We start from the raw sequence: 113,720 nt of genomic DNA, 5'->3' as shown, positions 1-113,720 counted from the left end.
GAACTGGTCGCGGTCGCCGATCCAGACGCCCACGGGCGTCGAGCCGGTCGCGGTCAGGTGCTTGAGCGGGTCCATGTCGGCCCACACGGACTCGTTGGTGAACGCCCGGCGCTTGCGCATCTCCGTCCACGACGTGATCAACGCGGGTGCGATCGTGGCGACGGCCCCGAGCGGTGTGCCGCGCTCCAGCCGGCGGCGGGCGTAGAGCAACGCGCCGAAACCGCCCATCGACACGCCCGTGCAGGCGAAGGGCTCGGCGAGACCGCGTTCGCGCAGCCACCCCGGCACCTCGTCGAGCAGCATCTTCATCGGGTCGTCACCGGCGACATTCTCGTGCCAGTAGTGGTCACCGCCGTCGACCGCGACGAAGCCGAACGGCGGCACGGTGCCGCGTGCGACGGCCGAGTTCAGCGCCTGCGGCAGTCCGCCGCACGCCGCGTGGCGGGCGTCGCCGTGCAGGCCGTGCAGCAGAATCGACATGGGCAGCTTGGCGGTCGACACACCGCCCGGCAGCACGAGCATCAAATCGACATAGCGACCGCGTGCCTGGGAGAACACCCGCTCGACCCGGACGTCGGGGGACTTGGCGGACGCGGCGATGTTGCCCGCCGGGCTGATCGCCTCGGACAACGGCGTGCGCGAAGACGACACCTTCAACGCGACCCCGGCCGCGGTCAGACCGACCGCGCCGATGGACGCGAGTAGTGTGCGGCGGCTGAACCTCGGTTCCCCCATGCCCACCTCATCGCGCGCGTACCGTCCGTCGTTTCCCCTTAGAAGACGGATCGCGCGCGTAATTCGGTCACATCTTCCGGTGAGTAACCGATCCAGTGCAGCACGTGATCATTGTGGGCTCCGAGCGCCGGGACGGCACCCGGTGACCAGTCCATTCCGTCCACCGGGGGACGCAGCATCCGCACCGATCCGTCCGGGACCGACACGTCGACCCAGCGGTCGCGCGCCGAGAGCTGCGGGTGCGTGGGCAGTTCGGTGATCGACCGCGTCCGCGCGGCGGGCACGTCCGCGGCGTCCAGGGCGGCCAGCAGGTCGTCCGAGGTGAACGCCGCGAATGCCCGTTCCAGCAGCCCGTGCAACTCCTCTCGATGTTGTACCCGCGATACGACGGTCGCGAACCGGGGGTCGTCGGGCAAGCCCGCCAATGCGCACAGACGCCGCCACTGGCCGTCGTTCTGAACCGCCAGGTGCACTGACCCGTCCGCGCATGGAAAAGGCCCGTACGGCGCGATGCTGGGGTGGTGCGCCCCTGTCCGCGGCGCCGACGCACCCGTCCCGGCCGCGTAGAGCATCGGCTGGTGCATCCACTCCGCCAGCGCGTCGAACAGCGACAGCTCCAACCGTGCGCCGGCACCGGTCCGCGACCGCTGCAGCAACGCCGCCAGCACCGCGGACTGCAGCTGCACGCCCGCCGCGATGTCGGCGACCGAGATGCCCGCCCGCGCGGTCACGTCACCTTCGCCGGTCAGCGAGACCAGCCCCGCCTCGGACTGCACGAGCGCGTCGAACGCCTTGCGCGACGCATAAGGCCCGTCGGTCCCGTATCCCGACAGCGAGCCGAAGATCAGCGACGGTGGCAGCTCGATCCCGAGCTTCTCCCACACGCCCGGCGAGAGGTTGCACAGCAGCACGTCCGCCTTCGCGGCCAACCGCGACAGCACCTCGCGCGCCTCGGGCGCCTTGATGTTGAGCGTGACGGACTCCTTGCCCACGTTCGTCCACGCGAAGTAGGACGACACGGAGCCGCACGACAAGTCGTAGTGCCGTGCGAAGTCACCGGTTTCGGGCCGCTCGATCTTGATCACCCGCGCGCCGAGGTCCGCCAGCAGCCGCGTCGCGTAGGGCACGGCGACCGCTTGTTCCAGCGAGACGACGATCACGCCGTCAAGGGGTCTCAAGCAGCCGCTCCTGTCCCGTGTAGACGTTCATCGAAGAGCCGCGCAGGAACCCGATCAGCGTCATTCCCTGTTCCTCGGCCAGTTCAACGGCCAGCGACGACGGCGCCGACACGGCCGCCAGCACCGGAATCCCGGCCATCGCGGCCTTCTGCACCAGCTCGAACGACGCGCGCCCGGACACCATCAGCACCATGCCCCGCAACGGCACCAGGCCCTGGAGCAACGCCCAGCCGAGCACCTTGTCCACGGCGTTGTGCCTGCCGACGTCCTCTCGCACCACGAGCAGCTCGCCGGACGCGGTGAACAACCCGGCCGCGTGCAGCCCGCCGGTCGACTCGAACACCTTCTGCCGCTCCCGCAACGCGTCCGGGAAGTCGGTCAGCCGGTCGACGGACACCCGCACCGGGTCGTCGGAAGGCGAGAACCGCGTCTTCAACCGCACGGCGTCCAGCGCCGCCTTCCCGCACACCCCGCACGAGGAGGTCGTGTAGAAGTTCCGCTCCACGCCGGTGACCGGCGGCTCCACACCGGGCGCGAGCGTCACGTCCAGCACGTTGTAGGTGTTCTGCCCGTCCGGGCCGGTGCCCTCGCAGAACCGCGCCACCGAGACGTCCTCCAGCGACCCGATCACGCCTTCGCTGAGCAGGAACCCGTGCGCCAGCTCGACGTCCTGGCCCGGCGTGCGCATCGTGACGGCCAGCGCGCGGCCGCCGACCCGCAGCTCCAGCGGCTCTTCCGCGGCCAGCGCGTCGATCCGGTGCTGCCGACCGCTCGACGACACCTTGACCACCGCTCGCCGCACGGTGACGCGACCCATGTCCACAACTCCTTCGGACCGCTAAGTTTCGATGCGGATCCTGCGTCCAGGTTACGGAGATACGCATGTACGACGTCGTTGTGGTGGGTGGCGGGCACAACGGGCTGGTCGCCGCGGCATACCTGGCCAAGTCGGGCCGGTCGGTCGTCGTCCTCGAAAAGCTGGACCACGTCGGCGGCGCAGCGGTCAGCGCCGAGCCGTGGGACGGCGTCGCGGCCCGCCTGTCGAGGTACTCCTACCTGGTCAGCCTCATGCCGGACCAGATCGTCTCCGACCTGGGCCTTCGCCTGCAGCTGCGGTCGCGTGCGGCCTCCTCCTACACGCCGGACGGCAAGGCCGGCCTGCTCGTCGAACGCGACCCCGGCGAGGCGACCGCCGAGTCGTTCCGCGCGGTGTGCGGCTCGCTCGACGACTACGAGCGCTGGCAGCGCTGGTACGCCGACCTCGAGGTGATGGCGCAGGCCCTCGCCCCGACCCTGCTCGAACCGCTCGAGTCGCGCGAGCACGCCAAGCTGCGGGTGGACGCCGTCACCCGATCGCGGGTGTGGGAGCAGGTCTTCGATCGCCCGATCGGGCAAACCTTGCAGGAGCTGTTCGAGAACAACCTGGTGCGCGGCGTGGTCGCGACCGACGCGTTGATCGGCACGCACACCTCGTTGCACTCGCTCGCGGCCAACAAGTGCTTCCTCTACCACGTGATCGGCAACGGTACGGGCGAGTGGAAGGTCCCGGTCGGCGGCATGGGCGCCGTCACCGCCGAGCTGCTCCGCGTCGCCCGCGAGGCCGGCGCCGAGATCGTCACCGACGCCGAGGTGACGAGGATCGAGGCCGACGGCAGGACCGCTGCAGTGACCTACCGCGACACCACAGTGGACGCTCGCTTCGTGTTGTCCAATGTGGCCCCTTCGCTGCTGGACCGGTTGCGCGGCAAGGAGATCAAGCCGGACGCACCCGGTTGTCAGCTGAAGATCAACATGCTGCTGAAGGAGCTGCCGCGGCTGCGCAGCGGCGTCGACGCCCGGATCGCGTTCGCCGGCACGTTCCACCTCGACGAGACCTACGACCAGCTGGAGACCGCGTACCTGGAGAGCGTCGCGGGCAACGTGCCGAGCGTGCTGCCGGGCGAGATGTACTGCCACTCGCTGACCGACCCGACCATCCTCGGGCCGTCGCTCGCCGGCCACGAGACGCTGACGCTGTTCGGCCTGCACCTGCCCGCCAGGCTCTTCGAGGGCCGCAACGACGAGCTGCGCGAGGAGCTCGTCGGCCGCTACCTGGCGCAGCTCAACGAGCACCTCGTCGAGCCGATCGAGTCGTGCCTCGCGACGGACGCGGCCGGCCGGCCGTGCATCGAGGCGCGCACGCCGTTGGATCTGGAGGCCGAACTGGGTCTGCCCGGCGGCAACATCTTCCACGGCGAGCTGGCGTGGCCGTTCGCGGAGACCGATGAGCAGGTCGGCAAGTGGGGCGTCGAGACCGACGTCGACAACATCTTCATCTGCGGTGCGGGGGCTCGCCGGGGTGGCGGCGTGAGCGGCATTGGCGGTCACAACGCGGCCCGTGCGGTGCTCGAACACCTATAGCAAGGAACCTATATCAAGAAACCTTGCTAAAGACTTCTTGATACGCGTACCGTGGTCTCATGGCCGACGGACCCATCACCGACCCCAAGGAACTGCGGGCGCTGTCGCACCCCTTCCGGTGGAAGCTGATCCAGCTGCTCACCGAGGAAGGTCAGGCCACGGCGACCCGGTGTTCCGAACGGCTCGGCGAGAGCGTGGCCAGCTGCTCGTACCACCTGAACATGCTGGCCAAGTACGGGTTCGTCGAGGAGGTGCCCGGCCCCGGCAGGCAGAAGCCGTGGCGGCTGGCCCGGCGTGACCAGAGCTTCTCGCGGGAAGGTCTGGACGCGGAGGGCGCGCTCGCCGCGGAGGCGGCGGCGATGGCGCTGCTCGACAAAGAGTTCGACGAGATCAAAAACCGGATGCGGGGTAGCGGGCGGGAGGCGGAGAATTGGCGCCGTTTGCTCGGCCTCAACTCAACCGTCGCATTCATCACCGCCGAAGAGCTCGCCGCCGTTCGTGCTGAGATCCAAGCGATCTTCCAGCGGTTCGAGTCCCGTTACGAGAAGTCCGAGACGCGGCCCGAAGGTGCACGGCCGGTGCGCCTGTTCCTGAGCACGACCGTCGCGCCCGAAGACAAGTAGATCCGCTTCGACTGGGGAGTCCACTATGTTCCTGCACAACGCAGACGCGCTTGCAATCGCAAAGCAACGCCAGGACGACTACGAATCCGATGCTCGTGACCGCCGCGTCGCGCGCGTCGACAGCTCCAAGAAGGAGCCCGAGTCCCAACGCTGGACCGGGGCGGCGGCTCGCCGCCGACCCGCGATCGTCTGAAGTCCCACCGCCACGAGAGCGCCCAGCAGCGCGAGCGCCATGTCCTTGTGCGGATCCAAGATGTCGCCCTGCTGACCGTTGTAGGCCTCGGCCATGTCCGCGCCGAGCGTCATCGTCAGGACAGGCGCACGCCGAAGAGCGCGTCCGTCCACTCGTCATACGGCACGTACGAGTAGATCCAGCGCGCCGCGACGGCGTGCAACCCGAAGAACAGCAACGCCCACGCCCACGTGCCGACCGGCAGCGGGCGTCGTTTGTGGACCCAGCCGAGCAGGCCGAGCGCGACCACCGCCAGTGAGTCGTGCAATGCCTGCTCGGCCGGCCACGGCGGGTTCCACCAGGTCGCCGCGATCAGAAAACCGAATGCCCCCATTAGCAAAACGTGGCCTCGTGTCATCCCCATTACAGGCGTAGCGTCTACCTTCGCCGCCGCTGTAAAGGTTTTCACCCTGCTTACATTTCCACAACGGTCCGAGGAGAACAGCGGTGTTCAAAAGACTCGGTGTAGCGGTGGGGGCAGCGCTCGTCGCGATGACGGTGTTCGTCCCACCTGCGCAAGCGGCGACCTTCAACGTCAAGAACTACGGCGCGACCGGCAACGGCACTACCAACGACACGGCCGCGATCAACAGGACGATCGACGCGGCCAGTGCCGCGGGCGGCGGGATCGTGCAGTTCCCGAGCGGCACGTACCGGTCGGCCAACTCGATCCACCTGAAGAGCAAGATCACCTTCCAGCTGGACGCCGGCTCGACGATCATGGGGGCGTCCGGCAGCGGCTACGACGCGCCCGAGTCGAACCCCTGGGACCAGTACCAGGACTACGGCCACAGCCACTTCCACAACGCGATGATCTGGGGTGACCGGCTCACCGACATCGCGTTCGTCGGGTCCGGCACGATCGACGGCGGCGGCAACCTGATCACCGGCAACCCGTCGTCCGGGCAGGCCGACAAGATCATCTCGTTGACTCGCTGCGAGAACCTCACGGTCAGCGGCATCAAGCTGCGCCGCGGCGGGCACTTCGCGATGCTGATCAACGGCTGCAAGAACGTCGTGTCCGACCGCCTCACCATCGACACCGCGTCCGACCGCGACGGCTGGAACGTCATCAGCACCACGAACGTCACGATCACCAACGGCAACTTCGCGGCGAACGACGACGCGCTCGCGTTCAAGAGCGACTACGCGCTCGGCCAGAAGCTGTCCAACGGCAACGTCCGCGTCAGCGACATGAAGCTCTCCGCGGTGTGCTGCAACGCGTTGATGTTCGGCTCCGAGACATGCGGCGACTTCACCGGCTACGACTTCCAGCGCATCGACATCAAGGGCTCCAACAAGTCCGGCCTCGGCCTGGTGTCGATGGACGGCGCGAAGATCTCCGACGTCCACTACAAGGACATCACCGTCTCCGGTGTGCGCTCGCCGATCATGCTGAAGGTCGGCACGAGAAAACGCTGCGGCAACAACCCCGGCATCGGCAGCATCAGCAACATCACCTACGACAACATCACGATCAGCGGCGCGTCCCCGTCGTTCAGTCCGACGATCATGGGTGACGCGGGCGGCCACGTCAGCGACGTGACGTTCAACAACGTCAAGATCACCGTGCCCGGCGGCAACGGCACCATGTCGACCAGCCCGCCGTCCAACGACCCGAACAACTACAACCCGAACAGCATCGGTACCCGGCCGGCCTACGGCTGGTACATCCGGTACGCCGACCGGATCAAGTTCGTCAACAGCGCGGTGGACTTCGTCTCGAACGACGGGCGGCCGGCCGTGATCGCGAACAGCTCGTCCGACATCACGTTCGACACGTTCGGCTGGGAGCGCGGCACGAACAGCCCGTTCGACATCGGGTTCCAGTCGGTCAACGGCTACTGCGTGCGCAACTCCGGCACACCGCGGATCTCCGCGACCGGGTCGACCGAGAAATGCGCTGTGAGCGACGACTTCTCGCTGGCCGTCGACCCGCCGAGCCAGACGGTGAAGCCGGGCGAGAACACGACCTACACGATCCGGACGGCGGCGATCTCCGGTTCGCCGGGGCCGATCTCGTTGCGCGCCACGAATATCCCGGCGGGCGTCCTGATCAGCTTCAACCCGATCGAAGTCACTCCCGGCCAGTCGTCGACGATGCAGGTGTTCACCGGGCCGAGCGCGCAGCCCGGCACCTACCCGATCAGGGTGACCGGCACCGCTGGGTCCGTGTCGCACAGCGTCGACGCCACGCTGACCATCGCCGGTGACGGGCAGCTCGTCGTGAGCGGGCTTTCCGTCGCGGACACGGCGAACGCGGCGGACTGGTCGATCCAGTCCAACCTCCGCACGGGCATCGCGCAGTACGGCGACCGGACGTTCAACCTCACGATCGTGCCGTCCGAAGTGGCGGGCGCGGCGTGGATCCGGACGGCCAACGACTCCAAGGCCGCCACCCAGAACCCGTTGGTGCGGTTCACTATCAGCCGCGACGCGGTGGTGTACGTCGCGGTCGACACCAGGTCCGGCAAGCGGCCGTGGATGGACAACCTGTGGCTGGACACCGGTCTGTCCCTGGTGAACAGCGAGTCGACCCCGAAGACGTTCCGCTTGTACGCCAAGGGGTTCACCGCCGGTGAGGTGGCGCTCGGTCCGAACGCCGCCTCCGGCAGCAACTACACGATCGCGATCGTCTAGCGGTTGCTATGGGGGGAGCTTTGCAAGCGCTGGGCGCTTGCAAAGCTCCCCCCATAGCACCTAGCGGGTCTCCATCCGCACGACGATCGACTTCGAGGTGGGCGTGTTGGACGTCTCGGCCGTGGAGTCGAGCGGGATCAACGCGTTCGCCTCGGGGAAGTACGACGCCGCGCAGCCACGCGCGGTGGGGTAGGAGATGACGCGGAACGACTCGGCGCGGCGCTTCGTCACGCCCGTCGGGTCGTCCGCCCACTCCGACACCAGGTCGACGATCTGACCGTCGGCGACGCCGAGTTCCTTGATGTCCAACGGGTTCACCAGGATCACCCGGCGGCCGTCCTTCACGCCGCGGTAGCGGTCGTCCAGGCCGTAGATCGTCGTGTTGTACTGGTCGTGGCTGCGCATCGTCTGCAGCAGCAGATGACCGGGCGGCACGTCCAGGACGGTCAGCTCGTTGGCGGTGAAGTTCGCCTTGCCCGTCGAAGTGCCGGGGAACGACCGCGAGTCGCGCGGCGGATGGGGCAGCACGAAACCGTCCGGTTCGCGGACGCGGGCGTTGTAGTCGGTGCAGCCGGGCACGACGTTGGCGATGCGGTCGCGGATGAGGTCGTAGTTCTTCTCGAACTCCTCCCACGGGATCGTGCTGTCCGGCAGCACCTTGCGCGCCAGGCGGCACACGATCGAGATCTCGGACAGCAGCTGGTCCGACGCCGGCGTCAGGCGGCCCTGGGAGCGGTGCACGACGGACATCGAGTCCTCGACCGTCACGAACTGCTCGCCGGAGTGCTGCAGATCGCTCTCGGTGCGGCCGAGCGTCGGCAGGATCAGTGCCGTGCGGCCGTGCACGACGTGCGAGCGGTTGAGCTTCGTGGAGACGTGCACGGTCAGCCCGCACGACCGCATCGCGGCCTCGGTGACGGGCGTGTCCGGCGTGGCCGAGACGAAGTTGCCGCCGACGGCGAAGAACACGCGGGCGCGGCCGTCGCGCATCGCGCGGATGGCGTTGACGGTGTCGAACCCGTGCTCGCGCGGCACGGTGACGCCGAACTCGGCTTCCAGGGCGTCGAGGAACTTGGCGGGCGCCTTCTCGTTGATGCCCATCGTGCGGTCGCCTTGCACGTTCGAGTGACCGCGCACCGGGCAGAGGCCGGCGCCGGGTTTGCCGATCATGCCGCGCAGGAACATCACGTTGGTGATCTCGCGGATCGTCGGCACCGCGTGCTTGTGCTGCGTCAGACCCATGGCCCAGCAGGCGATCGTGCGCTGCGAGTCGACGAACATGCCCGCCACGCGGGTGATCTGCTCGCGCGTCATCCCGGTCGCGTGCTCGACGGTCTTCCAGTCCAGGGCACGCACGTGCGCGGCATACTCCTCGAAGCCGTGCGTCTGCGAGTCGATGAACTCCCGGTCCACCTTGCCCCACGTCAGCAGCAGGTGACCGATCGCCTGGAACAGCGCCTGGTCGCCGCCGATGCGGATCTGGCAGAACTCGTCCGCGAGCGCGGTGCCGCGGCCGATGACGCCGCGCGCGTTCTGCGGGTTCTTGAACCGCATCAACCCTGCCTCGGGCAACGGGTTCACCGCGATGATGCGGGCGCCGTTGCGCTTGGCCTCCTCCAGTGCGCTCAGCATGCGCGGGTGGTTCGTGCCGGGGTTCTGGCCGACCACGACGATGAGGTCCGCGATCGTGATGTCGTGCAACGACACCGAACCCTTGCCGACACCGGTCGTCTCGATGAGCGCCGCGCCGGACGACTCGTGGCACATGTTGGAGCAGTCCGGCAGGTTGTTGGTGCCGAACGACCGCACCAGCAGCTGGTAGAGGAACGCGGCCTCGTTAGAAGTTCGCCCGGACGTGTAGAAAATCGCCTCGTCCGGTGAGGCGAGACCGTTCAGTTCCGTTGCGACGAGCGAGAAGGCCTCGTCCCAGCCGATCGGCTCGTAGTGGGAAGCGCCTTCCCGCAACACCATCGGCTCGGTGAGCCGGCCCTGCTGGCCCAGCCAGTAGTCGGACTTGGTGGCGAGGTCGGTGATGCTGTGGTTCTTGAAGAACTCTCGGGTAACCCGGCGTTTCGTCGCTTCCTCCGCGACGGCCTTGGCGCCGTTCTCGCAGAACTCCGCCATCCGCCGGTGGCCCTGCGGCTCCGGCCACGCGCAACCGGGACAGTCGAAACCCTCCCGCTGGTTGAGCAGCCGGAGTGTTTTGACCGTGCGCGTGACCCCCATCTGTTCGACACCGCGCTGCAGGGAAACCATCACACCGGGAATACCGGCGGCCCACTGCTTAGGGGCGGAGACTTCGAGCTGGGACTCGTCGACGTCGTGCGACGGGGGCTTGCTGGTCATGGATACATCCTGGACCCCATATTAAAACGCCGCCAGCACGCCCCCGAAGACGAGCGTGCCAGCGGCGCGGGGTGGACCACGGGCCCCAAGGGGTTACGGGTCCGTGGCCAGACTCCACAGTGGACGCGGATGCGTCGGCTACCCAGATTGTGACCTGCGCCACTGTGCGTGGTCACCGCTGATCGGGTGACTGCTACTTGTCCGGGCAGTTGCCTTCGGTCGGCATCGGTTTGGCCGGATCGACCGCGTCCGAGTGGTCAGAGCCGCCGGTGTTCAGTCGGGGCTCGCTGAAACTCGGCGCGAGATACCCCTCCTGCGACGCCTTGCACGCCATGCCGAACGTGAACCCGCTGATGGCCTTCACCCGCATGCCCTGCCCGTCGAGCAGGACCATCGTCATCTCGTGGCGGCTGGACGCGATGATCTCCCGCTGATACGTCAGCGATTGCGGGGCGTCGGTGTGGAACGCGTAGGAGAACGTGAAGTCCGCCTTCACGGTGATCTCGCCCGGTGCCGTCCTCGTCGCGGTCATCGTGCCCTTCGACCTGGGGGCCACGGGCAACAGCCGCTGGCCCTGCGCGATGCGGATGCCGAGCGAACCCTTGCCGACCGTCGCGTGCACCCAGTCGCGCTGCGACGGCGCCAGCAGTGCCGCGATCGGCTCCGGGTCGTGCGCCTCCAGCACCCGCTTGTCGGTGTATGCGGTGATGATGAACTGCCGCACCTGGTCGTAGGCCGTGGCGAACTCCGGGTTCGGGTCCGTCGGCTGCAGCCCGGCGCCGCCCTCCGCCCACGACTCGACCAAGGTCGTCCGGAACGGGTGCTCGAGGTCGACGCCGATGAACGGCTTGACCGGCGTCGCGGAAGTCGTCGTGGCCGGCGGCGCGGCGGACTCGAACTTGAGCTCACCCGCCCGGTACAGGCCGAACAGCACCGCTCCCACCACGAGCAGCGCGACCACGAACACGATCAGGCCGCTGCGCGCTCGGAGCCGGGAGCGGCGCCGTTCCCTGCGGATCTCGCGTTTCGCGCGCTTCGTGGCCTGCTTGATCCACTTCTCGTCGCGCAGGTCAGGATGATCTTCAATTCCCCCAGGAACACTCACGCTCACTCTTTCGGAGCAGTGCTCCAGTGCGTTACCAGGTATCTCAGTTCAAGTCGATACCCAACGCTCCGTAGACTCTTCAGCCGTGACTGAGACCCGTACCGAACAGCAGCGTCCCGAACTCCCCGCCGCGTGGAACCCGGCGGAGGTAGAGGCGGGGCTGTACGAGCGCTGGGTCGATCGCGGTTACTTCACGGCCGACGTGAACAGCGACAAGCCGCCGTTCACGATCGTCCTCCCGCCGCCGAACGTCACCGGCAGCCTGCACATGGGCCACGCCCTGAACCACAGCATCATGGACGCGCTGACCAGGCGCCGCCGCATGCAGGGCTACGAGGTGCTGTGGCTGCCCGGCATGGACCACGCGGGCATCGCGACCCAGAACGCCGTCGAGCGCGACCTCGCCAACCAGGGCCTGTCGCGGCACGACCTGGGGCGCGAGAAGTTCGTCCAGCGCGTCTGGGAGTGGAAAGAGGAGTACGGCGGCAAGATCCTCGACCAGATGAAGCGGCTCGGCGACGGCGTCGACTGGTCGCGCGAGCGGTTCACCATGGACGAGGGCCTGTCGCGTGCCGTCCAGACGATCTTCAAGCGGATGTTCGACGACGGCCTGATCTACCGGGCCGAGCGCATCATCAACTGGTGTCCGCGCTGCCAGACGGCGCTGTCCGACGTCGAGGTCGACCACTCCGAGGACAACGGCGAGCTCGTCTCGATCCGGTACGGCAGCGCTGACCGTTCGATCGTCGTCGCGACCACGCGCGCCGAGACGATGCTGGGTGACACGGCCGTCGCCGTCCACCCGGACGACGAGCGCTACGCGCACCTGATCGGCGAGGAGGTCGAGGTCCCGCTGACCGGCCGCCGCGTCCCGATCGTCGCGGACACGCACGTCGACCCCAAGTTCGGCACCGGCGCGGTCAAGGTGACCCCGGCGCACGACCCGAACGACTTCGAGATCGGCCAGCGCCACAACCTGCCGAACCTCACGATCATGGACGGGCGCGGCGTCATCACCGCGCACGGCCCGTTCGAGGGGCTGGACCGGTTCGAGGCGCGTCCCGCGGTCGTCGCCGCACTGCGCGAGCAGGGCCGAATCGTCGCCGAGAAGCGCCCGTACGTGCACTCGGTCGGCCACTGCTCGCGGTGCGACACGGTCATCGAGCCGCGCCTGTCGCTGCAGTGGTGGGTCAAGGTCGAGGGCATCGCGGCGAAGGCGTCGGCCGCCGTTCGCGACGGCCGCACCAAGATCCACCCGGCCGAGCTCTCGAAGCGGTACTTCGACTGGACCGACAACCTGCACGACTGGTGCATCTCGCGGCAGCTGTGGTGGGGCCACCGGATCCCGGTCTGGTACGGCCCGAACGGTGAGGTCGTGTGCGTCGGTCCCGACGACGCCGAGCCGACCGGTGAGGGCTGGACGCAGGACGAGGACGTCCTCGACACCTGGTTCTCCTCGGGCCTGTGGCCGTTCTCGACGCTCGGTTGGCCGGACGAGACCGAGGACCTGAAGAAGTTCTATCCGACGACCGTGCTGTCGACGGGCTACGACATCCTCTTCTTCTGGGTCGTCCGGATGATGATGTTCGGCCTGTACGCGATGGGCGACGTCCAGCCGTTCGACCACGTTTACCTGCACGGGCTCATTCGTGACGCGCAGGGCAAGAAGATGTCCAAGACGCGTGGGAACGGGATCGACCCGCTGGACTGGATGGACAGCTACGGCGCCGACGCCACCCGCTTCACGTTGCTGCGTGGCGCCAACCCCGGCTCGGACATGGCGGTCGCGGAGGAGTGGGCGGCCGGCGCGCGCAACTTCACCACGAAGCTGTGGAACGCCAGCAAGTTCGCCTTCGCCAACGGTGCCACCGTGGAACGTCCCCTGCCCCCGCGCGAGGATCTCACCGCGGCCGACCGCTGGATCCTGGACCTGCTCGACCAGCTGGTGTCCGATGTGGACAACCAGTTCGAGGCGTTCCAGTTCGCCAAGGCGTGCGAGGCTCTGTACAGCTTCACGTGGGACGAGTTCTGCGACTGGTACCTGGAGATCGCGAAGGTCCAGATCGCCGAGGGCCTGGTGGAGTCGACCCAGTCGGTCCTGGGGCACGTCCTGGAGGTCCTGTACCGCCTGCTGCACCCGGTGACGCCGTTCATCACCGAGACGCTGTGGACCACCCTGACCGGTGGCGAGTCGCTCGTCGTCGCTTCGTGGCCTTCGCCGTCGGGTGCTACTCGCGACCCGGAGGCCGCGGTCAAGATCGAGGGCCTGAAGAAGCTGGCGACGGAGATCCGCCGGTTCCGCTCCGAGCAGGGCCTCAAGCCCGGGCAGAAGGTCGCGGGCAAGGTCCGCGGTGCGTGCTGCGTCGACATGCTGGACCAGGTCGCGTCCGTCCGGACGATGACGAAGCTGACCGAGCCGGGCGAGGAGTTCAACGTCTCCGCGACGCTCGAGGTCGGCCTGCCCAAGGGGACCGTGAAGGTCGAGCTGGACACGTCCGGCGCGATCGACGTGGTGGCCGAGCGCAAGCGGTTGACCAAGGATCTGGCGGTGGCGGAGAAGGACCTCGCCCAGTGTGAGGGGAAGCTGAACAACCCGGCGTTCACGGACAAGGCGCCCGCGGACGTGGTCGAGAAGATCCGGGCCCGCAAGGTCGCGGCCGAGGCGGAGATCGAGCGGATCAACGCCCGCATCGCCGCTCTGCCGGAGTCCTGATCATGGAGAACCTCGACGAGCTGCTGGACGTCGAGAACGAGCTCAACCAGCGCTGGCCCGAGACCAAGATCGAACCGACGGTCGAGCGGATCAAGGCGCTGGCGCACGTTCTCGGCGACCCGCACACCACGTACCCCGTCGTCCACATCGCGGGTACGAACGGCAAGACGTCGACGTCCCGGATGATCGACGCGCTGTTCACCCGGATCGGGCTGCGCACGGGTCGCTACACCAGCCCCCACCTGCAGCTGGCGACCGAGCGCATCAGCGTCGACGGCGCCCCGATCACGCCAGAGCGCTACGTCGAGATCTACCGCGACGTCGAGCCGTACCTGGGCATGATCGACGCGAAGCACGAAGTGCCGATGAGCAAGTTCGAGGTGCTCACCGGCATGGCGTACGCGGCGTTCGCCGATGCCCCGGTGGATGTCGCGGTCGTCGAGACCGGCATGGGCGGCACCTGGGACGCCACCAACATCGCCGACGGCAAGATCGCGGTCATCACGCCCATCGGCATCGACCACGTCGAATACCTGGGTGGCGACATCGCGGGCATCGCCAAGGAGAAGGCCGGGATCATCAAGCCCGGATCGGTCGCGCTGATCGCCGAACAGCCCGCCGAGGTGATGAAGGTCCTGCTGGAACGAGTCGCCGAGGTGGACGCCACGGTGGCGCGCCAAGGGCAGGAGTTCGGCGTTGTCCGCCGCGACGTGGCGGTGGGCGGGCAGTTGCTGACGCTGCAGGGGCTGGGCGGCCTGTACGAAGACATCTTCCTGCCGCTGCACGGCGCGCATCAGGCAGGCAACGCCGCGCTCGCGCTGGCTGCGGTTGAGGCGTTCTTCGGCGCGGGGGCGGATCGCCAGCTTGACGTCGAGGCGGTTCGGCAGGGCTTCGCGACCGTCACTACGCCGGGGCGCTTGGAGCGGCTGCGGTCCGCGCCGAACGTGTTCGTCGACGCCGCGCACAACCCGCACGGCGCTCGCGCTCTGGCGACTGCGCTGGACGAGGAGTTCGGGTTCCGCAAGCTTGTTGCGGTCGTGGCCGTCATGGCGGACAAGGACGCCGAGGGCATCCTCGCCGCGCTGGAGCCGGTTGTGCACGAGGTCGTGCTCACGACTAACTCGTCCACACGCGCGATGGATCCGGACCTGCTCGCCGGGATCGCCATGACGATCTTCGGTGAGGATCGGATGGTCGTGCAGCCCCGGCTCGACGACGCGATCGAGGAGGCGATTCGCCTCGTCGAGGAGGAAGAGCTTTCCGGGGGCGGCGTGATCGTCACCGGATCCGTTGTGACCGCGGGCGAGGCTCGCGCGTTGTTCGGTAAGGAGCCGGCATGACAGGGGAGACCCCGGCTCCCGCACCGAAGAAGGACCCCATGAAGGGGTTTCGCGGGATCATGGCTGGAACGCTGATCCTCGAGGTGATCGTTGTCGCGTTGGCACTGCCGATCGTTGCGAAGCTGCGCGGCGGTGTCGGCACCAGTGCGGGCTGGGTGGTGCTCGGGTTCATCGTCGCGTTCATCGCGATGTGCGTGTTTCTGAAGCACAAGTGGGCTGTCGGTGTGATCATCGGGCTGCACGTGCTGCTGATCGCCACCTGGGTGATCATGCCGCCGCTGGGCGCCATCGGGGTGATCTTTTCGCTGGTCTGGGCATACCTGCTATGGCTGCGCCACGATCTGCTGAAGCGCATGGCCGAGGGCAGGTTGCCCAGCCAGCAAACCCCCGGTTAGTGGTGCGCTCCTTGTGACGAGTCAGCGCTGATCTTCGGCGCTGCGGCGGCCAACGCGGGAACCTCGGTGAACACGCCCGTGCCGCTGTTCACGAAGTGCCGCACGGTGCTCGTGCCGCCGGTGTAGGTGATCAGGCCCGCGTCCGGGACGCCATCGTTGTTGAAGTCGGACGCGTAGACCTCGTACCGCGTGTTCCACGGTTCTGTGGTGCTGGCCAGTACGACTGAACCGCCGGTGCCGAAGTACACCGCTGCCTCGGCGAGGCTGTTGCGGCATACGCGCGAGAGCAGGAAGTCCTGGCCGCCGTCGCCGTTGAAGTCGGCCAGCGCGTGGTTCGGGATCGGTACCCGCGAGCAGACGTTGATCGCGCCCGGCACGATCGTCGATGCCGGGGTGTTGCGCAACGTCAGCAGCGTCTCGACCTCGTCGGTGGACTGCCAGATGTCGACGAGACCGTCGCCGTCGAAGTCGGCGGTGCGGATGGTGCTGGGGAACGACACGCCCTGGTAGACGGCGGTCACCTTGAACTTCCGCAGTACCAGCAGGTCGCCGCGCGAGTTGTTGAAGTGGGTCAGGACGAGCTCGGTGACGCCGTCGCCGCCCAGATCGACCGCTACGCCCATGTCCGGGCAGAACGGCTGGCGCGGCAACGGGGATGTGTAGGTGTAGGTGACTGGCGGTCTCAGCGTTCCGTCGGCCCTGCGGTACTGCACGTTCAACGTGCAGACGTTGGTGTCGCCCAACGGGCCCAGGGTTGTGACATCCGGTCTGCCGTCGCGGTTGAGGTCACCGACGATCGGCTGGTTTCGGTTGCCCGCGTGGGCGGTCGCCGACATGATCAGGACCAGACCGACAGCGGCCAGCAGGACGCGCGGTAATCGCATCGTGGCTCCCCTCACGAAGTGTTCACCCGGACGGCACCTGCCAGTCGCCACCAACGACTAGAAAGCCCGCCGTGGACAACTCATCCATCCTTTCGCGCCGCGGGTTGTTACGAGCGAGCGCGGGAATTGCCCTGGTCGGCCTAGGCACTTCCGGCACGGCGCTGGCTCGGTCCGGCCGTCCGGTGCTGACGCACGGCGTCCAGTCGGGCGATGTCACCTGGGACGGCGCACTGGTGTGGACTCGCGCCGACAAGCCGTCGCGCATGATCGTCGAGGTGTCCACGGACCCGGAATTCCGCCTCGCGCGGCGGATTCGCGGCCCGCTGCTCACGCCGGAGACCGGTGGCACCGGCCGCGTGCGCGTCAACCACCTGCCGCCCGGCCGGCGCGCGTACTACCGCGTGATCGCCGAGGACCTCGACGGCCGATCCTGCAGCGAGGCGGTGTCCGGCAGTTTCCGCACCGCGCCGATCGGGCGCGACGAGGTGCGGTTCGTCTGGTCCGGCGACGTCGTCGGGCAGGGCTGGGGCAGCAACCCCGACATCGGCGGCATGCCGATCTTCGGCGCGATGGCCGCGCGCAAGCCGGACTTCTTCATTCACAGCGGCGACTCGGTGTACTCCGACAACCCGCTTCGCGAAACGGTGACGCTGCCCGACGGCCGGGTGTGGCGCAACGTCGTGACGCCGGAGAAGCTCAAGGTCGCCGAGACGCTCGACGAGTACCGCGGCCAGTTCGCCTACAACCTGCTGGACGACAAGTACCGTGCGTTCGCCGCGCAGGTGCCCTCGTACGTGCAGTGGGACGACCACGAGGTCGTCAACAACTGGTACCCCGGCGAGATCCTCGACCTGCCGCAGTACACGGAGAAGCGCGTCGACGTGCTGGCCTCCCGCGCGTTCCAGGCGTTCCACGAGTGGATGCCGCTGGACCAGCGCCGGGCAGTCGACGGCCGCGTGTACCGCAAGTTCCCGTACGGCCGGCACGTCGAGGTGTTCGTGCTCGACATGCGCACGTACAAGGACAAGAACACCTCGCCGCGCGACCGGCCGGGCGTGATCCTCGGCGAGCAGCAGGCCCGTTGGCTCGTCGACTCGCTGGCCCGCAGCACCGCGACGTGGAAGATCATCGCCAACGACCTGCCGATCGGCCTGACCGTGCCGGACGGTGCAGACATCGAGGGCGTCGCCAACGGCCTGCCCGGTGCGCCCAACGGCCGTGAGCACGAGCTGGCCTGGGTGCTGCGCGAGCTCAAGCGCCGCCGGGTCCGCAACACCGTGTGGCTCACCGCGGACGTGCACTACACCGCGGCGCACCACTACTCGCCGGACCGCGCGGCCGTGGCGGACTTCGACCCGTTCTGGGAGTTCGTCTCCGGCCCGCTGCACGCCGGGGCGTTCGGGCCGAACACTCTCGACCCGACGTTCGGCCCGGAGGCCGTGTTCGTGCACGCGCCGCCCGCGCCGAACACCACGCCGCTGGACGGGTTCCAGCACTTCGGGGAGATCGCCGTGAACCGCGGCGGCGAGCTCACGGTGTGGCTGCGGGACTCTTCCGGCAAGTCGCTCTGGTCGAAGACGATCAACCCATAGGGTGCCTATGTGCCCATCACGTTCGACAGCACCGGCTTCCAGCAGCACGAGCAGCACAGTTGGTACCACCCGGCGACCGGCGACCAGGTCAGCCTGACGTACTTCGACCTGGTGCCGGACCTGCCCGCGCCGCTGGAGGACCTGACCCGGCTGCGGCACGACCTCGCCGTGATCACCGGCGAGGTCGGCTGCCTGATCGAGGCGCACGTCGTGCCGTTCGGCGGGCTGCAGGCGCTCTACCAGGTGGTGAAGCTGCCCATCCCGAGCCAGCCGTCGGGACAGGCGTTCATCGCCTCCTTCACGCTGCCCAAGGCCACGTGCAGTGCCGTGCTGAAGTGCCAGGCGACCGAGCAGGGCACGACCGGAGTGCGCGAGGCGATGCTGATGGCGCAGCTCGGGCACGACGGATGGTTCATCCCGCACCCCTACGCGCCCGAGTCGCAGGGGCGACTGCCCTTCCACCGCGGCGACGACCCGCAGTTCGACGCGCAGTTCACCGGGCATCCGCTGTCGCGCGTGCGGGCATGGGCGCGCCACGCCGCCGCGACGGCGCAGGTGGACCCGCGGTTCGCCGCGCTACCCGCATTCGGCTGAACCTGCAAGGTTTTGCAGCCACTTGACTCTTGTTAGCTCGCCTTTGTCGTGGTTTCGTGCAGCCACCCTGCAAGAAGTTGCGACAAGGAGGTCGCGATGCGTCGGGTCGTCGCCGCGCTCGCTGCATTCGTTCTGCTCCCGTTCACACCGGCCGCGCACGCCGCCGGAAAACAACGGCTGGCCGTGGGCGAGGTGGTGGACATCGCGCCCGGCATGCGGGACGGCGACACCAAGCTCGCGAGAACCGCCCTGCGCGACGACCTGACCGGCGAGCGGTTCTACTTCGTGATGCCGGACCGGTTCGCCAACGGCGACCCGCGCAACGACCGGGCGGGGACGCCGGGCGACCGGATGAAGAACGGCTTCGACCCTGCTGACAAGGGCTTTTACCACGGTGGCGACCTCAAGGGATTGCACCAGAAGCTCGACTACCTCGACGGCATGGGCATCACGGCGCTCTGGATGACGCCGATGTTCCAGAACCGCTGGGTGCAGGGCGATTCCGCCGCCTATCACGGGTACTGGACGACCGACTTCACCAAGCTCGACCCGCACTTCGGTACCACGCAGGAGATGCGTGACCTGATCCGCGACGCGCACCGGCGCGGCATCAAGGTGTTCTTCGACATCGTCGCGAACCACACCGCGGACGTGATCTCCTACGCCGAGGGCAAGACGTCCTACATCAGCACGGGCGCGCAGCCGTACCTCGACGCGTCCGGCAAGCCGTTCGACATCTCGGAGTACGCGGGACGCAAGGACTTCCCGAAGCTCGACCCGAAGAAGTCGTTCCCCTACACGCCGGTCCGAAGTGGACCCGTGAAGCAGCCGTTGTGGCTCAACGACGTCACGCTGTACCACAACCGCGGCGACTCGACGTTCAGCGGCGAGTCCAGCGAGCAGGGCGACTTCGGCGGTCTCGACGACCTGATGACCGAGCACCCGCGCGTGGTCAACGGCATGAAGGACATCTTCACCAGCTGGATCGACACGCTCGACATCGACGGCTACCGGGTCGACACGGTCAAGCACGTCAACGTCGAGTTCTGGCAAGCGCTTGCGCCGCACGTGAAGGAGTACGCGCGCAAGAAGGGCAAGCGGGACTTCTTCGTGTTCGGCGAGGTGTTCGACGGCAACCCGGAGAACACCTCGAAGTACACGACCACCGGGCGCATGCAGGCGACCCTCGACTTCCCGTTCCAGTCCGGCGCGGTCGGGTTCCTGTCCGGCAGCGGCGCCACGCGCCTCGGTGAGGTGCTGCTGGACGACGACCGGTACACCGACGCGGACTCGAACGCCTCGTCGCTGCCGACGTTCCTCGGCAACCACGACATGGGGCGCGTGGCGTGGATGATCAGGCAGAACCGGCCCGGCATCTCCGACGATGAACTGTTGAAGCGCCTTCAGCTCGGCAACTCGCTGATGTACCTGTGGCGCGGCAACCCGGTCGTCTACTACGGCGACGAGCAGGGGTTCGCCGGCGGTGGCGGGGACAAGCTCGCCCGGCAGGACATGTTCGCCAGCCAGACGCCCGAGTACGTCGCCGAGAAGCTCATCGGGTCGTCGAAGACCGGCGCCGACGAGAAGTTCGACGTGAACCACCCGCTGTACCGACAGCTGCAGGAGCTCGCGAAGTTCGTCGACTCGGATCCGGTGTGGCGCAAGGGCAACCAGGTGCTGCGGTATGCCGAGGGCGACGTCTTCGCGTTCAGCCGTATCGGTTCCCAGGAGAACGTCGTCGTCGCCAACGCCGGGACCGCCGAGAAGACCGTCACCGTGCCGGTGAGCTCGAGCGGGTTCGAGGGCTACCCGGTGTCGAACGGGCGGGTCACGGTGACCGTGCCGCCGCTGTCGTCGTTGGTGCTCAAGGGAACCGGGACTGTTCCGGCGCTGGCCCCCGCGCCGACGCTGGTCGCGCCCGCCGCGGGGACCGTGCTGGACAAGCGGGTCGAGCTGCGCGCGGACGGCATCGGTGCGGCGAACGCCCAGGCGACGTTCGCGGCACGGGTGGAAGGTGTCTCGGACTGGACCGTGCTCGGCACGGATGACGCGGCGCCGTACCGGGTGTTCGCGGACCTCGCGTCGTTGCCGGGTGCGGCGGCGGGTAAGCGTGTTGAGCTGCGGGTTGTCGCGCGATCGGGCGCGATCGGGGCGGATGGCGCGTTCGTGACGCTGGTGCCCGCGCCGCCCGTGCAGCCGCCGGGCACGAAGAACCCGGACTGGCTCGTCGTGCACTACCAGCGGGACAACTATGACGGCTGGGGCCTGCACGTCTGGGGCGACGTCGTCAGCGAGCCGACCTGGCAGAACCCGATCCCGTTCTCGGGCGAGACGCCGTATGGGCGGTTCGCCTGGATCAAGCTGAAGCCAGGGGCCAAATCCGTTGGGATCATCGCGCACAAGGGTGATGAAAAGGACGGTTCGGTCGACCGGTTCGTCGATCCGAGCGTGAATCCTGAAGTTTGGCTGAAGCAGGGCCAGCCGCCCGTGTATCCGGACGAGCAGGCGGCTCTGAACAAAGCGACGGTCCACTTCGCGGGCGACGTCTCCGGTGTCGCCGTCCGGGTGGCCGGGCGACCGGACGCCGCGTTCACCGGGAGCGACTCGTTCGGCGCTTACGCCGACCTGCCGCCGACCACCGAGTTCTCCCTGGTCCGCGCCGGGACGGTGTTCGCGTCCGGCAAGTTCAGCGGCGCCTCGGCGTGGGTGAAGAACGACCGCGTCCACGCGTCCCGTGCCGCGGCGGAGAACCGGGCGGTGATCCACTACAACCGGGCGGACGGCGACTACACCGACTGGACGATGTACCACTGGACGGGTTCTGCGGAACCGTCTCCGGGGTGGAACCAGTCGCGGGTGCCGGACGGCCGGGACGCGTTCGGCGTGTACTGGTCCGTTCCCCTGGCCGCCGGTGCCGCCGGCCTGAGCTACATCATCCATCGTGGTGACACCAAGGATCCGGGACCGGACCAGTTCCTCGACCTCGCGGCCAAGGGGAACGAGGTGTGGCAGTTGTCCGGGACCGAGACCTACCTCCTGCCGCCCGCCGCGGGTCCGGCGGCGGACGACGACCTGACGAAGTCCAAGGCGATCTGGGTCTCGAAGGACCTGGTCGTGTGGGACGTGCCGCAGATCGCCTCGGACGGGTACCGGCTCGAGTACGGCTCGCGGGTGCTGCGGTTGTCGCCGTCTTCTGACGCTGTTCCGGACAAGTTCCCCCACTTGAAGGGGAAACCGGTGTTCCGCGTGCGCGGGTTCGTCGACGAGGCGTTGCGGGACAAGCTTTCCGCGGTGCACACGGACGCCTCGGGCGCGATCCGGCACCGGACGGGCGTGCAGATCGCGGGGGTGCTGGACGACCGGTACGCGGCGGCGGCCTCGACGTTGACGTACGGGCCTTCGTTCTCGGGGTCTCGCGCCACGGTGCGGCTGTGGGCGCCGACGGCTCTCAACGTGCGGCTGCGGTTGTTCGACCAGCCTTCGGGTGAGCCTTCTCGGGTCGTCGATCTCAGGCGGGACGACGCGTCCGGTTCGTGGTCCGGATCCGGGAACTGGAAGGACAAGTACTACCAGTTCGAGGTGACCAACTGGCAGCGCACGGTCGTGGTCACCGACCCGTACTCCGTTGCCCTGGCGGTGAACTCGACGCACTCGCAGTTCGCGGACCTGGCCGACGCGCGGACCAAGCCCAGCGGCTGGTCCGGCGACGTCGCGCGCGGCATCGGTGGTGCGATCACCGAGCTGCACGTCCGCGACTTCTCGATCAACGATTCCTCGGTGCCTGCTGCGGATCGCGGCACGTACAAGGCGTTCACTCATCGCGATTCCGTTGGCATGAAACACCTGGCGTCGCTGGCGGCCGCCGGCATGGACACCGTGCACCTGCTGCCGACGTTCGACATCGCGACGATCCCGGAGAAACGCGCCGATCAGGCCGTTCCGGCGTGTGACCTGCCTTCGCTGCCGCCGGACTCCTCGGAACAGCAGGCCTGTGTCGGCGCGGTCGCCGCTCGTGACGGCTTCAACTGGGGCTACGACCCGTTGCACTACGACGTGCCCGAGGGCTCGTACGCGGTGGCGCAGGACGGCTGGGCGCGGTCGCGGGAGTACCGCGAGATGGTGAAGTCGTTGCACGAAAACGGAAACCGCGTGGTGCTCGACGTGGTCTACAACCACACCGCGGCGCACGGCGACGCCCCGCTGTCGGTGCTGGACAAGGTCGTGCCCGGCTACTACCAGCGGCTGAACCTGGACGGCACGGTCGCGAACTCGACGTGCTGCTCCAACACCGCGCCCGAGAACGCGATGATGGGCAAGCTCGTCGTCGACTCGGTCGTGCGCTGGGCGCGCAACTACAAGGTCGACGGCTTCCGGTTCGACCTGATGGGCCACCACCCGAAGGCGAACATCCTGGCGGTGCGTGCCGCCCTGGACGCGTTGACCGTCGCTGCCGACGGTGTCGACGGCCGCAAGATCGGCCTGTACGGCGAGGGCTGGGACTTCGGCGAGGTCGCGGGCAACGCGCGGTTCGAGCAGGCGACGCAGGCGAACATGGCGGGCACGGGCGTCGGCACGTTCAGCGACCGCCTGCGTGACGCGGTGCGCGGCGGCGGCCCGTTCGACGACGATCCCCGCATCCAGGGCCTTGGGTCCGGACTCGCAGGCGATCTCAACGGCACTCCGGCCAACGGTGACGTTGCCGCGCGGCTCGCGAACTACAGCGATCTGGTGAAGCTCGGTATGGCTGGGAACATGGCCTCGTACCGGTTCCTGTCTTCCGCTGGTGTCGTTTCCGGCCGGGACGTTCGGTACAACGGCGTTTCGGCCGGGTACACGGGCGCGCCTTTGGAGGCGGTCACGTACGTCGACGCGCACGACAACGAGACTTTGTTCGACGCGTTGATGTACAAGTTGCCTGCTGGGACTTCTCCGGCTGACCGGGTACGCATGCAGAAGTTGTCTCTGGCGCCCGTTCTGCTGGGGCAGGGGCGGCCCTTCGTGCACGCGGGCACCGAGTTCCTGCGGTCGAAGTCGTTGGACCGCAACAGCTTCGACTCCGGTGACTGGTTCAACCCCTACGACCCTTCGTTGCGTGACAATGGTTTCGGTCGCGGTCTGCCGCCGGCCGCGGACAACTCTGCGAAGTGGCCCTACGCTCGGCCGTTGCTCGGTCTTGCTCGGCCTTCGGGTGCGGACATGCGGTCGTCGTTGGACGGTGTGCTGGAACTGTCGCGGATTCGGCAGTCGTCGCCGCTGTTCTCGCTGGGATCGCTGGATCTCGTGCAGCAGAAGGTGTCGTTCCCGGCCGCTGCGCCGGGCGTGATCGTCATGCACATCGACGACACCGTCGGGCCGGATGTGGATCCGGCCCGCCGGGGGATTCTCGTGGTGATCAACCCGTATCCGACGGACCAGCAGGTGGCGCTACCGGGCGACGGGTGGCGGCCGCTGACGACGTCCACACGTCCGGGTGAAGCTCGGTCGGTAGTGGTGCTGGAGCGTTGAGTAAGAGTAATACCGGTATTACTCTTACCGCATGACAGACACTCTTCCGGCTATGAAGGTGACGACGAAGGGACAGGTGACGATCCCGCTCGAGGTGCGCGAACAGTTGGGCATCCGCCCTGGTGACGCGGTGCGGTTTCACGTCGACGTCGCCCATCACACGGCAACCATCGTGAAGGTCGACCTGGGCGAAATGAGCCACGGCCGGCGGGTGGCGGAGTCCCTGCTCGGCAAGGGGGACGTGAAGATGACGACCGACGAGATCATGGCGCTGACGCGTGGCGAGTGAATCTGTGCGCGGCACCATGGTCGACTCGAACGTGATCCTTGACCTGCTGACCGAGGATCCCGTCTGGAAGAAGTGGTCGCTCGAAGCGCTGGCCGAGGCGGGGGACCGTGGTCCGCTCGTCGTCAACCACGTGATCTACGCCGAAGTTTCCTATCGGTTCTCCCGGATGGAGGACGTGGAGGAAGCGCTCAACCCCGACTACTTCGTCCGGTCCGCGCTGCCTTGGCCGGCGGCGTTTTTGGCAGGCAAGTGTTACCGCGACTACCGGCAGCGGGGAGGTGTCAAGACCGCTCCGCTGCCGGACTTCTTCATCGGGGCGCACGCCGCCGTGATGAAGCTGCGCCTGTTGACCAGGGACGAGGCGCGGTACCGCACGTACTTCCCGACCGTCGAGCTGATCGTCCCGTAGCCCGCTCGCCCGGAACGCTCAGGCGTCGCGTCAGGTGCCGTCTTACGGCCGCCTGGCAGGTCCGTTCAACGCCCCTTTGTCGGCTTGGTGCAGCCACCATCACTGATCGTTCCGTAGACAAATAGTTTCGCAGCGGACTAGTACAGTGGGTGACATGAGCACGCCGAAGTGCACCGACCTCATGATGCTGCTGCATCAGGCCAGCTACGCGCTGGAGACCGAGCTGACCGCCAAGCTGGCGGAAATCGGTCTGACGCCGCGAGGCCGTTGCGTCCTGTCCAGCGCGGTGGACGCCGGTCGCACGCAGACCGAGCTCGCCGACCTGTCGAACATGGACAAGACCACGATGGTCGTGACCATGGACGCGCTCGAGAAGGCAGGACTGGCGGAGCGCAGGCTGTCGCCGACCGACCGCCGGGCGCGCGTCATCGAGGTCACGCAGGCCGGCCGGGAGATGCTCGCCAAGGCGGACCAGGTTGTGGCGCAGGTTTACGACGAAGTGCTCGGCGAGTTGCCGGAAGACGAACGCGATGGGCTGCTCAAGGCGCTGACCAGGCTGGTCGACGGCCGGTTCGCGGAGCTGACGCCGTGCGAGAAGCCGCCGAGGCGGCGTGCACTGCGGCATGCAGTTGGCTGATAGGTGTCAGAGCAACGGGTGGGCTGCTCAAGGTGCTGACCAGGTTGGTCGACGGCCGGTTTGCGGAGTTGACGCCGTGCGAGAAGCCGCCGGGGCGCCGGGCCCTCCGGCATGCGGTTGGGTAATGGGTGTCAGAGCAACGGGGTGGGCTACTCAAGGCGCTGACCATGCTGGTTGAGGGCCGCGGTTCGCGGAGCTGACGCAGTGCGAGAAGCCCTCGGGGCGGCGTGCACTGCGGCTCGCCAAAGCGGACGAAGTCGTGACGCAGGTCTACGACGCGGCGCTCAGTGAGTTGCCTGGTTGAGGGCCGGTTTCCGGAGCTGACCCGCTGCGAGAAGCCGCCGCATCTCCGGCGTGAAGTTGGTTAATAGATAGTCCCGTAAAAAACTATCTGCTACGGTCGTACCCATGGAAGCGGACCATGGGGGACCGATGACGAAGACCGACTCGCGCTGGTACGCGTTGGTCGTGCTGTGCGCCGGGATGTTGATGATCGTCCTGGACCAGACGATCGTGAACGTGGCGTTGCCGGCGATCCAGACCGACCTCGAGTTCACGCCCGCCGGGCTGGCCTGGGTGGTGAACGCGTACCTGATCGCGTTCGGAGGCCTGCTGCTGCTCGCCGGACGTTTGGGTGACCTGATCGGTCACAAGAAGGTGTTCCTGATCGGCCTGGTGGCGTTCACCGCCGCCTCGATGCTGTGCGGTGTGTCGTTCACGCCCGCGATGCTGATCGTGTCGCGGTTCCTGCAGGGCGCCGGTGGCGCGCTGGCGACGTCCGTGACGCTCGGCATGATCTTCACGATGTTCCCGAAGCCCGACGAGCAGCGGCGGGCGATGGGTGTCTTCAGCTTCGTGGCCGCGGCCGGTGCGTCGATCGGGCTGCTGCTCGGCGGTGTGCTCACCCAGGCCATCAACTGGCACTGGATCTTCTTCGTGAACGTCCCGATCGGCGTGGTGGCGGTCGTCGCCGCGTTGCGGCTCGTGCCGGACTCCAAGGGCATCGGGCTCAAGGAGGGCGCGGACGTCCTCGGCGCCGGCCTGATCGTGTCGTCGGTGATGCTCGGCGTGTACACGATCGTCAAGGCGGAGCAGTACGGCTGGGGTTCGGTGCACACGCTGGGCCTCGGCGCGGTCGCCGCGGCGCTGCTCGTGTCGTTCGTCGTACGCCAGCACCGGGCCGAGAAGCCGTTGCTGCCGCTGCGGATCTTCAAGTCCCGCAACGTGACCGGCGCGAACATCGTGCAGATCCTGATGATCGCGGGCATGTTCGGCATGTTCTTCCTGGGCACGCTCTACATGCAGCTGCTGCTGCACTACGACGCGCTGCAGATCGGCCTGGCGTTCCTGCCGGTGGCGGTCGCGATCGGCGCGTTCTCGTTCAGCCTCGCGGCCAAGCTCAACACCCGGTTCGGCGAGCGCAACATGTTGATCGTCGGCATGCTGCTCGCTCTGGGCGGACTGCTGGTCTTCACGCAGGCGCCGGTCGACGGCACGTACGTCGCGAACCTGCTGCCGGTGATGCTGCCGCTCGGCGTCGGCATGGGGCTGTGCTTCCCGGCGTTGATGACGCTGGTCATGTCGGACGCGACGGCCGAGGACGCCGGTCTCGCGGGCGGTCTCGCGCAGACCACCGCGCAGGTGGGTGGCGCGCTGGGCCTCGCCGTGCTGGCGACCACGTCGGCGTCGCGCACGTCAGCGCAGCTGGCGGCGGGTGTGCCGCAGGCGGAGGCGTTGCTGTCCGGCTACCACCTGGCGTTCTGGATCAGCTCCGCGCTCGTCGCCGTCGCGCTCGTGCTGGCGGTGGTCGTGATGCGTCCTGCCCCGGTCCGCGCGGAGGGGGAGGCCGCACCGGTGCTAGTGCACTAGTTCGGTCCGGGAGAGGACGTCATCGGCGCGCAGGATCGCGAACTTGTGGTCCTGCGCGCCGATGACCTTCAGGAATCCGGGGCTGGTCTCCATCACGTAGTACTCGTGGGTGCCGGTCTTGGTCTCGATGCGTTCCAACGGCACCCAAGGCGTCGTCACGATCGCGGCGACCACGAGCGCCGCGCCGCTCATCAGCCAGGCGAACCAGCGCAGCACGAAGTGCACCGGCTCCTTCTTGACGAACAACAACCCGGCCGCGATCACCGCCGCGCCGGCGGGCAGCCACCAGCGGTGGTAGCTGATCGTGTGAGACACGAGCATCGCCACGGCCACCACGAGCCCGAGCAACGTCGCGGCGCGGGCGCGCTTCGGGTCGTCGCGCGTGCGAACGTAGAAGAACAACAGCACCGGCGGCAGCACCATCAGCAGCACGCCGCTGATCCGCGAGTCCGCCATGAACGTGCCGAGGAACAGGCCCGGCGCGTCGTCCAGCTCGAGTGTGTGCAGCAAGGCGAACGCCGTGTGCCAGTCGTAGTGCGCCACCGAGAACAAGCGCAGCAGCACGAAGAGGACGGCGGCTCCGGTCAGCGCGGAGAGCGCGTGGGGTGAGGCATGCTCGTTGTTGCTCACGGTCTCGACTATGACAGGGGGATCCATGTCCTACCCGGAGCCCGTTTACCTGGGTGAGAACGGCGAGGTCACCGCGTCGTTCCGCCCGGTGACCCACGAACCGGAACTCAGGACCAAGTCCGGTGTCGAAACCCATTACCTGGCAACGGGAAAGTCCACCAACGGCCACTTCGGTCTGTACCGCTGGGACACCGGCCCGGAGCCGACCGGGCCCAAGCCGCACTTCCATCGGGCGATCACCGAGTCGTTCTTCGTGATCTCCGGGACGATGCGGCTCTACGACGGGTCCAAGTGGATCGACGGCCGGGCGGGCGACTTCCTGTTCGTGCCGGAGGGCGGGATCCACGCGTTCCGCAACGAGTCCGGTGAACCCGCGTCCATGCTGATCCTCTTCACACCCGGCGCGCCGCGCGAGGGCTACTTCGAGGGACTCGCGCAGATCGGTCTCAGCGGCCGCAAGCCGTCGGAGGAGGAGATGCTCGACTTCTACCTGCGGCACGACACGTTCTGGACCTGATCAGCTCGACGAGGTCGTGCTCGGCGCGGTGGGGATCGGGTTCGACATCGGTGGCACGCTCGACGACGGCGCGGAGGTCTGCGGCGGAAGCGGCGGGCTGGTGCTGGGGTTCCACGAGCTGCTCGGCGGCCCGGTCGTCGTGCCTACCGTCGGTCGGTCGGCGGGCTGAATCTGTTGCGGCGCGGGCTCTTTGGCCGGTAGCACCAGCAACGCGGCGACCACGGCGGCCGCCGTCGCGAGACCGGTGCCCGCGACCGCCCAGACCCGGTGCGCGCGGCGTCGTTTCGCGCCCTCGCGGATGATGTCGGCGGCCGCGAAGGGCCGGGCCGGCGTGCCCTGGGCGTGCAGGGCGTGGAAGGTCGCCCTCAGGTCGTCCTCGCGCACCATGTCACACCTCCAGACGAAGTTCGCCGAACTCGGGGCCCAGCCTGCGTTTCAGCGCCGTGAGACCGCGGCTGGCCTGGCTCTTGACGTTGCCGGTCGAGCAGCCCAGCGCCTCCGCGGTCTCCTCGACGCTGAGGTCGTGCCAGTAGCGCAGCACGAGCACCGCCCGTTGTTTCGCGGGCACGCTGCCCAGCGCGTTCCACAGCACGAGCCGATCGGGGCTGAACTCGTGCCCCTGCGGCATTTCGGGCAGCTCCGCGGTGAGCTTCTCCCGGCGCCAGCGGACCCGTCTGCGCTCGGAGAGGAACGTCCGCACGACGATCTGCCGCAGGTAGGCGTCGAGGCCGTCTCGCCGGGCCAGCTTCGGCCCGGCGAGGTACAGCTTCAGGAAAGCCGCCTGAACCACGTCCTCGGCCTCATGCCAGTTCCCGGCGAGCAGGTATGCGGTGAACCGCATCTTGTCCGCGCACCGGTCGAAGTGGTCGGTGAACTCGGCGTTCCAGGTCAGATCGGTCACCGCGTCGGTGGTCCCCAGGTCACTTGGTGGTCGGCGTCGCCGGCAGGCTCGACGGTGACGGCGTGGTCGGAGGGTATGAGATCGGCGGCGTCGTCATCGGCGGAACCGGCACACTCGACGACGGCTCGCCCGGATGCGACGAGGTCGGCAGGGGTGTCGTCATCGGTGGCTCGGCCGGACTGCTCGACACCGGCGGCGTCGTGGGCAGCGGAACCGCGCTGCTGGAGGTCGGAACGACCGGTGCCTCGTCCCCGCCACCACCCGCGAACGCGGGCACGATCGCCGCGATCACCCCGCCGACCGTGACCACTCCGGCGACGACTCCGGCCACCACTGCTACTCGCTTGCGCACTACGGCTCCTCTCGGGATGTTCTCACCCCTATCCATGCGGTCGGCCGAGCCGGAGGTTGCAGGCGATTTCGGTTGGCTACCCTGGTGCCAATTCCCATTCGCATGAAGGAGCAGACCGTCGTGTCTGAGCGCACCCTGGTCCTGGTCAAGCCCGACGGCGTCAGCCGCGGCCTGGTCGGCGAGGTCATCGCCCGCATCGAGCGCAAGGGCCTGACCCTGGCCGCCCTCGAGCTGCGCACTGTCGACAAGGCCACCGCCGAGCAGCACTACGCCGAGCACGACGGCAAGCCGTTCTTCAACGACCTCGTCGAGTTCATCACCGGTGGCCCGCTGGTCGCCGCGGTCGTCGAGGGCACGCGCGCGATCGCCGCGTTCCGTCAGCTGGCCGGTGGCACCGACCCGGTCGAGAAGGCGACGCCGGGCACCATCCGTGGCGACTTCGGCCTCGAGGTCCAGTTCAACCTGGTCCACGGTTCGGACTCGCCGGAGTCCGCCGAGCGCGAGATCAAGCTCTGGTTCCCGAACCTCTGAGCTGTTTCCGAACGGCCCGGCGCCCGCGTGGTGCCGGGCCGTTCACGCGCTCGCGCACTTCTCCTCGTTCTTCACGACCACGAACGTCACGATCGCTCCCGGGAAGAGGAACGCACCTGCTCGGGGATCGTGGGCGCAGACCTTCCAGTTGCTCGGCATCAGCACGATCCGCCCGGCTCCCGTGGCGTCGATCGTGGTGATCTTCGTGTCCTGGCTGAACTGTGCGTATGCGGTGTCCAGACCCTTGCCGACGAGGTCGGGCATGATCGTGGCGGCGTGGGCCGCGGGGACGGTGAACAGCAGGGCCGAGGCGGCGGCGGCGAGGATCATGCGCATGCGGTCACCGTGGTCGACCGGCCGGGTTCACGCATCTTCTCGGCCCGAACGAGTGATCCCGGCCCTGCATCCGCGCCCGGATGCAGGGCCGGTCTACTTCCCCGTGGGATAGACATTTACCCCCAAATGGAGTGCATCTTTCAGCTACATCCCGACCACGATCGGGTGGTCACGCTCTGCGAGGTGACCATCCGTTCCCGCCAGGGGACGAACCGTGCAGAACGACCTCGGGCCGGTAGCCGAGCGTGAGGTACATCCACACCTCGTCCCACCGCTCGTCGCCGACGGCCAGCAGGTTCGGGATCCGGCCGCACTCCTGGAACCCGACGCTCTCGTAGAGCTCGATCGCCCCGTGGTTGTTGCCCCTCGTGTAGAGCGAGAGCACTTCCAGGCCGGCGGCACGGGCGTTCTCGACGAGCGCGCTCATGACGAGCCGGCCCAGGCCGAGGCCGCGACGGGCCGGGTGCGCCATCACCTTCTGGATCTCGGCGGCGTTGTGGTGGACCGCGGACCGGCCGCGCCGCCACAGCCCGAGCGCGGCGACCTCGCCGTCGACGGTCGCCGCGGCCAGTGCGGCCTCACCCGCGCGAACGTGTTTCAGCGTCTCGTCGAGCCAGGCGTTGACGAGCTCGCGGCCGGGTGGCTCGTGGAAGCCGATCGCGCCACCGGCGGCGACCACGGCGTGAAACACCGCGTGTACCTCGTCGCGCATCTTCTCATCGGCCTCGTCGGGCCAGCGAACTTCGATCCCCATGGTTGGCATTCTGTGGGTCTACTCGGAAAACGCGATGAGAATTGTCAGACCTCACAGTTATCGTCGGCACCGTGAGCCCCCTCGTCCAAGCCAAGGCCCTGACCAAGCACTTCGGCACGTTCGAAGCCGTCCGCGGCATCGACGTCGAAGTGCGCCGTGGTGAGGCGTTCGGCTTTCTCGGCCCCAACGGCGCGGGCAAGTCGTCGACCATGCGGATGATCGCCTGCGTGTCCGGGCGGACCTCCGGCGACCTCACCGTGCTCGGGATGGATCCGGACGTCGACGGGCCGAAGATCCGGGCGCGGATCGGGGTGGTGCCGCAGCTCGACAACCTCGACACCGAGCTGACGGTGCGGCAGAACCTGCAGGTGTACGGGCGGTACTTCGGGCTCTCGCGGGCGCACGTGCGGGCAAAGGCGGCCGAGCTGATGGAGTTCGCGCAGCTCACCGACCGGGCGAACGACGAGGTGGAGCCGCTGTCCGGCGGTATGAAGCGCCGGCTGACCATCGCGCGGTCGCTGGTCAACGACCCGGAACTGCTGCTGCTCGACGAGCCGACCACCGGCCTCGACCCGCAGGCGCGGCACCTGCTGTGGGACCGGCTGTTCCGGCTCAAGCAGGACGGCGTCACGCTCATCATCACCACGCACTACATGGACGAGGCCGAGCAACTGTGCGACCGCCTCGTTGTGATGGACGGCGGCCGCATCGCCGCCGAGGGCTCACCGAGTGAGCTGATCAGCCGGTACTCCACGCGCGAGGTGCTGGAGCTGCGGTTCCAGCCCGGTTCCGAGCCGCCCGTGCTGGACGATCTCGCCGAGCGCGTCGAGGTGCTGCCGGACCGCGTGCTGCTGTACGCGGCGGACGGCGAGGCCGCTTTGCAGGCCGTGCACGCGCGAGGCATCAACCCGGTGGCGTCGCTGGTGCGCCGCAGCAGCCTGGAGGACGTGTTCCTCCGGTTGACCGGCAGGACGTTGGTGGACTGATGACCGTTCCTACTGGGCGTGTCCTCTCCCCGCTGCACGCCGCGTGGCTGTGCGTGGAGAAGCACTGGGCGTGGTACCGCCGCAACTGGCGCGCCACGGTCATCTCGAACTTCCTGCAGCCCGTGCTGTTCCTCGTGGCGATCGGGATCGGTTTCGGCTCGCAGGTGCAGCCGTCGGAGATCACCGGCGGCGTGCCGTACGTCCAGTACCTCGCGCCGGCGCTGGTGGTGATCACCGCGATCCAGAACGCCACGTTCGAGTCGACCTACGCGATCCTGTCGGCGTTCATCTGGCAGAAGACGTTCATCGGCATCGTCGCGACCCCGATCACGCCGGCGCAGGTGCTGTACGGCCAGCTGATCTGGATCGTCGGTCGGCTGCTGAGCGGGTGCGCGGTGTTCCTGGTGATCGCTGCCCTGCTGGGCGCGGTCAGCGGACCCGGTGTGCTGCTGGCGCTGCCGTTCGCGACGCTCGCGGGCATGGCGTTCAGCGCGCCGATCGTGGCTTTCTCGGCGACGTTGGACAAACCGGACAGCTTCAACACCATCTTCCGCTTCGTGCTGATGCCGATGACCCTCTTCACCGGCGCGTTCTTCCCGGTCAGCCAACTGCCGGACTGGCTGGAGCCGCTGGTCTGGATCACGCCCGCGTGGCACGGCATCGAACTGGCGCGCGGCGCGACGTTCGGCACGCTGGGCTTTTTGCCGGCGCTGGGCCACGTCGCGTTCCTGGCGGTGCTGACCGCGGTCGGCATCGTTCTCGCCCGCAAGTACTTCCACCGCAGGCTGGCGATGTGACATGACGCAGACCATCGAACGCACCGACGCCGCCCGCACCAGCAACGGCCTGCTGTGGCGGGTCATCCCGCCGGGCCTGTACGCGGGCCGGGCGAGCAAGCTGGTCGAACGCGCCGCCCTGGTGAACCGCCGCGCGTGGTTCGTGCTGTTCTCCGGCGCGGTCGAACCCGTGCTGTTCCTGTTCTCGCTGGGCCTGGGCTTCGGCCAGATGGTGCCCAACGTGATCGGCCCAGGCGGCCACCCGATCACCTACGCGGCTTTCGTCGCCCCCGCACTGCTCGCCGCCTCCGCGATGAACGGCGCCGTGTACGACGCGACGTTCAACGTCTTCTTCAAGTTCAAGTACGCCAAGCTCTACGACGCCATGCTGGCCACGCCGCTGGGCCCGCTGGACATCGCGATCGGCGAGATCGCGTGGGCCCTGCTGCGCGGCGGCCTGTACTCGGCGGGCTTCCTGGCCGTGATGCTGGGCATGGGCCTCATCACCTCGCCGTGGGCGCTGCTAGCGCTCCCCGTTGCCCTACTGGTCGCCTTCGCGTTCGCCGCGGTCGGCATGGCGGCGACCACGTTCATGCGCTCGTGGCAGGACTTCGACCTGGTGCAGCTGGCGATCATGCCGCTGTTCCTGTTCTCCACCACGTTCTACCCGCTGTCGGTCTACCCGTCCGTGGTGGGCACCGTGGTCAGCTGGACGCCGCTCTACCACGCCATCGAACTCATGCGCGGCCTGACGACGGGCGTAGTCGGCTGGTCCATGCTCGGCCACGTCGCGTACTTCGCCATCATGGCTGCTGTGGGGGTCGTGGTGGCGGCGCGCCGTCTTGGCAAGCTACTGCTGGACTGAGGCTCTCGTTTTTGCGGTCCACTTTGCGGTCCACGTGGGTTGCGGGTCGTGGGGCGCTGCGTCTTCCGGGGGCGCCTTCGGCGCCGCGATTGGGGCTTGACTTGGGGCCCCTCGCGGCGTGGTGGGCCGGCTCCGCCGGCAGATGCAAGATCTGCCGGCCCGACAAGGGCTACCACGCCGCACCCCAAGTCAAGCCCCAATCGCTTCCGTACGTGCCCACCAGACGCGCCCCACTCTGGGTGCGTGGTCGCCAGCTTTTGTGCCGGTCTCGTGCGTGGTTGCTTGGTTGGCTGCCGGTCTCGTGCGTGGTTGCTTGGTTGGCTGCCGGTTCCGTACGTGCTCGCTCGTTTGGCTGCCGGTCCCGTGCGTGGTCGCCAGCTTCGTGCCGGTCCCGTACGTGCCCACGTTCGGCGCGGTCGCCGATCCCGGAACTGTCGGTCCCACTCGCTAGCCTGGATACGGGGGCAGCTCACAACCGCCGCGCGCCGACACACCCCCAGCCGACCGTAGCGCCAGCCTCCGACAATTCCGGCCCCACACCAACCGTCCCGCGCGAGTCTTACCGCCCGGCCCCCTGAGCCTGACGTTCCCGCGCCCCGAGCCGCTGCCCCCGGAACTGTCGGTCCCCCTCACTAGCCTGAGATACGGGGGCAGCTCACAACCGCCAGCGCGTCGACACACCCCCAGCCGACCGTAGCGTCACGGTCCGACAATCCGGCCCAGGCGAGTCCTCAACCCGCCGCACCCACGGTTCACGCTTCTGCAGAGGCAAAGAGAACGGCCCCTCGGTTTCACGTGAAACCGAGGGGCCGTTCGGCAGAACCGAGCGTCAGTCCTTGGGGAAGATCACCACACGGCGCTGCGGCTCCTCGCCCTCCGACTCGCTGTGCACGCCCGCGATCGGCGCGACGGCGTCGTGCACGACCTTGCGCTCGAACGGGGTCATCGGGTGCAGGCGCGCACGCTCGCCCGAGGCTAGGACCTTCTCCGCCGTGGAGCGGCCGAGCTCCGCGAGCTCGCCGCGGCGGTCGGCACGCCAGTGGGCGATGTCCAGCATCAGGCGGCTGCGCACGCCCGTCTCCTGCTGGACCGCCAGGCGGGTCAGCTCCTGCAGCGACTCCAGGACGTTGCCGCGCGGACCGACCAGCTTGGTCAGGTCTTCGCCGCCGTCGATGCTGACGATCGCGCGCCCGCCTTCGACGTCCAGGTCGATGTCGCCGTCGTAGTCGAGCAGGTCGAGCAGACGCTCGAGGTAGTCGCCGGCGATGTCGCCTTCCCGCACGAGCAGATCCTCGGTGCGGGACGGGGACTCCTGCGACTCGTCCTCAGGCGCGTCCACGTCGGTCGCCTGCAAGGTCTCCGACACGATGTCTCCTCTCCGGGGCAGTAAGCCCGATCAACGGCGCTTCTTGCTGCCCGGTTTCTTGCCGGTGGATCGGTCTGAGATCAGACCGGGAATCTCGGTGCTGGCGGACCCGTTCGTCTCGCCGGTCGAAGGCGCGGCGGGCTTCTTCTTCGCCTGCGGCTGCGGCTTCTGGCCGGGCTTCGGGGCGAGGGCCTGACGCGTGGTCGCGGTCGTGGCCTTCTTCTCCGCCTCTTCGCTGTCGATCTTCTTGTAGACCACGTGCTGCTGGCCGAGCGTCCACGCGTTGTTGGACAGCCAGTAGAGCAGGATCGCGATCGGGAAGAAGAAGCCACCGACGAGCACACCCAGCGGGAAGATGTACAGCGTCAGCTTGTTCATGATCGCGGTCTGCGGGTTCTCCAGCGCGGCCTCGGTCTGGCGGGCGACGGAGTGGCGGGCGGTGAAGTGGGTCGCGATGGACGCCACGATCATCAGCGGCACGGCCACCAGGATCACGGAGACGCGCTCGGTCTTGAACGACTCGAGCATCTGCTCCGGCATCGTCATGAACGTCGACAGGTTCGCGCCGAACAGCTTGGCGTTGACGAACGACTCGACACCCTTGGCGTCGAAGAAGTAGACCTCACCCCAGCCGGGCTTGAACGAGCGCAGCACGTGGAACAGACCGATGAACACCGGGATCTGCACGAGCATCGGCAGGCAGCCGCCGAGCGGGTTGACCCCGTGCTCGGACTGGAGCTTCTGCATCTCCTGCGCCTGGCGCTGGCGGTCGTTCGGGTACTTCTTCTTGATCTTCTGCATCTCGGGCGCGAACTCCTGCATCTTCCGCATGGAGCGCACCTGGCCGACGAACGGCTTGAAGAGCAGGGCACGAAGCGTGAAGACGAGGAAGACGACCGACAGTGCCCAGGCGATCCCGCTCGAGTCACCGAAGATGTGGCCGAACACCCAGTGCCAACACCAGAGGATGAAGGACACCGGGTAGTAGATGAAGTTGAGCACGGAGCTACTCCTCGGTGGGAATGTCGGGGACCTGCCGCCTCGGCGGAACGGGGTCCAGGCCTCCAGGGTGCCAGGGTCCGCAGCGCAGGAGCCGGCGAACGGTCAGCCAGGATCCGCGCAACGCACCGTGGACGTTCAACGCCTCCACCGCGTACGCGCTGCAGCTCGGGTGGAAACGGCAGGTGGGCGGCAGCAAGGGGGAGATGAACCGCCGGTAGAAGTGGACCGGCAGCAACAGCGCCTTCGCGGGCAACGAGGTCATCTCAACACCTTGCGCAGCGCCGACGAGAAGTCGGCGTCCAGCTCCGCGCTCGTGGCGGAGGCGGCCGCGGCCAGTGCCCGGACGACCACGTTGGTGCCGGGCGGCAGCGACTCGAGGTGGGGCTTCACCACGTGCCGCAATCGGCGGGACACGCGGTGTCGCACTACGGAGTTGCCCACTGCCTTGCTCACGACGAAGCCCACCTTGGACGGGGTGTCCAAGGTGGGCACGTCAGGCGTCAGGGCGTGGACGACCAACCGGGGCCGTCCTGCGCGGCGGCCTCGGCGAACCACCAGGCCGAAGTCCTGGCTGCGGGTGAGCCGGGCGGCCGCGGGAAGCACGACGCTGCGCTTACCGTCCGCGGTCAGGCGGACAGGCGGGCACGGCCCTTGCTGCGGCGCGCGGCCAGGATGGCACGGCCCGCGCGGGTGCGCATGCGCAGCCGGAAGCCGTGCGTCTTGGCGCGGCGACGGTTGTTGGGCTGGAAGGTGCGCTTACCCTTGCTCACGGTCGAATCTCCCGATGCTTGCTACTACAAGTCGTTGGCTGTCCCCGTCACATGGAGACGTAGGCGCGACAAAGGCGCCCGTCGCTAGCGGGAGACCTTACGAGGGTACTTTGCACACGAGGTACGTCCAAATCGGGGCCCCCCGACGGAAGTCGTCTTGTGAGGCATGCCGCACCTTGTTACCGTGCATCCCTCGCGCATGCCGGGCCTGGCGTGGGAGCCGCCACCGCCCAGTAGTGATGCAGCGCAGACATACAACGCGGTCACACAACGCAGACACGACGCACCGTTTCGTGCACAGTTGTGGATAACTCTGTGGATGCCTCTATTCTCCGTGTCCACGTGTGGAGTCGGTGGCTCCGTGGAGGGGAGGGGAGCGCGGAGGTGTCTAACCAGCAGGTCGACCTGGGTCTCGTGTGGGCCGAGGTGGTGCAGGAGCTCGCGACGAGCCATCTGTCCCCTCAGCAGCGCGCGTGGATGCGGGTCACCCGTCCGATCGGTCTTCTGGACGGAACCGCGCTGCTCGCCGCGCCGAGCGACTTCGCGAAGGAAGCCATCGAGCGCGCGCTGCGCGACCCGATCACCGACGCCCTGTCCCGGCGGCTCGGCCGCGTCGTTTCTCTTGCCGTGAAGGTCGACTCACCCGAACCGGTCACCCCGCCGACGGCGCCTATCCCGGTGCAGAACGGTGAGTCACCCGTCGTGGTCGAGGAGACCACCGAGACGGATGGCGAGTCCGACGAGGTGGATGAGGAGAGCGACGCGCTCGCCACCGCCTCCGAGATCTGGCCGACGTTCAACACCGCGAACACCACGCCTGCGAGCGGCACTCCGTTCACGCGGCCGGCGAACCCGTCGCCGAGCCAGACGCGGCTGAACGAGAAGTACAACTTCGACACCTTCGTCATCGGTGCGTCGAACCGGTTCGCGCACGCCGCCGCGGTCGCCGTGGCGGAAGCGCCCGCCCGTGCCTACAACCCGCTCTTCATCTGGGGCGAGTCCGGTCTGGGCAAGACGCACCTGCTGCACGCGGTCGGGCACTACGCCCAGCGGCTCTTCCCCGGCATGCGCGTCAGGTACGTGTCGACCGAAGAGTTCACCAACGACTTCATCAACTCACTGCGCGACGACCGCAAGGTCGCCTTCCAACGCCGGTACCGGGACATCGACGTCTTGCTCGTCGACGACATCCAGTTCCTGGAGGGCAAGGAAGGTACGCAGGAGGAGTTCTTCCACACCTTCAACACGCTCCACAACACGAACAAGCAGATCGTGGTCTCGAGCGACCGGCCGCCGAAGCGGCTGGAGACTCTGGAGGACCGGCTGCGCACGCGGTTCGAGTGGGGCTTGATCACGGACATCCAGCCGCCCGAGCTGGAGACCCGGATCGCGATCCTCCGCAAGAAGGCGGCACAGGACCGGCTCGCGGCGCCCGCCGAGGTGCTGGAGTTCATCGCCGCCCGCATCGAGCGGAACATCCGCGAGCTGGAAGGCGCTCTCATCCGGGTGACGGCGTTCGCGTCGCTCAACCGCCAGCCGGTCGACGTCCAGCTCGCCGAGATCGTGTTGCGGGACCTGATCCCGGACTCGCACGCGCCGGAGATCACCGCGCCGACGATCATGGCGGTCACCGCCGAGTTCTTCGGCGTCACGATCGACGACCTGTGCGGCCCGGGTAAGACGAAGGCGTTGGCGCAGGCGCGACAGATCTCCATGTATCTGTGCCGCGAGCTGACGGACCTGTCGCTGCCGAAGATCGGCCAGACGTTCGGCGGCCGCGACCACACGACGGTCATGCACGCGGACAAGAAGATCCGCAAGGAGATGGCGGAGCGCCGGCGCATCTACGACCAGGTGCAGGAGCTCACGTCGCGCATCAAGCAGCGCGCCCGCCACGCCCCCTGATCGCTCCCACCACACGAGGGCCCGCCACCACGGCGGGCCCTTTCTGTTTGCCCTCATGACCCCAAGGCATGGGGACAACTGGAAAAGTTTGAGACCTGGAGCACGATCTGGACACGAAGGCCTGTGCAACACCCGGGTACAAGTGCCCCGCACCCGGGGACGCACCCGGGGACAACTGTGGACGACCTGTGGACCGAGAGGTGGCCCCGCCGAGTTCTCCCCGGGTACGGCGAGCTGTCCCCGGGTGCCGTCCCCGGTTCGTCCACATGGTCGAGGGTCGCCCGACCTGCACAGACAGCGCTCGTCCACACAATCCACAGCGCTTACTACTACTGCTGTCGATCTCTTGCTTGAAGAAGAACAAAACAAAAACAGGCTGGGCGAGGACCCGGGGATCAAGGCTCAGGCCCCGAGATGACGAGAAGGGCGAGGACGCTCTACGGTGGATGCTCCGCCCCCGGCCCAGGCAAACACCGGACAGGGGGACGAGGCTCCCCGAACCCCCACTGGCACGTTGTCGTGGTTGGGCTTGCCGACTTTGAGGAAAGGACGCCTCATGAAGATCCGCGTCGAGCGCGACGGCCTTGCCGACGCAGTCGCCTGGGTCGCCCGCAGCCTTCCGTCCAGGCCGCCGGTTCCGGTGCTGGGCGGGGTGCTGCTCGATGCAGAGTCCGAGGACGCGCTGACGGTTTCCGGGTTCGATTACGAGGTCTCCGCTCAGGTCGGCGTACCGGCCACCATCGCCGACGGCGGCCGCGCCCTCGTCTCCGGCCGGCTGCTCGCGGACATCACCAAGGCGCTGCCGAACCACCCCGTCGAGATCGCGGTCGACGGCGCGCGCATGATGATCAGCTGTGGTAGCGCCAGGTTCAGCCTCCCGACCATGCCGGTCGAGGACTACCCCGCGCTGCCGACCATGCCGCAGCTGATCGGTGAGCTCCCCGGCGAGGTCTTCGGCGAGGCCGTCGGTCAGGTCGCGGTCGCGGCCGGCAAGGACGACACGCTCCCGATGCTCACCGGCGTCCGGGTCGAGATCGGCGATGGCAAGCTGACCCTCGTTGCCACGGACCGGTTCCGGCTCGCGATGCGCGAGTTCCCGTGGGAGCCCGACGCCTCGCTCGACGAGGTCGCGGTGCTCGTCCCGGCGCGCACCCTGGGCGACGCGGCGAAGACGCTCGGCTCGTCCGGCGGCAAGGTCGAGATGTCGCTCGCCGCGAACGACGGGCTGCTCGGTCTGTCCGGTTCCGGCAAGCGCACCACCACGCGGCTGCTCGACGCGGACTTCCCGAAGTACCGCCAGCTGCTGCCGACCGAGCACTCTGCCGCCGCGGTGATCGAGGTCGAGACCCTCGTCCAGGCGATCAAGCGCGTGTCGCTCGTCGCCGAGCGCGGAACGCAGGTGCGGCTGGAGTTCGTCGACGGCGGTCTGCGCCTGTCGGCCGGTGGCGACGACGAGGGTTCGGCGGAGGAAGAGCTTCCGGTCGAGTACACCGGCGACCCGGTGACGATCGCGTTCAACCCTGGGTACCTGCTCGACGGTCTCGGCGCGGTCCGCACCCCGCGGGCGCATCTTTCGTTCACGACGCCCAGCCGTCCGGCGTTGCTCAAGCCGGTGGACGAGGATGGGAACGTGGCGCCGGGCTACCTGTACCTGTTGATGCCCGTCCGCCTTCCTGGCTAGTACCAAGCAAAGAACACAGGGGAGAACACCGTGCAGCTCGGACTCGTCGGCCTCGGCAAGATGGGTTTCAACATGCGCGAGCGGATTCGGCGGGCCGGTCACGAGGTGATCGGCTACGACCGCAATCCGGAGGTCAGCGACTCGGAGTCGTTGGCGGACATGGTGTCCAAGCTCGAGGCGCCGCGCGCGGTGTGGGTGATGGTGCCCGCCGGCGACATCACCAGGCAGACGGTGCAGGAACTTTCCGAGCTGCTCGAGCCGGGTGACGTCGTGATCGACGGCGGCAACTCGAAGTTCACCGACGACAAGCTGCACGCGGATCTCTTGGCACAGAAGCAGATCGGCTACCTCGACTGTGGTGTGTCCGGCGGCGTGTGGGGGCTGGACAACGGTTACGCGCTGATGGTCGGCGGCGAGAAGGAACTCGTCGAGCAGGTCATGCCGATCTTCGACGCACTGCGTCCTGAAGGCCCGCGCGAGGAAGGCTTCGCGCACGCGGGCAAGGTCGGCGCCGGCCACTACTCGAAGATGGTGCACAACGGCATCGAGTACGGCTTGATGCAGGCGTACGCCGAGGGCTTCGAGCTGCTCGACAAGACCGACGTCGTCGACGACGTGCCCGCGGTGATCAAGGCTTGGCAGCGCGGAACCGTTGTGCGGTCGTGGCTTCTGGATCTGCTCGTGCGGGCGCTCGAGTCGGACCCGGAGCTGGACGATCTTCGCGGTTACGTCGAGGACTCCGGCGAGGGCCGGTGGACCGTCGAGGAGGGGATCAACAACGCGGTGCCGCTGCCGGTGATCTCCGCCGCGCTCTTCGCGAGGTTCGCGTCGCGCCAGGACGACTCGCCCGCGATGCGCACGGTCGCCGCGCTGCGCAACCAGTTCGGCGGTCACTCGGTGCAGAAAGCCTGAGGTGTACGTCCGGCATCTCCAGGTCAGCGACTTCCGTTCGTGGCAGCACGCCGACCTGGCCTTCGAGCCCGGTGTCAGCGTGCTCGTCGGGCAGAACGGCCAGGGCAAGACGAACCTGGTCGAGGCGATCGGTTACGTGGCGACCCTCGGTTCGCACCGGGTCGCCACCGACGCGCCACTGATCCGGCACGGCGCACAGCGCGCCGTGGTGCGCACGGCGGTGGTCAACGACGACCGCGAGCTGCTGGTGGAGCTGGAGATCACCGCGGGCAAGGCCAACCGGGCGCGGATCAACCGCGGTCCGGTGCCGCGGCCGCGGGACGTGCTCGGGATCCTGCGCACGGTGTTGTTCGCACCGGAGGACCTCTCTCTTGTGCGCGGCGATCCCGGCGACCGAAGACGGTTCCTCGACGAGATGCTCGTGTTGCGCGCGCCCCGGTTCGCCGGGGTGCGCAGCGACTACGAGCGGGTGCTGAAGCAGCGCAGCGCGTTGCTGAAGACGGTGAAGCACAGCCGGTCCGCGGACCTCAGCACGCTCGACGTCTGGGACGGGCACCTCGCCAAGCACGGCGCCGAGCTGCTCGCGGCGCGGGTCAAGCTGGTTCAGGACATGGCGCCGCACGTGTCGGCGTCGTACGCGGAGGTGGCGCCGGAGTCACGCCCGGCCGTCATCAGCTATCGCTCGTCTGTCGGCGAGCTGCCAGAAGACAAGGAGAGCATCGAGGACCTGTTGCTCGTGGAGCTCGACCGGGTGCGGAAGCAGGAGATCGAACGCGGCGTGTGCCTCGTCGGCCCGCACCGGGACGATCTCGACCTCGTCCTGGGCGAGCTCCCCGCAAAGGGGTACGCCAGTCACGGAGAGTCATGGTCGTTCGCGCTCGCTCTGCGGCTCGGAGGCTACGAACTCATGCGTGTCGACGGGGTGGAACCGGTGCTCGTGCTGGACGATGTGTTCGCCGAGCTCGACCGCCGGCGACGCCAGCAACTGGCCAAAGTCGCCTCCGCCGCCGAGCAGGTGCTGATCACGGCGGCCGTCGCGGAGGACGTGCCGGAGGAGCTGAGCGGTGCCCGGTACGAGGTCCATGGCGGGGAGGTACGACGTGTCTGACGAAGTCCCCCCATCGGGTGTGTTCCGTCGCACATCTGGGGACAACCCTGTGGATGGTGTGGATAACTCCGTCACAAATGCGGACTTGTCCACAGATTCACACACACCTGAGGGTGAACCGCTGCGTGGATCCGACCTCGCACGGGCAGCACTCGAGGCGGCCAAGGCCAGCGCGAAGGCCCGTGGCCGGGTGCCGGGCAGCAAGTCGAAGGGCAAGGCGCCGGGTCGCCGCCGGCGTCGTTGGTCGGGCGCCGGACCGGACGACCGCGATCCACAGCCCCTGGGGAGGCTCGCGTCCAGGATCGCCGTCGACCGCGGCTGGACGGAGCGTTTGCAGGGTGGCCAAGTCTTTGGTCGATGGGCGAAACTGGTCGGCGAGGACGTCGCCGAGCATGCGAAACCGATCGCGCTCAGTGACGGGGAACTGACGGTTCAGGCCGACTCGACGGCGTGGGCGACCCAGCTGCGCCTGTTGCAACGGGAGCTGCTCAAGCGGATCGCCGCGGGCATCGGCCATGGCGTCGTGAAGAAGCTCAGGATCAAGGGACCGGACGCGCCGAGCTGGCGACACGGGCCCAGGCACGTTCCGGGGCGCGGTCCGCGTGATACCTACGGGTGAGCCGAGTGCGCGCCTCAGTGGCCATTCTGTGGCGCGGTGAGCGTTCACCTGGGGATTTCAACCCCGTTGGCAGCCGACCTGACCTCACTTCGTTCACTTCCGGGCGTCTGTGACCAAATCAGGGGTGTCCTAGACGCCATCCTGTCGGGGTGCCCCGGTAGAATCGAGGGGAGCGTCACCATCGTTGATGGTGTGGATACAGTGCGGGCAGGCTCCCGCACGAGTCGAGGAGACACCTGCCCGTGTCAGCTAAGAAGAGTGAGTACAGCGCGTCCTCGATCACCGTCCTCGAGGGCCTCGAGGCGGTGCGCAAGCGGCCCGGTATGTACATCGGGTCGACGGGTGAGCGCGGTCTGCACCACCTGGTCCAGGAGGTCGTGGACAACTCGGTCGACGAGGCGATGGCCGGCTACGCGACGATGGTCGATGTCACCCTGCTGGCCAACGGCGGCGTCCGAGTGATCGACGACGGTCGTGGCATCCCGACCGGTATGCACCCGGTCGAGGGCATCCCGACCGTCGAGGTCGTCATGACCAAGCTGCACGCGGGCGGCAAGTTCGACAGCGACTCCTACGCGGTGTCCGGCGGTCTGCACGGCGTCGGCATCTCCGTGGTGAACGCGCTGTCCACCGCCGTCGACCTGGAGATCAAGCACCAGGGTTACGTCTGGACCCAGCGCTACGAGAACTCGAAGCCCGCGCACGAGCTGCGCCAGGGCGAGGCCACGTCGGAGACCGGCACCTCCGTCACGTTCTGGGCCGACCCGGAGATCTTCGAGACCACGACGTACAACGTCGAGACGATCGCGCGCCGCCTGCAGGAGATGGCGTTCCTCAACAAGGGGATCACGATCGTCCTGCGGGACGAGCGCGTCTCCGAGGCCGACGAGGAAGCCGACGCCGAGGGCCACGTGGCGAAGGTCAAGGAGCGCCGGTTCCACTACCCCGGCGGTCTCGAGGACTTCGTCCGGCACATCAACCACACGCGCGAGGCCGTGCACCAGAAGGTCATCGGCTTCGAGGCGACGGGCGAGGACCTCCATGTCGAGGTCGCCATGCAGTGGAACACCGGCTACACGCCGTCGGTGTACACCTTCGCGAACACGATCAACACGCACGAGGGCGGCACGCACGAGGAGGGCTTCCGCGCGGCGCTGACGCGAGTCGTCAACGAGTACGCGCGGGAGAAGAAGCTGCTCAAGGAGAAGGACGCCAACCTCACCGGTGACGACATCCGCGAGGGTCTCGCGGCGATCATCTCGGTGAAGTTGAAGGAGCCCCAGTTCGAGGGTCAGACGAAGACGAAGCTCGGCAACAGCGAGGCGAAGTCGTTCGTCCAGAAGTCCACGAACGAGCACCTGGCCGACTGGTTCGAGCGGCACCCCAACGAGACGAAGGTGATCGTCACCAAGGCGGTCTCGTCGGCGCAGGCCCGCATCGCCGCCCGCAAGGCGCGCGAGCTGGTGCGCCGCAAGGGCGCCCTCGACATCGGCGGCCTGCCGGGCAAGCTGAAGGACTGCCGCTCCACCAACCCGGAGGAGTGCGAGATCTACGTCGTCGAGGGTGACTCGGCGGGAGGTTCGGCCAAGGAAGGCCGCGACTCCATGTACCAGGCGATCCTGCCGATCCGCGGCAAGATCATCAACGTGGAGAAGGCGCGCATCGACCGCGTCCTCAAGAACAACGAAGTGCAGAGCATGATCACCGCGCTCGGCACGGGCATTCACGACGAGTTCGACCTGTCGAAGCTGCGCTACCACAAGATCGTGCTGATGGCCGACGCCGACGTCGACGGCCAGCACATCCGGACGCTGCTGCTGACGCTGCTGTTCCGCTTCATGCGCCCGCTGATCGAGCACGGCCACGTGTACCTCGCGCAGCCGCCGCTCTACAAGATCAAGTGGCAGCGCGCGGAGCCGGAGTACGCGTACTCCGACCGTGAGCGCGACGGTCTGATCAAGGAAGGCCTCGCGGCCGGCAAGAAGATCGGCAAGGACGACAACATCCAGCGGTACAAGGGTCTCGGCGAGATGAACGCCGAGGAGCTGTGGGAGACCACGATGGATCCGGCCAACCGCGTGCTGCTACAGGTCACCATGGACGACGCCGCCACCGCCGACGAGCTGTTCAGCGTGCTCATGGGTGAGGACGTCGAAGCACGGCGCTCGTTCATCACGCGCAACGCCAAGGACGTGCGCTTCCTGGACGTGTGAGTCCGTTCTCTCCTAGACATCCACGGCTGGCGAACACGAAAGAAGAACCGTGAGCGAAACGACTCTGCCGCCGGAACACGACCGCACCGAGCCGGTCGACATCCAGCAGGAGATGCAGAACTCGTACATCAACTACGCGATGAGCGTCATCGTCGGGCGAGCGTTGCCCGACGTGCGCGACGGACTGAAGCCGGTCCACATCCGCGTGCTCTACTCGATGTACGACTCCGGTTTCCGCCCGGACCGCTCGTACAACAAGTGCGCGCGCGTCGTCGGCGACGTGATGGGCAACTACCACCCGCACGGCGACTCGGCGATCTATGACGCCCTGGTGCGGCTCGCCCAGCCGTGGGCGATGCGCTACCCGTTGATCGACGGTCAGGGCAACTTCGGCTCGCCGGGCAACGACCCCGCCGCCGCCATGCGGTACACGGAGTGCCGGCTCACGCCGCTCGCCATGCACATGCTGGCGGACATCGAGGAAGAGACCGTCGACTTCCGCGACAACTACGACGGCCGCATCCAGGAGCCGACCGTCCTGCCGTCGCGCATCCCGAACCTGCTGATCAACGGCAGTTCGGGCATCGCGGTCGGCATGGCCACCAACATCCCGCCGCACAACCTCCGCGAGGTCGCCGAGGGTGTTGTGTGGGCGCTCGACAACTTCGAGGCCTCCGACGAGGAGACGCTCGAGGCGATGATCGAGCGGATCAAGGGTCCGGATTTCCCGACGTACGGCCAGATCCTCGGCACGGCCGGGATCCAGGAGGCGTACCGCACGGGTCGCGGTTCCGTGAAGATGCGTGCGGTCGTCGAGGTCGACGAGGACTCCAAGGGCCGCACGATCCTCGTCGTCACGCAGCTGCCGTACCAGGTCAACCCGGACAACCTGGTCGAGAACATCGCCGCGCTCGTCCGCGACGGCAAGCTCACCGGTATCGCGAACATCGCCGACGAGTCGAACCGCCGCAGCGGCATGCGCATCGTGGTCACGCTGAAGCGGGACGCGGTCGCGAAGGTCGTGCTGAACAACCTCTACAAGCACACCCAGCTGCAGTACTCGTTCGGCGTCAACATGCTGGCCCTGGTCGACGGCGTGCCGCGCACGCTGCGGATCGACCAGATGATCCGGCACTACGTGAAGCACCAGATCGAGGTCATCGTCCGGCGGACCCGGTTCCGCCTGCGTAAGGCCGAGGAGCGGGCCCACATCCTGCGCGGTCTGGTCAAGGCGCTGGACCAGCTGGACGCCGTGATCGCGTTGATCCGCCGGTCTGAGACCGCGGACATCGCGCGCACCGGGTTGATGGAGCTGCTCGACGTCGACGAGATCCAGGCGAACGCGATCCTGGAGATGCAGCTGCGTCGCCTGGCCGCGTTGGAACGCCAGAAGATCATCGACCAGCTGGCCGAGATCGAGCTGGAGATCGCGGACCTCAAGGACATCCTGGAGAAGCCGGAGCGGCAGCGCGCCATCGTGCGTGACGAGCTCATGGCCATTGTGGACAAGTACGGCGACGACCGGCGGACCGAGATCCTGCCGTTCGACGGCGACGTGTCCATGGAGGATCTGATCGCGGTCGAGGACGTGGTCGTCACGATCACGCGCACCGGTTACGCGAAGCGCACCAAGACCGACCTGTACCGCGCGCAGAAGCGCGGCGGCAAGGGCGTGCAGGGCGCGCAGCTCAAGCAGGACGACATCGTCCAGCACTTCTTCGTGTGCTCGACGCACGACTGGATCCTGTTCTTCACGAACAAGGGCCGCGTGTACCGCACGAAGGCCTACGAGCTGCCCGAGGCGAACCGCAACGCGCGTGGTCAGCACGTCGCGAACCTCCTCGCGTTCCAGCCCGAGGAAGAGATCGCGCAGGTCATCCAGATCAAGAACTACGAGGTCGCGCCGTACCTCGTGCTCGCCACCAAGAACGGTCTGGTCAAGAAGTCGAAGCTCTCCGACTTCGATTCCAACCGATCGGGTGGTCTTATCGGCATCAACCTGCGCGACGAGGACGAGCTGGTCGGCGCGGTGCTCTGCTCGGCCGAGGACGACCTGCTGCTGGTGTCCGCGGACGGCCAGTCGATCCGCTTCCACGCGACCGACGAGGCGCTGCGCCCGATGGGCCGGGCCACGTCAGGCGTGCTGGGCATGCGCTTCAACTCCGGTGACGAGCTGCTCTCCGTGGGCGTCGTGCAGGAGGGCCTGTTCGTTTTGGTCGCGACCGACGGTGGGTACTCGAAGCGAACGCCGATCGAGGACTACCCGGTGCAGGGCCGCGGCGGAAAGGGTGTGCTGACCATCCAGCACGACCGCCGACGTGGCAGGCTGGTCGGAGCGCTCATCGTCGACGTGGACGACGAGCTGTACGCCATCACCTCGAGCGGCGGGGTCATCCGGACCAGCGCCAAGGAGGTGCGCAAGGCGGGGCGTCAGACGAAGGGGGTGCGGCTGATGAATCTCGGCGAGGGCACCACTTTGATCGCGGTCGCACGCAACGCCGATGAGCCCAACGACGTCCCCAATGGTGAGGGGACTGCCGGCGACGGCGACCAGGCCGAATCGGCCACTGACGCGAACTGATGCGGACGAGAGGCTAAGGACAGCTCGTGACTCCACCCGAGGACCAGAAAGGTCGGGACGCGGACAAGACCGCGGTCATCACCAAGCCGAAGCAGCCGAAGCCTGACGACAAACAGGCCGAGGCGGCCTCGGGTGGAGACAAGCCTGAGCAGGTCACGAAGCCGGTGACACCGCCCGAGAAGGCGGACGACAAGACCAAAGAGGTCAAGGCGCCCGAGGCCGCCTCCCCGGCTGCCGAGGCGCCCGCTCCGGAACCCGAGCAGAAGACGGTGAAGGTCGAGAAGGCCGCCACCGTCGAGGACCAGGCCAAGTTCAACGCGTTGAAGCCGGCCACCCCGCCGGCCGAGGAGCAGGACCTGGCCGCGTCGACCCCGCCGCCGTGGCAGCGGGTGACCGCCGACGCGAACCAGCAGTACGAGGCCCCGGTCGCGTCGATCCCGCCGATCTCCGGCGTCTCGGCGGAGCCCACCTATCCGTCGACGGACCCGGACAAGGGCGGCTATCCGGCCACCGAGCCGGACACGGTGGCCGTCGCCCGCCCGGTCGTCACCGGCACCGCCGCCGCTGGCCTCGGCCTCGGCAACCGCACGTCGGTGAACCTTGGCGCGAACGGCCGCCCCACGGCCGCCGCGCCCAGCGCCCGTCGCCCAGGCCGCGGCCCGCGCCGCGCGTCGCTGCAGATCAAGCGCGTCGACCCGTGGTCGGTCCTGAAGCTGGCCCTGGTCCTCGGCGTCGCACTGTTCTTCGTGTGGCTGGTGGCGGTCGGTGTCCTGTACGGCGTCCTGCACGGCATGGGCGTCTGGGACAAGATCAACAGCACCGCGAACGACCTGCTCCAGTCTTCGGAGCCTTCCGGCGAACCGCTGATCAGCGCCGGTCGTGTGTTCGGCGTGTCGGCGATCATCGGTGCGGTCAACATCGTGTTGTTCACCGCTCTGGCGACCGTCGGTGCGTTCGTCTACAACGTGTCCGCGGACCTGGCCGGCGGCCTGGAGCTCACGCTTTCGGAGCGAGAGTGATCTAAGACCACCCGATTTGGGGGCGCGACGGGCAGTGCTGTAAGGTTCTTCCCGTTGCCCCCGAGGGCCTATAGCTCAGGCGGTTAGAGCGCTTCACTGATAATGAAGAGGTCGGAGGTTCAAGTCCTCCTAGGCCCACTCGGTTGATGGCTTCGCGTGTTCGCGGAACACGCTCACCAGAATCAACCATCGTAGTATTTTCTGGGGGCCCGAGCCCCCAGACCCCCAGCCGGGGGCAAGCCCCCGGACCCCCATCGATCGCCACCTTGGCACCGTTGTTCGGTAGGGTGGCGTGGGTTGGGGCAACAGACTTGAAGGGGTAGTTGTGAAGAAGATCATCGCGCTCGTCGCCGTCGCCGGTGCGGTTCTGTTCTTCGTCAAGCGCAGCCGTTCGGCCAAGGCTGACGCGGACCTGTGGCGCGAGGCCACCGCTCCCACGGAGTGATCACGAGGGCGGTCTGCCGCCCCCGTCAGGGGACGTAGCTCAATTGGCAGAGCACCGCCTTTGCAAGGCGGGGGTTAGGGGTTCGATTCCCCTCGTCTCCACGCGTTAGGAGGCTCGTGCTCGCGGAGAGCGCGAGCCTTTCGCGTTTCGACGGCTCGCGGCTTCGCCGCATCGCAACCTTTAGGTCCGCTTGGGCGCTGCTTGCGTCGCTTCTTGTTCTGGTGGCCACCTCGGCGGCGTTCGAGGTGGCCGTTCGCTTTGTTTAGGCCGGTTGGGTCTGGCGGTGCGGGGCCTTTCGGGCGCTTAGGAGTCGGTCTACCGACCAGGCGCCGGCGCCGGTGAAGGCGATCAGGAGGAATGCGAAGCTGTAGATGGCGGCCAGTTCGCCCTGGTTGACGATGGGGAACAGCGCCTGGGGCTGGTGCACGGAGAAGTAGGCGAAGGCCATCGACCCGGAGCTGAGCAGGGCGGCCCAGCGCGTGGCCAGACCGATCAGCACCAGCGAACCGCCGACGAGCTCGATCAGGCCCGCCGGACCGACCGGCCACGCGGTCAGGGACACCGGTGGCTTCGCTGTGAACACGCCGAAGATCTTCTGAGCGCCATGGCAGACGAACAAGAAGCCGACGACGATCCGGAACAGAGCCAGCGCGTGGTCTCTCTGATTCTCGAAGAACCGCACGGTCATGATCCTTCCAATGCAGGGGAAAGGTTCAGACCAACCTAGGGGTGGCCGGTGTAGTTCATCTATCAGAATCTGGTTGACTGTTGCCCCTATGAACCGAGCCCTGCTGCTGCCGCTGCTGGCCGCGCTCACCGCCTGCAGTCCTGAAGCGCCCCAGGCCGCCACGACGCCGACAGCGCAGCCACCTGCGAAAACGACGTCCGCGACGCCGACTGTGCCCGCGAAACCGGAGCCGGCGAAGGATGGGCCGTGTCCCTATCTGGACACGAAGTTCGTGGCGGAGGCCAACGGCCAGTTGGTACGCAAGGTCATGCTCTCGGCCGACGAGCCGCACCCGACCTGTTTCTTCTACGCCAACGCGACCGAGATCCAGCTGACCGTGCGGATCTACGTGGGCGACAAGCGGATCGCCAAGACGTTGGTCAACGAGGCGGCGGGCGCGGACGCCAGTCCGGCGACTGTGCCGGAGGGGTGGTCGGGCGGGTCGATGCCGACGCAGAGCGGCGCCGTCTACGCGGTTGCGAAAGACGGCGCCGCTGTGGTCGTGACGACGAACCAGAAGCAGACGATCAAGGCTCGGCGTATCGCGGAGACCGCGATCGGGAACCTCAAGCTCGGTTACTGAACTGGTTCCTTGACCGGTGCCTGCCCGTTGCGGGCGTAGTCCGGTTCGTCCGCCGGCGTTTCGTCGACCAGGTGAATCTCCTCGGGGCGGCGGGTGAGTGCGACGTAGCCCGCCACGCCCGCGGCGACCAGCAGGGCCAGCAGCCACGGCCAGCGGCGGCGCTTCGGAGTCTCGCCGGACAGCGACGACGCTGCCTTGCGGATCTCCTTCGCGCGGATCTTGGCGTCCTTGCGGGCGCTCTTCGCCGCCTTCCGGACCTCCTTGCGCACCTCATCGGCCCTGTTCATCAGCTCGGCGCGGGCCTTGTGGCTCTTCTTCGCCAGCCGCTTGCGTGCGCGTCGCGTCTGCTTCTCGACCTCTTCGGCCTTGCCCATCAGCAGATCGGCCTTGTCCACGAGCACGCCGCGAATCTGGTCGGTGGTCACACCACGTTCGGCGAGCTTGTGCTCAGCGGCGTGACCAGCGCGAACGACACCCTGGCGGGCCGCCTTCAAGCCGGTTCCGACCGCCTTGCCCACGGACTCACCGGCGCGGGTCATGACGTCAACCTCGTCCATCCTGTGCTCCACAAAGTTGTCGGCCAGTGATGTTGTAGAAGTACCCATCGTGCCCCTTTCTGAACATTCCCGCCTGTGATGGCACGATGGGTGCCGTGGCTGACAGCAACGAATCCTTCGTCGGGACCAACGTGACGGCGACCCTGCACACCACGCAGGGCGACATCCGACTCAATTTGTTCCCCGACCACGCCCCCAAGACGGTGGCGAACTTCGTCGGGCTCGCCGAGGGCTCGAAGGACTACAGCGAGAAGAACGCGTCCGGCAAGAACGACGGTCCGTTCTACGACGGCACCCTGTTCCACCGGGTGATCGACGGCTTCATGCTCCAGACGGGTGACCCGACCGGCACGGGCCGTGGTGGCCCCGGCTACCGGTTCGGCGACGAGTTCCACCCGGAGCTGCAGTTCAACAAGCCGTACCTGCTCGCGATGGCGAACGCCGGGCCGAACACCAACGGCTCGCAGTTCTTCATCACGGTCGCGCCCACCACCTGGCTGAACTTCAAGCACACCATCTTCGGTGAGGTGGCCGACCAGCCGTCGCGCGATGTCGTCGACGCGATCGGCAAGACGGCGACCGGCCCCGGCGACCGTCCCGTCAACGACATCAAGATCGAGAGCATCACGGTCGAGCGGGCGTGACCAACTCCCCGGTCCCACCCGGTGGGCCGGTCGGCGCGCAGCCGGAGCTTCCGGTCTGCGCACGTCATTCCGACCGGCCCACCGGCCTGCGCTGCACTCGGTGCGACCGTCCGGCCTGCCCGGACTGCCTGCGTGAGGCCTCGGTCGGCTACCAGTGCGTCGACTGCGTTCGCGAGGGCCAGCGGTCCGTGCGCCGCAAGGTGACGATCGCGGGCGCCGAGCTCAAGCGCACGGTGGTGGTCACGCCGGCACTCGTTGTGGTGAACGTCCTGGTGTTCATCGTGACGGTGTTCCAGGCGAAGAGCCTGAACGGCAACTACGCCGCACAGCTGTCGCAGGACTGGAGCCTGTATCCGCCGTTGGTCGCGGACGGCGAGTGGTGGCGGCTGGTCACGTCCGGGTTCCTGCACGACGGTCCGGCGCACCTCGCGCTGAACATGCTCGCGCTGTGGTTGCTCGGCCGGGAGCTGGAGCCGGTGCTCGGCAGGCTGCGGTACACCGGCGTGTACCTGGTGTCGCTCCTCGGGGGCAGCGCGGCGGCCTACATGTTCGGCCAGTCCTGCATCCCGGTCGTCGGAGCGTCCGGTGCCGTGTTCGGTCTGATGGGCGGCCTGCTCGCGGTGCTGCTGCGGCTCAAGCTGAGCCTGAGCCCGGTGCTCACCACCATCGGCCTCAACGTGCTCATCAGCGTGGTCGTGCCCAAGATCTCGCTGCTGGGACACCTGGGCGGCCTGGTCATCGGCGGTCTGCTGACCGCCGGGATGGTCTACCCGCCTTCGAAGAACCGCAACGCGTGGCAGGTATCCGCGGTCATCGCCGCCGTCGTACTGCTCGCCGGCGTGATCGTGCTGAGAAACGGCCAGCTGGCCGGCGTCGACGTGTTCGCGGTCGAGCTGAGCAACGGCGACATCGGCTGTGTGGAGCGCCCCTAAGGGCGCATTGCGTGCAGGACCTCGGCGACTTCTTCCGGGTCGACGCCGAGGTCCAGCTTCGTCAGCACAACCAATTGTTCTTCGGCATCCAGTTCGAGCGTCCGCGTCTCACGGCCGAGCCGGCGCGTGTGCGTCAGGCGGACCTTCACCCGGTGCCACGGCAGGTGCCGCGAGCCGAACAGGCCGCGCACCGTCATGCCCGTGTCGTCGGCGAAGAGGCGCGGGCGGGCCACCGAACCGTAGGCCGCGAGGTAGCTGACCAGCACCGCGGCCAGTCCCAGCAGGAGCCGGCCCGCGTTGTCGTTCGCGAGGAACGCGGCCAGCGCGAGCAGCACCGCGAGCGCCCATCCGGCGGCGACGGCCGGGGCTGGAGTCGACCAGGAGCGAGTCACACCGTCGAGTGTCCCTTATCGAAATGTGCACAACCGAAGCGCCGGACCGGGGCTTGTGCATTTTCTCGCAAAGTTGTCCACAGGAGTTGTCCCCAGTGGGGATGACTTACAGCGTTGTGCTTCGGTGACGCTCGGATGAACGGGGTAAACCGCAGGCGAACAAAGGTCGGCCCGGACGAGTGGACGTCCGGGCCGACCCTTTACAACAGGTGAGCGGGGGCTAGCGCCACCGCATGGTCATCAACAGACCGATGATCATCAAAGCGAAGCCGATGGCGAAGTTCCACGGGCCCAGGGCCAGCATGAACGGGATCTTCTCGGCCGCGATGTAGTTGACCACCAGCCACGCGAGACCGAGCAGCATCATGCCGAGCATGATGGCGATGTAGACCGGGTGGGACGGGCCTGCCGCCTTGACCTTGACCGGCGTACGGCGGTCAGTGGGTGCGGTGTAGACCGCCTTCTTCCGGACCTTGGACTTGGGCATGCTGTCCTCGCCTGACGTGGATCCCTGTGTGACGCAAGTTTACGTCCACTACTGGATGAACACGTTAACGTAGCCGAAGTGGTCAGCGAACCACCACGTAGACCTGGTCCGTTCACATTGCGCCCGGAGGTTCTCAGGTGAGCTCGGGACCCCACCAGCCGCCTCCGCGGCGACCGGCTCCCCGTCGTGACGACCTGCAGCGACTTCGCGGTGATACCCCGCCGCCGCCCGACGCGGACGCGACGCAGTACACGAACGCGGTGTCCGGCAGCCTGCCGCCGCCCCCGCCGCGCAGGCCGATGCCTCCGCCGCCACTGCGACGCGAGCTCCAGGCACCACGGCCGCAGCCGCGCCCCCGTCCTCGCCCGGTCGATCCACCGACCGAGGTGATCCCGCGCGTCGAGGACGACTACGACGACGACTATTACGACGACGAGTACTACGAAGAAGAGGAGAACACGCCACCGCCGGACGGTCCGCTGCGCAAGACCGTGCGCGCCGTCGGCGAGCTCCTCATCACGGCCGGCCTCGTCGTGCTGCTGTTCGTCGTCTACGAGGTCTACGTGACCGACTTGATCTCGGCGGGCATGCAGGAGGACGCGACGCTGGCCCTGGACAAGGAATGGGGCTCGAACACCGTCGCCGAGCCGCCGGACCCGCAGCGCCACCAGAAGCTGAACCTCATCGAGGGCAAGGCGTTCGCGAAGATCTACATCCCGGTCTTCGGACCCGACTGGGGCTTCTCGATCGTCGAGGGCACCACCGACAAGCACCTGGAGATCGGTCCCGGGCACTACATCGGCACCGCGCTGCCGGGCGACAACGGCAACTTCGCGGTCGCCGGCCACCGCGTCGGCAAGGGCGCCCCGTTCAACGACCTCGACCTGCTGTCGTCCTGCAACGCGATCGTCGTCGAGACGCAGACCGAGTGGTTCGTGTACCGGGTCCTGCCGATGCGCGACGAGGTCGCGGGCTGGGCCGAGGGCAAGGCGAAGAGCCAGCCGTGCCAGGGAATCGCGCCGCTGTCGACCACGCTCGGCGAGGCCTACTCGAAGACCGTCGGCCAGGAGATCGTCGCGCCCACCCAGGGCGAGGTGATCAGCCCGGTGCCGCACGTCGTCGGCCAGCAGCCGCCGCTCGAGAAGCAGGCGAAGCTGATGACGCTGACGACGTGCCACCCGCGGTTCTCGGACCGGCAGCGGCTCATCGTGCACGCCGTGATGACGCAGTCGTACCCCAAGAAGGACGGGTTCGTGCCGCCAGAGATGAAGGAGCAGTAGATGTACGGGTGGATCTGGCGGCACCTGCCCGGCCCGCTCTACCTCCGGATCGCCGAGGCCGTGGTGCTCGTGCTGGGGGTCGTGGCGCTGCTGATGTTCGTGGTGTTCCCGTGGGCGGAGCCGAAGCTGCCCTTCAACAACGTAACGACCCCGACGAACTGATTCGCTTTGAGTGACCGAATGCGTTGAGTCACGGTCTGAATCCGGGTAGTGTCAGGAGCCGGGGATGGGGGGAGGCTTCTGGGGGTTCGCTGCTCGATGCAGCTCACTTTGCCGAACCTTTCCTGACGTGTATTCACAATTAACGTTGGGGCGGTTTCATGATTGCTCGAAATAGTCTGGGGTTGGTCGCAGGAGCGGCGATTGCGCTGGTCGGACTGGGGGTGACTCCGGCCGTTGCGGCGACGCCAAGGCCGCTGTACTGCCCAGACAACGCGTCCTGCGTCTATCAGAACAATGTGACTGTCCTGGTCATCCCAGGCGGAGCTCGCCCAGGCGAGTGCTTCAACACTGACAAGTGGGTCAATGGAATGAAGAACAACGCACCCCAATACCAGCGGGTGTGGTCTGCTCCCAACTGTCGGGGTAGCAACCAGCTTGTCAGTCCATTTTCGGAGTGGACCGACTATAACGGCGGAATTTACTTCAGTGTGGGCGGATACTGACCCCATCCACGCCAACGAGGTCTAGGACCGCGACACCCGAGTCATCTCGTCGCGGTCCACGACCTTGATCCGCTCCCGGCCCTCGGCCGCACCGAGCGCGACCTCGTGCGCGTCCAGTTTCAGCCAGCCCTCGTTGGTGGTGAACGGAATCGCGCGCTGCTCGAGGAACTGCACGATCGCCTCGGGTGAACGGAAAGGCGCCGGCGGCAGCTCGTCCTCCAGCAGGCTGGTGATCGTCTCCAGCGCGTCGCCCTTGGTGTGCCCGATCAGGCCGATCGGGCCACGTTTGATCCAGCCCGTGACGTAGACGCCCGGCATCGGCACCTCGTCGAGGTCGAGCACGCGACCGGCGGCGTGCGGGACGGTGCCGGACTGGTGGTCGAACGGGATGTCCGCCAGGTGCGTGGAGAGGTAGCCGACCGCGCGGTACACGGCCTGGACGTCCCAGTCGGTGAACTCGCCGGTGCCGCGGACGTTGCCGGTGCCGTCGAGCTCCATGCGCTCGGTGCGCAGGCCGGTGACGTGTTCGTCGCCGAGCACCTCGGCCGGTGCCTCCAGGAAGTGCAGGTGCAGCCGGCGCGGCCGGTTGCCGACGTCGCGGATCGCCCACTCCTGCAGCGTCTTCACGATCATCTCGACCTGCTTGTTCGACCGGATCGCCGCCATCGACGCCTCGTCGAACTCGATGCCCTCGGCGTGGACGATCACCTCGACGTTCGGCGAGTGGTCGAGCTCGCGCAGCTCCAGCGGCGTGAACTTCGCCTGCGCCGGGCCACGTCGGCCGAACACGTGCACGTCGGTCACGGGCGAGGTTCGCAGGCCCTCGTAGACGTTGGCCGGGATCTCGGTGACGAGCAGCTCGTCCGCGGTCTTCGCGAGGATGCGTGCGACATCGAGCGCCACGTTGCCGACGCCGAGCACGGCGACCTTCTCGGCGGTCAGCGGCCACTCGCGCGGCACGTCCGGGTGGCCGTCGTACCAGGAGACGAAGTCCGCGGCGCCGAAGCTGCCCGGCAGCTCGATACCGGGGATGTCGAGGGCGCGGTCGGTGGAGGCGCCGGTCGAGAAGATCACCGCGTCGTAGAACTGACGCAGGTCGTCGAGCTTGAGGTCGATGCCGTACTGGACGTTGCCGAAGAACCGCACCTGCGGCTTGTCCAGCACCTTCTGCAGCGCGGTGACGATGCCCTTGATGCGCGGGTGGTCCGGCGCGACGCCGTAGCGGACCAGGCCGTAGGGCGCCGGGAGCTGCTCGAACAGGTCGATGCTCACGTCGACGTCGGACTTGGTCAGGATGTCGGCGGCGTACACACCGGCAGGACCGGCACCGACAACGGCAACACGCAGGCTCATGGCATCTATTTTAGGTGAGCCTAACCTGACCTTTCGCATGAGCTAACTCACTGGCCCATCAAGTGGGAACAGCTAGGCTCCTGGTCATGCGCGTGCTGGTGGTCGACAACTACGACAGCTTCGTCTACAACCTCGTCCAGTACCTGGCCCAGCTCGGTGCCGAGTGCGTGGTGCGGCGCAACGACGCCGTCGAGCTGGACGAGATCGACGAGTTCGGTGGCGTGCTCGTCAGCCCCGGCCCCAGCACTCCGGATCGCGCGGGCCGCAGCATGGACGTCATCCGCCGCTGCCGGGACACGGGCAAGCCGGTGTTCGGCGTGTGCCTCGGCCACCAGGCGATCGGCGCGGTGTGGGGCGGCACGGTCGACCGCGCGCCGGAACTGTTGCACGGCAAGACGAGCATCGTGCACCACAACGGTCACGGTGTGCTCGCCGGTGTGCCGGACCCCTTCATCGCGACGCGCTACCACTCGCTGACCGTGCTGCCCGAGACGATCCCGGACGAGTTCGAGGTCACCGGGAAGACCGACACCGGCATCGTGATGGCCATGCGGCACAAGGAACTTCCGGTCGAGGGTGTGCAGTTCCACCCCGAGTCGGTGCTCACCGACGGCGGCCACCGGATGCTCGCCAACTGGCTGAAGGTGTGCGGGTTCGACGTTCCCGAGGCGACCGTCGCGCACCTCGAGAGCGGCATGCGCATCCTGGCAGCGGCGGCGAAGCAGTAAGACCAGTAATACGAAAAAGGGGCGGCTCGGAGGCCGCCCCTTTCGCTTGCTACGTAGTCGGCGGTATGCCGATCCCGCGTTCACCGATGGTGATCGTCACCGTGGAGCCCTTGCCGATCGACGCACCCTTCTGCGGGTTCTGCGCCTGAACCTTGCCCACCTGGTCCTGGTCCGTGGTCGACACCTTCTGCACGTTCAGGTTGCCGTTCCAGCCCAGTTCCTTGAGCTTGTTCTTCGCCTGCGTCTCGGTGAGGCCCGTCAGGTCGGGCATCTCGATCTGGTTGCCCTTCGAGACGTTGATCGTCACCGCCGAACCCTTGGCGGCACGGCCACCCGGCGGGTTCTGCGAGACGACCTCACCGGCCGGCTTGGCGTTGTCCACCTGGTTGACGGTCACGGTGAAGTCGGCGAGCTTCGTCTTCGCCTCGTCCTCCTGGAGGCCGACGACGTTCGGCAGGGGGATCTTCTCGGGCGCCTTGCCGAGCTTGATCTTCACCTCGCTGCCCTTGCCCGCCTTGATGCCGGCCGCGGGAACCTGCTCGGCGACCTTGCCGACCTTCGTCTCGTCTTCGACCTCGACCTGCTGCGGGTCCTGGACGAGCTTGAAGCCGTCCTTCTCCAGGATCGTCTGCGCCTCGGCAGGCGACTTGTTCGTCACGTCCGGCACCGGCACCTGCTCAGGGCTGGAACCGACCTTCAGAGTGATCTTGGAGCGCTTTGCGACCTGGGTGCCTTCAGCGGGGTCGGTGTCGATCACCTTGCCGACGTCGTCGGGACCGCAGGGCGCGCCGGCGGTCGGTGTCGCGGTGCACTGGACGTTGACCAGGGTCCAGTTCAGATCCTTGGCGATCAGGTCCTTCTGCGCGACGCTCGTCTCCTTGCCCTTCAACGAGGGCACGGTGACCTTTTCGCCGCCGGAGCTGCCGCTGTTCATCAGCGACGTGGTGATCCACGCGGCCAGCGCGAGGACGGCGATGCACAGCGCGACGACCACGCCGATCATGATCGCCTTCTTGCGCCGCGCGCGGCGCTCCTCTTCCTCGTCGGCCAGCGGGTCGTAGTCGTCGTCCGGCTCGGAACGCAGCGACGAGGGGCGGTGTCTGCCACCGCCCGACGGGACGACCTGCGTGCGCGGGGACGACTGCTGGTTCATCACCGCGGTGCGGTCCTCGGCCGTCATCACGGCCGGCGCGGACGGGCGCTGGCCGGACAGCACGCGCACCAGGTCCGCGCGCATCTCGGCGGCCGACTGGTAGCGGTTGGCCGGGCCCTTCGCCATCGCCTTGAGCACGATGGCGTCCAGCTGCGGCGAGACCTTGGGGTTGAGCGACGACGGCGGCTTCGGGTCTTCCCGCACGTGCTGGTACGCGACCGCGACGGGGGAGTCGCCGGTGAACGGCGGCTCGCCGGTCAGCAGTTCGAACAGCACGCAGCCCGCGGCGTAGACGTCGGACCGGGCGTCGACGGACTCACCGCGCGCCTGCTCCGGCGAGAGGTACTGGGCGGTGCCGATCACCGCGGCGGTCTGCGTGACGGCGGCCTGGCCGTCGTGCACGGCGCGCGCGATGCCGAAGTCCATCACCTTCACCGCGCCGGACCGCGTGATCATCACGTTCGCGGGCTTCACGTCGCGGTGCACGATGCCGTGGCGGTGGCTGAAGTCCAGTGCGGCGGAGACGTCCGCCATGACCTCGCACGCACGCTTGCCGGTCAGCGGGCCCTGCGTCTTGACGATGTCGCGCAGCGTCCGGCCGTCGACGAACTCCATGACGATGTAGGGCAGGGGGCCGTACTCGGTCTGCGTCTCGCCGGTGTCGTAGACGGCGACGATGGCCGGGTGGTTCAGGGCGGCGGAGTTCTGCGCCTCACGGCGGAATCGTTCCTGGAACTGGGCGTCGCGGGCGAGGTCGGCACGCAGCACCTTGATCGCCACGTCTCTGCCGAGACGAACGTCCCGGCCCTTGTGGACCTCGGACATACCGCCGTAGCCGAGGGTCTCACCCAGTTCGTAGCGGTTGGAGAGCAGTCGCGGAGTGCTCATCGGTGCTTCGTCCCGCTCCTCGTCAACGGTGTTCCCAACTCGGTCTCGGTCATCATCGCGGTACGCACGTCACCTTCACCTGCGTCCCCACAGCGAGGTCGCCCGTCGGTGCGATGGCGGTGACCTGACATCGCTTCAGGTCACCGGGCGTGGCGCCCTGTGGGGTCTGCACACGCGGCTCCAGTTCGTAGTCGGCCAGCTTCGCCTTGACCTCGTCGCCCATGAGACCGATGAAGTCGTCCTCGTTGATCCGGACGGCCTTCGCGGGAATACGGTCCGCCGAATCCGCCTGTGCCGACTGGGATGTGCTCGCCGGCGCGCTGGACGGTTGTTCGGACGTCTTCCCGGCGGTGAGCTTCCAGGCCAACACCACGCCGAGAAGCAGCAACAGGGCCGCCAGGACAGCGACCATAACCCACTGCCCTACCCGGTTGCGCCCCGGTTGGGCAGGCATGTGCGGCGGTGGGCGGAACGTGCCCGTGTGGGCGGCTCCCACCGGTCCGGTCGGTTGCGGTGGCTGGACAGGCTGGATCCCCGGCCTCGTGCCGGGGTGGGCGGCGGGCATCTGCGGTATGGGCAGGGGCATGGACTGCTGCACCTGCTGCGCCACGAGCAGACCCGAAGGCGTCGGCAGCGGCTGGCCGACCCGCACCGCGCTCACCGCCGCGGCGAACTCGCCGCCGTTGCGGTAGCGCTGCCGCGGGTCCTTGACCAGCGTCGCCTCGATCAACGCCCGCGCGCCCGGAGGCACGTCGGGCGGCAGCGGCGGGGCCATGTCGCGGATGTGCATCATCGCGACCGTCACCGCGTTCTCCGACAGGAACGGCCGGTGGCCGGCCAGGCATTCGTAGCCGCACACCGCGAGCGAGTACACGTCGCTCGCCGGTTCGGCCTCGTTGCCCAGCGCCTGCTCGGGAGCGATGTAGTGCGCGGTGCCCATGACCATGCCCTGCCGCGTCACGGGTGCCGCGTCGGCCGCCTTCGCGATGCCGAAGTCGGTGATCTTCACCTTGCCGGACGGCGTGATGAGGATGTTGCCGGGCTTGACGTCCCGGTGCACCAGCCCGCGTTCGTGCGCGGCGTTGAGCGCGTTCCCGGTCTGCTCCAACAGGTCCAGCGTGACGTCTGCGGAGAGCCGGCCGCGCGCGATGATCCCCGCGAGCGGTTCGCCCTCGACCAGTTCCATGACGAGGTACGCGGTGTCCTCCGGCCCGTCCGGCACCGACGCCGTCTCGCCGTAGTCGTGCACCGCGGCGATTCCGGGGTGATTCAACGACGCGGTCATCCGCGCCTCGGTGCGAAAGCGGTGCAGGAACTCGGGGTCGCCGCTGAGCTCGGCCTTGAGCACCTTGACCGCGACCTTGCGGTCGAGCCGGGTGTCCGCGGCCTCCCAGACCTCGCCCATGCCACCGACCGCGATCCGCCTGCTGAGACGGTAGCGGTCGGCTAGCAGTTGGCCGGAAGTCAGCATTTCCGCATCAGCGCCCCAGGTAGGCGCCGATGACGGCACGACCGATCGGGGCGGCGACCTTGCCACCGGTGGCACCCAGACCGCGGTCGCCGCCGTCCTCGACGATCACCGCGACGGCGATGGTCGGGTCCTGCGCAGGCGCGAACGCCACATACCAGGCGTGCGGCTTGGTCTTCAGCGCGTCCTCACCGTGCTCGGCGGTACCGGTCTTGGACGCGATCTGCACGTTCTGCAGCCTGCCCTCGCCACCGGTGTTGATCTCCGACTGGATCATCATGTCGCGCAGCGTCGCGGCGTTCTCCGCGCTCATCGCCCGCTCGACCTGATCCGGGTCGATCTCGTCGATCGGCGACAGGTCCGGTCCGAGGATCTTCGTCACCAGCTGCGGCTGCATCCGCTTGCCGCCGTTGGCGATCGTCGCGGCGACCACCGCGTTCTGCAGCGGCGTGAACCGCACGTCACGCTGGCCGATACCGCTCTGGTACAGCGAGGGCTCGTCCGACATCGGGCCGAGGGTCGACGCGGCCACCGGCAGCGGGACGTTCGAACCCTTGTCGTCGATGCCGAACTTCTCCGCCTGCTTGCGCAGCTTGTCCACGCCCAGCTGGCCGGCGAGCTCGGCGAACGCCGTGTTGCACGACTTCGCGAGCGCGTTGATCAGCGTGGTCGTCGTGCCGTCGCCGCACGGGCTGTTGTTGAAGTTGGGCAGTGGTGTCTGCGTCCCCGGCAGGATGATCGACGGCGCGCCGGTGAACGTCGAGTCCTTCGTCTTGCCGTCCTCGAGTGCGGCCGCTGTCACGAGCAGCTTGGCCGTCGAGCCCGGCGGGTAGATCGCGGACGTCGCGCGGTTCATCAGCGGGTTGCCGTTGTCCTTGGCGGTGAGGCCCTTCCACGCCACGGCCTGCTCGTCGCCGTCGTGGCTGGCGAGCGGGTTCGGGTCGTAGGACGGCGTGCTGACCATCGCGAGGATCTCGCCGGTCTTCGGGTTCATCGCGACGACCGACCCGGTGAAGTTCTTCCTGGTCAGCTGGTCGTACGCGATCTGCTGCACCTTCGGCACGATGCTCAGCTGCACCGACGCGCCCACCGGGTCGCGCCCGGTGATCAGCGCCGACACACGGCGCGCGAACAGCCGGTCGTCCGAGCCGTTGAGCAGGTCGTTCTCGGTGCGCTCGAGCCCGGAAGTGCCGTACGTGACGGAGAAGTAGCCGGTCACCGGCGCGTACACCGCGCCGTTCGGGTACTTGCGCAGGAACTTCAGCCGGTCGTCGGTCTCCTGCACCTCGGCGAGCGGCGTGCCGTCGGCGGCGATGATCATGCCGCGCTTGCGGGAGTACTCGTCGAGCAGGACGCGCCGGTTGCGGGGGTCCTTGCGGTAGTCGTCGGCGTTGATCACCTGTACCCAGGTGGCGTTGCCGAGCAACAACAGGATCATCGCCATCATGGCGAGACCCACGCGGCGGAGCGGTGTGTTCATTTCGGACGCTCCACCATGACCGTGTGCTGGTCGGCGATCGCCGGCTGCGGCAACTTCGGCTTCGCGACGACCTTCGGGCCGCGCGCCGCGTCGGAGATCCGCAGCAGCAACGCCACGAGGATGTAGTTCGCCAGCAGCGACGAGCCACCGGCTGACAGGAACGGCGCGGTGATACCCGTCATCGGGATCAGCTTCGTCACGCCGCCGACGATGATGAAGACCTGAAAGCAGACGGCGAACGCGAGGCCGCCGCCGAGCAGCTTGCCGAAGCTGTCGCGCACCGCGATCGCACTGCGCAGGCCGCGCAGCGCGAAGATCATGTAGATCAGCAGCAGCGCGGCGAATCCGACGAAGCCCAGCTCCTCACCGATCACCGCGGTGATGAAGTCGGTGTTGGACTCCGGGATCATCTCCGGCCGGCCCGCGCCGAGGCCCGCACCGCCGATGCCGCCGGTGCCGAGCGCGAACAGTGACTGGGCGATCTGGTAGCCCTTGTCGTTGTAGTCCGCGAACGGGTCGACCCAGTTCGCCACGCGGATCTGCACGTGGGAGAACAGCTTCCACGCGATGACCGCGCCGCCGGAGAACATGATCAGGCCGAGCACCACCCACGCGGCGCGTTCGGTGGCCACGTAGAGCAGCACGAGCACGATGCCGAAGAACAGCAGCGAGGACCCGAGGTCCTTCTGCAGCACCATGACCGCGACCGTGACGCCCCACGCGGCGAACAGCGGGCCGAGGTCGCGGGCGCGCGGCAGGTCCATGCCCAGCACTCGGCGCCCGGCGGCGGTGAACAGGTCGCGCTTCGAGACCAGGAACGCCGCGAAGAAGACCATCAGCAGGATCTTCGCGAACTCACCCGGCTGGATGGAGAGCGGACCGACCCGCAGCCAGATCTTCGCGCCGTTGATCGTCGGCGCGATGAACCCGGGCAGCACACCGGGCAGCAGCAACGCGACCAGGCCGAGCAGACCGAACGTGTAGCCGTACCGCGCCAGCGTGCGGTGGTCGGAGAGGAACTTCAGCACGGCGGCGAACAGCGACAGCGCGATCGCGGTCCAGACGACCTGCTTGAACGCGACCGGGTCCCACGTCGTGCCGTCGTCGAAGACGGTGTCCTTCTGCGCCAGGTCGATCCGATGGATCATCACCAGGCCGAGACCGTTGAGCAGCGCGACGCACGGCAGGATCGCCGGGTCCGCGTACGGCGCCCACCTGCGCACCGCGAGGTGCGCGAGGGCGAACAGCGCCAGATACGCGAGCCCCAGGTAGACGATCCGCATCGTCAGCGCCCGCTCCTGGTTCAGCTCGACCAGGATCAGCGCCAGCGTGACCAGACCGGCCGCGAACGCCAGCATCACCAGCTCGGTGCCGCGCTTGGTAGGCGCCTTCAGCCCTGGCGACGTGCTGGTCGCCGCCGATCCGACTGGCGTGCCTTCCCCGACGGGGATGGGCGAACCCATCAACTACGAACCCTCCCGGCAGTTCACGCCCGGCTGCTGAGTGGACGTGGGGAGCGGGGTCTCGCCGCTCACCGAGGGATCCGTCGTCGTGGTCGGCGCACCGCTGGTCGGTGGTGGCGACGTCGGTGACGTGGGGGACGTCGGCGACGTGGTGCCGGTGCCGTTCTTCGACTTGGGGTCACAGGTCGGCAGCAGGTGCTGGGTGCGCAGCAGCCGTACCGCGGCCCGCGCGCCCTCCAGCCCGTCGACGTCGGTGATCCGGTCCTTGACCGTGTTCTTGCCCGCGGTCTGCAGGTCGTCGAGCGTGATCTCCGTGCAGCTCGTCGAGCCGGGCGGGCACGAGCCCTCGACCTGCGTCTGCAGCTTGATCCCGAGGATGCTGCCGTTGACGCCGCGGTAGATCACGATCTTGCCGTCGTCCGTAGCGCCGACGTAGTACTGGCGGTCCAGCCACCACTTCGCGCCGATCAGCGCGCCGGCCGCGAGCACGAGCAGACCCACGATCAGTGCGATGACCTTCAGCGCGGTCTTGCGCTTGCGCTTGGGGTCCGGCGGGGGCGGGGGCTGCTCCATCCGCTGCGGGGGTGGCTGGCGCGGCGACGTGATCGCGCTCGCCCTGGACGCCGCCGAGTCCGGCGGCGGCTGGTGGTCCTCACTGCCGTCGCCCGCGGCGCCGCCCAGTATCGGCCGGTCCTCGCCGAAGTCGACGTCCTCGACGTCCGCGACGATCACCGTCACGTTGTCGGGGCCGCCGCCCTTGAGCGCCAGCTCGATCATCCGGTCGGCGCACGCCTGCGGGTCGGGGATCCGGATCGCCTCGTCGAGGGTCTCCTGGCTGACCACGCCGGACAGGCCGTCCGAGCACAACAGGAACCGGTCGCCCGCGCGGGCCTCCCGGACCGTGAGGCTCGGCTCGAAGTCGTGTCCGGTCAACGCGCGCAGCAGCAACGACCGCTGCGGGTGGCTCGCCGCCTCGTCGGGCGTGATCCGGCCCTCGTCGATCAGCGACTGAACGAACGTGTCGTCGTGCGTGATCTGCGCGAACCCACCCTCCCGCAGGAGGTAGGCGCGCGAGTCGCCGATGTGGACGAGGCCCAGCTTGTTGCCCGCGAACAGGACGGCGGTGAGCGTCGTGCCCATGCCCTCCAGCTCCGGGTCGCTCGCGACGAGTTCGGAGATGGCGCCGTTGCCGGCGGCCACCGCGTCGCGGAGCTTGCCGAGCAGGTCGTCGCCGGGCTCGTCATCGTCGACGTGCGCCAGCGAGGCGATGACCACCTTGCTCGCCACTTCACCGGCGGCGTGGCCACCCATGCCGTCGGCCACCGCGAGCAGGCGGGGACCCGCGTACACGGAGTCCTGGTTGTTGGAACGAACCAGGCCCCGGTCGCTTCGGGCCGCATATCGAAGAACGAGGGTCATGAGCGCAGCTCGATCACCGTTTTGCCAATTCGGATCGGGGTGCCGAGCGGGACCCGGAGGGGTGCCGTGACCTTCGCTCGGTCCAGGTAGGTGCCGTTGGTGGAGCCGAGGTCCTCCACGTACCAGTCGGTGCCGCGCATGGACAGCCTCGCGTGCCTGGTCGACGCGAAGTCGTCGTCCAGCACGAGAGTCGAGTCGTCCGCACGGCCGATCAGTATCGGCCGGCCGTCAAGGGAGATGCGGGTTCCCGTCAGCGCGCCGTGCGTGACGACGAGCTGCCGGGGGGCCTTGCCCCCTCTTGCCGACTTCGAGTTCCTCCGGAATCCGGGTACCGAGACCCGAAGCCCGGAGGCAGCGTAGAGATCTGAGCGGACCACGCGTAGGGCGGCCAGCACGAACAGCCAGAGGAGCACGAGAAAGCCCGCTCTGGTCAGCTGCATCACCAGCTCTGGCACCGGTTGTAACCGCTCCTGCCTTGAGTTGCCTACCGACGCCCGTATCGACCTCAGCCCGCGGTGCGGAAGACCAGTGACGAGTGGCCGATGCGGACGACGTCGCCCTCCGCGAGCTGCCAAGTCTGCACTGGCGTGCCGTTCACCGTGGTGCCGTTGGTCGAACCGAGATCAGCGAGCATCGCACTGTGCCCGTCCCAGGTGATTTCCAGGTGCCTCCTGGAGACCCCCGTGTCGGGGAGGCGGAAGTCGGCTTCCTGCCCACGTCCTACGACGTTTCCACCCTGCTTGAGGTTGTACGTGCGGTTGGATCCGTCGTCGAGGTGCAGCGTCGCGTTGAGCTGGCGGTTCGCGCCCTGCGTGGCCGGAGCGGCGTATCCGCCCTGGTCATAGCCCTGCTGGCCGTAACCCTGCTGGCCATAACCCTGGTCGTAACCGCCCTGCTGGCCGTAGCCCTGCTGACCGTAACCCTGGTCATAGCCCTGCTGCTGGCCGTAGCCCTGGTCGTAACCCTGCTGGCCGTAGCCCTGCTGCTGGCCGCCGCCGTAACCCTGGTCGTAGCCCTGCTGGCCATAGCCCTGGTCGTAGCCACCGCCCTGCTGGCCGTAACCCTGGTCATAGCCCTGCTGGCCGCCGTAGCCGCCGCCTTGCTGCTGGCCGTAACCCTGGTCGTAACCCTGCTGGCCGTAGCCCTGGTCGTAGCCGCCTTGCTGCTGGCCGTAGCCCTGGTCGTAGCCCTGCTGACCTTGCTGGCCATAGCCGCCCTGCTGCCCATAAGGGTCGTGGCCGGGCTGGCCCTGTCCTTGTTGTCCGTAGCCGGGTGGCTGGCTCATCGATTTGTCTCCTGCGGTACGAGGTGGTGCTGACCGTCGGCTGGCTGCTTTCACGTCGGGGTCGACGGACGAGCTGGTTCGAAACTGTCCGGTGTGCAGCGCGTCGGAGCGCTCCAGGGAGACTACGACGTCACCATAGGTATCCCACCCGAACTCAGCTAGGTGCTCGCGGAGCTCCTCGGCGAGAAGCTGGGTGATGCGTAGTTCATCCTGCTCGTCCCCGGCAAGCCGATCATGGTCCTGGGGGCCGAGCATGACGATGTAGTGGTTCGGGGCCAGCAGTCTGCCACCAGCGAGTTCGCGGATGTTGCTCTCGCTTTCCCGCTGGAGTTGCAGTGCCACCTCCTGGGGGACCACGTTGCCGCCGAAGACGCGCGCGAAGGTGTTGCCGACGATGCCTTCGAGTCGGCGCTCGAAGCGCTGAAGGCCCACGGTCAACTCCTCCTAGTCAGGACGGTCCTGACACCGATCGTATCCGGGGTCTTCGGGGCCTACACGGGGCAATTGGAAACCCGGTGACGGTGCGTGCTAGTGTTCCTCCCGTCGCCGAGGGCAAGTGGCGGAATGGCAGACGCGCACGGTTCAGGTCCGTGTGTCCGAAAGGACGTGGGGGTTCAACTCCCCCCTTGCCCATCAGACAGAAGGAACCCCGTTCGTGGAGATCACGAGCGGGGTTCTTTCGTTGGTCGGCGGCGTGCGTTTTCGGTGAGCCAACAGGTGATGTCTGTCACTCGATCGGGGTGCTGCATGTGGGCGATCGCGGCTGAACAGTTCGGCGGTCCGGTCCGCTCGATGGAACTTCCCGAGCCCGCCGCGGGGCCGGGCGAGCTGAAGGTCCGGATGTTCGCCGCCGGCGTGAACCCGTTCGACCGGAAAGTGGTCGACGGCATGATGCGCGACTCCATGCCGCACGTCTTCCCGCTCGTGCCCGGAACCGATGGCGCCGGCGAGGTCGTTGAAACCGGTGAGCGGATCTTCGGCACGTTCTTCCACTCGCCGGTGGGCGTCGGCACGTTCGCCGAATACACGACGGTCCCGGCGACGAACGCCTTGGCGCCGTTGCCGGACGAGCTCGATCCCGTCGTGGCGGCCGCGCTGCCGACGTCCGGGATGACCGCGCTGCAACTGTCCGACCGGCTCGAGGGCGCGGACAGCGTGCTCGTCGTCGGCGCGCGGGGCGGTGTCGGATCGTTCCTCACCCAGCTGCTCGGCGACCGGGCGATCCCGATCGGGCGCGGCGACGCGCTCGTCGAGGCGGACGCGCTCGTCGACCTCGTCAGCGACGCCGACAGGTACGCGGCGAACCGGAAGTTCGCGCGGTCGCTGGCGTTCACGACGAACTACGCCGCGGCCGAGAAGGCGGAGAACTTCGGCATGAAGGGCTCGCTCGAGGCCCTGACCAGGCTCGCCGGACTCGTCCTCGACGGAACGCTCCAGGTGCCGATCACCCGCAGGCTGCCCTTGCGGGAGGCGAACGACGTTTTCGCAGGTAGCGGCGGCGGAAAGACCGTCGTCGTGATGTAGCGGCCACGTTTTCCGGTCGTTCTGACGCGCTGAACGGTCAGCGGACGGTGACCGGCGCCACTTTTCGCCAGGCGTGGACCACCGCAGGCGCACCCACTCTGAGCAGCACTTTTGATGCGGCCGTCCGGGTTAACGTCACCCGGACGGCAGCACTGCCGGACCGAACTCCCGCCACCGGCCATCGACCGGTCACCGACCGGTCGAAGCCGCCGATCGCAGGCCCCCGTTCGCCTTGGGGGCACGTCGCTCGCTTCCTGGTACGCCTTATCCAGAGCACGAGTCGAAACGCGGCGGAACGCCCGCCGTGATTGGCGAGGGAGGCCCTGGCGTGAGCAGCACCCCAGCAAGGATCGCGATCACCGACAGCGCTCGTGGCCTGTCGGCAACCGCGCTCCCGGTTCCGGAGTTGCCGGCCTCTCCCGAGGAACTCGCGGCGGCGGCCGCCATCCGCCTCGGCTGGCACGGCGTCGTACTTCCCGAGATGGTCCTGATGGGCCGCAAGGTCGTCGTCGTGGCCGAGCTGCTCGCCGACGCGCACGCCGAGCGCGTGTGCCTGGGCGCGGGCCCCGAGGCTGACAAGACCACGGTTTCCACGTGGGTGTGGCCGGAGATGGAGGGCCGCGTGCCCCCGGCGGCCGTGAAGATCGTCGGCGTGATGGCCGTCGCCCGTCATTGGCGGACGGCGCTCGCGTCCGCGGTGCCCTTCGCCCGCTACGGCAACGCCGCCGTCGTCCTCCCGCAGTCCGTGGCGTTCTCCCACGACTACCTGGCGAACTGCCTGCCCCGCGTCCGCCGCTACGGAGTCTCCGTGCTGCTGGCCGACGAGGAGAAGGACCTGACCGTCGACGTGACGGGCCGCCAGGAGAACGTGCCGGTCGAGGACACCGCGATCACCCGCTGGGTCAACGAGCTCGTCTACGAGCAGGTGCTGGCGACCGCTTCCTGACCTACGGTCGGGGTATGCGAGTTGTCATAGCCGGCGGACACGGGAAGATCGCGCTGCTGTTGGAGCAGCTGCTGGCCACCCGTGGAGACGCGGCAACAGCGCTGGTGCGCAATCCTGATCACTTCACCGACGTGCAGGACGCCGGAGCGGTTCCGGTCCTCTGTGACCTGGAGAGCTCCGATGTGGACTCCGTCGCCGAGTACCTGAACGGCGCCGACGCCGCGGTCTTCGCGGCGGGCGCGGGGGCCGGCAGTGGCAACGCCCGCAAGGACACCGTCGACTTCGGAGCCGCGGCACTCTTCGCCTCGGCGGCCGAACGGGCGGGCGTCCGGCGGTTCCTCCAGGTGAGCACGGTGGGCATCGAACTCGCCGACTCACCCACCATGGATCCCGAGTTCGCCGTCTACCTGCGGGCCAAGGGCGCCGCGGAGGACGACCTCAAACAGCGGGAGCTGGACTGGACGATCCTGCGACCAGGCCCGCTGACGAACGAGCCGCCCGCGGGCCTGGTCGCGCTCGAACCGAAGCTTCCCCGTGCCTCGGTGAGTCGCGCGGACGTGGCGGCCGTGCTCGTCGCACTGCTGGACGAGCCGCGCACCGCCGGTCTCACGTTGGAACTCACGAACGGGAAGACCCCGGTGGTTCAAGCCGTTCGAGCCGCTGTCAGCTGACTCACATCAACCGAGAACCCGGTCCAGGTACGCGTTGGAGAAGATCCGGTTGGGATCGACTTCATCGCGTACCCGCAGGAAGTCGTCGAAGTGCGGGTACAACGGCCGCAGGTCCTCGGCGGACAGGTTGTGCATCTTGCCCCAGTGCGGCCGGCCACCGACCGACTTCGCGATCTGCGCGTAGATGTCGAAGAACTCGTGGTAGCCCATCCCGAGCGCCTGGTGCATCGAGATGTACGCGGTGTCGCGGCCCTGCGCGGTCGACAGCCAGATGTCGTCCGCCTGGGCCACCCGCACCTCGCACGGCACGATCAACGCGTCACGCACCCGTGCCGCCGCGTTGCGCAGCTCGGCGATGACGTCCAAAAGGGACGATCGCGGAATCGCGAACTCCGTCTCCACGAAACGAACCCGGCGCGGCGTCACGAAGACGTTGTGCGAATAGTCGCTGTAGGACCGATCGGACACGAGCGCGCCGCAGATCTCGTTGAGCTTCACTGTGGACCGCGGGAACGTCTTGGCCACTTTGCACACCGCGCCGAACGCCGCGTTCTCGAACAGCTCGTACTCGTAGAACTGGCGGAACTTCGACAACGGCCGCGCGGGCTCGTCGATCCTGTTGTTGCGCTTGAGGATCACTCGATCGGAGTGCGTGAACCAGTGGAACTCCACGTGGTCCTCGACCGAGCAGAGGTCGTCGAACTCCTCCAGCACGGCATCGAGCCGGCCGGGGCCCTCGGAAGCACGCAGCACGAACGACGGCACGCACCGCAGGGTCAGGGTGCTGATCACGCCGAGTGCCCCGAGCCCGACGCGCGCGGCGTTGAACAGGTCCGGTCGCTCCGAGGCGGAACAGGTGACGAGCGAGCCGTCCGCCAGCACCAGTTCGAGTGACTCGATGAACGTCGCCAGCACGCCGAGCTTGGCGCCCGTGCCGTGCGTGGATGTCGACACGGCGCCGGCGATCGTCTGCGCGTCGATGTCGCCGAGGTTCGGCATGGCGAGCCCGAGCCGGTGCAGGTCCGCGTTCAACGCGTGCAGCGGCGTGCCGGACCGGACGGTCACGAGGCCGGTCTCGACGTCGGCGCGGACGATGCCGGTCCACCGGTCGAGGTCCATGGCGACCTCGGGGGCCACGGCGATGTCGTTGAAGGAGTGGCCACTACCGCGCGCGCGGACTCGACCGGCCGATGTCACGGCCGCGGCGATCTCGTCCGTACTGGCCGGGTGCACCACCCGGACCGGGTTGGCCGTGGCCGTGCGCGCCCAGTTCGTCCACACGCGAACCTCCTAGTGGGTGTGACCCAGTACACGGAACGTAGGTGAAACCTCTTCACGTTTCAAGGGTTCTCGACGTACCGTTAGGCATGCGCCGAACTCGACTCGACACCGCGACGAAGGAACTCGATCCTCCGTTCGCGATCGTCGACCTGGATGCCTTCGACCTCAACGCGACGGACCTCGCCCGCCGCGCTGGGGGCAAGCCCATCCGCGTCGCCAGCAAGTCGATTCGGGTTCGGCGCTTGCTCGACCGGGTCATCGAACGCCCCGAATACGCCGGTGTCATGTGCTACTCGCTGGCCGAGGCGTTGTGGCTCAGCGAACTGAACACCAGCGAGGACCTGCTGGTGGCGTACCCGACCGTCGACCATGGCGCGTTGCGCAGGCTCGCGACCGACGAGGTCGCCCGCCGCCGGATCACGATCATGATCGACTCGGTGGAGCACCTAGACCTCGTCGACTCGGCATTGGGTGCACACCACCCGGACATCCGCGTGTGCCTTGAACTGGACGTTTCCTGGCGACCGCTGCCGTTCCTGCACATCGGCCCGCGCCGCTCGCCCATCCACACCCCGGCCGAGGCGGGCACGCTCGCCGCCCGCATCGCGAAGCGGTCCGGGTTCAAGCTCGTCGGCGTCATGGCCTACGAGGGGCAGATCGCCGGCCTCGGGGACAACCCGCCAGGACAACCCGTTCGAGCGGCCGCCATTCGAGTGATTCAACGGAAGTCGGGTCCGGAACTGATCGAACGCCGGACCGCCGCCATCGCCGCGATCCGCCGCATCGCGGACCTTGAGTTCGTCAACGGCGGCGGAACGGGCAGCCTCGAGCTGACCGGCAGCGACCCGTCGGTGACCGAGCTCGCCGCGGGGTCCGGCCTGATCGGCCCGACGTTGTTCGACGCCTACCAGGCCTTCCAGCCGGAGCACGCCGCGCTGTTCGCGTTACCGGTCGTGCGCAGGCCGGGACGCCGGCTGGCCACGCTGTACTCCGGCGGCTACATCGCGTCGGGCACACCGACACCCGACCGCCAGCCGCGCCCGTACCTGCCGGAAGGGCTCAAGACCCTCGGCACTGAGGGGGCGGGAGAGGTGCAGACCCCGGTCACGGGCAGGGCGGCCGACGACTTGCGGCTCGGCGACCGGGTCTGGATGCGGCACGCGAAGGCGGGCGAGCTGTTCGAACGGTTCAACGAGGCGCACCTGGTGCGGGGCGATGTCGTCGAGGAGACCGTGCCGACCTATCGCGGTGAGGGCAAGAACTTCGGTTAGTCGGGCAAGCGGGACGACAGGTAGCCCTTGACCAGCGCCTTCGCCTCGACGAGGACGCGCGGTTCACCGTTGGGCTCGAGGCGGAACGCGAGCTTCAGCACCGCGTCGGCCGCCTCGACGGCGATCGCGATCGGCAGCTGCACCTCGGCCATCGGGATGCCGAAGTTCTCCGAGATCAGCTCGGAGATCCGGTCGGAGATGACCGCGTTGTTGTCCCGGCTGTCGTCCAGCAGCCGCATGTCGACCACGTCGCCGAAGTGCAGCTTGCCGAAGCCGGGAATCTCGCGGTGCATCGCGACGAACAGGTCGAAGATCGTGTCGACCGCGTCCCACCAGTGCTCGAGTCTCGTCTGCGCCAGTTTCTCCGTAATGCCCTGGGAGAATCTGTCGACGTTGCGCAACGTCAACGCCTGTACGACGGCTCGCTTGTCCGGGAAGAACTGGTACAGCGAACCGACCGCGACACCGGCGCGCTCGGCGATGAGCGTTGTGGTCACCCCGTCGTAACCCACTTCGTCGATGAGCGAGGCGCACGCCTCGAGCATGCGCTCCACGCGCTTGGCGCTGCGCTGCTGGACAGGTTGGCGGCGAAGCGGGGTACTGCTCGTCACGGCGACTCCAACAAAGTTCGGGGTCTCCATCTTGCCTGTTCCGAGCTCGCTTCACTTCCTTGTGAGCCGCAACACGCCTACGATCCGAACAAGATTCATGTTTCCGGCCGTGTGGGAAAGAGGCGCCTCATGACCGACTTCCTCTGGGGAGTGTCCACCTCCGCGTTCCAGATCGAGGGCGCCACAAGCGAAGGTGGCCGAGGTCCCTCCGTCTGGGACAACTTCACCAACGTGCACAACGGGGACACCGCAGAGGTCGCCTGCGACCACTACCACCGGTGGCGCGAGGACATCGCGCTGATGACCCAGCTCGGAGTCAACGCCTATCGGTTCTCGATCAGCTGGCCCCGCATCCAGCCGACCGGCAAGGGCCCGGCCAACACCGAGGGCCTCGACTTCTACGACCGGCTGGTCGACGCGCTCGTCGACGTCGGCATCGCGCCGGTCGTCACGCTCTACCACTGGGACACGCCGCAGCCCCTCGAGGACGAGGGCGGCTGGCTGACCAGGGACATCGCCGACCGGTTCGCCGAGTACACGGCGATCGTCGCGGACCGCCTGGCCGACCGCGTGAAGCTGTGGATGCCGATCAACGAGCCCGCGATGGTGACGCTGCTTGGGTACGCCATCGGCCAGCACGCGCCCGGCAAGACGATGCTGTTCGACGCACTGCCCACCGCGCACCACCTCAACCTCGCGCACGGCCTGTCGGTGCAGGCGCTGCGGGCGGCCGGCGCCGCCTCCGTCGGGACGGCGAACAACCACTCGCCCGCGTGGGCCGCGACGGATGCCGATCAGAAGGCGGCCGCGGCGTACAGCGACATCCACAACTGGCTGTACGCGGACCCGATGCTCGCCGGCCGCTACCCGGACTCGCTGGTCGACCGGATGCCGATCGCCGACGGCGACCTGGAGAACATCAAGCAGCCCTTGGACTTCTACGGGCTCAACTACTACAACCCGACGCGGCTGAAGACGCCGTCGGAGGGCAACCCGCTGCCGTTCGACCTGGTGGACATCGACGAGTACCCGAAGACCGGCTTCGGCTGGCCGATCGTGCCGGACGGGCTGCGTCAGATGATCACCCAGTTGCGTGAACGCCATCCCGACGTGCCACCGGTCTACATCACCGAGAGCGGCTGCAGCTTCCCGCACGTCGTCGAGGACACCGCGCGCATCGAGTACCTCGACGGACACCTCAGGGCCGCGCTGGACAGCGGAGTCCGCGGTTACTTCGTATGGTCCCTGATCGACAACTTCGAGTGGGACTCCGGCTATTCGCAACGGTTCGGGCTCGTGCATGTGGACTACGAGACCCAGCGCCGCACGCCGCGCGACTCGTTCCACTGGTACCGAAAGGTGATCAGCGGTGAGCTCTCGGACTGACGCCGCACTCTCCGAACCGGTCGTTCCGGTCAGACGCAGCTGGATGGCCTGGCTGTTCTTCGCGAACCTCGGGCTGTGGCTGGCCATCTACGCGCCCATCCAGGTGTTGCTGCCGCAGCAGGCCGAGCTGTTGGACAAGGCCAACAAGGAGACGGTCTTCGGCATCGTCACCGGAGTCGGCGCGCTCGTGGCGACGGTCGTCGTGCCGTTGATCGGCTACCTGTCGGACCGCACCACGTCCCGGTTCGGCCGGCGCCATCCGTGGACGCTGGGCGGATCGATCCTCGGCGCCGTCGGTCTCGGCGTGCTGTCGAACGCTTCCTCGGTGCTGGTGATGACCATCGGCTGGTGCCTGGTGCAGGCCGGGGTCAACGGCATGCTCGCCGCGCTGACCTCCGCGGTGCCGGACCGGGTGCCGGTCGTGCAGCGGGCGCGGGTCGGCGGACTCGTCGGCATCAGCCAGATGCTGGGCACCGTGCTCGGCGCGTTGGTCGTGACGATGCTGGTCACCGGAATCGCCGCCGGATACCTGGCCTGTGCGTTGATCGTCGTGACGGGTGCGTTGTTCTTCGTCCTGCGCACACCGGACACGCGACTGACCGTGCGGCCGGTGAAGCCGACGCTGTGGATCTCACCGCGTGAGCACCCGGACTTCGCCTGGGCGTGGTGCGCGCACTTCATGATCAACCTGGGCAACGCGTTCGGCACGCTCTACTTGTTGTTCTTCCTCGGTGACGTCGTCCACCACCCACATCCGGAGGACGGGCTGCTCGTCCTGATGGCCCTGTACGGGGTGGCGCTCGCCGCAGGAGCGGTGCTGTTCGGCGCACGCTCGGACAAATCCGGGCGTCGCAAGCCGTATGTGCACCTCGCGGCCGGTGTGATGGCCGTCGCAGCGCTGTTGCTGGTCTTCTGGCCGACGTGGACGTCGGCGCTCGTCGCGGCGCCACTGCTGGGTGTCGGCTTCGGCACGTACTGGGCGGTCGCGATCGCGTTGCTGACGCAGGTGCTGCCCGCGGCCGAGGACCGCGCGAAGGACCTGGGTGTGCTGAACATCGCGAACTCGGTGCCGCAGGTCGTGGCACCCTTGCTGACGACGTTGATCTTGGCGCACCTCGGCGGCTACAGCGGTCTGTTCGCCGTGTCGGCGGCGGCGACGTCGCTGGCGGCGGTGTTCATCACGCGAGTGCGATCGGTGGTCTAGGTGGAACTGGCTGGTAAACGAGTCCTCATCACCGGTGCGTCCCAAGGGATCGGCGCCGCGGCTGCTTCGCGTTACGCCGAACGTGGTGCCCACGTCCTACTTGTGGCCCGCAGCGCCGAAGGGCTCAAACGGCAGGTCGAACGGATCAACGAGTTCGGCGGTTCTGCCGAGGCGATCACCGCCGATCTCGCGGACGTCGATCAGATCCGCACGCTCGTCGAGAGCGTCGAAGCGCCGGATGTGCTCGTCAACAACGCCGGAATCGGCCGCTGGCTGTTCCTCGACGACACGTCGGCGGATGAACTGCAGTCGATGACCTCGGTTCCGTACCTCGCGGCCTTGCTGTTGACCAGGGGATTCCTTGGCAGCATGCGGAAACGCCGCTCCGGCTGGATCGTCAACGTCAACTCGCCGGTGTCTCGGCTGCCGATTCCCGGTGCGACGGGCTACGCGTCGGCGCGCTGGGCGTTGCGCGGGCTGACCGCGTCGTTGCGGATCGACCTGCGGGGCACGGGAATCGGGGTCAGCGAGGTCGTGCCGGGCAAGGTGTCCAGCCAGTACTTCGAGAACAATCCCGGTGCGGAGGAACGAATCCCGGCGATCGCCAGGCTGATCCCGACGGTGACGCCGGAGCGGGTGGCGAAGGCGATGGTGGAGGCCGTCGAACGAGAACGCGCCGAGATGTTCCTTCCGTGGCAGCTCAAGGGGTTCGAGCTGACCGGACGCGTTTTTCCAGGTCTCACGGCATATCTGACGTGGCGGACCGGCACGCATCGGTGACGTGGAAACGGCCCCTTGCCTGCGCGGGAGGTGCAGACAAGGGGCCGGCGTTGGTGACCGCGGGCCGACACCGGTCGGGGAGGGGAAGGTGCACGGCACCGGCCCGCGGAAATCTGTGGCGTTCTTGAGTTGTGGGGCCGGCGGTCCGCGATGTCGCGGTCGGGGGTTCGCTCATCGAGAACCGCCGGCCATCAGGTCGTCTGCGGATACCTGGTCGTGTCGGGGGAACGCCAGGTCGTGCGCAAACGCCCCGTTAGTGGGCTCGAGCCACCGCGCGCCTTGACCTGGTGACAGGAGGAGTCACCGGGGCCGGGCGCAGATGGCGAGCCGGGCGCGGGGCGAGCCCGCCCGCAACCAGGTGTTCGTACGCGGCGCGCCACACCGAGCAAGGTGACTTCTGCTGGCGCCAACGGCCGGAGCACTCAGGGCAGTTGCCCTTCTCGTCCGGCTCGTGCGCTGCGAGCAGAGCACGCCATCCCTCGGTCAGCCGAGGGAGCTCGGATCGAGCCACCGATAGGAGGGACGGGGCGTCGGCGCGCTCGGCCAGCTCACTGAGCAGGTCCAAGCGCTCCCACACTGCGTTGCGAAGAACTTGTCCGAGGATCTCGTCCATCCGAAACGTCACCGTCACCTTTCCGCCTGTTCGGCGGCTTCGCGTAGCGCGGCCCTGAGCTGTACGAGCTGGTCTTGCGAGAGAACTGCCGTCTCACCTGGAGGGCCGACCAGAACCACCCGGTTCCGATCCACCGTCACGGTGAGGCAACGGTCCCGCTCGACCACGTCTCCGCAGCTGATCCGCCACGAACGACGTTGCCCGGTCGTGCCGCGCCATGTGTCGTCGGTGTCACCCGACTCCACAATGGAGGTGGAGTACGAGGAGGAACTGAGGTCCACGTTCGGTCGTTCCTCTCCGTGCTCACTCGCTTACCGGAATCTAGATTGCGATGATTCATGCCGGATGTGGATGTCACAGCGCTGACCGGTGGCAGTCTTACGGTGAGCGGTAAGTGGGGTTCGGCAGGGCCGATCAGCCTCGCCGAACTGGACTTCTCGGGCTTGGGGAACTGCCCCTAGTCTGCCGTTGACGCCCAACGGACTGTGAGGGTGCGCAATGAACACCATTGGATCCCAGGGCTCTCCTATCCCCGCCGAAGTGTGGGACCAGCAGGAGATGCGAGACGCGCTCGCCAGGCGAGAGATCAGCTCGGTGTACCGGCTGCTCCGCCGACACGGCGTGTCTCAGCGCCAGATCGCGGCGCTCACGGGTCAGTCGCAGTCCGAGGTCTCGGAGATCCTCAAGGGACGTCAGGTCATGGCCTACGACGTTCTGACGAGGATCGCCGTCGGCCTGGGTGTCCCACGTGGATACATGGGTCTCGCCTATGACGAGACAACGGCAGTGAGGGTGGCCGCGACCGCGGAGACACCCCATCCTGAGGAGGACGAGTCGGTGAAGCGTCGGAAGTTCCTCGCGCACGCCGCCGCCGTGACAGTGGGCGCGGCCGTGCTCGGTACGGACTCCGGGTCGTGGGTTTCTCACCCCACACAGACTCCGGCTCCAGGACGTATCGGTATGACCGATGTGCGGCAGGTCGAGGCCGCCACGCGCGCCCTGCGCGCGCTCGACTACCAGTACGGCGGCGGTTCGTGCCGCGACGCCGTCGTCGCCCAGCTCTCCTGGGGACAGCAGATGCTCGGGGCCAGCGCGACCGACCTGGTCAAAGACCGACTCTTCGTCGCGCTCGCGGACCTGCACAACCTGGCCGGATGGACCTCGTTCGACACCGGACTGATGGACTCGGCCCGCAACCACTTCGGCCAGGCGCTCGATCTGGCCAAACAGGGCAAGAACGAAGCTCTCGTGGCGAACATCCTCTACCGGATGGGCCGCGTCTACCTGCACCAGAACGCACCGGACGACGCGCTGAAGGTGTTCCAGCTGGGCCAGCTGGCCGCGCAGAACTCCGGTTCGGAGCTCGCGGTCGGCATCCTGTGCGCCAACGAGGCCTGGGCCTACGCGAAGATGGGCTCCGACGAGCAGGCGCTCAAGCTGCTCGGCCGGGCGCGCGACGAGTTCTCCCGCGCCAACATCACCGAAGCGCCGGCGTGGGCGAAGTTCTTCAACGAGATCGACCTGTCGTCGATGGTCGGCACGGTGCACACCGAGCTGGCGCAGACGGTCGACGCGAAGAAGTACACGCGCACCGCGATCCCCGCGCTGACGAAGGCGATCAACGGGTTCGGCGAGGACATGAGCCGCAACCGCACGTTCAACCTCACCTCGCTGTCCATCAACCACCTCTTGGAGGGCGACATCGACCACGGAGCGAAGATCGGCCGCCAGGCGGTCGAGCTGTCGGAGGGCTTGAAGTCCATCCGCACGAAGGACCGCATGAAGCCGCTGTTGCACGAGGCGGAGAAGCGTCGCAACAACCCCGACGCGCGCGAGCTGGCCGACCGCCTGGCCCGCTTCACCGGTGCCGACTCGGCTGCCTGACTAACACCTCGATCGGATGGTGTGGGACACGAACCGGTAACGCTGGGCGCTTCGAACACGAATGCAGCATCGACGGGTGTGGGTGGCCACGCCTAGGGTGCCGGGTGTTTCGGGGCGAACAGCGAGGTGCGGCTCGTGATCTTGACAAAGCGTTTCCGGTCTCGTCGGGCGCTGCGGTCGGCGCAGCTGCTGGACGAGGTCGTCGACACGCAACTGCCGCTGCTCGCGGCGTTCGATGAAGACCGACGCCGCCGCTCGGCCGACTACCTCGCCGAGCTGGTCTCGCTGGCGCAGGACTACCGCTACTACGCGAACGGCTGGATCGACAGCCGCGAGCTAGACCGTCGCGGGCAGAAAACTATGAACCGGCTAGCCCGAATGCGTGAAGATTCTTCGGCGCGACTGATCACCGACTAGGCCGCTCGGCGCAGCTCGTCGCTCCGTTCGACCCACTCGTCGTTTGCTCCGAATTGTTTCACGTTGAACATCAGGTGACCGGCGCGCGCGACAGCACGACGGCCAGCCCGAACGCGACACCCATGATCGTCACTTCCATCGCGGCCCACGTCGCCACCGCCGTGGCCCGGTGTTTTTCGATGTGTGGCAACAACCTCCACCGCACGTTCGCGCCCAGCAACGCGATCGCCCCGGCGCACAACGCCTTGCCGACGACCAGCAGCCCGTAGCCCGTCGTGAACAACGACCCCGGCAGCTTCTCGACCGGGTTGAGCACCAACTCCAGCAGCCCGTTGAACAGGCCGGTCGCACTCACGACGATCAGGCACACGGTCGCGACCTTCGAGAACCGCGGCAACGCCGTCGCCAGCAAACCCTTGCGCCACGCGACAAGCGCGATGACCGCGCCGAGCCCGCCGGTCCACGCCGCGGCGCCCAGCACGTGCAGCTCCATGGAGACCATCGAGTAGTCGTGGTACTTCCAGTTCGACGCGTGGCCGGTGACCGGGATCGGCAGCAGCCCGAACATGGAGACCAGGATCCGCAGTTCGGCGGGCACGGACTCCCCGCTGCGCACCGCCATCACACCGATCACCAGGTAGAGCAACGCACACCCGGCGCTGAACAGCAGTCCCTTGCCGGCGCCGACGGTCGCGATGTAGTTCGTCACCATCCCGACCGTCACCGTCGCGCCCGGCTGCAGCTCGGATGCCTGCAGCACGATCGCGAGCAGGGCCGTGACCACCCAGGTTGCGGCGGCGATCACGGCCGCGGGCCGGGCGATCCGCATGATCGGCTCGGTCTGGGCCGGCCGGTCGAACCCGAGCAGCTTCGGCAGCAGCGACAGACCCACGACCGCGGTCGCGGCCAGGTCGAGCAGCACGCGGACGACCGGAATCCCGAACCGGACCGCCGCCCCCGGCTCGGCCACGCCCACGACGGGGGCGGGCTCGGCGACGACCAGGCCCGCGAGCACGCCGGCGGCCGCGCCCAGCAGCAGTCCGGCGAGCACGTAGTACCTGGCGGGGGCGGCGATCCGGGCTTGGGTCATGTCGTCACGCCTCCGCTGCGCCGGTTGTCCACAGGCGCCGAGTTGTCCACAGGCTCGCACCAGGGCGCCCAAAACTGTCGGTGCCGGCCGATAGGCTGGAATCGGGGGGCGCCCCCGCGGGCTGACCTGCGACAACGGCGCGCCCGAAATTGTCGGTGCCGGCCGATAGGCTGGAACCGGGGGGCGCCCCCGCGGGCTGACCAGCGGAAATCACTTGGCCGCGCCTCCGCCTCGCAGCGCGAAGAACACGCCACCGCCGAGCAGCACCACGGCACCGACGATCCACGGCCAGACCGGCATACCGCCATCCTCCGCCGGAGTCTGCTGCGGAGCCGCCTGCGTCTCGGGCGCCTTGGTCGGCGTGCCCGGACCGGCCTTGGTCAGCGTGAACGTGAGCGTGCCGGTCACCGGGTGCCCGTCGGCGGACAGGATCCGGTAGCCGACGGTGTACTCACCGGCTGCGCCCAGCGCGTTGACCGGCGCGGACACCGTGTTGCCGCTCACCGAAACAGTGCCGGCCTCGTAGTGGCCACCACTGGAGTCGGTCACGGCCACGGTGTTGAGCTTCTCGCCCGCCTGGACCGGCTGGTCGAACGTCAGCGTCACCGTGGACGGACCGGCCTCCAGCGAGGTCTTGTCCTTCGGGTCGCTGCTGACCAGCGTGTTGTGCGCCGCCGCGGGGGCGGCCATGGCGAGCATGGCCGTCCCCGCGATCAGTGACGCGATGATGCCGCGCTTCACGCGGACTTCTTCCGGGAACGCAGCACCGCACCGGCACCGAAGCCCAGGCCGAGCGCGCCGACCGCGAGCCCGGCACCGCCCAGGTAGCGGGCCGTCTGGTCAGAGGAACCCGCAGACGCCTCGGCGACCGCACCGTGGTGGTCGTCGCCGCCGGCCTTGGCCTTCAGCTTGAGCGCCGGCGCCGGGTGCTCCGGCTCCTCGGCACCCGCCGCGGGCGGCGGGGCGTTCCAGTCGACGACCTCGCCGTTCTCGTAGGTCTGCTTGGTCGGGAGCACCAGCGTGTCGGTGTTCTCCGGCAGCGGACCGACGGAGACGAAGAACTCCTGGTACTCGGTCGTCCCGATCTTGGTGCCGGGCTCGGCGGTCCAGGTGATCGTCTTGGCCGCCTCGGTGATCTCGGCGCCGTGGTTCTTGATCGGCTTGTCGAGCTTGCCCTTGACGACCTCGGCCTTCCAGCCGGGCAGCGGCTTCGTGCGCACCGACGCGAGCGGGTACTCGGCCGGCAGCGTCACCTCGATCTTCACCGTGCCGGCGTTGGGCCGTTCGTTCGGGACGCGGAACGCGAAGGCGAAGTAGCCGCCCTTGGTCGCCTCGCTGGGCTGGGCGCTGACGTGCGCGGATGCGGTTCCGGGCAGCGTGAGCACGGCTATTCCGGCAGCGGCGAACACGGCGAGCGTGCGCACGCCAAATCGATTTGTCGACATGAAGTTGTGTCTCCTGATTGCCAAAGGGATTGAGGGCTTCAGATCAGGAGACAAGGGGGACCACGTCTGCCGTGGACCCGGCGCACCAGCATGGAGTGCGTCGGCACGAGCACCGCGGGCACGGAAACACGCAGCGGTGCGACGGAAGGCAGCGGCGTCACCGGCGAGGGAAGCAGCCGGTACACGGCCGCCACCAGCGCGAACAGTGCGCTTTCCGCGTGGAAGAGCAGGATGCCGATCAGGATCGCCGCGACCACGTGGGCGCCGAACATCTGACCGGAGATCGACGCACCATGGGCGTGGTCGGCCCAGCTGAGCAGCAGGTGCTGCGCGAACTGGGAGACGCCCAGCGCCGCGATCACGGAGAGCTTGCCGCTCCGGCGGTCCGCCAGTGAGGCCGCCGCACCCGCGATCAGCACCACCAGCGGCACGACTTGGATGAACTCCGACAGGTCGCCACCACCCAGCCCGTGGGCCGCGATGGTGATCGCACCTGACGTCACGGCCAGCAACGCACCGCGCAGCGCGCGCGTTGGTCTAGGCCGATCGTTCACTCGAGTGAGGGTAGTTGGCCGAGTTTGCGGTTGGCTACGGACGGGTAAAGACCGCCGCGTGACCAACCAATGCGACAAACCGGGCCGTACCGACCGGACCGTGTTCGGCGTCGCCGCAGTGCTCACGCTCGCGTTCGTGACCTGGGGCGTTGCCGGGACCGGCTCGTTGGCCTCGGTATCCAGGACCGCTCTCGGGTGGGTGATCGGCAACCTCGGCTGGGCCTTCGTGATCTCAGCATCTGGGTTCGTGGTGTTCGCCCTGTGGCTGGCGTTCAGCCGTTACGGCCGGGTGCCGCTCGGCAGAGACGACGAGAGGCCCGAGTTCAGGACGGTGTCCTGGGTCGCGATGATGTTCAGCGCCGGCATGGGCATCGGGCTGATGTTCTACGGCGTCAGCGAGCCGCTCGCGCACTTCACCTCGCCGCCGCCCGGCACGAACGGCGATCAACTGCAGACCGCCATGGCGACGACGCTGTTCCACTGGACGCTGCACCCGTGGGCTATTTACGCCGTCGTGGGGATCGCGATCGCGTACGGCAGCTTCCGCCGCGGGCGGAAGTCCCTGATCAGCGCGGCGTTCGAGCCGTTGCTGGGAAAACGTGCGGACGGTCCGGTGGGCAAGGCGATCGACGTTCTGGCGATCTTCGCCACACTGTTCGGTTCCGCGGCCTCGCTGGGGCTTGGCGCGCTGCAGATCGGCTCGGGCCTGGAGGCGGCGGGCTGGATGGGGCACGTCGGCACCGGCGTGCTCGTCGCGGTGATCGCCGTGCTGACCGTGGCGTTCGTCGCGTCGGCGGTGTCCGGGGTGGCGCGCGGCATCCAGTGGCTGTCCAACATCAACATGGTGCTGGCGATCGTGCTGGCGGTGTTCCTGTTCGCCGTCGGTCCGACCGTGTTCATCCTGAACGTCCTGCCGAACGCCGTCGGCTCGTACTTCCGCGACCTGGCCGACATGGCCGGGCGGACCGCTGCCTCCGGCGGTGACGCGACGGAGAAGTGGCTGTCGGGCTGGACGATCTTCTACTGGGCGTGGTGGATCTCGTGGACGCCGTTCGTGGGCACGTTCATCGCCCGGATCAGTCGCGGCCGGACGATCCGCCAGTTCGTGGCGGGCGTGATCGCGGTGCCGTCGGCGGTGTCGTTGCTGTGGTTCGCGATCCTCGGCGGAACGGCGATCTTCGAGCAGCGGTCCGGAGTCGACCTGGCCGGTCAGTCGTCGCCCGAGTCGCAACTGTTCGGGCTGCTGGACCAGTTCCCGCTGGCCACGGTGACCGGGATCGTCGTGATGCTGCTCGTGGCGATCTTCTTCGTGTCCGGCGCGGACGCGGCGTCGATCGTGATGGGCACGCTCTCGCAGTGCGGCTCGATCCGGCCGACGCGGCCCGTGGTGATCTTTTGGGGCGTGCTGACCGGTGCCGTCGCGTCGGTGATGCTGCTGGTCGGCGGCTCTGACGCGCTGACGGGCCTGCAGAACCTGACCATCATCGCGGCGCTGCCGTTCATGGTCGTGATGGTCGGCCTGTGCTGGTCGCTGACCCGTGACCTGCGGTCCGACCCTTTGTTCACGCAGGTGGTGTCACGAGACGCCGAGCCGGCGAAGGAGATCAGCCTCGAGCACGTCTAGATCCGTGGCGACGGCCCGGTGCGCGGCCTTGCGCCGGGCCGTCGGCATGCGTTCGGCCGCGCGCACCGCCGCGGTCAGCTTCGACAGCCGCGACTCTGTGGTCCAGACGTAGTCCGGTTCCTTGGCGCGCAGCTCCTCCAGCGCCTCCGCGAACCCGGTTATCCGCGCGTGCAACCGGGCGCCGCGACCCGTGTACTGCCCGATGTCGGCCACGTCGACGCCGAGTCGCCGCGCCCGATACCGGTCATACCGGTCACTCAGGACAGATGCCCCGCGAGCGAGCACCGGAGCCAGCACCGGGATGAGCGCGGGCGCCACCACCTTGGCCACCCCGACCATGTTCTTCGCGGACTTCGGGGTCAACCGCGGGCCCTCTTTGCGCGCCATTCGAGTGCACCTCCTCGTCGGAAGAAACTTACTGGCCAGGTTGGCCACACGTGAGGTCGACTCGCGACATACCCTGCATCCGTGACTTCCCAGGTGCAGCTCGACGCCGGCGTGGTCACTCGTTGTCGGCGGCGGGTGCACCTCGAAAACGACCCTGACATGCGGGAGGCCCAGAAGGCGCCGCCGGATCCCGCGTCGGAGCAACGCAAGGCCGACGCGACCCAGCACCGCCGCAACGTGGCCGACGCGCTGATCAAGATCGTGGGCTCCAACCTCATGGAGATCCCGAACGGCCCGGACGTGAAGGCTTCCGACCGTGAGCGCGTGACCCTGGCCGCGATGCAGATGGGCGTGCCGTACATCTGGGGCGCGGTCCTGCCCCGCGACCTGACGGGTGGCCGCCGCGGCGGCATCGACCTACTCGTCAAGGACACCACCGGCTACGTCCCGGTACTGGTGGTCCGTCACAAGATCACCGACCCCGGCCAGGGCGCGAAGACGTCCCCGCTGACCATCCCGCTGCCGCACTCCAGCCGCGTCGACCCGCTGCGCAAAGTCCGCCCCCAGCCACGCGACCAGCTCCGGCTCGCCCACGCCCAGCGCCAGCTGCAGGCCGCGGGCTACGCGGTCAACGGCCGCGCGACCGGCGGCGTGATCGGCATGGACGCCGACGTGGTCGTCTGGCACGACCTGGAAGCCCCGACATGGCCGGGCGGCCGCACCGCACTCGCCGAGTACGACGCCCGCTTCTCCGACCGCCTCACCGTCGCGATCACCGCGGCCACCGGCCGCGAGGCGATCGCCCACGCGTCCCGCATCGTCGACTGCAAGACGTGCCCGTGGTGGCCGACCTGCGAGCAGGATCTGAAGGAACGGCGTGACGTCAGCCTCGTCGTGCGCGGCGAGGACGCCGTGATGCTGCGCAAGGCCGGTCTGTCCACTGTGGACGACCTGGCCGCGTTGGATCCCTCATCGGACCACGTGCCTTTGGTCGGCATGCCCATCGGCGACGCCGTGACGTTGGCGAAGGCCTGGCTGCGGGACCTGACACTGGTCCGCCGCCACGAGACGATGAGCATCCCGCGCGCCGACGTCGAGGTCGACGTCGACATGGAGAGCTTCGCGGACCTCGGCGCCTACATGTGGGGCTGTCTGCTGTCCGGAAAGGACATCGACGAACCCCAGGGCTACCAGGCGTTCGTCACGTGGGACCCGCTGCCGTGCCAGGACGAGGCACGCAGCTTCGCCGAGTTCTGGACGTGGCTCACCGGCATCCGCCTGCGCGCCAAGGCGCGCGGCTACTCCTTCAAGGCCTACTGCTACAACGAGCTCGCGGAGAACCGCTGGCTGATCGCGTCCGCCGAACGGTTCGCCGGCATGCCGGGGATCCCGACCAAGGCGCAGGTCAAGGAGTTCATCGAGTCCGACTCGTGGGTGGACCTGTTCGGGATCGTGCGCGAGCAGTTCCTCTGCGCCCATGGCAAGGGGCTCAAGACGATCGCTCCGGTGGCGGGGTTCTCGTGGCGGGATCCCGAGGCCGGTGGCGAGAACTCCATGCGGTGGTACCGGGACGCCGTCGGGTTGGACGGCAGTGAGCCGTTGCCCGAGCAGGGCGAGCGTTTGCTGGTCTACAACGAGGACGACGTCCGAGCCACCCACCGCTTGCGCGAGTGGATGAGCTCGGACGCCATGCAGTCCTTGCCGTTCGCCGGCGACCTCTAGCGGGGCGCCATCCGGAGAGCGCCGTCCATGCGGATGACCTCGCCGTTCAGGTAGTCGTGCTCGATCAACGACAGGGCCAGCTGCGCGTACTCCGCGGGCTGCGCGAGCCGCTTCGGGAACGGAATCCCGGCGGCGAGCCCGGCCCGGAACTCGTCGGACACCGTGGCCAGCATCGGGGTGTCGACGATGCCGGGCGCGATGGTCAGCACGCGCACGCCGACGGACGACAGGTCGCGCGCGGCCGGCAGGGTCATGCCGACGACGCCGCCCTTCGAGGACGCGTAGGCGACCTGGCCGATCTGGCCGTCGAACGCCGCGATGGACGCGGTGTTGATGATGACGCCGCGCGCGTCGTCGGCCAGGGGCTCGGTCTTCCCCATCGCGGCCGCGGCCAGGCGCAGGACGTTGAAGGTGCCGATCAGGTTGACCTCGATGACCTTGCGGTACAGGTCGAGGTCGTGCGCGCCGGTCTTGCCGACCGTGCGGGACGACGGGCCGATGCCCGCGCAGTTCACGGTGATGCGCAGCGGGGCGCCGGAGCCGGCGGCCGTGTCGACGGCGGCCTGGACGTCCTCGCCGGACGTCACGTCGGCGGCCAGGTAGGTGACGCCCTCGACGGCCGGGGCGTTGGCAATGGCGCTCGGCAGGTCGAGCGCGAACACCTGCGCTCCGCGCGCTGCCAGGGCGGAAGCGGTCGCGCCGCCGAGACCGGACGCACCACCGGTGACGATGGCCGCGGTACCCGAGATCTCCATGACGAAATCCTCCTCGAAGCGAAGTGCTCGCGAGGAGGTTAACGGGCGTTACCCCGCACTCATCTGTCGGACCAGTGCAACAGGGCTACCAGTGGCACCGCTGCGAGCAGCGCCAATCCCACGAAGAGCATCGCCACGACCAGGACTCCCATACGAGAACTGTGCCTCGCGACACACGTAGAGCACATCGGCCGCAGCGGTAGTCCTCTGGGACCAGGTTTGTCACGGACAGCTACGACGATGGTCGTACTCCGTTCGCCCTGCGGCCAACTGGGGCTGTCAACGTCCGGAGCATGTTCGCGCGGCGTATCGCGGTGGTGGGTACCGGCTACGTGGGACTGACCACGGGAGCCTGTCTGGCGTCATTGGGGCATCGCGTTGTGTGCGGTGACCTCGACGCGCTCAAAGTGGCCCGGCTCAAGGCCGGCCAGGTCGACATCCTCGAACCCGGACTCAACGAGCTCGTCGTCGAAGGCCAGGCGGCCGGGCGGCTGGAGTTCGTGGTGGGCGCCAGAAACGCCGTGCTGGACGCCGAAGTCGTGTTCCTCTGCCTGCCGACACCGATGGGCGCTGGCGGCGCCGCCGACCTCAGCGCGGTCGAGTCGGTCGCGCAGGAGATCCGGGACGTCCTGCCCTACGGCTGCATCGTCGTCTGCAAGTCGACCGTCCCCGTCGGCACCTCCGAGCGCGTCCACGAGCTCCTCGGTCGCGAGGACGTCGCCGCGGTGTCCAACCCGGAGTTCCTCCGCGAGGGCACGGCCGTGCACGACTTCCTCAACCCGGACCGCATCGTCGTCGGCAGCGACTCGCCGCAGGCCGCGGAACGCGTCGCCGCGCTGTTCGCCAAGCTCGGCGCGCCGACGGTGCTGATGGACGCGGCCAGCTCCGAGATGGTCAAGTACGCGGCCAACTGCTTCCTCGCCATGAAGCTCTCGTACGTCAACGCCGTCGCGGAGCTGTGCGAGCTGCTCGGCGCGGACGTCACGTCGGTCTGCGAGGGCATGGGGTACGACCGCCGCATCGGCCAGTCGTTCCTCAAGCCCGGCCCCGGCTGGGGCGGGTCGTGCCTGCCCAAGGACACGCACGCGATGGTGCAGATCGCCGAGTCCGTCGGCGTCGACTTCTCGCTGATCCGGTCCACGATCGAGTCGAACAAGCGTTCGCAGGACCGGATCGTCGCAAAGGTGCGCGACGCCGTCGGCGGCGACCTCGCCGGCGTGCGCGTCGGGGTGCTCGGCCTGGCGTTCAAGGCGGGCACCAACGACCTGCGCGACTCGCCCGCGCTGGCCGTCGCCGAACAGCTCGTGCTCGCTGGCGCGGACATCTCGGCGTACGACCCCGAGGTCACGGGCCCGCTCGCCGGGATGCTCGTGGTCGACGATCCGTACCAGGCGATCAAGGGCGCCGAGGCGGTCGTGCTGCTCACCGACTGGCCCGTGTTCCGCACGCTCGACTGGGTGCGGGTCGCCGAGCTGATGGACGGCCACGCGATCATCGACTCGCGCAACCAGCTCGACGAGGACGCCCTCGTCCGGGCCGGACTGCTCCATTTGGGCGTAGGACGTGCACCACTTGCCCGTCCCCAATTTAGTTAGCCTCGCATAGTTTGTTGGGGTGTTCACCACCCGTCCCGAGCTCGTCGGCACCTTCGGCATGGTCGCGTCCACGCACTGGCTGGCCTCGTCGGCCGCCATGGCCGTGCTCGAGGACGGTGGCAACGCGTTCGATGCGGCCGTGACCGCCGGTTTCGTGCTGCAGGTCGTCGAACCGCACCTCAACGGACCCGGCGGCGAAGTCCCGATCGTCTTCGCCGCCGCGAGCGACCCCGCGCCGCGAGTGCTGTGCGGCCAGGGCGTCGCGCCGGCCGGTGCGACGATCGAGCACTACCGCGGTCTGGGCCTCGACCTGATCCCCGGATCCGGCCTGCTCGCGGCGACCGTGCCGGGCGCATGGGACGGCTGGCTGACTTTGCTGCGCGACTACGGCACCAAGACGTTGCGCGAAGTGCTCGACAAGGCGATCGGCTACGCCCGCGACGGCTTCCCGTTGCTCGAACGCGCGGCGTTCACGATCTCCACGGTCGCCGACCTGTTCCGCGACCACTGGCGCACCTCGGCCGCGCAGTGGATGCCCGGCGGTGCAGTGCCCGCCGCGGGAGCGCGCTTCCGCAACACGAAGCTCGCCGACACCTGGGAGTGGCTGCTCGCCGCCGCCGAGGCCGCGGGCGCCGACCGTGAGGCGCAGATCGAGGCCGCGCGGCGCGCCTGGTCACAGGGTTTCGTCGCGGCTCAGGTCGACGAGTTCGCGCGCCGGTCGTTCCGCGACGACTCCGGCGAGGACCACGCGGGTGTGCTGACCGGCGAGGACATGGCGTCCTGGGAGGCGTCGTACGAGGACGCGCTGTGCGTGGACTTCGACTCGTGGACGCTGGTGAAGCCCGGTGCCTGGACCCAGGGACCCGTGCTGGCGCAACAGCTCCGGCTGCTCGAGGGTTTCGAGCTGTCCTATGTGGACGGCGTGCCGACGCCGGACACCCTGCACGTCGCCGTGGAGGCCGCGAAGCTCGCGTTCGCCGACCGCGAGGCGTGGTACGGCGACACCGGCGACGTCCCGCTGGAGACCCTGGTCTCCCGGGAGTACGCCTCGGAGCGCCGTTCGCTGATCGGCTCGGACGCCTCGCAGGAGCTGCGTCCCGGCTCGCCCGACGGGCGTGAAGTCGTGCTGCCGCAACACGTTCTGCGGGGACCTGGGGTCGTGCCCGGCGACCTGGCCGGTGCGATCGGCGAACCGACCGTGGCCCGCACCGGCGCGACGCGGGGCGACACCGTGCACGTCGACGTGGTCGACAAGTGGGGCAACATCGTGTCCGCGACCCCGTCCGGCGGCTGGCTGCAGTCGTCGCCCACGATCCCGTCGCTCGGGTTCTGTCTCGGCAGCCGCGCCCAGATGTTCTGGCTGGACCAGGGTTTGCCGAACTCGCTCGCACCGGGCAAGCGTCCGCGGATCACGCTCTCGCCGTCGCTCGCGTTGTGCGACGGGCTACCGGCCCTGGCGTTCGGCACACCCGGTGGCGACCAGCAGGACCAGTGGCAGCTGGGGTTCTGGCTCGCGCACGTGCACGGCGGCCTGAACCTGCAGGAGGCGATCGACTCGCCGATGTGGCACTCGAACGCGTTCCCGAGTTCGTTCTACCCGCGGTCCTGGACGCCTGGCGAACTCGTGGTCGAGTCGCGCATCGGCGCGGCCGCGATGGCCGACCTGAGGTCCCGCGGTCACAAGGTGATCGACGCCGGCTCCTGGTCGCTGGGCCGGATGTCGGCCGTGGCAAGGGATTCCCGCGACGGGCTGCTGCGAGCGGGTGCGAACCCGCGCGGCGCCCAGGGCTACGCCGTCGGTCGCTAGGGGAGCAGCTCGGATCCTTCGCGCGGCACGTAGTTGACGTCGATGCCGCCGCCGGTGTTCTTCAACGTGGAGATGCCCGCCTGCTCGGCGAGGTCGCTGACCTGGCCGACCGGGTCAGCGTGCGCGGTGCCCGACATCGCGGCCATCGCGAGTCCGGTGCCGGCGAGGATCTTCTTGAGGCTCAAGGAAATCTCCGAAAAGAGGAACGGCCCCCGATCCGAGGGGGAGGGGATCGAGGGCCGTCCCGGCCAGGAAGATCAGGGAGCGGTGTTGACGTGCACGTGACCCGGCTGGTCCGGCGTCGCGTCGTAGCCGAGCGCGTTCGCGATGACGTCCGCGTCGAGGTTGTTGGCGGCGGCGTCGACGACGTTCATGTCGCGGAGGTTCGCGGCCTGGATCTTGCCGGCCTCGTCGTCGGTGTTGACCGACGCGAGGTCGCCCGCCGACGCGGCGTCACCGACCTGCAGCGGGAGGTTGGGGTTGGTCTCGGCGCTTGCCTCGGCCGGACCGGCCGCGTGTGCGACGCCGCCCAGGCCGAGCATGACGGTGGCGCTGCCGAGGGCAACAGCGGCCCCCGTGATGGTCTTCCTGAGGTTCATGGGCGCGAAAGTTTCGCATCGAGGGGGCCTACAGCAAGCTCGGTAACTCGCGAGAGCGAACTTCTTCACCTCTTCGGGGAACGACGCTTCAGTCATCTGTCACTGCGCTCCGTGTATGGGACCGCTCCCAGAGACTGCGATCTTCACCCTCGATTAACTGAATACACCCTCAGTTAATTCGCACCCTTAGGCCGAAAGGCGCACAGGTAGACCCCGCCGTGATGCACGACGAGTTGGAAAAATGTCAACTAAAGCCTCAGGCGATGGCGCCTGGTGGAAGCTTCAACTTAAATGGCAGCGTCGTGACAACGGCCAAATCGGAAGCGGTCTGCTTCATCAACGTCGGCGCATTGCGGGAGCCGGGCTCCGGCAGGTCCAGTAGCCGGTCCACGGCCTCGGTAAGCGGGCCCTCGTAGATCCAGACGGCCTGTGCGGGCCGGGCGCTGTCTCGAACCGCAGGTAGACGGCCTGCGCGCGCCTCGGTCTCGGACCAGAAGAGGATGGAGTCGATGAATCCTCTGCGCTGCTTGAACGCCATGATGCGATCGAGCTGCCCGCTGTCGTCCCGCAGGTGCAGGAACTGAAAACCGCTCTCGCGCAGCTCGATGACCTTGCTCAGTGCGTGGTCCATGGCGCACCTACCCCTGTGGTGGTCCCCGTCAGAAGACCGTTCAGTCATACGACCCAAAAGGATCCTACGGTAAGTCGACGTACCTTCGTAAGCCGTAGTCCAACCGAGGGATCTCAATTGGTGGACGTGCGTGGCTCTCGGTAATCGGCCTTCTTCTTATCTGAGGTAACGGACCGCACGACGGCTACGGTTCGCGTCAAAAAGGCCAAACTTGCCAATGTGACTAACGTCACGCTGATCCACATGTCGCCTCCGTCTGGGTGAGCACCCACACAGATAGACGTGTAGCACGTAAACGGGGTTGCAGCAGGGAACGACTCGCTAAGCTCGCCGCGTGCGGGTCAAGCTTCCTCCAGTCCACGAATCGTGGTTGCCGAAGGAACACGCACTGTACCGGCCGCGCCACGGCGAACGGCAGCGCACCGCCCTCGTCTCCGCGCTCATCTTCTTCTGCGTCCCCGTGCTGCTGCTCATCGTCGGCGTGAAGCCCGAGGCGTTCGAGAACCGCAAGCTGGCCGACTTCCCGGCCGGCTGGAACTTCTTCGGCGGGCTCGACCGGTGGGCGACCGACCACACGCCGCTGCGCAAGCAGGCGGTCGCGACCGAGCGCTGGATCAGCAAGGAGATCTTCGGCGAGACGCCCAAGATCGGTAAGAAGCCGGCGCCGATCGGGCCGGTGCCCGTGCCCGCGCCGCAGACGCCCACGACAACGCGCGACCCGTCGCTCGACGGACCGGAACCGAGCGCGTTCGCCGAGGTCATCGAGGGTAAGAACGACTGGCTGTACTACGGGTTCGACGTCAAGGGCGCCTGTCAGCCGACCCGGTCGATGGACGAGGTCATCGGGCAGCTGCGCAAGCTGCGGGCCGCGGTCGAGTCGTCCGGGCGGAAGTTCGTCTTCGTGGTCGCGCCGAACAAGACGACGATGGTCCCCGAGTTCCTGCCCGCGCGGTACTTCGGCAAGGACTGCGCGGCCAAGGCGCGCGACGCCTTCTGGCAGCGGATCGGGCCCGAGGCCGGCGCGATCGACCTGCGGCCCGGTCTGGACGCCGCCAAGGAACGGACCAAGGCACCGGTCTACTCGAAGTTCGACACGCACTGGACGCACGACGGCGGCGTCGTCCTGACGCGTGCGATCGCGGAGAACATCAAGCCCGGCGTCTCGACGTCGTGGAAGGTGACCGACGGCCGCAACGTCCAGCTGCCCGGCGACCTGCCGCCGTTGCTCGGCGAGCAGAACACGGTCACGCTCCGGTCGTACAAGATCGCGCCGGACGGGATCTCGGTGGCGACGCGGCCGGTGCCGCCCAGCCCCACGGAGCCGGTGCACATGACGCAGTCGACCGGCACCGGGATCATCGGCGGCAAGGTCGGCATGCTCGGCGACTCGTTCACGTTCTACGTCGGGCAGTACGTCGTCGCGCCGTTCTCGGACATCACCCTGCAGAACAGCGACCGCGTCCCGCAGGACCCCACTAAGGTCGGCGCGATGCTCGCGGACAAGGACGTGGTCGTCTTCGAGGCGGCCGAACGGAGCCTGGTCGGCGGGGTCAACCCGCTGCTGGACCAAGGGGTGATCGACCGCATCGCCGCGGAGCTGGCGAAGCGGCCCAAGTAGCGGGGCCAGGACCGTTACAGTTCCGTCGTGAGCAGCAGTCAGGACACCAACCGGCCGGTCGGCACGGTCGCGGTGTGGGGGACGTTCGACCTCGACAACTTCGGGGACCACCTCTTTCCGCGCGTCACCGAGCAGGAGATCACCCGTCGCCTCGTCGGCTGGCGGGTCCGCCCGTACTCCCCCTACGGCGACGAGCACCCGTGCCGGATGGACGGCGGCCTCGTCGCCGAGTCGCTCGGCGAGTGGAGCCCCGAGCGCGTCCACCAGCTGTCGCAGGCCGCCGACCTCACCCTGATCGGCGGCGGCGAGATCATCCACTACCGCGACGAGCTGCTCGCTCCCGCGTACGGCGCGACCGCCGAGGCGCTCACCAGGCGGGCGCCCAGCCGGTTCTTCGTCGAGGGCCTCGGCGCCGAGTACGAGAAGAACCACCCGGTCGTGTGGAACGCGGTCGGCATCCCGTTCCTGCCGACGCCCGAGCAGGCCGGGGCGATCAAGGACTCGGTCAGCCGCCGCGACTACGTTGCGGTGCGCGACGAGCTGTCCCTCGAACGCCTCCGCGCGTGCGGCGTCGAGTCCGATGTGGACGTCGTGCCGGACATCGGCTTCCTGCTCGACCGGCTGACCGACGAGTCGGTGCTCGCCGAGCGGCTGCGCTACCTCAAGTTCATGGGCTGGTACCCGGCCGAGCGGCCGGCGCTGATCGTGCACGCGAACCGGTCGGCGATCCCGCAGGTCGCCGAGCTCGCGAAGGTCATCGACTGGGCGCTCGACGAGGCCGTCACCGGTGACATCGTGCTGCTGGAGACCGGTCCGATCCACGGCGACGGCGCGTTCGCCGACGCACTGGAGCAGCGGCTCACCGGGCGCACCGTCTACCGGCTGCCGAGCGGCCAGCCGCCCGAGGACGTGCTCGCCGCGATCTGGGGCTCGGCCGGCGTGATCGCGATGAGCTTCCACGCCAACATCGCGGCGTTCGTCCACGGCAAGCCGTGGGTGATCCTCGACCTCAACGGGCAGAGCAAGCTCGAGGCGCTCGCCGCCACGATGGGTGCGCCCGACCAGCGTGGTGTCGACGCCGACACGCTGTCCAACGCCATTCGCGCGGCGTTCGTCCGCCCGGCGAACCCGGATCTGCTGCGGCAGCTCCAGGCCCGCGTGGACGCGCACTTCGACCGGATCGCCGAGATCGCGCAGTCGGCGTGGCAGGAGCGCGGCGGTGACGCGGCCGCGCGGATCGCCGACCTGACCCGGCAGAACGCTTTGCTGCGCAAGGCCTACCGGCAGCTGCGGCAGCGGCAGACCGTCGAGCGCAACGCGTTGCTGGAGAAGATCGAGGAACTCCAGGCGTTGCGAATGTACGAGGGCGTACCCGTCGAGAAGCTCAAGCACGACAGCGAGGAACTCGCCCGGTTGCGCGACACGAAGCTGTTGCGCTGGAGCCGTCCGCTGCGCACGACCTACGGCCGGTTCAGGAGGTCCGGGTCGTGACCATGACACCGCAGGTGTCGATCGTGCTGGTGTCCTACGGCGGCCGGGCCATGCTCAACCGCTGCCTGTACCTGGTCTCCGAGCACACGACCATTCCGCACGAGATCATCGTCGTCGACAGCGGTTCGCCGGACGGCACCGATCGCTTCGTCGGTGAGCACATGCGCGGCGCGCGCGGGCACGTCGTCGGCCGCAACGTCGGGTTCGGCGCGGGCTCGAACCGCGGTGTCCTCGACGCGCGGGCGCCGTACGTGTTGTTCCTCAACGCCGACGTCGAGGTGGCGCCGGGCTGGCTGGAGCCGCTCGTCGACGTGCTCGACTCGGATGAACGCGTCGGCGCGGTCGCGCCGATCATGCGCGACCAGACCGGTGAGGTGCAGGAGTTCGGGTCCGTCGTCGGCGGCGACGGCTGGTGCCGCGCCTGGGGCGACGGCGCCCCGCTCGGCCCCGAGAACCAGATGTTCCCGCACGACGTCGACTACGCCTCCGCCGCGTGCCTCCTGGTGCGCCGCAAGGCGTTCAACCACGTCGGCGGCTTCTCGTCCGACTACGACACCGCCTACTTCGAGGACGTCGACCTGGCCTTCGCGCTGCGCGCGGCCGGGTGGTCGGTCCGGGTCGACCCGCGCTCCACGGTGATGCACCAGCGGCACGGTTCGTCGGACGGCAAGACGGCCAAGGAGCTGATGGAGGTCAACCACAGCACGTTCCTGCGGCGCTGGGGCTCCGACCTCGCGGGCCGGCCCGCCCTGCCGCCGAAGTTCGAGAAGCGGCCGCTGTTCTACCTCGCGCGCGACGCGATCGTGGACGAGCGGATCCTCGTCGTGGACGACCGTGTGCCGAACGCGGACCGCGGCAGCGGCGACCCGCGCACGCACCGGCTGCTGGAGTCGCTCGCCTCGCCGAACCGGCGGGTCACGTTCCTCGCCAGGGACATCCTGCGCGCCGAGGCGTACGCGCCCGCGTTGCAGGAGCTGGGCATCGAGGTGGTGTGGCAGCACTCCAGCCCGTTCCAGATCCTCGCCGAGCGGGCCGGGCTGTACGACGTGGTGATCGCCATGCGCCCGCACAACTTCCAGTGGATCGCGGACGCGGTGGCGCAGAGCCAGCCGCAGGCAGTGAAGGTCTACGACGCCGAGGCGTTGTTCCACCGCCGGGCCGAGCAGTACGTGCGCGCCGCTTCGAGTGACAGCGAACGGGCGCGGCTGCAGCAGGAACTCGAAGAGCAGCGCGCGGTCGAGGAGGCCGCGTTCCGCTGGGCGGACGTCGGCGTGTGCGTCACCGAGATCGAGGCGGAGTGGGCGACGAGCATCGCGCCGGACACCGCGATCAAGGTCGTCGGGTATCCGGTCGAGATCGGACCGCGGGTGCCGACCGTGTCAGAACGCCGTGGCATCTCGTACTTCGGTGGCTTCATGGGCGGACCGGGAACGCCGAACGAGACCGCGGTGCTCGACCTCGTCGCGGACGTTCTCCCGGCACTGCGGGAGAAGCACCCGGATCTCACGATGTCCGTGATCGGCGCCGACCCGACGCCCGCGGTGCGTGCGCTGGCGTCCGAGTACATCGACGTCGTCGGCCGCGTGCCGAGCCCGGCCTACTGGCTGGGCCGGACGCGCGTGCAGGTCGTGCCGATGCGGTTCGGCGCGGGCGTGAAGCTGAAGTTCCTCGACTCGATGGCCGCGGGCCTGCCGTTCGTGACGACTCCCGTTGGCGCGGAAGGACTTCGGCTCGGTTCCGAGCTGGAGCGCCACCTGGTGGCCGAGTCGTCCGCGGAGATGGTCGAACGCGTGCACGCGTTGCTGTCCGACGACGAGCTGTGGAGCGATGTCCAGCGTCAGCTGCTGGACATCGCGCGCACCTGGTTCTCCTGGAAGGCGTTCGACGCCGAGGTGGACGAGGTGATGGCCGAGTGCGGCGTCTCACCCCGTCCGTAGTCCCCTACTTGGCGGGGTGTTCCGCCAGCTGACGTTCGAGGAGCGTGTCGAAGGCGGCCTTCACGGTCGCCTCGTCCGCGCCGTACGCCTCGACGCGAACGACGAAGTCGCCGTTGATGTAGTGCGCCCGGTACGTCGCGACCTTGTTCGCGGCCGTCAGCGGCAGGTGCCGGACCTTCACGCCGGTCGGCGCGGTGGGCACGAGCTCGAAGCTGGCCGCCTGGTAGAGCGCGTCGATCTTGTCCAGCGCCGTCGCGGGGGTACCGGCCTTGAACGCCCAGATGCCCTGCGACAGACCGGCCGCGTCGTCGGTGCTCACGGCGAACCGCACCTCGGACACGCCCGCGCCCTGCAGGATCTGCGCTTCCTCCAGCGTCGGGACCTTGGCGGCCAGCGCCTCCTCGATCGACAGCGTCTTGAACTGCGAGACCTTGCCCGGCACCTCGACGAACGGCCCCTCGGGCACGGTCTTCGGCTTGGTCGTGGTGGTCGGCGCCTGCGTGGTCGACTGCTGCTGCGCGGTGGTCTGGTCCGTGGGACCGCCGCCACCGCCGCGACCCCACAGGAAGTACGCGCCCACACCGAGTCCGGCGACGAGCAGGACGATCAGCACGATCAGGATGATCTTGCCCTTGCCGCCCTTCGACTCGTCGTCGAAGACCTCGGGACCCTGCTTCTGTCCCCAGGCATCGACCCCGGACGCTCCGGCGCCCCACGGCGGCGGCGAGATCACGTCCTGCTGGCCCCAGCCGCCGCCCTGGTCCCACGACTGCGCGGGGAAGCCGCCGCTGTTCGGTCCCGGCACGACCTGGGTGCGGTCGGCCGGCCCCGGCATCTGCTGCTGAGGCTGTGGACCCGTGACCGGGCGCACGAACTGCGTGCGGTCGGAGTCCTGCGCGGGCTGCTGTGGTTGTTGCGGGGGTTGCTGCTGCTGCGGGGACACGACCTGGGTGCGATCGGGGTTGTCCTGCTGCGGCTGGGCCGGGCCGGGACCCCATTTGAACGGGGGCGGGAACGGACCCTGTTGCTGCTGTGGTTGTTGCGGTGCGGCGGGTTGCCCCGCCGCCGCGGTGAGCAATTCGTCCCGGCGACGGCGGTAGTCGTCCGCCGAGATGCGCCCGGCAGCCAACGCGCTGTCGAGCTCCTGCAAGTCCTCTTGCCAGGACATCTGGCCCCTCCATGTGTTGCCTGACCGGGCACATTGTGACTGCCCCGGTTCAGTGCGCGTGCTCAGACCTTGATGACGAGGCTGATCCGATACAACCGCTCGCCCGAACGGACCAGAACCTTGGCGTCCTGGACACCGGGTTTCGCGACCGCGTGCCAGCCGGCGCGGCCGGTGCCGTGCGTCGTCTCCGCCACGTCCGGGCGCGGCACGCCGACGGCGCCGCCTCCGACGACCACGCTGCCGCCGTCCACCACCATGACGCAGTCCGCCGCGTGACCGTCGATCACGGCCCAGCCGAACATCTTCGTGTCGCCCGTGACCGGTCCGGTCTCGACGGCGCCCGCCGTCTTCGAAGACCCGACCGGGCCGGGAAGTTCCGCCACCTGGCTCATGTCGACGAGCGAGCCCAGCTCGTACTTGCCGCAGCCGAGCGTGAAGTCGTCCGTGAAGGGATACGCCTTCAGCGACCGCAGGATCGGCAGGACCGCCTTGGTGGAGTTCATGTTCTCGATGACCGACGGCGCCTCGACGCGCATCGCCACCGCCAGCATCGGCTGCTGCGGATAGTTCGCGCGCACGTCGGTCGCGTGCGCGCTGCCGACCGCGTAGGTCGTCACGCCCATGAGCAGCGTGAGCGGCACGACCTGCCGCCGGAACCGCGTCACCAGCACGAGGAACGCGGCCGCGCCCAGCAACGCGATCATGGCGTAGCGCGGGGTCAGGCCCTCACCGGTGTTGAACTTCGCCCGGCTGATGCCGACCATCACCGCGACGAGCACGACCAGCACGGCTAGCCCGACCCAGCCCGCGTCGTCCACAGTGGACCGATCACGCAGTCCTTTGACGACAACGAACGCGATGAACGCGGCGATGATCGTGCCGGCGACGAACGCGAGGTCCGTGCTGCGCGCCGCGAACACCTGGCCGAGCGTCGCGACCGTGGTGCCGAGGATCGTGTCCGCGCCGAGCAACGTGGGCGCCGGATACGACGGCGGGCGCGCGGGCAGCAGCCACAACACGATCGTCACGACACCGAGTCCGATCGGCAGCAGCACCTGCCACAACCGGTCGCGGCGCAGCCACGCGATCAGCGCGAGCGCCACCCACACCGGAAAGGCGCTGCCGTGCCCGAAGCAGCCGATCGCCGCGAACACCGCCGCGAGGACCGTCTGTCCACGTTGGGCGAAATACACGGCCACGACCGCGGGCACGAGGCCGACGAGCCAGTGCAGTCCGCTCATGCCCATGCCGAAGAACTCGAGCGCGGCCGACGAGAACAGCAGCAGCGAGAGTCCGGCGATGACCGCGACGCGGGCGGTGCCGGTGAGCCGCGCCGGGAGCATGCGGACCAGCACCACGAAGATCACGGCGACCAGCAGGACGTTGAACAGGCCGAGCACGTAGTTGTAGGCGTGGAAGAACTTGGCGTCCAGCCAGAACAACGGCCCGACGAGCGTGATCGGGTGCTCGTTGTACAGGTCGAAGAGCTGCCCGGACCGCAACGAGCCGTCCGGCCACGTCACCTTGGCGAGGATCGTCCAGTAGTCGTTGAAGTTCATCCGCGGCGACCGCAGCGCCTCCGCTATCGCCAGCAGGGCCGGGATCGGGACGACGGCCCACAGCAGCAGGCGCGACGACACGCGTCTCCTGGGCTGTGGGTCCTCCGTCCGCTCTTCGGTCTGCTCTGCCTCGGCGACCGACATCAGTCGACCTTGACGGCTTTGAGGACCTGCATCAGGAACTCGTTGAACTTCTTGCCGATCTCCTGGTCCGGGATCGTGCTCGGCCCGGCCGTGGCGACGCGGATCGTGACCTTGCCGGACGTGTAGACCCCGCGGTACAGGAACTGGTCGTTGGCCGCGATCTTCATCAGCGTCACGTTCTCCGGCACGTCCACCTGCTCCACAGTGGACCATCCACCGGTCTTCATGTTGTCGACCAGGGTCTTGGCGAGTTCCTTGGCGGACTGCTCGTCCTTGGCGACATAGGCGGCGACGGCCTGGCCGACCCCGGCGCTGCTCGCGACCTTGTCGAACACCTTCTCGACGCCCGCGGCCTGCATCGCCTTGGCGTCCTTCTCGCTGATGACTCCGGCAGCCTTGGCCTTGTCGACGGTGTACTCACCGTTCTTGGGGCTCGGCGTGCCGTTGGGCTCCGGCAGGATCGCGTTGAACGCGGGTGCGTCGACCGGCTGAGCCGAGCTGGACGGCGGGTTCTGCTGCGCGTCGGTCCCCGAGTCGCGGAACGCGAAGAACCACACGCCGCCGCCGATCAACGCCAGCACCAGCACGCCGATCAGGATCGGGACGAGCTTGGACTTGCCGCCGCCCTCGTCGAACACCTCCGGGCCGTGCATGCCCTGCGACTGCCAGCCGGGCACGCCGAAGCTCTGGTCACCGGCGGCCCACGGCGGGGCGGTCTGCTGCGGCCCCGGCTGCTGGAACGCGGGAACCTGAACGAACTGGGTCTTGTCCGCGTCCGTGCGAACGACCTGAGTCCGGTCGGCTTCCGGTTGCTGTCCACCACTTGAGACGACCTGCGTGCGGTCCGCGTCGCCCGGTGCGGGCGGCGTCGCGACCCACCGCTGAGGCTGAGCTCCACCGCTGGACGCCGCCGCGAGCAGCTGATCGCGCCGTGCGCGGTGCTGGTCAGGAGAAATCCGCCCCGCCGCGACCGCTTCGTCGAGCGCCCTCAGCTCTTCCTGCCACCCCATCTGGCGTCCCTCTCACTGCGGAGTCCCTCGTGCCTCGTGCCGGAGGGAGACTATGCCACCAGGCCTTTGCACTCAGTGTGAATGCCCAGGTTGTCCTGCTGGCCAGTACATTCAACCCATGGTGTGGTTCGGCCGGGACAAGACCCGGGTGATCAGTGCTGCCGAGGCCCTGCCGGGCCGATCGACCCCCATTCCGGTGCCACCTTCCCACGCGGTGTTCACCGACCGCCCGCTCAGCCTGCCGTTTCCATCCGGTCTGCGGACCGCCGTCGTCGGCATGGGCTGCTTCTGGGGCGCCGAGCGCCTGTTCTGGCAGACACCTGGTGTGTGGAGCACGGCCGTCGGCTACGCGGGCGGCCACACGCCGAACCCCACCTATGAAGAGGTCTGCTCCGGTCTCACCGGGCACACCGAGGCCGTGCTGATCGTGTTCGATCCCGCCGAGCTGCCCTATCAGGTTTTGCTGCGGATCTTCTGGGAGGGCCACGACCCCACGCAGGGCATGCGGCAGGGCGCGGATGTCGGAACTCAGTACCGGTCGGCCGTCTACTGGGCGGACGAGGGGCAGCGGGTGACGGCGGAGGCTTCGGCTGCCGTCTATCAGGCGGCGTTGGACGCGTCCGGGCACGGGAAGATCACCACGGAGATCGCCGAGCTGCGGGAGTTCTACTACGCCGAGGAGTACCACCAGCAGTACCTGTCGGAGGCCAAGAACCCGTACGGCTACTGCGGGCTGGGCGGCACCGGCGTCTCGTGCCCGGCGGGGCTCAAGATCGCCGACTAGCACGGATCGTGATCGGGTCGCCGGCGTGCTGGCACTGATCGCCGGCGCCGGGGCGTTGCTCCTCACCAGGCGCCGCAAGGCCTAGAACGCGAAAGGGCCCGCCTGCCAGGCGGGCCCTTTTGAGTAGCAGTACTCATGACGTCCCGGGGTGTGAGCCAGGACTCTCGTGAACATGACTGCACCATCGGTTTCGACGACGCCGGCCTTCTACGCCCAGGCGGTCGTCTCCTTCGGGCTCTCACTGACCTCCGTGGCCTTCGGGGTCTTCTTCCTGCCGGTGGACGGGTGGGTGCGCGCGTTCCTGGGGATCGCGATGCTCTACACCGTCACCTCGGCGTTCACCCTGGCGAAGGTCATCCGTGACCGCCAGGAGGACGGCTACATCGCCAGCCGGGTTGACCGAGCACGGCTCGACAAGATCCTGACCGACCACGACCCGTTCAAGGTCACCGGCTAGCAGAAGATCAGCCCGCACGGCCTCGTCGTCGTGGTGGTCGTCGGCGGTGGCGGGGGCTTGGTGGTCGTCGGCTTGGGCGGCGTCGTGACGGCGACCGTTGTGGTGGTCGTCGTCGGTGCCGCCGACGAGGACGACGGCTTCGTGGTGGTGGTGGACGACGGCGCCGAGCTGGAGCTCGAGTCCGACGGCAGCGACGTCGGCGTGTTGACCAGTGAGACGGTCATCTTGGGCGACTGCTTGGACATCGTGACGTCGACGGGCGCCGCGCCACCTGCTAGCGGCGACTGGGGACCGACGATGGTGAGTACCGCGGCCAGGGCAGCCCCGATGAGCGCACCCATGCCGAGGCGCCCTGGTCCGCTCATTCCGCCGAGCACCCGGATTGCCTATCTTGTTCACTCGATCGGGTCAAGCGGATCGCATTAATTGTTCATCAAACAACAGTCACAGTAACCGGGATGACACCCGCCGAGAGCGGTGCCAGAGCCTTGAAACCCCGTGGTGTCAGGTCGATGCAGCGGCCGCGGATGTACGGACCGCGGTCGTTGATTCGTACGATGACGGACTTGCCGTTGTTGCGGTTCGTGACCTTCACGCGTGTGTTGAAGCGCAACGTCTTGTGCGCGGCGGTGAGAGCGTTGGGGTTGAACGGTTCGCCGGACGCGGTGGTGCCGCCGCCGGTGTAGTACGACGCCTTGCACGTCTCCGCCGAGGCGGTCGGCGCGGTGATGACCTGGGTGGTGGCGACCGAGGTCAGCACGAGGGCGGCCGCGGTGAGGATCTTCTTGGTGGACATGCACCAATTCCCGCAGCAAGCGGTAAAGGAGTGCCTAATGCGCGGTTAGCCGGGGAACGACTCCGCCGCGGCGATCAGGCCGTCCTCCAGGTACGGCCGGTCGCGCAGCTGGTCGAGTACCGCCGACACGCGGTCGCGCAGGCACGCGTGGTCCTCCCAGAAGGAGTGGTCCACGTACAGGATGCTGGCCAGCAGATCACCGCTGTACATGTACGCCTCCACCAGCGGGTCCTCCTCCACCTCCTCGAGCGCGAGCGGCACCGTGAACTCCAGCGCGACGTGGTGCGTGACCAGCTCGCGGAGATCCATCGGGCACAGCTGGCGCACCGGCCGGCGCCGGAGCTTGTGCAGCTCGCGGTACACCCAGGTGGACTCGGGCCCCGGCTTACTCCAGCGGTCGCCCGCGAGCTGCGCGAGCGTGAGCTGCCGGTCGAAGTCCGTTGCCACAGGGACATCGTCCCCGACGGACGCAAGCTCAGCGCGCGGAATGCGGCAGAGGTTCGGAGTTCGGTACCGGCCAACCCACTCTGACCAGCACGTTTCCGTGCACCATCCGGGCGTGACTGGCCAGGCCCCACACCGTGGCGGCGAGCAGTACCGAGCTCAACGCCTCACCGGCGCGCAGCGGGTCCTTCATCACCAGCGACATCACCACGCCGCGGTCCTTCGACACCGGCACCAGCGACGCCTCCTCCGCCTGGGCGGCCTGCAGCAGCCACGTCAACGCCGAGACCGGCACCTCCTGGTCGGCGAACGGCCGCGGATCGGCCCGGCGGATCGAGATCGCCGCCGCGGAGGCCACCTCGGACACCATCGGATCAGACATGGCCGGGTCGAGGTCCCAGCGCGGGAACACGGTCGCGAGCCGGTCGCCCTCGGTCTTGCGGTGCACGCGGGTCGACCAACCCAGCGCCGAGAACCCGATCCGGACGTGGTGCAGCGCCGCTCCGCATGCGATCAGCGCGGCGTCGTCGGTCCTGGTGGTGATCAGCTCGACCCGGTCGACACCGATGCGCCAGCGGGTCGGCGGCACCAGGTCGAGCGCAGGGGCCCTCGACGCGAGCTTGAGCACCTCCTCGACCGTCGCCGCGTCGGGCATTCGCACACTCGTCGCTGTCATGGTTCGCATCGTCGCCCAGCGTGGCTGCGCGCAGGTTGCGTCACGACTGCGCACGCGCTACCACCTGCGCGGTCGTCATGCCGCTGCCCCGCGCGAACGCCGCCTCGTAGCCGTCGCCGAGGGCGTGGCGGGCGAGCGCGACGCACTGCTCGTGCGCCGACGCGAAGTTCGCCGAACCGAAGAGCGGCAGACCGACCGACCGCCACACCCGGTCCGCGCCGCCCAGCAGCAGCGCAGCGAGGTCGGCCTTGCCGGTGAGGACCGCGAGCAACGCCAGCAGTTCGACGGCCAGCGCGATGCCCAGCAGGTCGTCGAACCGTTCCTTGATGCGCAACGACTCCAGCGCCAGGGTCCGGGCGCCCTCGACGTCACCGCGGGCGGTCGCGACGAACGCGAGCACGTACAACGCGTACGCCAGCGCCCACTGCTCGCCGTACTCCTCGCACTCGCGCCGCGCGTCCGCGCACAGCTGCTCTGCCTCGTCGAGCCGGCCCCGGAACGCCACGGTCATCGCGAGCGCGACCCGCGACATGATCACGTTGCTGTCCAGGTGCCCGAGCTCCACGTGCCGCCGGTACGCCTGCTGCAACAGCTCCGCGCCCTGCTCCAGGTCGTCCTCGAAGACGGCCGCGGCACCCATGACGTACCGGGCGTAGGCCACGGAGTGCTCGTCACCCAGGAGGGCGGCGTCGGTGTTGCATTGCCGCACCAGGCTCGGCACCGCGGACGTGTTGCCCTGCAACGTCGCCACGTACGCGCTGACCCACATCGCCTTGCAGCGTGCCTCGCTCGGCTCGGTGTCCAGCGACAGCGCCCAGTTCAGCCAGTGCCGTCCCTCGGCGAGCCGGCCGCAGCCGACCCAGTAGAACCACAGCGTTCCCGCGAGCCGCAGGCCCAGATCGGCCTCGCCCGGTGTGGTCAGCGAGAACTCCAGCGCCGCGCGGAGGTTGCCGCGCTCGGCGGTCATCCGGCCGACCGTCCCCGGCTGCTCTCCGGAGAACCAGGCGCGTTCGCCCTCCTCGGCGATGTCGAGGTACCAGTCGCGATGTCGTCGGCGCAGCTGTCGTTCGTCACCCTCGGCACGCAGCTTCGCCTGGCCGTACTGGCGCACGGTCTCCAGCAGCCGGTAGCGCGCCACGCCGTCGCGTTCCTCGCGCAGCAGCACGGACTTGTCCACCAAACCGTCCACGGCGTCGAAGACGACGTCCATCTCGAGCTGACCGTCCGAGCAGACGGCCTCCGCGGCCTCCAGATCGAAGCCGCCCGCGAACACCGACGCCCGGTGCCACAGCAGTTGTTCGCGCGGCGAGCACAGGTCGTAGCTCCAGTCCATGGTCGCGAGCAGGGTCTGGTGCTGCGGCAACGCGTTGCGCCCGCCCTCGTTGAGGACCTTGAACCGATCGTCCAATCTGGACAGCAGCTGCGCGGGGGACAGGGTGCGCACGCGCAGTGCCGCGAGCTCGATCGCGAGCGGGATCCCGTCGAGCCGGCGGCACAGGTCCGCGACCGCCACCTCGTTGTCCGCGGTGATCCGGAACCTGCCGGGCACGGCGGCGTCCGCCCGTTGCGCGAACAGCGTGGACGCCGGATGCGGCACGGACATCGGCGCCACCGCCAGCACCTGCTCGCCGTACACGCGCAGGGGCCGGCGGCTGGTCGCGATGATCCGCAGTCCGGGAGCGGCGCGCAGCAACGTGTCCGCGAGGATCGCGCTGTGGTCGACGACGTGCTCGCAGTTGTCCAGCACGAGCAACGTCTCCCGGTCACGCAGGTGCTCGGTGAGCACCGCGAGCAGGCCACGTCCGGTCTGGTCGACGATCCGCAGCGTCTCCGCCACCGTGTGCGGCACCAGCGCCCGGTCGCGCAACGCGGCCAGCTCGACCACCCACACGCCGTCGGCGAACTGGGCCTGCAGCTGCCGTGCGATGTGCACGGCGAGGCGGGTCTTGCCGACGCCGCCCACGCCGGTGAGCGTCACCATCCGGTGCTCCGCCAGCAGCTTCGCCACGTCGTCGGTCTCCGGCCGGTCGACGAAGCCGGTGACCTCCGCGGGCAGGTTGCCCTGCCGCGTGATCCGCACCGACGCGCCCGCGGGGTCCAGCGCGGGATCGTTGCGCAGCACGGCGGCTTCCAGCGCGCGCAGTCCCGAACCCGGCTCGATGCCGAGCTGTTCGATCATGGTCGTGCGCGCCCGCTGGAACGCGGCCAGCGCGTCCGCCTGCCGCCCGCACCGGTAGAGCGCGAGCATGAACAGCTCCCAGAGCCGTTCGCGGAACGGATGTCGTTCGACGAGCGCGGCCAGCTCACCGACGACGGCCGCGTGCCGCGCCAGCGTGAGGTCCGCGAACATCAGGTCCTCGGTCACGTCCAGCCGTAGCTCGCCGAGCCGCGTCGCCTCGTGCCGCGCCCACTCGCTGGGGCGGCAGTCGGCGAGCGGGTCGCCGGTCCACAACGCGAGCGCGTCCCGCAGTTTCTCCGCGCCCCCGCACGGATCCTGCTCGGTCAGCGCGCGGCCTTCCGCGGCGAGTGTCTGGAACTTGATCACATCGACGCTGTCGACCGGGACGTGCAGCGCGTAGCCGGGGTCGCGCGTGGCGATCACCTCGTCGAGCCCGGCGTCGCGCAGCTCCTTGCGCAGGTGCGCAAGGAGGCTGTGCAGCGTCTTCGTGGCCGTGACCGGTGCGTTGTCCGACCAGAGCGCGTCGACGAGCGCGGTGCGCTGGACGGTTTCGCCCGGCCGGACGGCCATCCGGGCGACGAGCGTGCGTTGTCCTGCGCCTTTGAGAGGTACAACTCCGTGCGGGCCGGTCAGTTCGACCGGCCCGAGTAACCGGATGATCAACGTTTCGAATCCTGTCGTCAGCCCCCGACGACTTGGGTCGGCGCCAATTTACGCGTTGACGTTGACAGAATTCTGTGCGCCGAATGGCTGGTTCAGGCGAGCGCCGCGTCCAGCGTGATCTTCGTGCCGGCGAGCGCCTGGCTGACCGGGCAGTTCTCCTTGGCGTTCTCGGCGGCCTCGACGAACGCGGTGTTGTCGATGCCGGGCACGACGCCGCGCACGGTCAGGTGGATGCCGGTGATGCCGGTGCCGGGCACGAACGTCACCTCGGCGGAGGTGTCCAGCGACTGCGGCGGCGTGCCCGCCTTGGTCAGGCCGTTGGAGAACGCCATCGAGAAGCACGACGAGTGCGCGGCCGCGATCAGCTCCTCGGGGCTGGTCTTGCCGTTCGCCTGTTCGGCGCGGGAGGGCCAGCTGACGGCGTAGGTCCCGATGCCGGACGACTCCAGCGTCACCTCTCCCTGGCCTTCGAAGAGGGAGCCTTCCCAGTGCGTGGTTGCCTTGCGGGTGGTGGCCATGGTCTCCAGTCCTATCGGCTCAGCTCGAACAGACGGATCCACCTTGGCACGATTCGGCCGGACGCACGAAAAAAGCCCACGCTGTGGGCTGAGGAGCCTTCTGGGGGTCCGGGGGCTTGCCCCCGGCGGGGGTTTGGGGGCTCGGCCCCCAATGTGATGGCGAACGAAAAAGGCTCACGCTCTCCGTGAGCGTGAGCCTTCCATTCGAGAGCGGATGACGAGACTCGAACTCGCGACCCTCACCTTGGCAAGGTGATGCGCTACCAACTGCGCTACATCCGCGTGCACCTCATCGGTACGCCGAGAACTATACCAACCCTCAAACCGCGTCTCGACCGGGGGGCTGCAGTCCGGCCAGAAGTCGATCTACCTCGGTCAACCTCTCCGCAGGCCAGCGCCACTCCCACAGCGCCCGCACCTTCGGCAGCACGTCGATCGGCAACCAGGGGGCGACCTCGTCGCGCAGGTCCCAGTCGTCGAACACGTGCTCGTAGAAGCTCACCAGAGCGGCGTTCTCCAGGAACTGCTCCGACTGCTGGAAGCACCAGTGCGCGAACCCGTACGCGCGGCGCAGGACGTCGTCGTCGCCGGCGCGGTGCGCTTCCATCACCAGCTGGTAGAGCTCGGAGAAGAAGACATGGCACGACCACGACTCGTGTTCGGCGGCACCACGAAGCTCCGGCACGAGTGCCAGAGCCCGTTCCCGCCAGTCGACCACAGGCTGAAGATAGCCCGTGCGCACGCCTTCAACTCACCCTTGACGCCCACCTGTAATCGTCTCGTCACCGGATGCGTTCCGCTGATCAGCTCACGACGAAAGGATGGTCTTGGTTATCGAGGTGTGTGCGCGGACTGGGCAGGTCAGCCGGGTTCTGGCAAGTTGAAGCGCGTGATGGTCGACGAGAACGAGGTCGACCGGGAGCTGCTGGTCAGGGTGCGCGAGGGCGACGACTCCGCATACGGCGAGCTGTTCTCCCGGCACGCGGACGCGGTCCGCAGATTCTCGCTTCGCCACGTCCGTGAGCCGGCCGAGGCGGACGACCTCACCGCCGAGTCGTTCTTCCGGATGCTGCAGGCGATCCGCCGTGGTAGCGGTCCCACGGACCACGTGCGCACGTACCTGCTGACGGTCGCGCGGCGCGTGGCGTGGGAGTGGAGCGGTCGCAGGCGGGACGTGCCGGTCGAGGACGAGGAGCTCTCGCGGCGCGTGGAGCCGGTGGCCGACAACGCGTTGCGGCGCGCCGAGCACAGCCTGATCACCCGTGCGTTCACCAGCCTGCCGGAACGGTGGCGCGTGGTGCTGTGGCGCGTCGAGGTCGAGGGTGAACGGCCCGCGACCGTCGCGCCGCACTTCGGTCTTTCGCCGAATGCCATGTCCGCGCTGGCCCGCCGGGCCCGCGAAGGCCTGCGCGCGGCGTACCTGCAGGCCCACCTGGCCGACGACGCCGGTCGTTCGACATGCGCGTCCGTGCGCGCGAAGCTCGGCACGTACACCGCCGGCGGCGTCCAGGGCGTCGAGGCGCGGCGGATCGACCAGCACCTGCGGTCGTGCGCGTCGTGCACCGCGCTGCAGGCCGAGCTGAACGACGTCTGCGCGACGTTGCGGTCGCACGCCGAGCTGCTGGTGGTGCCGGCGACGCTCGGGGTCGGCACCGCGCTGGTCGCGAAGGGCTCGATCGTGCTCGGCCGCGTGAAGCTCGCGTTCGCCGCGGCGGGCGTGGCCACGATCGGCCTGTTCGGCGTGATGGCGAGCGCGTTCAGCGGGTCGGCCGGTCCGGGGGTCGTGCACCCCGACCAGAACGCCGTGCTCGCGATCTCGTCGTCGAGCGGCTCGTCGCCGACCGGCCAGGCGCCGATCGGCACGGTCAGCAGCGGGCACAACGAGGAGGTCGCCGACCACGTCGTGCCGGTGCAGAACCCGGTCGGACCACCCCAGGTGGTGAAGCCGGCCCGGACCCAGCTGTCACAGCCCGTGGTCACCTCGACGTCCACGCCGACGCGTTCGCAGTCCGGTTCCGCCGGGCCGACCGAGCGGTCGTTGTCGACGACCACGACCACGACGACGCAGCTCCGGGCGCTCGACACGCCCGCGTCGACGACCAGTTCCCCGGCTCCCTCAACGGCCACGCCGACGACGTTCACCCTGTACCCGACGCCGAAGCAGACCCCGACGTAGTTCACCCACAGGGCTCATCGGACAGGCGGTACGGTTGTCGCACCCAGTGTGACGAGCGTGGGAGACGGGTTATGACGCGGCTGGTGCGCGGTGCCGACGGACGGATGTGGACGGTTCACAGCCGGGTCGAGTGGCGGAACCCGGTGGCCTCGGACGACTTCGAGCACGATGTGAGCGGTGGCGTGCTGCCGGGCGTGATGATGGCCGGCCTGCTGCTGATCATGGCGGTGGTCCTGGTGGCGTGGACGCCGTCGCAGGTCGTGATCCCCGGCTGGCTCATCCTGGCGCTGATCTTCCTGGCCGGGTTCTTCCCGGTCCGCTGGCTGATCCGCCGCCCGCACACGCTCGTCGCGGAGAGCAAGGCGACGCCCGACGACCTGCCGCCGGAGCGCTGGGTCGGCTCGGTGCGCGGCCCGCTGGCCGTCCGCCAGGAGGCCGCCCGCGTGGCGCGCACGATCGAGATGCACTCGCTTCCCGACGTCGATGGCGTGCTGCAGCCGGTCGATTGATGGAGTTCACACACTCGCTGCAGGCCATCGATGGCGTGCTGCAGCGCTGTGTTCTACAAGTCTGGCGAACTGATGTGACACTGGTGGGGTGCCGGAGCTACCCGAGGTAGAAGCCCTAGCCCACCACCTGCGTGAACACGCGGTCGGCCGCACCGTGCACCGCGTCGACGTCGCCTCACTGCAGGTCCTGAAGACCTTCGACCCACCATGGACCGCGCTGCACGGCCGCACCGTGACGGGTGCGGGCCGGTTCGGCAAGCACCTCGACCTGGACTGCGACGGCCTGCACCTGGTCGTCCACCTGGCGCGCGCCGGCTGGCTGCGCTGGTCGGACACTCTCTCCGCCCCACCACCCAAGCAGGGGCGCGGCCCCCTCGCGTTGCGCGTGCACCTCGGCCCGCCCGGCCAGGGCCCCGGCTTCGACCTCACCGAGGCCGGGACGAAGAAGGGCCTCGCGGCGTGGATCGTGAAGTCCCCGTCCGAGGTCTCGAGCATCGCCAGGCTCGGGCCGGACGCGCTCTCCCTCAGCCGGGGCGAGCTGGAGGACCTGCTGTCCGGCCGCACCGAGCGGCTGAAGACGGCGTTGACCGACCAGGGCCTGATCGCGGGCATCGGCAACGCCTACTCCGACGAGATCATGCACACCGCGAAGCTCTCGCCCTATGCGACCGCCGGGAAGCTCAACAAGGAATCGCTCGACGGCCTGCACGCCGCGATGATCTCCGTGCTGACCGACGCGGTCGACCGCTCGGTCGGGCAGGACGCCGCGCGGCTCAAGGGGGAGAAGCGGTCCGGCCTGCGGGTGCACGCGCGGACCGGCCTGCCCTGCCCGGTGTGCGGCGACACCGTGCGCGAGGTGTCGTTCGCCGACAAGGCCTTCCAGTACTGCCCGACCTGTCAGACCGGCGGGAAACCGCTGGCCGACCGGAGGCTGTCCCGCCTGCTCAAGTGACGATCAGGACCTCGAGCGTGCGCGGGCCGTGGACGCCCTCCACCCGGTTGAGCTCGATGTCGCTGGTAGCCGACGGGCCGCTGATGAACGTCAGCGGCCGCGTGGGTTCCAGCCGCGCCAACGCCTCCGGCACCGACGCCGCCACCTGGTCCGCCCGCACCACGCACACGTGGTAGTCGGGCAGCAGCGTCAACGCCCGCCGCCCCTGCGCCTCACCGCCGTCCAGCACGATGGTCCCGGTGTCGGCGATCGCCACCGCGCACCCGGTCAGCACGCCGTCCGCGCCATCGAGCTCGTCGATGGTCAACGGGTCGCGCAGCCACTCGACCCCGTCGATCAACCACGACGAAGGAACATCCGGCGCCACGATCCGCTTGCCCGGCAACAACTCCCGCAGCTTCGCGGGCACGTCCGTCACCACGTGGACGATCGCGCGGTAGTCGGCGACCCGTTCGGCGAACAGCTCGACACCACCGGGTCCGGTGCGGTTGTAGTTCCGGATGGCCGGCGCGGCGGCAGGCACCCGTGCGGCCCGAATCCGCCGCAGGATCTCGTCACGAGCCACGGTTCTTCCTCCACCAGCTCCGGAACGACTCGGCGGGCGGCGCGGGCACGTCCCGCGAGGACGTCCACTTCGAGCCCGGCCACGGCAGCGACGTGATCCGCCCGTCGCGCGCGATGAACCGCGCCAGCGAGCCGAGCTTCTGCGCACGCTCGTACCGCGAAGCCGAGGCGAACACCCAAGCGGCCGCGGCCATCGCGATCGACTCGGCCGTACGTCCTTTCGCCTCAACGGCTTCCGCCCGCAGATGCGTCAGCACCTGCGGGATGTCGATCCGCACCGGGCACACCTCGAAGCACGCGCCGCACAACGAAGACGCGTACGGCAGCGAGGCCGACAGCGGGTCGTGCATGTCGCCGACCAGCTGGGGCGTGAGGATCGCGCCGATCGGTCCGGGGTAGACCGAGCCGTACGACTTGCCGCCGGTCCGCTCGTACACCGGGCACACGTTCAGGCACGCCGAACACCGGATGCACCGCAAGGCCTGCCGCCCGACGGAGTCGGCGAGCGTCGCGGTCCGGCCGTTGTCCAGCAAGATCAGGTGGAACGAAGAAGGGCCGTCGCCGGGCGTCACGCCGGTCCACACCGACGTGTAGGGGTTCATCCGCTCCGCGGTCGACGAACGCGGCAGCAGCTGCAGGAACACCTCGAGGTCCTGCCACGTGGGCACGAGCTTCTCGATGCCCATCACGGTGATCAGCGTCTCCGGCAGCGTCAGGCACATGCGGCCGTTGCCCTCGGACTCCAGCACGACGATCGACCCCGTGTCGGCCACCGCGAAGTTCGCGCCGGACACCGCGACCCGCGTCGTGAGGAACTTCTGCCGCAGGTAGCGCCGCGCGGCCTCGGCGAGCTCGGCCGGTTCGTCGGACACGGAGATGCCCATGCGGCGCTGGAAGATGTCGCGGATCTCCGAGCGGTTGCGGTGGATCGCGGGAACGAGGATGTGCGACGGCCGGTCGTCGCCGAGCTGCACGATCAGCTCGGCCAGGTCGGTCTCGATCGCCTTGACCCCGCCCGCCTCCAGCGCCTCGTTGAGGCCGATCTCGGCGGTGGCCATCGACTTGACCTTGACGACCTCGTCGGTGCCGGCCTCGCGGGCGAGTCGCAGCACGATCTCGTTGGCCTCGGCCGCGTCGCGCGCCCAATGGACGACGCCGCCGCGGGCCGTCACCGCCTCCTCGAGCTGGACCAGCAACGTGTCCAGGCGCGACAGCACGTCGTTCTTGATCGCCTCACCGGCGAGTCGCAGGTTCTCCCAGTCGGTCATCTCGGCGACGGCGGCGGCGCGCCGGCCGCGGATGGTGCCGGTCGCCTTGCGCAGGTTCTGCCGGAGCTGGGTGTCGGCGAGCGCCTCTCGGGCGGCCTTCGGGAACGTCGGGCTGCCCAGCCACGTCACGGGGTTGCGTGTGCCCACGGCTCCTCCTCCGTCGAGGCCAGGATCTCGGCGAGGTGCACGGGCCGCACGCCCGCACGCAGCCGGGACAGGCCGCCGCCGATGTGCATCAGGCACGAGTTGTCGCCGGCGGACAGCACCTCGGCGCCAGTGTCGAGCACGCACTTCATCTTGTCCGTGAGCATCGCGGTCGACGTCTCCGCGTTCTTGATCGCGAACGTGCCGCCGAACCCGCAGCAGCTCGTGGCGGCCGGCAGCTCGACCAGTTCGAGCCCGCGCACCGCCCTGAGCAGCCGCAACGGCTTGTCGCCGACGCCCAGCATGCGCAACGAGTGACAGGTGGGGTGGTAGGTGACCCGGTGGGGGAACCACGCGCCGACGTCCGTCACGCCCAGCACGTCCACCACGAACTCCGACAGCTCGTACATCGGGCCCGCCGAGACGCCCATCTCCGGGTAGATCTCGCGGACCATTCCGGCGCATGAGCCGGATGGAGCAACGACGTGGTCGTAGCCGGAGAAGACCTCGGTGTACTTGCGCGCCAACGACTCCGCGTCGTTCCGGTAGCCGGTGTTGAAGTGCATCTGCCCGCAGCACGTCTGGTCGAGGGGGAAGGCGACCTCGC

Annotated in this window: 109 protein-coding genes, 4 tRNA genes and 1 pseudogene (2 of these 114 only partly in view); 57 read left to right on the top strand and 57 right to left on the bottom strand. The window is 68.3% G+C overall.

Annotated features, from left to right (window positions below):
- The 3 genes in view from QSK35_RS24280 to fdhD are tightly spaced (at most 38 nt apart) and all read right to left on the bottom strand, a layout consistent with a single transcriptional unit that may run on beyond the window.
- On the bottom strand, positions 1 to 735 hold the 5' portion of the coding sequence (locus tag QSK35_RS24280) for an alpha/beta hydrolase (RefSeq protein WP_285749749.1). The gene continues 144 nt to the left of window position 1, outside the view; 735 of the gene's 879 nt are visible here — the first part of the coding sequence; the start codon lies at positions 733 to 735; its stop codon lies off the left edge, out of view.
- A 38-nt stretch (positions 736 to 773) separates the two neighbouring features.
- Entirely contained in the window at positions 774 to 1,913 is a 1,140-nt protein-coding gene (locus QSK35_RS24275) for a CaiB/BaiF CoA transferase family protein (RefSeq protein ID WP_285749748.1), read from the bottom strand.
- A complete protein-coding gene (gene fdhD / locus QSK35_RS24270; protein ID WP_285749747.1) occupies positions 1,900 to 2,730 on the bottom strand; it encodes a formate dehydrogenase accessory sulfurtransferase FdhD in 831 nt (276 codons plus the stop codon). Before fdhD ends, QSK35_RS24275 begins: the two co-directional genes overlap by 14 nt.
- 59 nt (positions 2,731 to 2,789) lie before the next feature.
- Here fdhD and QSK35_RS24265 point away from each other — a divergent pair, with 59 nt between their 5' ends.
- Entirely contained in the window at positions 2,790 to 4,313 is a 1,524-nt protein-coding gene (locus tag QSK35_RS24265; protein WP_285749789.1) for a phytoene desaturase family protein, read from the top strand.
- Positions 4,314 to 4,372: 59 nt separating this feature from the next.
- Entirely contained in the window at positions 4,373 to 4,936 is a 564-nt protein-coding gene (locus QSK35_RS24260; protein WP_285749746.1) for a winged helix-turn-helix domain-containing protein, read from the top strand.
- Positions 4,937 to 5,014: 78 nt separating this feature from the next.
- Here QSK35_RS24260 and QSK35_RS24255 read toward each other — a convergent pair whose 3' ends face one another.
- Both QSK35_RS24255 and QSK35_RS24250 read right to left on the bottom strand, forming a co-directional pair.
- On the bottom strand, positions 5,015 to 5,242 hold the full coding sequence (locus tag QSK35_RS24255) for a DUF2238 domain-containing protein (RefSeq protein WP_285749745.1): 228 nt from the start codon (positions 5,240 to 5,242) through the stop codon (positions 5,015 to 5,017).
- A 2-nt stretch (positions 5,243 to 5,244) separates the two neighbouring features.
- Positions 5,245 to 5,502, bottom strand: coding sequence for a DUF2238 domain-containing protein (locus QSK35_RS24250; RefSeq protein ID WP_285749744.1), 258 nt, complete (start codon positions 5,500 to 5,502; stop codon positions 5,245 to 5,247).
- Between the two features lie 113 nt (positions 5,503 to 5,615).
- Between QSK35_RS24250 and QSK35_RS24245 the strand changes: the two genes are divergently transcribed.
- A complete protein-coding gene (locus QSK35_RS24245; protein ID WP_285749743.1) occupies positions 5,616 to 7,808 on the top strand; it encodes a glycosyl hydrolase family 28 protein in 2,193 nt (730 codons plus the stop codon).
- 60 nt (positions 7,809 to 7,868) lie between these two features.
- Here the strand turns inward: QSK35_RS24245 and QSK35_RS24240 are convergent, their stop codons facing one another.
- Positions 7,869 to 10,154 carry an FdhF/YdeP family oxidoreductase gene (locus QSK35_RS24240; protein ID WP_285749742.1) on the bottom strand — a complete coding sequence of 762 codons (2,286 nt, stop codon included), beginning with the start codon at positions 10,152 to 10,154 and terminating at the stop codon, positions 7,869 to 7,871.
- 193 nt (positions 10,155 to 10,347) lie between these two features.
- Positions 10,348 to 11,259, bottom strand: a complete 912-nt coding sequence (locus QSK35_RS24235) for a hypothetical protein (RefSeq protein ID WP_285749741.1) — start codon at positions 11,257 to 11,259, stop codon at positions 10,348 to 10,350.
- Between the two features lie 85 nt (positions 11,260 to 11,344).
- On the opposite strand from QSK35_RS24235, the gene QSK35_RS24230 reads away from it, so the two are divergent.
- From QSK35_RS24230 to QSK35_RS24220, 3 genes are read left to right on the top strand one after another with little or no spacing between them, the layout of a single operon-like run.
- The gene (locus QSK35_RS24230) at positions 11,345 to 13,972 is read left to right on the top strand and encodes a valine--tRNA ligase (protein ID WP_285749740.1); all 2,628 of its coding nucleotides are present in this window, start codon (positions 11,345 to 11,347) and stop codon (positions 13,970 to 13,972) included.
- 2 nt (positions 13,973 to 13,974) lie between these two features.
- Entirely contained in the window at positions 13,975 to 15,312 is a 1,338-nt protein-coding gene (gene folC / locus QSK35_RS24225; protein ID WP_285749739.1) for a bifunctional tetrahydrofolate synthase/dihydrofolate synthase, read from the top strand.
- A complete protein-coding gene (locus QSK35_RS24220) occupies positions 15,309 to 15,707 on the top strand; it encodes a DUF4233 domain-containing protein (RefSeq protein WP_285749738.1) in 399 nt (132 codons plus the stop codon). The genes folC and QSK35_RS24220 overlap by 4 nt, the downstream gene beginning before the upstream one ends.
- On the opposite strand, the gene QSK35_RS24215 is transcribed toward QSK35_RS24220, so the two are convergent.
- Positions 15,704 to 16,591, bottom strand: a complete 888-nt coding sequence (locus QSK35_RS24215) for a VCBS repeat-containing protein (RefSeq protein WP_285749737.1) — start codon at positions 16,589 to 16,591, stop codon at positions 15,704 to 15,706. The two genes, QSK35_RS24220 and QSK35_RS24215, sit on opposite strands and share 4 nt — an antisense overlap.
- A 71-nt stretch (positions 16,592 to 16,662) precedes the next feature.
- On the opposite strand from QSK35_RS24215, the gene QSK35_RS24210 reads away from it, so the two are divergent.
- The 7 genes from QSK35_RS24210 (at position 16,663) to QSK35_RS24180 (ending at position 27,486) form a co-directional block, all read left to right on the top strand.
- Positions 16,663 to 18,183: an alkaline phosphatase D family protein gene (locus QSK35_RS24210; protein ID WP_285749736.1), complete on the top strand. Its 1,521-nt coding sequence runs from the start codon at positions 16,663 to 16,665 to the stop codon at positions 18,181 to 18,183.
- Positions 18,184 to 18,192: 9 nt separating this feature from the next.
- Positions 18,193 to 18,777: a hypothetical protein gene (locus tag QSK35_RS24205; protein ID WP_285749735.1), complete on the top strand. Its 585-nt coding sequence runs from the start codon at positions 18,193 to 18,195 to the stop codon at positions 18,775 to 18,777.
- 96 nt (positions 18,778 to 18,873) lie between these two features.
- Entirely contained in the window at positions 18,874 to 24,282 is a 5,409-nt protein-coding gene (pulA, locus tag QSK35_RS24200; protein WP_285749734.1) for a pullulanase-type alpha-1,6-glucosidase, read from the top strand.
- A 31-nt stretch (positions 24,283 to 24,313) separates the two neighbouring features.
- The gene (locus tag QSK35_RS24195) at positions 24,314 to 24,571 is read left to right on the top strand and encodes an AbrB/MazE/SpoVT family DNA-binding domain-containing protein (protein WP_285749733.1); all 258 of its coding nucleotides are present in this window, start codon (positions 24,314 to 24,316) and stop codon (positions 24,569 to 24,571) included.
- Positions 24,561 to 24,980, top strand: coding sequence for a type II toxin-antitoxin system VapC family toxin (locus QSK35_RS24190; protein ID WP_285749732.1), 420 nt, complete (start codon positions 24,561 to 24,563; stop codon positions 24,978 to 24,980). The genes QSK35_RS24195 and QSK35_RS24190 overlap by 11 nt, the downstream gene beginning before the upstream one ends.
- 154 nt (positions 24,981 to 25,134) lie before the next feature.
- Positions 25,135 to 25,617, top strand: coding sequence for a MarR family winged helix-turn-helix transcriptional regulator (locus QSK35_RS24185; RefSeq protein WP_285749731.1), 483 nt, complete (start codon positions 25,135 to 25,137; stop codon positions 25,615 to 25,617).
- Between the two features lie 432 nt (positions 25,618 to 26,049).
- Positions 26,050 to 27,486 carry a DHA2 family efflux MFS transporter permease subunit gene (locus QSK35_RS24180; protein WP_285749730.1) on the top strand — a complete coding sequence of 479 codons (1,437 nt, stop codon included), beginning with the start codon at positions 26,050 to 26,052 and terminating at the stop codon, positions 27,484 to 27,486.
- Here QSK35_RS24180 and QSK35_RS24175 read toward each other — a convergent pair.
- Positions 27,475 to 28,116, bottom strand: coding sequence for a hypothetical protein (locus tag QSK35_RS24175; RefSeq protein ID WP_285749729.1), 642 nt, complete (start codon positions 28,114 to 28,116; stop codon positions 27,475 to 27,477). The two genes, QSK35_RS24180 and QSK35_RS24175, sit on opposite strands and share 12 nt — an antisense overlap.
- Positions 28,117 to 28,126: 10 nt before the next feature.
- Between QSK35_RS24175 and QSK35_RS24170 the strand changes: the two genes are divergently transcribed.
- Positions 28,127 to 28,633, top strand: a complete 507-nt coding sequence (locus tag QSK35_RS24170) for a cupin domain-containing protein (protein ID WP_285749728.1) — start codon at positions 28,127 to 28,129, stop codon at positions 28,631 to 28,633.
- Here the strand turns inward: QSK35_RS24170 and QSK35_RS24165 are convergent, their stop codons facing one another.
- Genes QSK35_RS24165 through QSK35_RS24155 form a run of 3 tightly spaced genes read right to left on the bottom strand, consistent with a single transcriptional unit; the run spans position 28,634 to position 29,886 of the window.
- Positions 28,634 to 29,020, bottom strand: coding sequence for a hypothetical protein (locus tag QSK35_RS24165; protein ID WP_285749727.1), 387 nt, complete (start codon positions 29,018 to 29,020; stop codon positions 28,634 to 28,636).
- Position 29,021: 1 nt separating this feature from the next.
- Positions 29,022 to 29,525 (bottom strand): SigE family RNA polymerase sigma factor, encoded by a 504-nt coding sequence (locus QSK35_RS24160; RefSeq protein ID WP_285749788.1) that lies wholly within the window; start codon positions 29,523 to 29,525, stop codon positions 29,022 to 29,024.
- Between the two features lie 28 nt (positions 29,526 to 29,553).
- A complete protein-coding gene (locus QSK35_RS24155; protein WP_285749726.1) occupies positions 29,554 to 29,886 on the bottom strand; it encodes a hypothetical protein in 333 nt (110 codons plus the stop codon).
- 120 nt (positions 29,887 to 30,006) lie between these two features.
- Here QSK35_RS24155 and ndk point away from each other — a divergent pair, with 120 nt between their 5' ends.
- Positions 30,007 to 30,417 (top strand): nucleoside-diphosphate kinase, encoded by a 411-nt coding sequence (gene ndk / locus QSK35_RS24150; RefSeq protein ID WP_285749725.1) that lies wholly within the window; start codon positions 30,007 to 30,009, stop codon positions 30,415 to 30,417.
- A gap of 42 nt (positions 30,418 to 30,459) precedes the next feature.
- Here the strand turns inward: ndk and QSK35_RS24145 are convergent, their stop codons facing one another.
- Together QSK35_RS24145 and QSK35_RS24140 are read right to left on the bottom strand one after the other, a co-directional pair.
- Positions 30,460 to 30,753, bottom strand: a complete 294-nt coding sequence (locus QSK35_RS24145; protein WP_285749724.1) for a PASTA domain-containing protein — start codon at positions 30,751 to 30,753, stop codon at positions 30,460 to 30,462.
- 169 nt (positions 30,754 to 30,922) lie between these two features.
- Complete coding sequence (locus QSK35_RS24140) at positions 30,923 to 31,507, bottom strand: GNAT family N-acetyltransferase (protein ID WP_285749723.1); 585 nt, start codon at positions 31,505 to 31,507, stop codon at positions 30,923 to 30,925.
- A gap of 71 nt (positions 31,508 to 31,578) precedes the next feature.
- Here QSK35_RS24140 and QSK35_RS24135 point away from each other — a divergent pair, with 71 nt between their 5' ends.
- From QSK35_RS24135 to QSK35_RS24125, 3 genes are read left to right on the top strand one after another with little or no spacing between them, the layout of a single operon-like run.
- Entirely contained in the window at positions 31,579 to 32,493 is a 915-nt protein-coding gene (locus QSK35_RS24135; RefSeq protein WP_502881706.1) for an ABC transporter ATP-binding protein, read from the top strand.
- Positions 32,493 to 33,290: an ABC transporter permease gene (locus QSK35_RS24130; protein ID WP_285749722.1), complete on the top strand. Its 798-nt coding sequence runs from the start codon at positions 32,493 to 32,495 to the stop codon at positions 33,288 to 33,290. The genes QSK35_RS24135 and QSK35_RS24130 overlap by 1 nt, the downstream gene beginning before the upstream one ends.
- A 1-nt stretch (position 33,291) precedes the next feature.
- The gene (locus tag QSK35_RS24125) at positions 33,292 to 34,134 is read left to right on the top strand and encodes an ABC transporter permease (RefSeq protein ID WP_285749721.1); all 843 of its coding nucleotides are present in this window, start codon (positions 33,292 to 33,294) and stop codon (positions 34,132 to 34,134) included.
- An 829-nt stretch (positions 34,135 to 34,963) separates the two neighbouring features.
- On the opposite strand, the gene QSK35_RS24120 is transcribed toward QSK35_RS24125, so the two are convergent.
- The 5 genes from QSK35_RS24120 to rpmH are packed head-to-tail and all read right to left on the bottom strand — an operon-like array spanning position 34,964 to position 37,272.
- Positions 34,964 to 35,500: a Jag family protein gene (locus QSK35_RS24120; RefSeq protein ID WP_285749720.1), complete on the bottom strand. Its 537-nt coding sequence runs from the start codon at positions 35,498 to 35,500 to the stop codon at positions 34,964 to 34,966.
- Between the two features lie 30 nt (positions 35,501 to 35,530).
- Entirely contained in the window at positions 35,531 to 36,502 is a 972-nt protein-coding gene (gene yidC / locus QSK35_RS24115) for a membrane protein insertase YidC (protein WP_285749719.1), read from the bottom strand.
- Between the two features lie 4 nt (positions 36,503 to 36,506).
- A complete protein-coding gene (gene yidD, locus QSK35_RS24110; RefSeq protein ID WP_285749718.1) occupies positions 36,507 to 36,764 on the bottom strand; it encodes a membrane protein insertion efficiency factor YidD in 258 nt (85 codons plus the stop codon).
- On the bottom strand, positions 36,761 to 37,105 hold the full coding sequence (gene rnpA / locus QSK35_RS24105) for a ribonuclease P protein component (protein ID WP_285749717.1): 345 nt from the start codon (positions 37,103 to 37,105) through the stop codon (positions 36,761 to 36,763). The genes yidD and rnpA overlap by 4 nt, the downstream gene beginning before the upstream one ends.
- Before the next feature lie 23 nt (positions 37,106 to 37,128).
- Positions 37,129 to 37,272, bottom strand: a complete 144-nt coding sequence (gene rpmH / locus QSK35_RS24100) for a 50S ribosomal protein L34 (protein ID WP_090060594.1) — start codon at positions 37,270 to 37,272, stop codon at positions 37,129 to 37,131.
- A gap of 384 nt (positions 37,273 to 37,656) precedes the next feature.
- Here rpmH and dnaA point away from each other — a divergent pair, with 384 nt between their 5' ends.
- The 11 genes and pseudogenes from dnaA (at position 37,657) to QSK35_RS24045 (ending at position 49,856) form a co-directional block, all read left to right on the top strand.
- Positions 37,657 to 39,177 carry a chromosomal replication initiator protein DnaA gene (gene dnaA / locus QSK35_RS24095; RefSeq protein WP_285749716.1) on the top strand — a complete coding sequence of 507 codons (1,521 nt, stop codon included), beginning with the start codon at positions 37,657 to 37,659 and terminating at the stop codon, positions 39,175 to 39,177.
- 556 nt (positions 39,178 to 39,733) lie between these two features.
- Positions 39,734 to 40,858, top strand: a complete 1,125-nt coding sequence (dnaN, locus tag QSK35_RS24090) for a DNA polymerase III subunit beta (RefSeq protein WP_285749715.1) — start codon at positions 39,734 to 39,736, stop codon at positions 40,856 to 40,858.
- A gap of 30 nt (positions 40,859 to 40,888) precedes the next feature.
- Complete coding sequence (gnd, locus tag QSK35_RS24085) at positions 40,889 to 41,770, top strand: phosphogluconate dehydrogenase (NAD(+)-dependent, decarboxylating) (RefSeq protein ID WP_285749714.1); 882 nt, start codon at positions 40,889 to 40,891, stop codon at positions 41,768 to 41,770.
- A 1-nt stretch (position 41,771) separates the two neighbouring features.
- A complete protein-coding gene (recF, locus tag QSK35_RS24080; protein WP_285749713.1) occupies positions 41,772 to 42,878 on the top strand; it encodes a DNA replication/repair protein RecF in 1,107 nt (368 codons plus the stop codon).
- Positions 42,853 to 43,497: a DciA family protein gene (locus QSK35_RS24075; protein WP_502881708.1), complete on the top strand. Its 645-nt coding sequence runs from the start codon at positions 42,853 to 42,855 to the stop codon at positions 43,495 to 43,497. The genes recF and QSK35_RS24075 overlap by 26 nt, the downstream gene beginning before the upstream one ends.
- A gap of 242 nt (positions 43,498 to 43,739) precedes the next feature.
- Positions 43,740 to 45,710 carry a DNA topoisomerase (ATP-hydrolyzing) subunit B gene (gene gyrB / locus QSK35_RS24070; RefSeq protein WP_285749711.1) on the top strand — a complete coding sequence of 657 codons (1,971 nt, stop codon included), beginning with the start codon at positions 43,740 to 43,742 and terminating at the stop codon, positions 45,708 to 45,710.
- A gap of 49 nt (positions 45,711 to 45,759) precedes the next feature.
- On the top strand, positions 45,760 to 48,291 hold the full coding sequence (gene gyrA / locus QSK35_RS24065; protein ID WP_285749710.1) for a DNA gyrase subunit A: 2,532 nt from the start codon (positions 45,760 to 45,762) through the stop codon (positions 48,289 to 48,291).
- Between the two features lie 26 nt (positions 48,292 to 48,317).
- A complete protein-coding gene (locus QSK35_RS24060) occupies positions 48,318 to 49,310 on the top strand; it encodes a DUF3566 domain-containing protein (RefSeq protein WP_502881705.1) in 993 nt (330 codons plus the stop codon).
- 64 nt (positions 49,311 to 49,374) lie between these two features.
- A tRNA-Ile gene (locus QSK35_RS24055) sits at positions 49,375 to 49,448 on the top strand.
- A gap of 187 nt (positions 49,449 to 49,635) precedes the next feature.
- Positions 49,636 to 49,752 (top strand): annotated as a pseudogene (locus QSK35_RS24050) (DLW-39 family protein); the annotation flags it as partial.
- 31 nt (positions 49,753 to 49,783) lie between these two features.
- Positions 49,784 to 49,856 (top strand) — tRNA-Ala (locus QSK35_RS24045).
- 161 nt (positions 49,857 to 50,017) lie between these two features.
- Here QSK35_RS24045 and QSK35_RS24040 read toward each other — a convergent pair.
- Positions 50,018 to 50,443, bottom strand: coding sequence for a DoxX family protein (locus tag QSK35_RS24040; protein WP_285749709.1), 426 nt, complete (start codon positions 50,441 to 50,443; stop codon positions 50,018 to 50,020).
- Between the two features lie 88 nt (positions 50,444 to 50,531).
- Between QSK35_RS24040 and QSK35_RS24035 the strand changes: the two genes are divergently transcribed.
- The gene (locus tag QSK35_RS24035; RefSeq protein ID WP_285749708.1) at positions 50,532 to 51,065 is read left to right on the top strand and encodes a DUF2020 domain-containing protein; all 534 of its coding nucleotides are present in this window, start codon (positions 50,532 to 50,534) and stop codon (positions 51,063 to 51,065) included.
- Here QSK35_RS24035 and QSK35_RS24030 read toward each other — a convergent pair.
- Positions 51,059 to 51,622, bottom strand: a complete 564-nt coding sequence (locus QSK35_RS24030; protein WP_285749707.1) for a hypothetical protein — start codon at positions 51,620 to 51,622, stop codon at positions 51,059 to 51,061. The genes QSK35_RS24035 and QSK35_RS24030 overlap by 7 nt on opposite strands.
- An 86-nt stretch (positions 51,623 to 51,708) precedes the next feature.
- Between QSK35_RS24030 and QSK35_RS24025 the strand changes: the two genes are divergently transcribed.
- The gene (locus tag QSK35_RS24025; protein ID WP_285749706.1) at positions 51,709 to 52,266 is read left to right on the top strand and encodes a peptidylprolyl isomerase; all 558 of its coding nucleotides are present in this window, start codon (positions 51,709 to 51,711) and stop codon (positions 52,264 to 52,266) included.
- Positions 52,263 to 53,198: a rhomboid family intramembrane serine protease gene (locus QSK35_RS24020; protein ID WP_285749705.1), complete on the top strand. Its 936-nt coding sequence runs from the start codon at positions 52,263 to 52,265 to the stop codon at positions 53,196 to 53,198. Before QSK35_RS24025 ends, QSK35_RS24020 begins: the two co-directional genes overlap by 4 nt.
- Here QSK35_RS24020 and QSK35_RS24015 read toward each other — a convergent pair.
- Together QSK35_RS24015 and crgA are read right to left on the bottom strand one after the other, a co-directional pair.
- Positions 53,195 to 53,590, bottom strand: a complete 396-nt coding sequence (locus QSK35_RS24015; RefSeq protein ID WP_285749704.1) for a PH domain-containing protein — start codon at positions 53,588 to 53,590, stop codon at positions 53,195 to 53,197. The genes QSK35_RS24020 and QSK35_RS24015 overlap by 4 nt on opposite strands.
- A gap of 220 nt (positions 53,591 to 53,810) precedes the next feature.
- A complete protein-coding gene (gene crgA / locus QSK35_RS24010) occupies positions 53,811 to 54,077 on the bottom strand; it encodes a cell division protein CrgA (protein ID WP_285749703.1) in 267 nt (88 codons plus the stop codon).
- 137 nt (positions 54,078 to 54,214) lie between these two features.
- On the opposite strand from crgA, the gene QSK35_RS24005 reads away from it, so the two are divergent.
- Together QSK35_RS24005 and QSK35_RS24000 are read left to right on the top strand one after the other, a co-directional pair.
- The gene (locus QSK35_RS24005) at positions 54,215 to 55,357 is read left to right on the top strand and encodes a class E sortase (protein WP_285749702.1); all 1,143 of its coding nucleotides are present in this window, start codon (positions 54,215 to 54,217) and stop codon (positions 55,355 to 55,357) included.
- A complete protein-coding gene (locus QSK35_RS24000) occupies positions 55,358 to 55,519 on the top strand; it encodes a hypothetical protein (RefSeq protein ID WP_285749701.1) in 162 nt (53 codons plus the stop codon).
- Positions 55,520 to 56,043: 524 nt separating this feature from the next.
- Here the strand turns inward: QSK35_RS24000 and QSK35_RS23995 are convergent.
- Entirely contained in the window at positions 56,044 to 57,375 is a 1,332-nt protein-coding gene (locus tag QSK35_RS23995; RefSeq protein WP_285749700.1) for an FAD-dependent oxidoreductase, read from the bottom strand.
- An 86-nt stretch (positions 57,376 to 57,461) separates the two neighbouring features.
- On the opposite strand from QSK35_RS23995, the gene QSK35_RS23990 reads away from it, so the two are divergent.
- Entirely contained in the window at positions 57,462 to 58,103 is a 642-nt protein-coding gene (locus QSK35_RS23990) for an aminodeoxychorismate/anthranilate synthase component II (RefSeq protein WP_285749699.1), read from the top strand.
- A gap of 49 nt (positions 58,104 to 58,152) precedes the next feature.
- Here QSK35_RS23990 and pknB read toward each other — a convergent pair whose 3' ends face one another.
- Genes pknB through QSK35_RS23955 form a run of 7 tightly spaced genes read right to left on the bottom strand, consistent with a single transcriptional unit; the run spans position 58,153 to position 67,691 of the window.
- A complete protein-coding gene (gene pknB, locus QSK35_RS23985) occupies positions 58,153 to 60,144 on the bottom strand; it encodes a Stk1 family PASTA domain-containing Ser/Thr kinase (RefSeq protein ID WP_285749698.1) in 1,992 nt (663 codons plus the stop codon).
- 52 nt (positions 60,145 to 60,196) lie between these two features.
- Positions 60,197 to 61,615 (bottom strand): serine/threonine-protein kinase, encoded by a 1,419-nt coding sequence (locus QSK35_RS23980; protein WP_285749697.1) that lies wholly within the window; start codon positions 61,613 to 61,615, stop codon positions 60,197 to 60,199.
- 7 nt (positions 61,616 to 61,622) lie between these two features.
- Positions 61,623 to 63,092: a peptidoglycan D,D-transpeptidase FtsI family protein gene (locus tag QSK35_RS23975; RefSeq protein ID WP_285749696.1), complete on the bottom strand. Its 1,470-nt coding sequence runs from the start codon at positions 63,090 to 63,092 to the stop codon at positions 61,623 to 61,625.
- Entirely contained in the window at positions 63,089 to 64,555 is a 1,467-nt protein-coding gene (locus QSK35_RS23970; protein ID WP_285749695.1) for an FtsW/RodA/SpoVE family cell cycle protein, read from the bottom strand. Before QSK35_RS23970 ends, QSK35_RS23975 begins: the two co-directional genes overlap by 4 nt.
- 3 nt (positions 64,556 to 64,558) lie before the next feature.
- Positions 64,559 to 65,974: a PP2C family protein-serine/threonine phosphatase gene (locus tag QSK35_RS23965; protein WP_285749694.1), complete on the bottom strand. Its 1,416-nt coding sequence runs from the start codon at positions 65,972 to 65,974 to the stop codon at positions 64,559 to 64,561.
- Positions 65,971 to 66,429: an FHA domain-containing protein FhaB/FipA gene (locus QSK35_RS23960; RefSeq protein WP_285749693.1), complete on the bottom strand. Its 459-nt coding sequence runs from the start codon at positions 66,427 to 66,429 to the stop codon at positions 65,971 to 65,973. The genes QSK35_RS23965 and QSK35_RS23960 overlap by 4 nt, the downstream gene beginning before the upstream one ends.
- A 50-nt stretch (positions 66,430 to 66,479) precedes the next feature.
- On the bottom strand, positions 66,480 to 67,691 hold the full coding sequence (locus QSK35_RS23955; RefSeq protein ID WP_285749692.1) for an FHA domain-containing protein: 1,212 nt from the start codon (positions 67,689 to 67,691) through the stop codon (positions 66,480 to 66,482).
- A 118-nt stretch (positions 67,692 to 67,809) separates the two neighbouring features.
- Here QSK35_RS23955 and QSK35_RS23950 point away from each other — a divergent pair.
- The 4 genes from QSK35_RS23950 to QSK35_RS23935 all read left to right on the top strand — a co-directional run bounded on the left by QSK35_RS23950 (position 67,810) and on the right by QSK35_RS23935 (position 70,400).
- Positions 67,810 to 67,892 (top strand) — tRNA-Leu (locus QSK35_RS23950).
- A gap of 114 nt (positions 67,893 to 68,006) precedes the next feature.
- On the top strand, positions 68,007 to 68,783 hold the full coding sequence (locus QSK35_RS23945) for an alcohol dehydrogenase catalytic domain-containing protein (RefSeq protein ID WP_285749691.1): 777 nt from the start codon (positions 68,007 to 68,009) through the stop codon (positions 68,781 to 68,783).
- 328 nt (positions 68,784 to 69,111) lie between these two features.
- Positions 69,112 to 69,729: a hypothetical protein gene (locus tag QSK35_RS23940; protein ID WP_285749690.1), complete on the top strand. Its 618-nt coding sequence runs from the start codon at positions 69,112 to 69,114 to the stop codon at positions 69,727 to 69,729.
- 14 nt (positions 69,730 to 69,743) lie between these two features.
- A complete protein-coding gene (locus QSK35_RS23935) occupies positions 69,744 to 70,400 on the top strand; it encodes an NAD(P)H-binding protein (RefSeq protein ID WP_285749689.1) in 657 nt (218 codons plus the stop codon).
- A 6-nt stretch (positions 70,401 to 70,406) separates the two neighbouring features.
- On the opposite strand, the gene QSK35_RS23930 is transcribed toward QSK35_RS23935, so the two are convergent.
- Positions 70,407 to 71,681 carry a D-arabinono-1,4-lactone oxidase gene (locus QSK35_RS23930; protein WP_285749688.1) on the bottom strand — a complete coding sequence of 425 codons (1,275 nt, stop codon included), beginning with the start codon at positions 71,679 to 71,681 and terminating at the stop codon, positions 70,407 to 70,409.
- Positions 71,682 to 71,767: 86 nt separating this feature from the next.
- Between QSK35_RS23930 and QSK35_RS23925 the strand changes: the two genes are divergently transcribed.
- Positions 71,768 to 72,952, top strand: a complete 1,185-nt coding sequence (locus tag QSK35_RS23925) for an amino acid deaminase/aldolase (protein WP_285749687.1) — start codon at positions 71,768 to 71,770, stop codon at positions 72,950 to 72,952.
- On the opposite strand, the gene QSK35_RS23920 is transcribed toward QSK35_RS23925, so the two are convergent.
- Positions 72,949 to 73,593 carry a TetR family transcriptional regulator gene (locus QSK35_RS23920; protein ID WP_285749686.1) on the bottom strand — a complete coding sequence of 215 codons (645 nt, stop codon included), beginning with the start codon at positions 73,591 to 73,593 and terminating at the stop codon, positions 72,949 to 72,951. The genes QSK35_RS23925 and QSK35_RS23920 overlap by 4 nt on opposite strands.
- A gap of 99 nt (positions 73,594 to 73,692) precedes the next feature.
- Here QSK35_RS23920 and QSK35_RS23915 point away from each other — a divergent pair, with 99 nt between their 5' ends.
- The 3 genes from QSK35_RS23915 to QSK35_RS23905 are packed head-to-tail and all read left to right on the top strand — an operon-like array spanning position 73,693 to position 76,933.
- Positions 73,693 to 74,949 (top strand): GH1 family beta-glucosidase, encoded by a 1,257-nt coding sequence (locus QSK35_RS23915; RefSeq protein WP_285749685.1) that lies wholly within the window; start codon positions 73,693 to 73,695, stop codon positions 74,947 to 74,949.
- A gap of 43 nt (positions 74,950 to 74,992) precedes the next feature.
- Positions 74,993 to 76,153, top strand: a complete 1,161-nt coding sequence (locus tag QSK35_RS23910; RefSeq protein ID WP_285749785.1) for an MFS transporter — start codon at positions 74,993 to 74,995, stop codon at positions 76,151 to 76,153.
- A complete protein-coding gene (locus QSK35_RS23905) occupies positions 76,154 to 76,933 on the top strand; it encodes an SDR family NAD(P)-dependent oxidoreductase (protein ID WP_285749684.1) in 780 nt (259 codons plus the stop codon).
- A 253-nt stretch (positions 76,934 to 77,186) separates the two neighbouring features.
- Here the strand turns inward: QSK35_RS23905 and QSK35_RS23900 are convergent, their stop codons facing one another.
- Complete coding sequence (locus tag QSK35_RS23900) at positions 77,187 to 77,546, bottom strand: hypothetical protein (protein ID WP_285749784.1); 360 nt, start codon at positions 77,544 to 77,546, stop codon at positions 77,187 to 77,189.
- Positions 77,547 to 78,044: 498 nt separating this feature from the next.
- On the opposite strand from QSK35_RS23900, the gene QSK35_RS23895 reads away from it, so the two are divergent.
- Complete coding sequence (locus tag QSK35_RS23895) at positions 78,045 to 79,430, top strand: helix-turn-helix transcriptional regulator (protein WP_285749683.1); 1,386 nt, start codon at positions 78,045 to 78,047, stop codon at positions 79,428 to 79,430.
- 135 nt (positions 79,431 to 79,565) lie between these two features.
- The gene (locus QSK35_RS23890; protein ID WP_285749682.1) at positions 79,566 to 79,847 is read left to right on the top strand and encodes a hypothetical protein; all 282 of its coding nucleotides are present in this window, start codon (positions 79,566 to 79,568) and stop codon (positions 79,845 to 79,847) included.
- A gap of 70 nt (positions 79,848 to 79,917) precedes the next feature.
- Here QSK35_RS23890 and QSK35_RS23885 read toward each other — a convergent pair whose 3' ends face one another.
- The 4 genes from QSK35_RS23885 to QSK35_RS23870 all read right to left on the bottom strand — a co-directional run bounded on the left by QSK35_RS23885 (position 79,918) and on the right by QSK35_RS23870 (position 82,936).
- Entirely contained in the window at positions 79,918 to 80,937 is a 1,020-nt protein-coding gene (locus QSK35_RS23885; protein WP_285749681.1) for a CopD family protein, read from the bottom strand.
- Positions 80,938 to 81,147: 210 nt separating this feature from the next.
- Entirely contained in the window at positions 81,148 to 81,678 is a 531-nt protein-coding gene (locus QSK35_RS23880; protein ID WP_285749680.1) for a copper resistance CopC family protein, read from the bottom strand.
- The gene (locus tag QSK35_RS23875) at positions 81,675 to 82,382 is read right to left on the bottom strand and encodes a YcnI family copper-binding membrane protein (RefSeq protein ID WP_285749679.1); all 708 of its coding nucleotides are present in this window, start codon (positions 82,380 to 82,382) and stop codon (positions 81,675 to 81,677) included. Before QSK35_RS23875 ends, QSK35_RS23880 begins: the two co-directional genes overlap by 4 nt.
- A 38-nt stretch (positions 82,383 to 82,420) precedes the next feature.
- Positions 82,421 to 82,936 carry a hypothetical protein gene (locus QSK35_RS23870; RefSeq protein WP_285749678.1) on the bottom strand — a complete coding sequence of 172 codons (516 nt, stop codon included), beginning with the start codon at positions 82,934 to 82,936 and terminating at the stop codon, positions 82,421 to 82,423.
- A gap of 58 nt (positions 82,937 to 82,994) precedes the next feature.
- On the opposite strand from QSK35_RS23870, the gene QSK35_RS23865 reads away from it, so the two are divergent.
- Complete coding sequence (locus QSK35_RS23865) at positions 82,995 to 84,560, top strand: BCCT family transporter (RefSeq protein ID WP_285749677.1); 1,566 nt, start codon at positions 82,995 to 82,997, stop codon at positions 84,558 to 84,560.
- On the opposite strand, the gene QSK35_RS23860 is transcribed toward QSK35_RS23865, so the two are convergent.
- Positions 84,513 to 84,947, bottom strand: a complete 435-nt coding sequence (locus QSK35_RS23860) for a DUF6474 family protein (protein ID WP_285749676.1) — start codon at positions 84,945 to 84,947, stop codon at positions 84,513 to 84,515. The two genes, QSK35_RS23865 and QSK35_RS23860, sit on opposite strands and share 48 nt — an antisense overlap.
- A gap of 81 nt (positions 84,948 to 85,028) precedes the next feature.
- Between QSK35_RS23860 and QSK35_RS23855 the strand changes: the two genes are divergently transcribed.
- On the top strand, positions 85,029 to 86,669 hold the full coding sequence (locus tag QSK35_RS23855) for a TM0106 family RecB-like putative nuclease (RefSeq protein WP_285749675.1): 1,641 nt from the start codon (positions 85,029 to 85,031) through the stop codon (positions 86,667 to 86,669).
- Here QSK35_RS23855 and QSK35_RS23850 read toward each other — a convergent pair.
- A complete protein-coding gene (locus tag QSK35_RS23850) occupies positions 86,666 to 87,424 on the bottom strand; it encodes an SDR family NAD(P)-dependent oxidoreductase (RefSeq protein ID WP_285749674.1) in 759 nt (252 codons plus the stop codon). The two genes, QSK35_RS23855 and QSK35_RS23850, sit on opposite strands and share 4 nt — an antisense overlap.
- Before the next feature lie 293 nt (positions 87,425 to 87,717).
- On the opposite strand from QSK35_RS23850, the gene QSK35_RS23845 reads away from it, so the two are divergent.
- Positions 87,718 to 89,019 carry a UDP-glucose dehydrogenase family protein gene (locus QSK35_RS23845; RefSeq protein WP_285749673.1) on the top strand — a complete coding sequence of 434 codons (1,302 nt, stop codon included), beginning with the start codon at positions 87,718 to 87,720 and terminating at the stop codon, positions 89,017 to 89,019.
- Between the two features lie 19 nt (positions 89,020 to 89,038).
- Positions 89,039 to 90,826 carry a gamma-glutamyltransferase family protein gene (locus QSK35_RS23840; RefSeq protein ID WP_285749672.1) on the top strand — a complete coding sequence of 596 codons (1,788 nt, stop codon included), beginning with the start codon at positions 89,039 to 89,041 and terminating at the stop codon, positions 90,824 to 90,826.
- Here the strand turns inward: QSK35_RS23840 and QSK35_RS23835 are convergent.
- The 3 genes from QSK35_RS23835 to QSK35_RS23825 form a co-directional block, all read right to left on the bottom strand.
- Positions 90,823 to 91,011: a hypothetical protein gene (locus QSK35_RS23835; RefSeq protein ID WP_285749671.1), complete on the bottom strand. Its 189-nt coding sequence runs from the start codon at positions 91,009 to 91,011 to the stop codon at positions 90,823 to 90,825. The two genes, QSK35_RS23840 and QSK35_RS23835, sit on opposite strands and share 4 nt — an antisense overlap.
- Positions 91,012 to 91,083: 72 nt before the next feature.
- On the bottom strand, positions 91,084 to 91,425 hold the full coding sequence (locus QSK35_RS23830) for a hypothetical protein (RefSeq protein WP_285749670.1): 342 nt from the start codon (positions 91,423 to 91,425) through the stop codon (positions 91,084 to 91,086).
- Between the two features lie 256 nt (positions 91,426 to 91,681).
- Positions 91,682 to 92,056, bottom strand: a complete 375-nt coding sequence (locus QSK35_RS23825) for a hypothetical protein (protein ID WP_285749669.1) — start codon at positions 92,054 to 92,056, stop codon at positions 91,682 to 91,684.
- Between the two features lie 334 nt (positions 92,057 to 92,390).
- Between QSK35_RS23825 and QSK35_RS23820 the strand changes: the two genes are divergently transcribed.
- The 3 genes from QSK35_RS23820 to QSK35_RS23810 are packed head-to-tail and all read left to right on the top strand — an operon-like array spanning position 92,391 to position 97,102.
- Entirely contained in the window at positions 92,391 to 93,674 is a 1,284-nt protein-coding gene (locus QSK35_RS23820; protein WP_285749668.1) for an alginate O-acetyltransferase AlgX-related protein, read from the top strand.
- A 27-nt stretch (positions 93,675 to 93,701) separates the two neighbouring features.
- Positions 93,702 to 95,165, top strand: coding sequence for a polysaccharide pyruvyl transferase family protein (locus tag QSK35_RS23815; protein WP_285749667.1), 1,464 nt, complete (start codon positions 93,702 to 93,704; stop codon positions 95,163 to 95,165).
- 2 nt (positions 95,166 to 95,167) lie between these two features.
- On the top strand, positions 95,168 to 97,102 hold the full coding sequence (locus tag QSK35_RS23810) for a glycosyltransferase (protein WP_285749783.1): 1,935 nt from the start codon (positions 95,168 to 95,170) through the stop codon (positions 97,100 to 97,102).
- 4 nt (positions 97,103 to 97,106) lie between these two features.
- On the opposite strand, the gene QSK35_RS23805 is transcribed toward QSK35_RS23810, so the two are convergent.
- The 3 genes from QSK35_RS23805 to QSK35_RS23795 all read right to left on the bottom strand — a co-directional run bounded on the left by QSK35_RS23805 (position 97,107) and on the right by QSK35_RS23795 (position 100,983).
- Positions 97,107 to 98,270 carry a hypothetical protein gene (locus QSK35_RS23805; protein ID WP_285749666.1) on the bottom strand — a complete coding sequence of 388 codons (1,164 nt, stop codon included), beginning with the start codon at positions 98,268 to 98,270 and terminating at the stop codon, positions 97,107 to 97,109.
- A gap of 62 nt (positions 98,271 to 98,332) precedes the next feature.
- Positions 98,333 to 99,973, bottom strand: a complete 1,641-nt coding sequence (locus QSK35_RS23800; protein ID WP_285749665.1) for a glycosyltransferase family protein — start codon at positions 99,971 to 99,973, stop codon at positions 98,333 to 98,335.
- Entirely contained in the window at positions 99,973 to 100,983 is a 1,011-nt protein-coding gene (locus QSK35_RS23795) for a hypothetical protein (protein WP_285749664.1), read from the bottom strand. Before QSK35_RS23795 ends, QSK35_RS23800 begins: the two co-directional genes overlap by 1 nt.
- Before the next feature lie 118 nt (positions 100,984 to 101,101).
- Between QSK35_RS23795 and msrA the strand changes: the two genes are divergently transcribed.
- Both msrA and QSK35_RS23785 read left to right on the top strand, forming a co-directional pair.
- Positions 101,102 to 101,767, top strand: a complete 666-nt coding sequence (gene msrA / locus QSK35_RS23790; protein WP_285749663.1) for a peptide-methionine (S)-S-oxide reductase MsrA — start codon at positions 101,102 to 101,104, stop codon at positions 101,765 to 101,767.
- Positions 101,768 to 101,939: 172 nt separating this feature from the next.
- Positions 101,940 to 102,224 carry a YiaA/YiaB family inner membrane protein gene (locus tag QSK35_RS23785; protein WP_285749662.1) on the top strand — a complete coding sequence of 95 codons (285 nt, stop codon included), beginning with the start codon at positions 101,940 to 101,942 and terminating at the stop codon, positions 102,222 to 102,224.
- On the opposite strand, the gene QSK35_RS23780 is transcribed toward QSK35_RS23785, so the two are convergent.
- From QSK35_RS23780 to QSK35_RS23745, 8 genes are all read right to left on the bottom strand, one after another.
- A complete protein-coding gene (locus QSK35_RS23780; protein WP_285749661.1) occupies positions 102,221 to 102,589 on the bottom strand; it encodes a hypothetical protein in 369 nt (122 codons plus the stop codon). The genes QSK35_RS23785 and QSK35_RS23780 overlap by 4 nt on opposite strands.
- 68 nt (positions 102,590 to 102,657) lie before the next feature.
- Positions 102,658 to 103,020, bottom strand: coding sequence for a septal ring lytic transglycosylase RlpA family protein (locus QSK35_RS23775; RefSeq protein ID WP_285749660.1), 363 nt, complete (start codon positions 103,018 to 103,020; stop codon positions 102,658 to 102,660).
- 45 nt (positions 103,021 to 103,065) lie between these two features.
- Positions 103,066 to 103,467 (bottom strand): contact-dependent growth inhibition system immunity protein, encoded by a 402-nt coding sequence (locus QSK35_RS23770; RefSeq protein ID WP_285749659.1) that lies wholly within the window; start codon positions 103,465 to 103,467, stop codon positions 103,066 to 103,068.
- Positions 103,468 to 103,495: 28 nt separating this feature from the next.
- Positions 103,496 to 104,140, bottom strand: a complete 645-nt coding sequence (locus tag QSK35_RS23765; protein ID WP_285749658.1) for a hypothetical protein — start codon at positions 104,138 to 104,140, stop codon at positions 103,496 to 103,498.
- Positions 104,141 to 104,180: 40 nt separating this feature from the next.
- The gene (locus QSK35_RS23760) at positions 104,181 to 106,982 is read right to left on the bottom strand and encodes an AfsR/SARP family transcriptional regulator (protein WP_285749657.1); all 2,802 of its coding nucleotides are present in this window, start codon (positions 106,980 to 106,982) and stop codon (positions 104,181 to 104,183) included.
- A gap of 92 nt (positions 106,983 to 107,074) precedes the next feature.
- Positions 107,075 to 107,500 carry an OsmC family protein gene (locus QSK35_RS23755; RefSeq protein ID WP_285749656.1) on the bottom strand — a complete coding sequence of 142 codons (426 nt, stop codon included), beginning with the start codon at positions 107,498 to 107,500 and terminating at the stop codon, positions 107,075 to 107,077.
- Positions 107,501 to 107,709: 209 nt separating this feature from the next.
- Positions 107,710 to 107,782: transfer RNA gene (locus QSK35_RS23750), tRNA-Gly, on the bottom strand.
- A gap of 37 nt (positions 107,783 to 107,819) precedes the next feature.
- Positions 107,820 to 108,218 (bottom strand): DUF7674 family protein, encoded by a 399-nt coding sequence (locus tag QSK35_RS23745; protein ID WP_285749655.1) that lies wholly within the window; start codon positions 108,216 to 108,218, stop codon positions 107,820 to 107,822.
- A 174-nt stretch (positions 108,219 to 108,392) separates the two neighbouring features.
- Between QSK35_RS23745 and QSK35_RS23740 the strand changes: the two genes are divergently transcribed.
- From QSK35_RS23740 to QSK35_RS23730, 3 genes are all read left to right on the top strand, one after another.
- Entirely contained in the window at positions 108,393 to 109,676 is a 1,284-nt protein-coding gene (locus QSK35_RS23740) for a sigma-70 family RNA polymerase sigma factor (protein ID WP_285749782.1), read from the top strand.
- Between the two features lie 71 nt (positions 109,677 to 109,747).
- The gene (locus tag QSK35_RS23735; RefSeq protein ID WP_285749654.1) at positions 109,748 to 110,185 is read left to right on the top strand and encodes a DUF983 domain-containing protein; all 438 of its coding nucleotides are present in this window, start codon (positions 109,748 to 109,750) and stop codon (positions 110,183 to 110,185) included.
- 88 nt (positions 110,186 to 110,273) lie between these two features.
- Entirely contained in the window at positions 110,274 to 111,137 is an 864-nt protein-coding gene (locus tag QSK35_RS23730; protein ID WP_285749653.1) for an Fpg/Nei family DNA glycosylase, read from the top strand.
- Here the strand turns inward: QSK35_RS23730 and QSK35_RS23725 are convergent.
- The 3 genes in view from QSK35_RS23725 to QSK35_RS23715 are tightly spaced (each overlapping or abutting the next) and all read right to left on the bottom strand, a layout consistent with a single transcriptional unit that may run on beyond the window.
- On the bottom strand, positions 111,130 to 111,702 hold the full coding sequence (locus QSK35_RS23725; protein ID WP_285749652.1) for a LutC/YkgG family protein: 573 nt from the start codon (positions 111,700 to 111,702) through the stop codon (positions 111,130 to 111,132). The genes QSK35_RS23730 and QSK35_RS23725 overlap by 8 nt on opposite strands.
- Positions 111,692 to 113,116 (bottom strand): LutB/LldF family L-lactate oxidation iron-sulfur protein, encoded by a 1,425-nt coding sequence (locus tag QSK35_RS23720; RefSeq protein WP_285749651.1) that lies wholly within the window; start codon positions 113,114 to 113,116, stop codon positions 111,692 to 111,694. Before QSK35_RS23720 ends, QSK35_RS23725 begins: the two co-directional genes overlap by 11 nt.
- Positions 113,095 to 113,720, bottom strand: the 3' portion of a protein-coding gene (locus tag QSK35_RS23715) for a (Fe-S)-binding protein (RefSeq protein WP_285749781.1). 85 nt of this gene lie beyond the right edge of the window; 626 of the gene's 711 nt are visible here — the last part of the coding sequence; its start codon lies off the right edge, out of view; it ends in the stop codon at positions 113,095 to 113,097. The genes QSK35_RS23720 and QSK35_RS23715 overlap by 22 nt, the downstream gene beginning before the upstream one ends.

Origin of the sequence: Lentzea sp. NBRC 105346, from assembly GCF_030269605.1 — a bacterium.
Taxonomy (GTDB): Bacteria; Actinomycetota; Actinomycetes; order Mycobacteriales; family Pseudonocardiaceae; genus Lentzea.
The sequence above is the reverse complement of the archived record's forward strand: the minus strand, read 5'-3'. Positions and strand labels throughout refer to the sequence as shown.

Bases quoted from the DNA above. Each gene is read 5' to 3' on its own strand.
- QSK35_RS24260 (WP_285749746.1), top strand. From the start codon at position 4,373: ATGGCCGACGGACCCATCACCGACCCCAAGGAACTGCGGGCGCTGTCG.
- QSK35_RS24025 (WP_285749706.1), top strand. From the start codon at position 51,709: ATGGGTGCCGTGGCTGACAGCAACGAATCCTTCGTCGGGACCAACGTG.
- QSK35_RS23800 (WP_285749665.1), bottom strand. From the start codon at position 99,973: ATGTCGGTCGCCGAGGCAGAGCAGACCGAAGAGCGGACGGAGGACCCA.
- QSK35_RS23780 (WP_285749661.1), bottom strand. From the start codon at position 102,589: ATGAGCGGACCAGGGCGCCTCGGCATGGGTGCGCTCATCGGGGCTGCC.
- QSK35_RS24185 (WP_285749731.1), top strand. From the start codon at position 25,135: ATGAGCACGCCGAAGTGCACCGACCTCATGATGCTGCTGCATCAGGCC.
- QSK35_RS23965 (WP_285749694.1), bottom strand. From the start codon at position 65,974: ATGACCCTCGTTCTTCGATATGCGGCCCGAAGCGACCGGGGCCTGGTT.
- QSK35_RS23825 (WP_285749669.1), bottom strand. From the start codon at position 92,056: ATGGACCACGCACTGAGCAAGGTCATCGAGCTGCGCGAGAGCGGTTTT.
- QSK35_RS23925 (WP_285749687.1), top strand. From the start codon at position 71,768: ATGCGCCGAACTCGACTCGACACCGCGACGAAGGAACTCGATCCTCCG.
- dnaN (WP_285749715.1), top strand. From the start codon at position 39,734: ATGAAGATCCGCGTCGAGCGCGACGGCCTTGCCGACGCAGTCGCCTGG.
- QSK35_RS23935 (WP_285749689.1), top strand. From the start codon at position 69,744: ATGCGAGTTGTCATAGCCGGCGGACACGGGAAGATCGCGCTGCTGTTG.
- folC (WP_285749739.1), top strand. From the start codon at position 13,975: ATGGAGAACCTCGACGAGCTGCTGGACGTCGAGAACGAGCTCAACCAG.
- QSK35_RS23975 (WP_285749696.1), bottom strand. From the start codon at position 63,092: ATGAACACACCGCTCCGCCGCGTGGGTCTCGCCATGATGGCGATGATC.
- QSK35_RS24075 (WP_502881708.1), top strand. From the start codon at position 42,853: ATGGCGGGGAGGTACGACGTGTCTGACGAAGTCCCCCCATCGGGTGTG.
- QSK35_RS24040 (WP_285749709.1), bottom strand. From the start codon at position 50,443: ATGACCGTGCGGTTCTTCGAGAATCAGAGAGACCACGCGCTGGCTCTG.
- QSK35_RS24140 (WP_285749723.1), bottom strand. From the start codon at position 31,507: ATGGGGATCGAAGTTCGCTGGCCCGACGAGGCCGATGAGAAGATGCGC.
- QSK35_RS23970 (WP_285749695.1), bottom strand. From the start codon at position 64,555: ATGGGTTCGCCCATCCCCGTCGGGGAAGGCACGCCAGTCGGATCGGCG.
- QSK35_RS23765 (WP_285749658.1), bottom strand. From the start codon at position 104,140: ATGACAGCGACGAGTGTGCGAATGCCCGACGCGGCGACGGTCGAGGAG.
- QSK35_RS23775 (WP_285749660.1), bottom strand. From the start codon at position 103,020: ATGTCCACCAAGAAGATCCTCACCGCGGCCGCCCTCGTGCTGACCTCG.
- QSK35_RS23995 (WP_285749700.1), bottom strand. From the start codon at position 57,375: ATGAGCCTGCGTGTTGCCGTTGTCGGTGCCGGTCCTGCCGGTGTGTAC.
- QSK35_RS23805 (WP_285749666.1), bottom strand. From the start codon at position 98,270: ATGTCCTGGCAAGAGGACTTGCAGGAGCTCGACAGCGCGTTGGCTGCC.
- QSK35_RS23785 (WP_285749662.1), top strand. From the start codon at position 101,940: ATGACTGCACCATCGGTTTCGACGACGCCGGCCTTCTACGCCCAGGCG.
- QSK35_RS24240 (WP_285749742.1), bottom strand. From the start codon at position 10,154: ATGACCAGCAAGCCCCCGTCGCACGACGTCGACGAGTCCCAGCTCGAA.
- QSK35_RS24125 (WP_285749721.1), top strand. From the start codon at position 33,292: ATGACGCAGACCATCGAACGCACCGACGCCGCCCGCACCAGCAACGGC.
- QSK35_RS24030 (WP_285749707.1), bottom strand. From the start codon at position 51,622: ATGGACGAGGTTGACGTCATGACCCGCGCCGGTGAGTCCGTGGGCAAG.
- QSK35_RS23990 (WP_285749699.1), top strand. From the start codon at position 57,462: ATGCGCGTGCTGGTGGTCGACAACTACGACAGCTTCGTCTACAACCTC.
- QSK35_RS23795 (WP_285749664.1), bottom strand. From the start codon at position 100,983: ATGGGGTGGCAGGAAGAGCTGAGGGCGCTCGACGAAGCGGTCGCGGCG.
- QSK35_RS23735 (WP_285749654.1), top strand. From the start codon at position 109,748: ATGACGCGGCTGGTGCGCGGTGCCGACGGACGGATGTGGACGGTTCAC.
- QSK35_RS23885 (WP_285749681.1), bottom strand. From the start codon at position 80,937: ATGACCCAAGCCCGGATCGCCGCCCCCGCCAGGTACTACGTGCTCGCC.
- QSK35_RS23860 (WP_285749676.1), bottom strand. From the start codon at position 84,947: ATGGCGCGCAAAGAGGGCCCGCGGTTGACCCCGAAGTCCGCGAAGAAC.
- QSK35_RS24250 (WP_285749744.1), bottom strand. From the start codon at position 5,502: ATGGGGGCATTCGGTTTTCTGATCGCGGCGACCTGGTGGAACCCGCCG.
- pulA (WP_285749734.1), top strand. From the start codon at position 18,874: ATGCGTCGGGTCGTCGCCGCGCTCGCTGCATTCGTTCTGCTCCCGTTC.
- msrA (WP_285749663.1), top strand. From the start codon at position 101,102: ATGGTGTGGTTCGGCCGGGACAAGACCCGGGTGATCAGTGCTGCCGAG.
- QSK35_RS23910 (WP_285749785.1), top strand. From the start codon at position 74,993: ATGGCCTGGCTGTTCTTCGCGAACCTCGGGCTGTGGCTGGCCATCTAC.
- QSK35_RS23895 (WP_285749683.1), top strand. From the start codon at position 78,045: ATGAACACCATTGGATCCCAGGGCTCTCCTATCCCCGCCGAAGTGTGG.
- QSK35_RS24000 (WP_285749701.1), top strand. From the start codon at position 55,358: ATGTACGGGTGGATCTGGCGGCACCTGCCCGGCCCGCTCTACCTCCGG.
- fdhD (WP_285749747.1), bottom strand. From the start codon at position 2,730: ATGGGTCGCGTCACCGTGCGGCGAGCGGTGGTCAAGGTGTCGTCGAGC.
- QSK35_RS24035 (WP_285749708.1), top strand. From the start codon at position 50,532: ATGAACCGAGCCCTGCTGCTGCCGCTGCTGGCCGCGCTCACCGCCTGC.
- QSK35_RS23920 (WP_285749686.1), bottom strand. From the start codon at position 73,593: ATGGAGACCCCGAACTTTGTTGGAGTCGCCGTGACGAGCAGTACCCCG.
- crgA (WP_285749703.1), bottom strand. From the start codon at position 54,077: ATGCCCAAGTCCAAGGTCCGGAAGAAGGCGGTCTACACCGCACCCACT.
- QSK35_RS24170 (WP_285749728.1), top strand. From the start codon at position 28,127: ATGACAGGGGGATCCATGTCCTACCCGGAGCCCGTTTACCTGGGTGAG.
- QSK35_RS23830 (WP_285749670.1), bottom strand. From the start codon at position 91,425: ATGAACCTCAGGAAGACCATCACGGGGGCCGCTGTTGCCCTCGGCAGC.
- QSK35_RS23755 (WP_285749656.1), bottom strand. From the start codon at position 107,500: ATGGCCACCACCCGCAAGGCAACCACGCACTGGGAAGGCTCCCTCTTC.
- yidD (WP_285749718.1), bottom strand. From the start codon at position 36,764: ATGACCTCGTTGCCCGCGAAGGCGCTGTTGCTGCCGGTCCACTTCTAC.
- QSK35_RS24255 (WP_285749745.1), bottom strand. From the start codon at position 5,242: ATGACGCTCGGCGCGGACATGGCCGAGGCCTACAACGGTCAGCAGGGC.
- QSK35_RS24215 (WP_285749737.1), bottom strand. From the start codon at position 16,591: ATGCGATTACCGCGCGTCCTGCTGGCCGCTGTCGGTCTGGTCCTGATC.
- QSK35_RS23915 (WP_285749685.1), top strand. From the start codon at position 73,693: ATGACCGACTTCCTCTGGGGAGTGTCCACCTCCGCGTTCCAGATCGAG.
- QSK35_RS24220 (WP_285749738.1), top strand. From the start codon at position 15,309: ATGACAGGGGAGACCCCGGCTCCCGCACCGAAGAAGGACCCCATGAAG.
- pknB (WP_285749698.1), bottom strand. From the start codon at position 60,144: ATGAGCACTCCGCGACTGCTCTCCAACCGCTACGAACTGGGTGAGACC.
- QSK35_RS24180 (WP_285749730.1), top strand. From the start codon at position 26,050: ATGACGAAGACCGACTCGCGCTGGTACGCGTTGGTCGTGCTGTGCGCC.
- QSK35_RS23945 (WP_285749691.1), top strand. From the start codon at position 68,007: ATGTGGGCGATCGCGGCTGAACAGTTCGGCGGTCCGGTCCGCTCGATG.
- QSK35_RS23740 (WP_285749782.1), top strand. From the start codon at position 108,393: ATGGTCGACGAGAACGAGGTCGACCGGGAGCTGCTGGTCAGGGTGCGC.
- QSK35_RS23850 (WP_285749674.1), bottom strand. From the start codon at position 87,424: ATGGAGATCTCGGGTACCGCGGCCATCGTCACCGGTGGTGCGTCCGGT.
- QSK35_RS23980 (WP_285749697.1), bottom strand. From the start codon at position 61,615: ATGCTGACTTCCGGCCAACTGCTAGCCGACCGCTACCGTCTCAGCAGG.
- QSK35_RS23875 (WP_285749679.1), bottom strand. From the start codon at position 82,382: ATGTCGACAAATCGATTTGGCGTGCGCACGCTCGCCGTGTTCGCCGCT.
- QSK35_RS23845 (WP_285749673.1), top strand. From the start codon at position 87,718: ATGTTCGCGCGGCGTATCGCGGTGGTGGGTACCGGCTACGTGGGACTG.
- QSK35_RS23900 (WP_285749784.1), bottom strand. From the start codon at position 77,546: ATGGACGAGATCCTCGGACAAGTTCTTCGCAACGCAGTGTGGGAGCGC.
- QSK35_RS24145 (WP_285749724.1), bottom strand. From the start codon at position 30,753: ATGCGCATGATCCTCGCCGCCGCCGCCTCGGCCCTGCTGTTCACCGTC.
- QSK35_RS24130 (WP_285749722.1), top strand. From the start codon at position 32,493: ATGACCGTTCCTACTGGGCGTGTCCTCTCCCCGCTGCACGCCGCGTGG.
- QSK35_RS24165 (WP_285749727.1), bottom strand. From the start codon at position 29,020: ATGGTGCGCGAGGACGACCTGAGGGCGACCTTCCACGCCCTGCACGCC.
- QSK35_RS24195 (WP_285749733.1), top strand. From the start codon at position 24,314: ATGACAGACACTCTTCCGGCTATGAAGGTGACGACGAAGGGACAGGTG.
- QSK35_RS23810 (WP_285749783.1), top strand. From the start codon at position 95,168: ATGACACCGCAGGTGTCGATCGTGCTGGTGTCCTACGGCGGCCGGGCC.